Source organism: Nisaea sp., assembly GCF_039990255.1.
Taxonomy (GTDB): Bacteria; Pseudomonadota; Alphaproteobacteria; order Thalassobaculales; family Thalassobaculaceae; genus Nisaea.
Map to the genome: position 1 here is coordinate 57,672 of NZ_JBDXGG010000022.1, position 112,455 is coordinate 170,126.

109 protein-coding genes, 1 tRNA gene and 1 riboswitch (2 of these 111 running past the window's edge) are annotated in these 112,455 nt (G+C 58.1%); of the genes, 48 read left to right on the forward strand and 62 right to left on the reverse strand.

Annotated elements, in window-relative coordinates; translation table 11 throughout:
- Positions 1-1,667 carry the 3' portion of an AsmA-like C-terminal domain-containing protein gene (locus ABJ076_RS19605; RefSeq protein WP_348192756.1) on the forward strand. It extends 1,462 nt beyond the left edge of the window, so the window shows 1,667 of its 3,129 coding nt (coding positions 1,463-3,129); its start codon lies off the left edge, out of view; its stop codon occupies positions 1,665-1,667.
- A 45-nt stretch (positions 1,668-1,712) separates the two neighbouring features.
- Here the strand turns inward: ABJ076_RS19605 and tyrS are convergent, their stop codons facing one another.
- Positions 1,713-2,960, reverse strand: coding sequence for a tyrosine--tRNA ligase (gene tyrS, locus ABJ076_RS19610; protein WP_348192759.1), 1,248 nt, complete (start codon positions 2,958-2,960; stop codon positions 1,713-1,715).
- 110 nt (positions 2,961-3,070) lie between these two features.
- On the opposite strand from tyrS, the gene ABJ076_RS19615 reads away from it, so the two are divergent.
- Entirely contained in the window at positions 3,071-4,198 is a 1,128-nt protein-coding gene (locus ABJ076_RS19615) for an anhydro-N-acetylmuramic acid kinase (RefSeq protein ID WP_348192762.1), read from the forward strand.
- Positions 4,199-4,206: 8 nt separating this feature from the next.
- On the opposite strand, the gene ABJ076_RS19620 is transcribed toward ABJ076_RS19615, so the two are convergent.
- The gene (locus ABJ076_RS19620; protein ID WP_348192764.1) at positions 4,207-4,875 is read right to left on the reverse strand and encodes an alpha/beta hydrolase; all 669 of its coding nucleotides are present in this window, start codon (positions 4,873-4,875) and stop codon (positions 4,207-4,209) included.
- 358 nt (positions 4,876-5,233) lie between these two features.
- Here ABJ076_RS19620 and ABJ076_RS19625 point away from each other — a divergent pair, with 358 nt between their 5' ends.
- The 5 genes from ABJ076_RS19625 to mnmA all read left to right on the forward strand — a co-directional run bounded on the left by ABJ076_RS19625 (position 5,234) and on the right by mnmA (position 9,111).
- Entirely contained in the window at positions 5,234-5,647 is a 414-nt protein-coding gene (locus ABJ076_RS19625) for an Rrf2 family transcriptional regulator (RefSeq protein ID WP_348192766.1), read from the forward strand.
- Between the two features lie 73 nt (positions 5,648-5,720).
- Positions 5,721-6,833, forward strand: a complete 1,113-nt coding sequence (locus tag ABJ076_RS19630; RefSeq protein WP_348192768.1) for a cysteine desulfurase family protein — start codon at positions 5,721-5,723, stop codon at positions 6,831-6,833.
- 32 nt (positions 6,834-6,865) lie between these two features.
- Positions 6,866-7,186 carry a 2Fe-2S iron-sulfur cluster-binding protein gene (locus ABJ076_RS19635; protein ID WP_348192771.1) on the forward strand — a complete coding sequence of 107 codons (321 nt, stop codon included), beginning with the start codon at positions 6,866-6,868 and terminating at the stop codon, positions 7,184-7,186.
- The gene (tenA, locus tag ABJ076_RS19640; RefSeq protein ID WP_348192774.1) at positions 7,183-7,869 is read left to right on the forward strand and encodes a thiaminase II; all 687 of its coding nucleotides are present in this window, start codon (positions 7,183-7,185) and stop codon (positions 7,867-7,869) included. Before ABJ076_RS19635 ends, tenA begins: the two co-directional genes overlap by 4 nt.
- A 66-nt stretch (positions 7,870-7,935) precedes the next feature.
- The gene (gene mnmA, locus ABJ076_RS19645) at positions 7,936-9,111 is read left to right on the forward strand and encodes a tRNA 2-thiouridine(34) synthase MnmA (protein ID WP_348202647.1); all 1,176 of its coding nucleotides are present in this window, start codon (positions 7,936-7,938) and stop codon (positions 9,109-9,111) included.
- Positions 9,112-9,135: 24 nt separating this feature from the next.
- Here the strand turns inward: mnmA and ABJ076_RS19650 are convergent, their stop codons facing one another.
- Positions 9,136-9,717 (reverse strand): YqaA family protein, encoded by a 582-nt coding sequence (locus ABJ076_RS19650; protein WP_348192779.1) that lies wholly within the window; start codon positions 9,715-9,717, stop codon positions 9,136-9,138.
- A 144-nt stretch (positions 9,718-9,861) separates the two neighbouring features.
- Here ABJ076_RS19650 and ABJ076_RS19655 point away from each other — a divergent pair.
- A tRNA-Leu gene (locus ABJ076_RS19655) sits at positions 9,862-9,948 on the forward strand.
- Between the two features lie 6 nt (positions 9,949-9,954).
- Here the strand turns inward: ABJ076_RS19655 and ABJ076_RS19660 are convergent.
- Positions 9,955-10,221: a hypothetical protein gene (locus tag ABJ076_RS19660; RefSeq protein WP_348192781.1), complete on the reverse strand. Its 267-nt coding sequence runs from the start codon at positions 10,219-10,221 to the stop codon at positions 9,955-9,957.
- 18 nt (positions 10,222-10,239) lie between these two features.
- Positions 10,240-11,064 carry a MipA/OmpV family protein gene (locus tag ABJ076_RS19665; protein WP_348192784.1) on the reverse strand — a complete coding sequence of 275 codons (825 nt, stop codon included), beginning with the start codon at positions 11,062-11,064 and terminating at the stop codon, positions 10,240-10,242.
- A gap of 155 nt (positions 11,065-11,219) precedes the next feature.
- On the opposite strand from ABJ076_RS19665, the gene ABJ076_RS19670 reads away from it, so the two are divergent.
- From ABJ076_RS19670 to ABJ076_RS19680, 3 genes are all read left to right on the forward strand, one after another.
- The gene (locus tag ABJ076_RS19670; RefSeq protein ID WP_348192787.1) at positions 11,220-11,981 is read left to right on the forward strand and encodes a response regulator; all 762 of its coding nucleotides are present in this window, start codon (positions 11,220-11,222) and stop codon (positions 11,979-11,981) included.
- 23 nt (positions 11,982-12,004) lie between these two features.
- Entirely contained in the window at positions 12,005-13,420 is a 1,416-nt protein-coding gene (locus tag ABJ076_RS19675; RefSeq protein WP_348192790.1) for an ATP-binding protein, read from the forward strand.
- 266 nt (positions 13,421-13,686) lie between these two features.
- Positions 13,687-14,919, forward strand: coding sequence for a hypothetical protein (locus tag ABJ076_RS19680; protein WP_348192793.1), 1,233 nt, complete (start codon positions 13,687-13,689; stop codon positions 14,917-14,919).
- 6 nt (positions 14,920-14,925) lie between these two features.
- On the opposite strand, the gene ABJ076_RS19685 is transcribed toward ABJ076_RS19680, so the two are convergent.
- The 3 genes from ABJ076_RS19685 to ABJ076_RS19695 are packed head-to-tail and all read right to left on the reverse strand — an operon-like array spanning position 14,926 to position 17,347.
- On the reverse strand, positions 14,926-15,813 hold the full coding sequence (locus ABJ076_RS19685; protein ID WP_348192795.1) for a DMT family transporter: 888 nt from the start codon (positions 15,811-15,813) through the stop codon (positions 14,926-14,928).
- On the reverse strand, positions 15,810-17,075 hold the full coding sequence (locus ABJ076_RS19690) for a TIGR04372 family glycosyltransferase (protein WP_348192798.1): 1,266 nt from the start codon (positions 17,073-17,075) through the stop codon (positions 15,810-15,812). Before ABJ076_RS19690 ends, ABJ076_RS19685 begins: the two co-directional genes overlap by 4 nt.
- Positions 17,072-17,347, reverse strand: a complete 276-nt coding sequence (locus ABJ076_RS19695) for a hypothetical protein (protein ID WP_348192801.1) — start codon at positions 17,345-17,347, stop codon at positions 17,072-17,074. The genes ABJ076_RS19690 and ABJ076_RS19695 overlap by 4 nt, the downstream gene beginning before the upstream one ends.
- 258 nt (positions 17,348-17,605) lie before the next feature.
- Between ABJ076_RS19695 and ABJ076_RS19700 the strand changes: the two genes are divergently transcribed.
- Entirely contained in the window at positions 17,606-18,361 is a 756-nt protein-coding gene (locus ABJ076_RS19700) for an IclR family transcriptional regulator (RefSeq protein ID WP_348192803.1), read from the forward strand.
- A 25-nt stretch (positions 18,362-18,386) separates the two neighbouring features.
- Here the strand turns inward: ABJ076_RS19700 and cysE are convergent, their stop codons facing one another.
- From cysE to ABJ076_RS19715, 3 genes are all read right to left on the reverse strand, one after another.
- Positions 18,387-19,151 carry a serine O-acetyltransferase gene (gene cysE / locus ABJ076_RS19705; RefSeq protein ID WP_348193505.1) on the reverse strand — a complete coding sequence of 255 codons (765 nt, stop codon included), beginning with the start codon at positions 19,149-19,151 and terminating at the stop codon, positions 18,387-18,389.
- A 175-nt stretch (positions 19,152-19,326) separates the two neighbouring features.
- Positions 19,327-20,373, reverse strand: a complete 1,047-nt coding sequence (locus ABJ076_RS19710; protein WP_348192805.1) for a permease — start codon at positions 20,371-20,373, stop codon at positions 19,327-19,329.
- Between the two features lie 49 nt (positions 20,374-20,422).
- Complete coding sequence (locus tag ABJ076_RS19715) at positions 20,423-20,743, reverse strand: helix-turn-helix domain-containing protein (RefSeq protein ID WP_348192808.1); 321 nt, start codon at positions 20,741-20,743, stop codon at positions 20,423-20,425.
- A gap of 168 nt (positions 20,744-20,911) precedes the next feature.
- On the opposite strand from ABJ076_RS19715, the gene ABJ076_RS19720 reads away from it, so the two are divergent.
- Positions 20,912-22,405, forward strand: a complete 1,494-nt coding sequence (locus ABJ076_RS19720) for an alkaline phosphatase family protein (RefSeq protein WP_348192811.1) — start codon at positions 20,912-20,914, stop codon at positions 22,403-22,405.
- A gap of 6 nt (positions 22,406-22,411) precedes the next feature.
- Here ABJ076_RS19720 and ABJ076_RS19725 read toward each other — a convergent pair whose 3' ends face one another.
- The 3 genes from ABJ076_RS19725 to ABJ076_RS19735 form a co-directional block, all read right to left on the reverse strand.
- Positions 22,412-23,806, reverse strand: a complete 1,395-nt coding sequence (locus ABJ076_RS19725; protein ID WP_348192814.1) for an MATE family efflux transporter — start codon at positions 23,804-23,806, stop codon at positions 22,412-22,414.
- Between the two features lie 512 nt (positions 23,807-24,318).
- Positions 24,319-25,857, reverse strand: a complete 1,539-nt coding sequence (locus ABJ076_RS19730) for a HAMP domain-containing sensor histidine kinase (RefSeq protein ID WP_348192817.1) — start codon at positions 25,855-25,857, stop codon at positions 24,319-24,321.
- Entirely contained in the window at positions 25,850-26,356 is a 507-nt protein-coding gene (locus tag ABJ076_RS19735; protein ID WP_348192820.1) for a YHS domain-containing (seleno)protein, read from the reverse strand. Before ABJ076_RS19735 ends, ABJ076_RS19730 begins: the two co-directional genes overlap by 8 nt.
- A gap of 191 nt (positions 26,357-26,547) precedes the next feature.
- Here ABJ076_RS19735 and ABJ076_RS19740 point away from each other — a divergent pair, with 191 nt between their 5' ends.
- Positions 26,548-27,486 carry a hydroxymethylglutaryl-CoA lyase gene (locus ABJ076_RS19740; RefSeq protein ID WP_348192823.1) on the forward strand — a complete coding sequence of 313 codons (939 nt, stop codon included), beginning with the start codon at positions 26,548-26,550 and terminating at the stop codon, positions 27,484-27,486.
- Positions 27,487-27,490: 4 nt separating this feature from the next.
- A complete protein-coding gene (locus ABJ076_RS19745) occupies positions 27,491-28,642 on the forward strand; it encodes a CoA transferase (protein ID WP_348192826.1) in 1,152 nt (383 codons plus the stop codon).
- 122 nt (positions 28,643-28,764) lie between these two features.
- Here the strand turns inward: ABJ076_RS19745 and ABJ076_RS19750 are convergent, their stop codons facing one another.
- Positions 28,765-28,989, reverse strand: coding sequence for a DUF1674 domain-containing protein (locus tag ABJ076_RS19750; protein WP_348192829.1), 225 nt, complete (start codon positions 28,987-28,989; stop codon positions 28,765-28,767).
- A gap of 116 nt (positions 28,990-29,105) precedes the next feature.
- Between ABJ076_RS19750 and htpX the strand changes: the two genes are divergently transcribed.
- Positions 29,106-29,960: a zinc metalloprotease HtpX gene (htpX, locus tag ABJ076_RS19755; protein ID WP_348192832.1), complete on the forward strand. Its 855-nt coding sequence runs from the start codon at positions 29,106-29,108 to the stop codon at positions 29,958-29,960.
- A gap of 25 nt (positions 29,961-29,985) precedes the next feature.
- Here the strand turns inward: htpX and ABJ076_RS19760 are convergent, their stop codons facing one another.
- The gene (locus ABJ076_RS19760) at positions 29,986-31,332 is read right to left on the reverse strand and encodes a methyl-accepting chemotaxis protein (RefSeq protein ID WP_348192835.1); all 1,347 of its coding nucleotides are present in this window, start codon (positions 31,330-31,332) and stop codon (positions 29,986-29,988) included.
- Between the two features lie 189 nt (positions 31,333-31,521).
- Between ABJ076_RS19760 and ABJ076_RS19765 the strand changes: the two genes are divergently transcribed.
- Positions 31,522-32,820 carry a transcription antitermination factor NusB gene (locus ABJ076_RS19765; protein WP_348192838.1) on the forward strand — a complete coding sequence of 433 codons (1,299 nt, stop codon included), beginning with the start codon at positions 31,522-31,524 and terminating at the stop codon, positions 32,818-32,820.
- A gap of 24 nt (positions 32,821-32,844) precedes the next feature.
- Here the strand turns inward: ABJ076_RS19765 and ABJ076_RS19770 are convergent, their stop codons facing one another.
- The 3 genes from ABJ076_RS19770 to ABJ076_RS19780 all read right to left on the reverse strand — a co-directional run bounded on the left by ABJ076_RS19770 (position 32,845) and on the right by ABJ076_RS19780 (position 34,739).
- Entirely contained in the window at positions 32,845-33,165 is a 321-nt protein-coding gene (locus ABJ076_RS19770; RefSeq protein ID WP_348192841.1) for a putative quinol monooxygenase, read from the reverse strand.
- A gap of 5 nt (positions 33,166-33,170) precedes the next feature.
- Positions 33,171-33,812 carry a LysE family translocator gene (locus tag ABJ076_RS19775; protein WP_348192843.1) on the reverse strand — a complete coding sequence of 214 codons (642 nt, stop codon included), beginning with the start codon at positions 33,810-33,812 and terminating at the stop codon, positions 33,171-33,173.
- 129 nt (positions 33,813-33,941) lie between these two features.
- Positions 33,942-34,739, reverse strand: coding sequence for a phytanoyl-CoA dioxygenase family protein (locus ABJ076_RS19780; protein WP_348192846.1), 798 nt, complete (start codon positions 34,737-34,739; stop codon positions 33,942-33,944).
- Between the two features lie 124 nt (positions 34,740-34,863).
- Between ABJ076_RS19780 and rpe the strand changes: the two genes are divergently transcribed.
- The 4 genes from rpe to ABJ076_RS19800 all read left to right on the forward strand — a co-directional run bounded on the left by rpe (position 34,864) and on the right by ABJ076_RS19800 (position 40,292).
- Positions 34,864-35,529 (forward strand): ribulose-phosphate 3-epimerase, encoded by a 666-nt coding sequence (rpe, locus tag ABJ076_RS19785; RefSeq protein ID WP_348192848.1) that lies wholly within the window; start codon positions 34,864-34,866, stop codon positions 35,527-35,529.
- Positions 35,530-35,556: 27 nt separating this feature from the next.
- Complete coding sequence (locus ABJ076_RS19790) at positions 35,557-37,179, forward strand: heparinase II/III family protein (protein ID WP_348192850.1); 1,623 nt, start codon at positions 35,557-35,559, stop codon at positions 37,177-37,179.
- 45 nt (positions 37,180-37,224) lie between these two features.
- Positions 37,225-38,250: a glycosyltransferase family 4 protein gene (locus ABJ076_RS19795; protein ID WP_348192853.1), complete on the forward strand. Its 1,026-nt coding sequence runs from the start codon at positions 37,225-37,227 to the stop codon at positions 38,248-38,250.
- Between the two features lie 95 nt (positions 38,251-38,345).
- On the forward strand, positions 38,346-40,292 hold the full coding sequence (locus ABJ076_RS19800; protein WP_348192856.1) for a nucleoside-diphosphate sugar epimerase/dehydratase: 1,947 nt from the start codon (positions 38,346-38,348) through the stop codon (positions 40,290-40,292).
- Positions 40,293-40,315: 23 nt separating this feature from the next.
- Here the strand turns inward: ABJ076_RS19800 and ABJ076_RS19805 are convergent, their stop codons facing one another.
- Positions 40,316-40,816, reverse strand: coding sequence for an AAA family ATPase (locus tag ABJ076_RS19805; RefSeq protein ID WP_348192858.1), 501 nt, complete (start codon positions 40,814-40,816; stop codon positions 40,316-40,318).
- A gap of 48 nt (positions 40,817-40,864) precedes the next feature.
- Positions 40,865-41,608: a helix-turn-helix domain-containing protein gene (locus tag ABJ076_RS19810; RefSeq protein ID WP_348192861.1), complete on the reverse strand. Its 744-nt coding sequence runs from the start codon at positions 41,606-41,608 to the stop codon at positions 40,865-40,867.
- A gap of 328 nt (positions 41,609-41,936) precedes the next feature.
- On the opposite strand from ABJ076_RS19810, the gene pobA reads away from it, so the two are divergent.
- Both pobA and ABJ076_RS19820 read left to right on the forward strand, forming a co-directional pair.
- Positions 41,937-43,112: a 4-hydroxybenzoate 3-monooxygenase gene (pobA, locus tag ABJ076_RS19815; protein ID WP_348192864.1), complete on the forward strand. Its 1,176-nt coding sequence runs from the start codon at positions 41,937-41,939 to the stop codon at positions 43,110-43,112.
- A 187-nt stretch (positions 43,113-43,299) separates the two neighbouring features.
- Complete coding sequence (locus ABJ076_RS19820) at positions 43,300-44,916, forward strand: hypothetical protein (protein ID WP_348192867.1); 1,617 nt, start codon at positions 43,300-43,302, stop codon at positions 44,914-44,916.
- An 11-nt stretch (positions 44,917-44,927) separates the two neighbouring features.
- Here the strand turns inward: ABJ076_RS19820 and bluB are convergent, their stop codons facing one another.
- Entirely contained in the window at positions 44,928-45,578 is a 651-nt protein-coding gene (gene bluB, locus ABJ076_RS19825; protein ID WP_348192870.1) for a 5,6-dimethylbenzimidazole synthase, read from the reverse strand.
- Positions 45,575-47,002 (reverse strand): mannose-1-phosphate guanylyltransferase/mannose-6-phosphate isomerase, encoded by a 1,428-nt coding sequence (locus tag ABJ076_RS19830; protein ID WP_348192873.1) that lies wholly within the window; start codon positions 47,000-47,002, stop codon positions 45,575-45,577. The genes bluB and ABJ076_RS19830 overlap by 4 nt, the downstream gene beginning before the upstream one ends.
- 67 nt (positions 47,003-47,069) lie before the next feature.
- On the opposite strand from ABJ076_RS19830, the gene ABJ076_RS19835 reads away from it, so the two are divergent.
- From ABJ076_RS19835 to ABJ076_RS19865, 7 genes are all read left to right on the forward strand, one after another.
- The gene (locus tag ABJ076_RS19835) at positions 47,070-47,984 is read left to right on the forward strand and encodes a ribokinase (RefSeq protein WP_348192875.1); all 915 of its coding nucleotides are present in this window, start codon (positions 47,070-47,072) and stop codon (positions 47,982-47,984) included.
- A gap of 59 nt (positions 47,985-48,043) precedes the next feature.
- Positions 48,044-49,315, forward strand: coding sequence for an amidohydrolase family protein (locus ABJ076_RS19840; protein ID WP_348192878.1), 1,272 nt, complete (start codon positions 48,044-48,046; stop codon positions 49,313-49,315).
- Positions 49,316-49,373: 58 nt separating this feature from the next.
- Complete coding sequence (locus ABJ076_RS19845) at positions 49,374-50,546, forward strand: M20 aminoacylase family protein (protein ID WP_348192881.1); 1,173 nt, start codon at positions 49,374-49,376, stop codon at positions 50,544-50,546.
- Between the two features lie 54 nt (positions 50,547-50,600).
- Positions 50,601-51,200: an ABC transporter ATP-binding protein gene (locus ABJ076_RS19850; protein ID WP_348192884.1), complete on the forward strand. Its 600-nt coding sequence runs from the start codon at positions 50,601-50,603 to the stop codon at positions 51,198-51,200.
- A complete protein-coding gene (locus ABJ076_RS19855) occupies positions 51,197-52,003 on the forward strand; it encodes an ABC transporter permease (RefSeq protein ID WP_348192887.1) in 807 nt (268 codons plus the stop codon). The genes ABJ076_RS19850 and ABJ076_RS19855 overlap by 4 nt, the downstream gene beginning before the upstream one ends.
- 234 nt (positions 52,004-52,237) lie before the next feature.
- Entirely contained in the window at positions 52,238-52,672 is a 435-nt protein-coding gene (locus tag ABJ076_RS19860) for a hypothetical protein (RefSeq protein WP_348192889.1), read from the forward strand.
- 97 nt (positions 52,673-52,769) lie between these two features.
- Positions 52,770-53,381, forward strand: coding sequence for a hypothetical protein (locus tag ABJ076_RS19865; RefSeq protein WP_348192892.1), 612 nt, complete (start codon positions 52,770-52,772; stop codon positions 53,379-53,381).
- 86 nt (positions 53,382-53,467) lie between these two features.
- On the opposite strand, the gene ABJ076_RS19870 is transcribed toward ABJ076_RS19865, so the two are convergent.
- Positions 53,468-54,355, reverse strand: coding sequence for a LysR substrate-binding domain-containing protein (locus tag ABJ076_RS19870; RefSeq protein ID WP_348192894.1), 888 nt, complete (start codon positions 54,353-54,355; stop codon positions 53,468-53,470).
- 96 nt (positions 54,356-54,451) lie between these two features.
- Here ABJ076_RS19870 and ABJ076_RS19875 point away from each other — a divergent pair, with 96 nt between their 5' ends.
- Complete coding sequence (locus ABJ076_RS19875; RefSeq protein ID WP_348192897.1) at positions 54,452-55,378, forward strand: DMT family transporter; 927 nt, start codon at positions 54,452-54,454, stop codon at positions 55,376-55,378.
- A gap of 3 nt (positions 55,379-55,381) precedes the next feature.
- Here the strand turns inward: ABJ076_RS19875 and ABJ076_RS19880 are convergent, their stop codons facing one another.
- The 11 genes from ABJ076_RS19880 to ABJ076_RS19930 form a co-directional block, all read right to left on the reverse strand.
- The gene (locus tag ABJ076_RS19880) at positions 55,382-55,795 is read right to left on the reverse strand and encodes a hypothetical protein (protein ID WP_348192898.1); all 414 of its coding nucleotides are present in this window, start codon (positions 55,793-55,795) and stop codon (positions 55,382-55,384) included.
- 55 nt (positions 55,796-55,850) lie between these two features.
- Positions 55,851-56,768 carry an ABC transporter permease gene (locus tag ABJ076_RS19885; RefSeq protein ID WP_348192900.1) on the reverse strand — a complete coding sequence of 306 codons (918 nt, stop codon included), beginning with the start codon at positions 56,766-56,768 and terminating at the stop codon, positions 55,851-55,853.
- Positions 56,765-57,733, reverse strand: a complete 969-nt coding sequence (locus tag ABJ076_RS19890; protein ID WP_348192903.1) for an ABC transporter permease — start codon at positions 57,731-57,733, stop codon at positions 56,765-56,767. Before ABJ076_RS19890 ends, ABJ076_RS19885 begins: the two co-directional genes overlap by 4 nt.
- A gap of 24 nt (positions 57,734-57,757) precedes the next feature.
- Entirely contained in the window at positions 57,758-59,458 is a 1,701-nt protein-coding gene (locus tag ABJ076_RS19895; protein WP_348192905.1) for a peptide ABC transporter substrate-binding protein, read from the reverse strand.
- Positions 59,459-59,547: 89 nt separating this feature from the next.
- The gene (locus ABJ076_RS19900) at positions 59,548-60,171 is read right to left on the reverse strand and encodes a glutathione S-transferase family protein (RefSeq protein ID WP_348192907.1); all 624 of its coding nucleotides are present in this window, start codon (positions 60,169-60,171) and stop codon (positions 59,548-59,550) included.
- Between the two features lie 31 nt (positions 60,172-60,202).
- Positions 60,203-60,889, reverse strand: coding sequence for an orotate phosphoribosyltransferase (locus ABJ076_RS19905; protein WP_348192910.1), 687 nt, complete (start codon positions 60,887-60,889; stop codon positions 60,203-60,205).
- A 55-nt stretch (positions 60,890-60,944) separates the two neighbouring features.
- Positions 60,945-61,664, reverse strand: a complete 720-nt coding sequence (locus ABJ076_RS19910; protein WP_348192913.1) for an ATP-binding cassette domain-containing protein — start codon at positions 61,662-61,664, stop codon at positions 60,945-60,947.
- Positions 61,661-63,328: a branched-chain amino acid ABC transporter ATP-binding protein/permease gene (locus ABJ076_RS19915; RefSeq protein ID WP_348192915.1), complete on the reverse strand. Its 1,668-nt coding sequence runs from the start codon at positions 63,326-63,328 to the stop codon at positions 61,661-61,663. Before ABJ076_RS19915 ends, ABJ076_RS19910 begins: the two co-directional genes overlap by 4 nt.
- Positions 63,321-64,214, reverse strand: coding sequence for a branched-chain amino acid ABC transporter permease (locus ABJ076_RS19920; protein ID WP_348192918.1), 894 nt, complete (start codon positions 64,212-64,214; stop codon positions 63,321-63,323). Before ABJ076_RS19920 ends, ABJ076_RS19915 begins: the two co-directional genes overlap by 8 nt.
- 26 nt (positions 64,215-64,240) lie before the next feature.
- On the reverse strand, positions 64,241-65,356 hold the full coding sequence (locus tag ABJ076_RS19925) for an ABC transporter substrate-binding protein (RefSeq protein WP_348192921.1): 1,116 nt from the start codon (positions 65,354-65,356) through the stop codon (positions 64,241-64,243).
- A gap of 76 nt (positions 65,357-65,432) precedes the next feature.
- A riboswitch (TPP riboswitch) is annotated at positions 65,433-65,531 on the reverse strand.
- 90 nt (positions 65,532-65,621) lie between these two features.
- A complete protein-coding gene (locus ABJ076_RS19930; RefSeq protein ID WP_348192924.1) occupies positions 65,622-66,911 on the reverse strand; it encodes an alpha/beta fold hydrolase in 1,290 nt (429 codons plus the stop codon).
- Between the two features lie 201 nt (positions 66,912-67,112).
- Between ABJ076_RS19930 and ABJ076_RS19935 the strand changes: the two genes are divergently transcribed.
- Together ABJ076_RS19935 and ABJ076_RS19940 are read left to right on the forward strand one after the other, a co-directional pair.
- Positions 67,113-68,177 carry a tartrate dehydrogenase gene (locus ABJ076_RS19935; RefSeq protein WP_348192927.1) on the forward strand — a complete coding sequence of 355 codons (1,065 nt, stop codon included), beginning with the start codon at positions 67,113-67,115 and terminating at the stop codon, positions 68,175-68,177.
- 4 nt (positions 68,178-68,181) lie between these two features.
- The gene (locus ABJ076_RS19940; protein WP_348192929.1) at positions 68,182-68,634 is read left to right on the forward strand and encodes a MaoC family dehydratase; all 453 of its coding nucleotides are present in this window, start codon (positions 68,182-68,184) and stop codon (positions 68,632-68,634) included.
- Between the two features lie 11 nt (positions 68,635-68,645).
- On the opposite strand, the gene ABJ076_RS19945 is transcribed toward ABJ076_RS19940, so the two are convergent.
- Positions 68,646-69,287, reverse strand: coding sequence for a tellurite resistance TerB family protein (locus tag ABJ076_RS19945; protein WP_348192931.1), 642 nt, complete (start codon positions 69,285-69,287; stop codon positions 68,646-68,648).
- Between the two features lie 384 nt (positions 69,288-69,671).
- On the opposite strand from ABJ076_RS19945, the gene phnC reads away from it, so the two are divergent.
- The 3 genes from phnC to phnE all read left to right on the forward strand — a co-directional run bounded on the left by phnC (position 69,672) and on the right by phnE (position 72,575).
- Positions 69,672-70,532, forward strand: a complete 861-nt coding sequence (gene phnC / locus ABJ076_RS19950; RefSeq protein WP_348192934.1) for a phosphonate ABC transporter ATP-binding protein — start codon at positions 69,672-69,674, stop codon at positions 70,530-70,532.
- 33 nt (positions 70,533-70,565) lie between these two features.
- Positions 70,566-71,582, forward strand: coding sequence for a phosphonate ABC transporter substrate-binding protein (gene phnD / locus ABJ076_RS19955; RefSeq protein ID WP_348192937.1), 1,017 nt, complete (start codon positions 70,566-70,568; stop codon positions 71,580-71,582).
- Positions 71,583-71,657: 75 nt separating this feature from the next.
- Entirely contained in the window at positions 71,658-72,575 is a 918-nt protein-coding gene (gene phnE, locus ABJ076_RS19960) for a phosphonate ABC transporter, permease protein PhnE (RefSeq protein ID WP_348192940.1), read from the forward strand.
- Positions 72,576-72,927: 352 nt separating this feature from the next.
- Here the strand turns inward: phnE and ABJ076_RS19965 are convergent, their stop codons facing one another.
- From ABJ076_RS19965 to ABJ076_RS19980, 4 genes are all read right to left on the reverse strand, one after another.
- A complete protein-coding gene (locus ABJ076_RS19965) occupies positions 72,928-73,476 on the reverse strand; it encodes a carboxymuconolactone decarboxylase family protein (protein ID WP_348192942.1) in 549 nt (182 codons plus the stop codon).
- Positions 73,477-73,503: 27 nt separating this feature from the next.
- Positions 73,504-74,208, reverse strand: a complete 705-nt coding sequence (locus ABJ076_RS19970) for a glutathione S-transferase N-terminal domain-containing protein (protein WP_348192945.1) — start codon at positions 74,206-74,208, stop codon at positions 73,504-73,506.
- A 72-nt stretch (positions 74,209-74,280) separates the two neighbouring features.
- On the reverse strand, positions 74,281-75,084 hold the full coding sequence (locus ABJ076_RS19975; protein WP_348192947.1) for a PhnD/SsuA/transferrin family substrate-binding protein: 804 nt from the start codon (positions 75,082-75,084) through the stop codon (positions 74,281-74,283).
- On the reverse strand, positions 75,081-75,944 hold the full coding sequence (locus ABJ076_RS19980; RefSeq protein ID WP_348192950.1) for a helix-turn-helix transcriptional regulator: 864 nt from the start codon (positions 75,942-75,944) through the stop codon (positions 75,081-75,083). Before ABJ076_RS19980 ends, ABJ076_RS19975 begins: the two co-directional genes overlap by 4 nt.
- 130 nt (positions 75,945-76,074) lie before the next feature.
- Here ABJ076_RS19980 and ABJ076_RS19985 point away from each other — a divergent pair, with 130 nt between their 5' ends.
- Positions 76,075-77,040: a fatty acid desaturase gene (locus tag ABJ076_RS19985; RefSeq protein ID WP_348192953.1), complete on the forward strand. Its 966-nt coding sequence runs from the start codon at positions 76,075-76,077 to the stop codon at positions 77,038-77,040.
- A gap of 48 nt (positions 77,041-77,088) precedes the next feature.
- On the opposite strand, the gene ABJ076_RS19990 is transcribed toward ABJ076_RS19985, so the two are convergent.
- Positions 77,089-78,642, reverse strand: a complete 1,554-nt coding sequence (locus ABJ076_RS19990; RefSeq protein ID WP_348192956.1) for a trimethylamine methyltransferase family protein — start codon at positions 78,640-78,642, stop codon at positions 77,089-77,091.
- Positions 78,643-79,120: 478 nt separating this feature from the next.
- Here ABJ076_RS19990 and ABJ076_RS19995 point away from each other — a divergent pair, with 478 nt between their 5' ends.
- Entirely contained in the window at positions 79,121-79,597 is a 477-nt protein-coding gene (locus tag ABJ076_RS19995) for a helix-turn-helix transcriptional regulator (protein ID WP_348192959.1), read from the forward strand.
- Between the two features lie 102 nt (positions 79,598-79,699).
- Here the strand turns inward: ABJ076_RS19995 and ABJ076_RS20000 are convergent, their stop codons facing one another.
- The 4 genes from ABJ076_RS20000 to ABJ076_RS20015 form a co-directional block, all read right to left on the reverse strand.
- Positions 79,700-81,763 (reverse strand): ABC transporter ATP-binding protein, encoded by a 2,064-nt coding sequence (locus ABJ076_RS20000; protein ID WP_348192962.1) that lies wholly within the window; start codon positions 81,761-81,763, stop codon positions 79,700-79,702.
- Positions 81,764-81,776: 13 nt separating this feature from the next.
- The gene (locus ABJ076_RS20005) at positions 81,777-82,931 is read right to left on the reverse strand and encodes an ABC transporter permease (protein WP_348192965.1); all 1,155 of its coding nucleotides are present in this window, start codon (positions 82,929-82,931) and stop codon (positions 81,777-81,779) included.
- 16 nt (positions 82,932-82,947) lie between these two features.
- Positions 82,948-83,883 carry an ABC transporter permease gene (locus ABJ076_RS20010; RefSeq protein WP_348192968.1) on the reverse strand — a complete coding sequence of 312 codons (936 nt, stop codon included), beginning with the start codon at positions 83,881-83,883 and terminating at the stop codon, positions 82,948-82,950.
- 110 nt (positions 83,884-83,993) lie between these two features.
- A complete protein-coding gene (locus ABJ076_RS20015) occupies positions 83,994-85,649 on the reverse strand; it encodes an ABC transporter substrate-binding protein (RefSeq protein ID WP_348192971.1) in 1,656 nt (551 codons plus the stop codon).
- Positions 85,650-86,107: 458 nt separating this feature from the next.
- Here ABJ076_RS20015 and ABJ076_RS20020 point away from each other — a divergent pair, with 458 nt between their 5' ends.
- Entirely contained in the window at positions 86,108-86,623 is a 516-nt protein-coding gene (locus ABJ076_RS20020; RefSeq protein WP_348192974.1) for a GNAT family N-acetyltransferase, read from the forward strand.
- Here ABJ076_RS20020 and ABJ076_RS20025 read toward each other — a convergent pair.
- Entirely contained in the window at positions 86,608-87,021 is a 414-nt protein-coding gene (locus ABJ076_RS20025) for a hypothetical protein (protein ID WP_348192977.1), read from the reverse strand. The genes ABJ076_RS20020 and ABJ076_RS20025 overlap by 16 nt on opposite strands.
- 112 nt (positions 87,022-87,133) lie before the next feature.
- Here ABJ076_RS20025 and ABJ076_RS20030 point away from each other — a divergent pair, with 112 nt between their 5' ends.
- On the forward strand, positions 87,134-88,195 hold the full coding sequence (locus ABJ076_RS20030; protein WP_348192980.1) for a GntG family PLP-dependent aldolase: 1,062 nt from the start codon (positions 87,134-87,136) through the stop codon (positions 88,193-88,195).
- A 6-nt stretch (positions 88,196-88,201) separates the two neighbouring features.
- Here ABJ076_RS20030 and ABJ076_RS20035 read toward each other — a convergent pair whose 3' ends face one another.
- The 5 genes from ABJ076_RS20035 to ABJ076_RS20055 form a co-directional block, all read right to left on the reverse strand.
- The gene (locus ABJ076_RS20035; protein ID WP_348192983.1) at positions 88,202-89,452 is read right to left on the reverse strand and encodes a pentapeptide repeat-containing protein; all 1,251 of its coding nucleotides are present in this window, start codon (positions 89,450-89,452) and stop codon (positions 88,202-88,204) included.
- Positions 89,453-89,539: 87 nt separating this feature from the next.
- A complete protein-coding gene (locus ABJ076_RS20040) occupies positions 89,540-89,893 on the reverse strand; it encodes a hypothetical protein (protein ID WP_348192986.1) in 354 nt (117 codons plus the stop codon).
- Between the two features lie 157 nt (positions 89,894-90,050).
- On the reverse strand, positions 90,051-91,307 hold the full coding sequence (locus ABJ076_RS20045; RefSeq protein WP_348192989.1) for a pentapeptide repeat-containing protein: 1,257 nt from the start codon (positions 91,305-91,307) through the stop codon (positions 90,051-90,053).
- A 249-nt stretch (positions 91,308-91,556) separates the two neighbouring features.
- A complete protein-coding gene (locus ABJ076_RS20050) occupies positions 91,557-94,766 on the reverse strand; it encodes an efflux RND transporter permease subunit (RefSeq protein ID WP_348192992.1) in 3,210 nt (1,069 codons plus the stop codon).
- Between the two features lie 4 nt (positions 94,767-94,770).
- Positions 94,771-95,898, reverse strand: a complete 1,128-nt coding sequence (locus ABJ076_RS20055; protein WP_348192994.1) for an efflux RND transporter periplasmic adaptor subunit — start codon at positions 95,896-95,898, stop codon at positions 94,771-94,773.
- A gap of 247 nt (positions 95,899-96,145) precedes the next feature.
- Between ABJ076_RS20055 and ABJ076_RS20060 the strand changes: the two genes are divergently transcribed.
- The 6 genes from ABJ076_RS20060 to ABJ076_RS20085 all read left to right on the forward strand — a co-directional run bounded on the left by ABJ076_RS20060 (position 96,146) and on the right by ABJ076_RS20085 (position 101,989).
- The gene (locus tag ABJ076_RS20060; protein WP_348192997.1) at positions 96,146-97,075 is read left to right on the forward strand and encodes a histone deacetylase family protein; all 930 of its coding nucleotides are present in this window, start codon (positions 96,146-96,148) and stop codon (positions 97,073-97,075) included.
- A gap of 79 nt (positions 97,076-97,154) precedes the next feature.
- Positions 97,155-97,403, forward strand: a complete 249-nt coding sequence (locus tag ABJ076_RS20065; protein ID WP_028464445.1) for an exodeoxyribonuclease VII small subunit — start codon at positions 97,155-97,157, stop codon at positions 97,401-97,403.
- A 41-nt stretch (positions 97,404-97,444) separates the two neighbouring features.
- On the forward strand, positions 97,445-98,332 hold the full coding sequence (locus ABJ076_RS20070; protein ID WP_348193000.1) for a polyprenyl synthetase family protein: 888 nt from the start codon (positions 97,445-97,447) through the stop codon (positions 98,330-98,332).
- Between the two features lie 22 nt (positions 98,333-98,354).
- Positions 98,355-100,274, forward strand: a complete 1,920-nt coding sequence (gene dxs / locus ABJ076_RS20075; protein WP_348193003.1) for a 1-deoxy-D-xylulose-5-phosphate synthase — start codon at positions 98,355-98,357, stop codon at positions 100,272-100,274.
- A 6-nt stretch (positions 100,275-100,280) separates the two neighbouring features.
- On the forward strand, positions 100,281-101,018 hold the full coding sequence (locus ABJ076_RS20080; RefSeq protein ID WP_348193005.1) for a TlyA family RNA methyltransferase: 738 nt from the start codon (positions 100,281-100,283) through the stop codon (positions 101,016-101,018).
- 32 nt (positions 101,019-101,050) lie between these two features.
- Positions 101,051-101,989, forward strand: a complete 939-nt coding sequence (locus ABJ076_RS20085) for a DUF2806 domain-containing protein (RefSeq protein ID WP_348193007.1) — start codon at positions 101,051-101,053, stop codon at positions 101,987-101,989.
- A 70-nt stretch (positions 101,990-102,059) separates the two neighbouring features.
- Here ABJ076_RS20085 and ABJ076_RS20090 read toward each other — a convergent pair whose 3' ends face one another.
- Positions 102,060-102,335, reverse strand: a complete 276-nt coding sequence (locus ABJ076_RS20090; protein WP_348193010.1) for a hypothetical protein — start codon at positions 102,333-102,335, stop codon at positions 102,060-102,062.
- Positions 102,336-102,455: 120 nt separating this feature from the next.
- Here ABJ076_RS20090 and gcvA point away from each other — a divergent pair, with 120 nt between their 5' ends.
- Positions 102,456-103,397, forward strand: a complete 942-nt coding sequence (gcvA, locus tag ABJ076_RS20095) for a transcriptional regulator GcvA (protein WP_348193013.1) — start codon at positions 102,456-102,458, stop codon at positions 103,395-103,397.
- A gap of 116 nt (positions 103,398-103,513) precedes the next feature.
- On the opposite strand, the gene ABJ076_RS20100 is transcribed toward gcvA, so the two are convergent.
- The 8 genes from ABJ076_RS20100 to ABJ076_RS20135 form a co-directional block, all read right to left on the reverse strand.
- On the reverse strand, positions 103,514-103,825 hold the full coding sequence (locus ABJ076_RS20100) for a hypothetical protein (protein ID WP_348193016.1): 312 nt from the start codon (positions 103,823-103,825) through the stop codon (positions 103,514-103,516).
- Positions 103,822-104,760, reverse strand: a complete 939-nt coding sequence (locus tag ABJ076_RS20105; RefSeq protein WP_348193019.1) for an SPFH domain-containing protein — start codon at positions 104,758-104,760, stop codon at positions 103,822-103,824. Before ABJ076_RS20105 ends, ABJ076_RS20100 begins: the two co-directional genes overlap by 4 nt.
- A 105-nt stretch (positions 104,761-104,865) precedes the next feature.
- The gene (locus ABJ076_RS20110) at positions 104,866-105,606 is read right to left on the reverse strand and encodes an SDR family oxidoreductase (RefSeq protein ID WP_348193022.1); all 741 of its coding nucleotides are present in this window, start codon (positions 105,604-105,606) and stop codon (positions 104,866-104,868) included.
- Positions 105,607-105,686: 80 nt separating this feature from the next.
- The gene (locus tag ABJ076_RS20115) at positions 105,687-106,427 is read right to left on the reverse strand and encodes a type 1 glutamine amidotransferase (protein WP_348193025.1); all 741 of its coding nucleotides are present in this window, start codon (positions 106,425-106,427) and stop codon (positions 105,687-105,689) included.
- The gene (gene pncA / locus ABJ076_RS20120; RefSeq protein ID WP_348193027.1) at positions 106,417-107,031 is read right to left on the reverse strand and encodes a bifunctional nicotinamidase/pyrazinamidase; all 615 of its coding nucleotides are present in this window, start codon (positions 107,029-107,031) and stop codon (positions 106,417-106,419) included. Before pncA ends, ABJ076_RS20115 begins: the two co-directional genes overlap by 11 nt.
- A gap of 157 nt (positions 107,032-107,188) precedes the next feature.
- A complete protein-coding gene (locus tag ABJ076_RS20125; protein ID WP_348193030.1) occupies positions 107,189-108,106 on the reverse strand; it encodes a methionyl-tRNA formyltransferase in 918 nt (305 codons plus the stop codon).
- Positions 108,107-108,193: 87 nt separating this feature from the next.
- Positions 108,194-109,867, reverse strand: a complete 1,674-nt coding sequence (locus ABJ076_RS20130; RefSeq protein WP_348193032.1) for a formate--tetrahydrofolate ligase — start codon at positions 109,865-109,867, stop codon at positions 108,194-108,196.
- A 251-nt stretch (positions 109,868-110,118) separates the two neighbouring features.
- The gene (locus ABJ076_RS20135; RefSeq protein ID WP_348193035.1) at positions 110,119-111,144 is read right to left on the reverse strand and encodes a DUF2817 domain-containing protein; all 1,026 of its coding nucleotides are present in this window, start codon (positions 111,142-111,144) and stop codon (positions 110,119-110,121) included.
- Between the two features lie 174 nt (positions 111,145-111,318).
- Between ABJ076_RS20135 and ABJ076_RS20140 the strand changes: the two genes are divergently transcribed.
- On the forward strand, positions 111,319-111,711 hold the full coding sequence (locus tag ABJ076_RS20140; protein ID WP_348193507.1) for a GFA family protein: 393 nt from the start codon (positions 111,319-111,321) through the stop codon (positions 111,709-111,711).
- A gap of 23 nt (positions 111,712-111,734) precedes the next feature.
- Here the strand turns inward: ABJ076_RS20140 and ABJ076_RS20145 are convergent, their stop codons facing one another.
- Entirely contained in the window at positions 111,735-112,265 is a 531-nt protein-coding gene (locus ABJ076_RS20145; RefSeq protein WP_348193038.1) for a hypothetical protein, read from the reverse strand.
- A gap of 125 nt (positions 112,266-112,390) precedes the next feature.
- Positions 112,391-112,455, reverse strand: the 3' end of a protein-coding gene (locus ABJ076_RS20150; protein WP_348198165.1) for a hypothetical protein. 82 nt of this gene lie beyond the right edge of the window; 65 of the gene's 147 nt are visible here — the last part of the coding sequence; its start codon lies off the right edge, out of view — the gene reads right to left on this strand; the stop codon is at positions 112,391-112,393.

The following is a 112,455-nucleotide window of genomic DNA, read 5'->3' on the forward strand; positions in this document are numbered from 1 at the left end:
CCGAAATCGACGGGCCGATCTCTGATATTCTCCGGGTGCTCGATACGGAGCCTTTCGGATATGCGCGCGCCCTTGGTCTTTCTCCTGATGAGGTTGCTGGAACGGCGCAAGGACGCATGCATTTTGAGATGCCGCTGCTCCGGGTTATGACGTTCGACATGGTCGATATTTTGGCGGAGGGACAGCTTTCTCAGGTCTCGCTGCCCACGCGCACGACGCGATTGCCATTCGATCAAGGGGAAATGTCCCTGAGGCTCGATAAGAACGGCATGCTGTTGGACGGCAGTGGCGCACTTTCCGGGTTGCCTATGCAGCTTGGCTTCCTGCAATCCTTCGACAAGGAGGCTGAGATCCGCCGCCGAACCCATGTCATTGTGAGGCCGGATACGGATAAACTCGCGGATCTGGGGTTCGACATCCGTCGCTTCGCCAGCGGGGAGGTTGAGCTCGATGCGACCATCGAGGAGGCGACCGATACCGAGGCGACAATCGATCTCGTCCTGGGATTGCAGAATACCGAGCTAGATATTGATGAGCTTGCCTGGGAGAAACCCTCGGGTGCTGCGGGAACGCTGCGGGCCAGTCTGAAGACGCGGAACGATGCGCTGGTCTCGATTGACCGTTTTCAGGTCGCGACTGGCGACCTTGCCGCATCCGGGGCCGTCGAGTTTTCAGACCAGACGAAATTGCCGCGCCGTTTGACGGTCGAGCGGTTGCAGATCGGCAAGACAGACCTGTCAGGGGTGATTGCCGCGGATGGAGACGGTGGACTCACCGCGAATATCGAAGGCCCGTTCGCCGATTTGCGCCCGCTTGTTGATCAGTTCGACGGGCAGTCGGGAGAGATAAATCTGCCGCTTGTCGTCAATGCACGAGTCGATCAGGTGCTGATCGGTGACCTCGATCCGATGGGCGATGTCACCGTCTTGCTGGAAAACGACGGAGCGGGGACGTTGTCTTTCGCAGCAAATGGATTGCTTGGAACGGAGCCGGTCGATTTATCCTATTCGACCGCTGACGATAGCGCGCAATTTGAAATCCGCTCCCAGAATGCCGGAAACATGCTGAAGTCGTTCGAGGGGTTTGACTCAATTGCGGGTGGGAAACTCGTTGCTTCGGGTATGCGCGAGGAGCGGGACGGCCACACGGGATGGAATGTCTCGTTGTCGGTTCTCGATTTCAATCTGATCGACGCGCCGGTTATGGCCCAGCTACTGAGCGCGGCGTCAATTGCCGGGCTGCCTTCCGTTGTGCAAGGGCGGGGCATTCATTTTTCCAGCCTCGATATCGGCATGCATGTCTCTGAGGAAGTGGTGGTTCTGGAGAGGCTTTTGGCGCGAGGCGCTGCGCTCGGTATTTCGGCTTCCGGGTCGATTGACCGCATTGAAGACGAGATGGATTTAAATGGCATGCTCGTCCCGGCCTACGTGCTGAACGAGCTCATCGATTCAATTCCGCTGATCGGCACGCTTTTAACCGGCGGTGAAGGCGAGGGGTTCCTGGCGTCGGAATTCGGAGTGACCGGTCCGCTGGAAAAACCGCTGGTTTCGGTCAACCCTCTGACTGCGTTGACCCCGGGAATCTTCCGCAATCTGTTCCGGTTTTCGGATGCGCCGCCCAAGGATCCTGAATCTGACGAGCCGCCGGCGGAAGATACCAGCCGCTAAACTGCGGCAGTTCTGTAAAACAGAAAACTGCCGCAGCCCAGTGAATCAGATTTCCAGCAGCACGTGCTTTTTCTTACCGGACGACAGTTTGACCACGCCATCGGTGATGTCCGCGTTGCCGAGCTTCAGTGTCTCGTCGGAAACGGCGACATCATTGACCCGGGCACCGCCATTCTTGATCAGCCGGCGGGCTTCACCGTTGGTCGTGGCAAGTCCGGCAATACGCATCGCATCGACAATCCAGAGACCTTCGGAAAGCTGCGACGCTTCGACGGAGACGCGTGGCAGGCTGTCGCCGAGAGTGCCTTGCTCGAAAGTCTTGCGTGCTGACTCGGCCGCTGTATCGGCTTCGTCCCGGCCATGTAGCAGGGCGGTCGCTTCGTTCGCGAGCACCTTCTTGGCGTCATTCAGCTCGGCGCCTTCCAGCTTTTCCAGCCGGCCGATTTCGTCGAGCGGCAGTTCGGTGAAGAGACGAAGAAATTTGCCGACATCCGCGTCCTCTGTGTTCCGCCAGAACTGCCAGTAATCGTATGGCGAGAGCCGCTCCTTGTTGAGCCATACGGCGCCATTTTCCGTTTTGCCCATTTTCTGGCCGGAGGCGGTGGTGAGCAGCGGTGTGGTCAGACCGTACACTGATTGTTGGTCGACCCGCCGGGTCAGCTCGACGCCATTGACGATGTTACCCCACTGATCCGAGCCGCCCATCTGCAACTGGCAGCCGTACCGTCGGCGCAATTCCAGAAAGTCATAAGCCTGCAGAATCATGTAGTTGAATTCTAAGAAGCTTAGAGACTGCTCGCGTTCCAGGCGCGTCTTCACGCTGTCGAAGCTGAGCATCCGGTTGACCGAGAAATGCTGTCCGATCTTTCGCAGGAACGGGATGTATTCAAGCCCGTCCAGCCATTCGGCATTGTCGCACATGATCGCGTCGCTGGTTTCCTCCCCGAAGCTGAGGAAGCGCTGGAACACGGTCTTGATACCTGACTTGTTGCGCTCGATGTCGTCGTCCGAGAGCAGCTTGCGGGCCTCGTCCTTGAAGGACGGGTCCCCGATCTTGCTGGTACCGCCGCCCATTAGGACAATCGGCCGGTGACCGGCCCGTTGCAGATGGCGCAGCATCATGATTTGGATCAGGCTACCGACATGCAGGCTGTCGGCTGTACAATCGAAGCCGATATAGGCAGTCACGACCTTGTTGTTCAGCATCTCGTCGAGTGCGTCATTATCGGTGCATTGATGGACGAACCCGCGCTCGCTCATGGTCTGCATGAAGCCCGATTTGAACTGGCTCATGGTCGTGTTCCCGGTGAAGATGTGTCAGAATCCAAGGCGCGAGCACTTAGCACATGGCTACCCCGGTCTCAACCGGAACCGCCGTTTTGCCGGGCTTTGTGCGTTCGATAATGAGTTTTCGCGGAGATGTCGTGGTGAACGGGCAGAAGACATACCGGGCAATCGGCCTGATGAGCGGTACCTCGATGGATGGGGTCGATGCGGCTCTGGTTGAGAGCGACGGCGAGGGGACAGTGCGCCGGTGCGGCTTTCTCAGCACGCCGTATCCCGATGATTTCCGGGCTCGGCTGCAATCCGTCATGGGCAATGTCGGCGATGTGCCCGGTGTCGCATCCGAATTAACCGAACGTCATGCGGAGGCTGTGTCTGCTCTGCTAAACGCTGAAGGTATGGAAAGCACAGAAATCGATGTTATAGGCTTTCATGGACAGACCGTTCTGCACGAACCGGCGCAGCGCCGGACGGTTCAAATCGGGGTGCCGGATATGCTGGCGCGTCTGACGGACTGCCCCGTTGTTTTCGATCTGCGGCTTGCTGACGTCGCCGCCGGTGGGGAGGGCGCACCACTTGTGCCGGTCTATCATCGGGCGTTGACGCGACGGCTCGGCTCCTCGGCCGCTGTGCTTAATCTCGGAGGTGTGGGGAACGTTACCTGGATCGACGGAGATGGAAGCGCTGGTCCGGAATCAATGCTGGCTTTCGATACAGGCCCCGCGAATGCTCTGGTCGACGATTTCGTAAGGGCACGGCGTGGCGAGCGTTTTGATGCCGGTGGCATTTTAGCGGCAAAGGGACGGGTCGACGAAGCACGTTTGGCGGATCTGCTTAGTGATCCGTATTTTGATCGTCAGCCCCCGAAATCTCTCGACCGGGACCATTTCGCGCGTCGCGCGACGATAGCTGTTTCTGGTCTGTCAGATGAGGATGGCGCCGCGCTGCTCACAGCGTTCTCGGCGGCCTCGGGCGCTCTGGCCGAACGGTGGTTCCCGCATCCCGCAAGGCAATGGATCGCCTGTGGTGGCGGCCGTCACAATGCAACACTCATGGCCATGCTGGCAGAGCGATTGAGTGCCCCCATTGCGCCAGCGGACGATCTTGGCTGGAACGGCGATGCCATTGAGGCCGAGGCATTTGGTTATCTGGCAATTCGTAGTTTGCAGGGAAAGCCGTTGACCTTCCCTGGTACAACCCGCGCGCCGGTGCCGCTGTCAGGCGGCACCTTGCACAAGCCAGACTGAGCCCGGCGTTATTTTGAGGCTTCGGCGAGCTGCTCGCTCTCCGGCAGGGATTTGTTCAGGTAGCCGGTGACCGCTTTGTTCACATCTTCAAGATGTTTGGTGAAATAATGGTTGGCGTTTTTCACCACGACATGGTCGATGACAATGCCTTTTTGGGCGGACAGCTTATCCACCAGTTTCTTCACTGAGTCCGGCGGTACGACGTCATCTGAATCGCCATGCACCATTATGCCAGAGGCCGGGCAGGGCGCGAGGAAGGTGAAATCGAACATATTGGCCGGCGGGGCAATGGAGATGAAGCCGGTGATCTCCGGGCGGCGCATCAGAAGCTGCATGCCGATCCATGCACCAAAGGAAAAGCCGCCAACCCAGCAATATGGGGCATTAGGATTGTAGGTCTGCAGCCAGTCCAGAGCCGAGGCGGCATCGCTGAGCTCGCCCTCACCACGGTCGAACACGCCCTGGCTTCTTCCGACTCCGCGGAAGTTGAAGCGCAAAGTCGAGAAACCGCGATTCACAAAGTTCTGGAACATGGAATAAACGACTTTGTTATTCATAGTCCCGCCATGCTGCGGATGCGGATGCAACAGCAGAGCAATGGGAGCATTTTCTTTCTTGCTGTGGACGTAACGTCCCTCAAGGCGCCCCTCGGGACCATTCATAATGACTTCAGGCATACGATCCGTTCCTCAACCGCCGGTATTCCGGCTCACCCGATCCGGTCGGGCGGATAATTGCTGACTGCTCACAACGAGCATATCAGGGTAACCCGTCTCTATCCCGGTTTACATTTATTGCGTATTAGCTGTAATCTCAATCTAACAGCAAGAGTCTGGCTTTAGCTTACTCGGGCTGTAAAATTCAAGTGTAGCATTGCAGCCCGTACGCGGACGCATAGGTCGATGCACATTGTGACCATAGAAAATAGGTCGCTATTTCGTAACTGAACGGACGGGACCTCCGTTCTACTGCAACGTTCACCGTTTGTTGGGGCCTCGGTGAGCTGTGACCATATCGGCACGGGGGTCGAATAACGTGAAGTTCAGTACTAAAGGGCGCTACGCAGTTATGGCTGTCTGCGACCTGGCCCGACATGATGATGGACGGCCGGTCTCTCTGGCTGAAATAGCCTCGAGACAAAAAATCTCAGTTTCATATCTAGAACAAATGTTCGCTCAGCTCCGCAAAGCCCGGTTCGTAAAGAGTGTGCGCGGGCCTGGTGGCGGCTACTTGCTCGCGGTAGAGCCGGCACAGATCAAAATCTCCGAGGTTATGACGGCGATCGAGCATCCGGTGCGAGGGAACCAGGACGATGATGGCATGTTCGCGACGAGAGGGTGCTCGGACGATCCGACGAAGCCTCTCTGGGAAGAAGTTGGGCGTCAGGTTCTCGGATATCTGGACAAGGTAACCGTTGAGGATTTGATGACGGGGCGTGTGCCGCACTGAGTCGCTCCTTTCTTGACGGTTTTGTCCCGCCTGCTTATCTCGGCTGAGCGATGGGCCGGGATTTGGGGCGACAATGTCAGACAGAGTCTATGCGGACTACAACGCGACAGCGCCGCTAAGGGGTGAAACCCGCAGTGCGATGATCGGAGCGATGGATGTAATTGGTAATCCATCCTCTGTTCATGGAGCAGGCCGTGAGGCCCGCGCGCTGATTGAGACGGCCCGCCGCCAGGTGGCGGGCCTGACCGGCGCCGCGCCGCAATCGGTCGTGTTCACCAGTGGAGGCACCGAAGCTTCGGCTCTGGCGCTCAAAGGCTGCGGACGCACCCGGGTTTTCACCAGCGCTATCGAACATGAAGCTGTCCTTGCGGCCGTGCCAGAGGCTGTCCGCCTGCCGGTCGATGCCGAAGGCGTTCTGATGCTTGATGCCTTGCAAGCCGCTCTTTCTGGCGGCGGAGAAGACTGTCTTGTCTCCGTGCAATGGGCGAACAATGAAACCGGTGTGTTGCAGCCAATCGAGCAGATCGTTGAAATCGCACATGCAAACGGGGCTCTGGTTCATAGTGACGCGGTCCAGATCGCAGGCAAGCTCCCCATCGATATGAAGGCCGCAGGTGTTGATCTGATGTCCGTTTCTGCCCACAAGATTGGCGGGCCAGCGGGTGTTGGTGCCCTCATCGTGCGAGAGGGGCTGGATATCAAAGCTATCCAGTCCGGCGGGGGGCAGGAGAAGGGGCGTCGCTCGGGCACGGAGAACAAGATCGGCATTGCCGGTTTCGGTGCCGCCGCGGAAGCCTCTTTGATCACGCTTGGCGACTGGCAAAGGGTTGCGGTGCTGCGTGATCGGTTTGAAGCAACGGTTCGGCAGGCCGGGAATGGCGCCCGCATTTTTTCGTCAGGAGTTGCGCGCCTGCCCAATACCAGCTGCGTGTCGATCCGAGACGCCAGGGGAGAGACCCAGGTGATTGCGATGGACCTTGCCCGGGTTGCCGTCAGTTCGGGCTCCGCCTGCTCGTCAGGCAAGGTCCGGCGAAGTCATGTGCTGGACGCTCTGGATCCAGGCTCCCCGGATGCGGAAACCGCGATTCGTGTTTCGATCGGGTGGGAAACAACGGAAGAAGATATCGACAGGCTTGTCGCGGCCTGGTGTGATTTGTACAAACGCTCATCAGACAATCAACAATAATCCGCCTACAGCGGAATCGAACGGAGAGTGATTTGCCCCGCATGATATTCATCGGCCGTGACGGCACCCGTCAGGAAGTCGATGCCCCGCTCGGATATACGTTGCTGCAGATTGCGCGTGAAAACGATGTTGATATCGAAGGCGCCTGCGAGGGGTGTCTCGCTTGCGCGACCTGCCATGTGCATGTTGCCGCGGAATGGTATGAAAAAATCCCCGCGCCAAGCGATGACGAGGAAGACATGCTCGATCTCGCTTTCAATATCGTTGATACCTCCCGTCTTGGATGTCAGGTCAGGATCACTGAAGAGCTCGACGGTCTGGTCGTAACATTGCCGCCGGATGGTACGGCGTGAGCGAGGTTCTTGTTCCTGAAGGTAGTTTTCTCGGCCGACTGATCACCGCCGCGCCAGATGCATGGCAGGCTTATATCGCGCACCCTTTCGTGGCGGGCATGGCGGACGGCACGCTGCCGGAAGCGGCGTTCAAGCATTATCTTGGCCAGGACTATCTGTTCCTGATCCATTTCGCCCGGGCCTATGGCCTTGCTGTCTACAAGGCTGACAGGCTTGAGGATATGCGTGCCGCCTCCGCCGTCATCTCCGGCATTCTCGACGTTGAGATGGACCTGCATGTGAAGTATTGCGCCGGGTGGGGGCTGACGGAAGCGGAGATGGCCGCATTGCCGGAAGATCCGGCCTGTATGGCCTATACGCGCTATGTGCTGGAGCGCGGCATGGCGGGCGACATGCTAGACCTGCATGTGGCGCTAGCGCCATGCGTCGTCGGTTATGGCGTGATCGGTGCCCAACTTGCGGCGGACCCGGCGACAAAGCGGGACGGCAATCCTTATCTCGCCTGGATCGAGATGTATGCGGGCGAGGAATATCAGGATGTCGCACGCGGTGCGGCCGCCCATCTCGACGCTCTCGCGGCCCGGCGCGGCGGTGAAGACCGGTTTGCCGAGCTAGCCAAAACCTTCGAGGCGGCGACCGTGCTGGAACGGGATTTCTGGCAGATGGGTCTGAATGCCGTCTGAGCGCGGATACAGCCATGCGCTGAGTTTTCTTGTCTCTACCGCCGTTTTTCCTATATTGCGCCCATTATGACTGCACACACGCTCAACTCGCTCGGAATTGCCAAGGCCCCGAAAGACACGAGGGTCGTCGTCGCCATGTCCGGCGGGGTCGACAGTTCCGTGACTGCGGCGCTTATGGCGGAGCAAGGTTATGATGTCGTCGGCATCACGCTGCAGCTCTACGATCACGGCGCGGCTTTGGCCAAGAAGGGCGCCTGCTGTGCAGGTCTCGATATCCATGATGCGCGCACTGTCGCCGATGCGCTCGGGTTTCCCCATTACGTACTCGATTACGAGAGCCGCTTCCGTCAGGAAGTGATCGATGATTTCGCCGACAGTTATTTGCGTGGCGAAACCCCGATCCCTTGCGTGCGCTGCAATCAGACAGTCAAGTTTCGCGACCTTCTGGCGACCGCAAGGGAGCTGCAGGCTGATGTGCTCTGCACGGGGCACTATGTGCGCCGGGTGGAGGGTGAGAATGGGGCGGAGTTGCATCGCGCCATCGACCCGCAGAAGGACCAGAGTTATTTCCTGTTCGCGACCACGCGTGAACAACTCGATTTCCTGCGCTTTCCGCTCGGCGGAATGGAGAAAGAGGAAACCCGCGAGCATGCTCGGCGTTTTGGTCTAGCGATAGCGGATAAACCGGACAGCCAGGATATCTGCTTTGTACCGAACGGGCGCTATGCCGAACTGGTCGAAAAGCTGCGTCCCGGCGCGGCGGAGCCGGGCGAGATCGTGCATCTGGACGGGACCGTACTCGGCCGCCACAAAGGCATCATTCACTACACTATCGGTCAGCGGAAAGGCCTCGGTATCGGCGGCCGCCGCGACGATGACGGCAATCCCGATACCGACGCACTCTATGTCGTCCGGCTAGACCCTGCGGCCTGTAAGGTGGTGGTTGGCCCGCGTGAGGCGCTGGGCCGCGAAATCGTCTATGTTGACCAGTTGAACTGGCTTGGAGATGCGCTGCCAGGAGAGGCCGGCATACCAATCGAGGTGAAGTTGCGCTCTGCTACACGCCCTGCAACGGCTCGGATCTATACGGACAGCGAAGGACGGGGACGCATTCTGCTCGATATGCCGCAGCACGGCATCGCCCGAGGACAGGCTGCCGTTTTCTATACTCCCGGAGATTCTACCCGGGTACTTGGCGGTGGCTGGATAACTGGTACCGAAGAGAGTGTTGCGGCAGCCTGACCCTCGTCAGAATCACAAAGAGTGTCAGGCAAGAAATTTGATCATCGCGAATCCGCCGACCAGCAGCAGGAAACTGGCTGTGGTCCAGAGACCGAGATTTTTCTCGATGGTCTTCTGCACGGCGGGCCCGAATTTCCAGCACAGAGCGGCGACGAGATAGAATCGGAGGCCCCGCGCCAGCACCGAAGCGATGATGAAGACGGCAAGGTCGAGATGGGCCACGCCGCTGGCAATGGTAATGACCTTGTAGGGAAACGGCGTGACACCGGCACCAAAGACGATCCAAGCACCCCATTCGTTGTACTGGTCGGTGAAGGAAGTGAATTTGTCGGCATAGCCATAGAATTCCAGCAGCTTTAGCCCGATGGTCTCGTAGAGCAGCGCGCCGATCGCATAACCGAACAGTCCGCCAAGGACGGAAGCTACGGTGCAGATGCCCGCCGCCCGCCAAGCATTACGCCGGTCAGCCAGAACCATGGGAATTAGCATGGTGTCCGGCGGGATCGGAAAAACAGAGCTTTCGATGAAGGAAATCAGCGCCAGCCAGTAATTCGCCCGCTTGTGCGCGGCGGCCCGCATCAATCGCTCGTAGGTCGCTTGCAGCATGCTGTCTGATGTCCCAAAACTCAGACCGGGTTTTCTCCGGCGCGAGGATCGCTTTACCAGTCGCCATGGCTGGCACGCAAGCTATCGGTTGCGGATTGACCGGCTGATGCTTTTGGCTATTATGCGCGCTCCTCGCAAATCGGGGCCCCTGTGGCGGAATCGGTAGACGCGGCAGATTCAAAATCTGTTTCCGGCAACGGAGTGGGAGTTCGAGTCTCCCCGGGGGCACCATTTCATTCAAAACAGTGCTTTCCCTCTGGCTGGGTTTAACTCGGCGGAGGTGATTGTCGCCGAGTTAATGCCGGAATTGTGGCGGGCGCTGTCCATGGCCCGATAGACGCGCGCGAACAAAAGCCCCAACTCATTGCGGACTTCGTCGAAGTCGGACCATTCCTCGAGCGCAGCCCAAATCATTTCCGCTGTAACCTCGATATCTGCGGCCGCCGCTTGGCGGTGTCCTGACAGACACTCCGGAGCGGCAGCTTCAGTCTCGACTCTATGCATGTCTCACGTCCATCTGGACTAGAAGCGGTAGCCCACGAAAAGTCCGGTCATGAACGCGTCGGCGGAGCCCTGTTCGTCCACGATCGGGCTGTCGGCGGTGTCGCCGAGAAGCCGGCTGTATCCAAGTCGTCCAGTGAGATTCCAGTTTTCGTTCACGGCGTAATTGACGCCGATTGAAAGGCTTACATCCTTGAACCCGGCGTCGGGGGTGTACTCCCGGTATCCGCTGCGGAGCGACTGACCTGAATCGATGCCGAAGAATGACTGGGTATAATTCTCATCGGCCCAGCTTGTCGCGATACCGGCTCGCATGGACCAGCTTTCGTTGAAACGGTGTTTGTACCCGGCCTCAAGCTCTATGGTCATGCCTTCATGGCCGTCGCCTACGTCCTGAAATGCTGTTATCCCAGCTGAGAACGGGCCGGCATCATAGCTAATAAATCCGCCAATCTCGGCGGAACCATCGACATTGCCAAGTCCCTTTAGCGCATCGTTATCATCCTCGTCCCGTCCCATCTGGTAGCGCACCAGCGGGCCGATCTTGAGCTGGTTGCCTGCGTCCGATCCGTTCCAGATCAGGAGGTTGGCGCCAAGCGACGGTCCGTCGAGAAATACGCGGTCCTTATAGCTGATTTTGACAAGAGGCAGCGGGTTGACCTCGTAGTCGTCGCTGCCTTCGTAGTCGGGCGTGGCTATGGCACCGGCGCCAATCAGCACGTCCCAGTCGGATGATGGTTCCTCCGCTAGGACGCTGCAAGAACCACCCAGTACTGCCAACCCGCTGATCATCAGCATCTGGACCGTCATCCGGGCGCCGAGCAATTTTGTAATCTGAAATCCCATACTGAAAATCCGTTCGCTGTTTGTGTCGCGACGGCAAGTTACGGATGGGCTCGCTGGAATGAGTGTCAGCGCCGTATCAATATGTTTCAGAATGTTGCAGTGCGATGCGGGCGGCAGATAAATGGGGTAAGGTTTCATGCAAACGGAGAGACCGATTGAATCAGTATGGCAACCCCAAGGCTGGCGTGACGCATGTTCTCGTGGTCGATGATGATCAACGTATCCGCATGATGCTGGCACGATTTCTCGTCGATCACGGACTCCGCGTCAGCCAGGCGAGCAATGGTGTGGAGATGTTTCAGGTAAGCGCTGATGCGCGGATCGACGTGATTATTCTCGACGTCATGATGCCTGGCGAGGATGGCCTGTCACTCTGTCGCCGAATGCGAGCGCAAAGTGCGGTGCCTATTATCCTCCTGACGGCGATGAATGCCGATACTGACCGCATAATAGGGCTGGAAATTGGTGCGGATGACTATGTGGTCAAGCCATTCAACCCGCGAGAGCTTCTGGCCCGTATCCGTGCAGTCACGCGCCGGATGATAGCTGGCAGCAGCATCCCGCAACATCGCGGCAATGCCACATATGATTTTGAGGGCTGGGTGCTGGACGCCAACCGCCGGACGCTGGTCTCCCCTGATGGCGCATTAACGGACCTTACAAGCGGTGAGTTCGATTTGCTGCTGGCCTTTCTTGAGCATCCGCAGCGCGTCCTAAATCGCGACCAGCTGCTTGATCTCGCTCACGGCAGATCGAGTCAGGCCTTCGACCGCAGCATCGACGTCCAGATCAGTCGGCTCCGCCGCAAGATCGAGGCCAACCCGCAGAGCCCGGCCTTCATCAAGACGGTTCGCAACGAAGGATATTTTTTTACCGCCACAGTTAGTGCCTTGCCCATGGCGGGAGATGAGCGATAGCCAATCAGGAAAAAAGCTGGCTCATGCATATACCTTTCTGGTCCCGCCTGCGCCTTGCCCCGCGGATTGGCATTGTTATCGTCCTCACTCTGGTGATGACAATGGCGACGGACGAACTTCTCGCTAAGCTGGTCGGCATGCCCGACATTTTGTTTTTTGAGAGGGATTGGCTGGTCGACGCCGTGGCCGAAGCGGCGCTACAGGCCGAGCAAACCGATCCTGACGAGTGGGATGTGGTGCTCGAGAGCGTGCCTGCGGCACAATGGCTCGATTTTGTGGAATCCGCCGAGCAACCGATAACCAATCAATGGGCGCAGGGAGCATTCGGGCGGATCCGGGATGATCTCGCGGAGCGCCTTGGTCTACCTTCTGGTGCTGTGCTCTTGCGGGCAGGCCATACCGAAGGGCCCGACCGCGCGCTGACGCCGGTCGTGATCATACTCGAGAGCATCCCGACATTGATCTCCGATCTGATAGAAGACGATACGGACAAGATGGTGGTTGAGCATCTCCGGATTGCGGTCCGGCTTTCCTCTGGAGGGTGGCTCACGATCTCTCCCAAAAGCGATGGACTGGAAGCCGCCCGCTTTATTCGCAATCTGCTCGTACCGATCGCGGCCATTCTGCTGATTTGTGGACTGTCGATCTGGGTCGCACGCAGTATCGCGAGACCGCTCACCGACCTATCCGCAGCTGCAGAGCGTCTTGGACGGGATCGGGAGCCGACGCTGCTCGGTAATTACGGAAGCCCCGAGCTTGACGCTATCGCGGGCTCGTTCAACGAGATGCAGCACGATCTGAAGCGTTTTGTTGACGACCGGCTTCAGATGGTCGCCGCCATTTCGCACGATCTGCGAACACCGCTCACACGGCTTCGGCTTTTTGCGGAGTATTTACCGGATGAAGAGCAGAGGCGCATGGTACTGGCGGATATCCGTGACATGGAAGCAATCGTCAGCTCAACGCTGACCTTTGCGAGCCAGCAGCTCAACAAGGAGTCTGCAGAAACGGTTGACCTCGCGGCGCTCCTGATAAGCATCTGCGACACTGCCTCTGATGCAGGGTGCAGAGTCGCCTATGACGGCCCCGATCACGCTCCCATCATTTGCCAACCAGTGGCGATCCGCCGCGCCTTCGCAAACTTGATCGACAATGGGTGCAAATACGCGACGTCAGTGAATGTGGTGCTGGAGGTTGCTGTTGATTCGATTCGGGTCAAGGTGTCGGATGACGGGCCGGGTATTCCCCCCGAACAGGTTGACGCAGTTCTCCGTCCCTTCGTGCGCTTGGAGGCCTCGAGAAACCGGGATACTGGAGGAAGTGGGCTTGGCCTTACCATCACAGATGAAGTCGTTCGCGCCCATTCCGGTACAATGACTTTTGCGCCAGCAACACCTCATGGCCTGGAAGTTACAGTCACATTGCCCCGCGTTACCTGATGGCCGACGCTACTTTGCAGATATGGGGGCGGGTCCCTGGAAAGACTCACGAATGATTGTTCAAGTCGTTCCGGTTGCAGGTGAATGTGTCGACTTATGCTTCAAGGTTTTCTTGCGGGCTGAACAAAGTGAACAGGCACACAATTTTTACCGTTTCTTATAAGAAATCCTGAGTCTCATTAAGCCGCTTCATAGTTTGAAAATCTTGCAAAAATCAGTGATTTTTGCGCTAATTAATTAATCTGGAAGCTTTGGGATTCCGCCATATGGCGAATAACATCAGTGTCGCGCAGACCTTCGAGCGGCGCGGGACCTGCATCCCGTTCACATCGAGTGAATCCTTGCGCCATACACGCGCACGTCTTTATCAGCATGGAAACGACAGAATCCTCGAAGCGGTGATCCCGAGTTTCGGCGGCGGCCGGCGTGGCGAGTTGATGGTGGTGCCGTGGAAGGATCTGCCTGATTTTGCTCAGTTGTCGGAGCGGGACAGGGAATTGCACGATGGCGTTCCCGGAATTGTTGGCAAAAATGGCATCGATCCGCTGCAGGTGCGTGAGATTCTTCACAAGGTGAACGCTGCGTATTCGGACGATCCGGAAGAGCGGGCCAGGGCGCGTGAGCAGGCTCAGCAAGATAGCGAGGACAAGGAAGTTGTCCGGATGTCCTGCATCGCCCAACTGATGAAAGAATGCGGAATCGAGCGAGGCGACCCCGTGATGGCGGGAGCGAATACCAAAACGCTGGTCGATCTGATGACCGCCGAAGAGTCGAAGACGCATTTCGACCTTGAGATGCTGATCGAGCGGGTTTTCCTGTTCGCCTCCCAGCGCAGCGGTGTGAGCATTGACAACGTGCGGGAATGGCTGGAACCACTGGTCGGCCTGATCACACCGTTCGGAACAGTGAAAGGCACTCAGGCGGACCGTACCAACGGCCACCTGTTTCTGGAACACGTCAACCTGATGGAATTCCGGAAATCCGTCGCCGCCTATATGGAGCAGAAGCCGGAAGAATACGCTGCAGCAGCGGACGTATTGCTGGAAGTGGTTGATCAGACGATCCGTTACGTGGATGAGCGTATCGTGACACTGGATTCCCTGCTTGGGAGTTTTGCCGACGTGTTCTCCCAGCAGGATTCGAATGTGTCCTACCTGGTCAAGCTGCGCCGCGACGTCGCTTTCGCACTTGATGGCTGGAGTGATCTGATCGAGCACTGGACGGAGGCCGATGCATTGGACTGCAAAAAGCCGGATTGTGTTGAAAATCGTGATCGGGCTGTTGCTTATGTCATGAATTTCCTGCCGATCATCCCGCACCGCGAGCTCTATCCGGAGGACGGTTTCGACACTCAGGCCAGTATCGAACGCGCCCGCGCGAAGATCGTTGCGGCTATGCATTCCTGGTCGACCGAGGAGCTGGACAATGAGCTGGCGCGCCGGGTCGAGAAAGGCCAGAAGAAACATGCAGATGCAGAAGCGGGTCGGCTCATTTCCTGAGGTTGACTAATGGCGTTGGCCGGAGTGCGATTGGGAAAACACAACCAATGCAACACCGATCGCCGTCACCAGAATTCCGGCCCCGGCAACAGGCGTTATTACCTCCCCAAAAGCGATATATGCCATGACGGCTGCCGTTGGCGGCACGAGGTAGAACAGGCTCGCTACCTTCGTGGCCTGGCCATGTTTTATCAGGGTCATGAGCAGCGAATAGGCCCCGAGCGAAACGACGAGAGAAAGCCATAGATAGGCACCGATGAATGCAGGCTCCGGGACCAGCAACATGCTTTCAAACAACGCGGCTCCGGTGAGGGTGACGAGAAAAGCCGTCGCGCACTGGATGGCACTGCCGGTGATCAGGTTCATGTCGGTCGCATAGCGCTTCTGGTAGAGCGTCCCGATGCTAATCGACACAAGCGCCAGAACAGAGAGGCCAATGCCGGTCATGCTGACGCCATTCACACTCATCCGGTCAGACAGAACGAGTGCCATGCCAACGAACCCGACAAAACAGCCAAGCCATTGCCGGCGTGTCGGTGGCTCGCCAAGAAAGAGGCCGGAAGCAATGGCGGTCAGAACCGGCTGAAGTCCTGTGACGAGGGCGACCAGCGCTGACGGCATGCCGCTGTGAATGGCGATGAAGATGCTTGAGAGATAAACTGCGTGCAAGAAGAAGCCGACCACGGCGATGTCGAAGACACCGCGCACGGTTGTCGGCCAGCGGGCACCGGTAATCAGGGCGATGATCACAAAAATTGCCGTGACGAGACCGAAACGGCTTGCCATGAAGGTAAGTGGCTCGACATGCGTCAGGCCGAACTTCGCCGCGATGAAAGCCGAACTCCAAAGCACGACAAAGATCACCGGGGCGGCGACCTGCACGACTTTGCTCATTCAAGAAAGTTCGGGTGTGAGTTCACGTAACTGTCCGCAAGTTGAGTCCAGGGGAGAGCATAGCCGTATTGGGTCTGTTTGGCTGAAACGGAAACCGGATCGCGCGGGTGTCCACCATTGTTGAGGAATGCGTGATACTCGGCTCCGATATCCAGAAATCGCCGGTTCGCAGCTTCATCAGCACGATGGGAGCCGGCAAGTGACGCTTCCATCTCCATGACCGCATCTAGTATTTCGCTTGCTGTATTGTCCTCAACGGTAAACCCGCATTTCTCTACGCCACTGAAACTCGAGTTCAGGGCAACTCCGCTCGCAAGGAGCGACCGGAGTTTGGCCGGCGCTCCTTCGCCGTTTGTCCGGTAGGTCTTGAAGACCAGTTTGTCGGCGGGATTCATCCACATGCCGGATTGCAGGACGCCGTTGACCATGAGTTGCGGTATTCCGAGAATGTGGAATATAGCCTCGGGACCGGATGAGCAGGTGACACCGAAGCTGGCGCGAGCGATCAGGCCGGGATCCAGCATGTCCGTATAGTCTGGCTCTTTCCAGACATCGAGAAAGCGAGGATGTGCCAAAGGAGCCTCGACCGAACCGTTAGTGCCGATGCGTAGTACCCAGTATCCTTGGTCGAGTAGATACCGAATAGCCGGCTCGTAAGTCGCAATGTCGGCCGTACGGTAGAAATGGACGTCCTGATCCGGCAGGAAGTTGCGGTCTCGGACATTGAGGACGACGATCCGGTCAGCCTCGGTAATTCTGAGGCGTTCGCAAAACTGTTGTGCTATGCGCGATACCGTTTCGGGGACGGGAAAATGGCGTGGATGCCGACCGCTGTGATGTAACTGCTTGATATAGTCGTCGATAAGACCTGACGGGCCACGCTGATACCATGTGAGGCGGTTGACCGCGAGAGTTCCCGCATCCATGTGGCCCATAAGCAAGATTTGCCTCTTTTCGGTCTCGACGATTGTCGTGAAGGGCTCAATCAGTGCACGAACTCCCATACTATGAAGAGCACGAGAGGCGGGCGGGATGACGATTATCTGGCGGTTGTGAGTCTCGTTGAAAAGCTCCCAGAGTGCATGAGATTCCATTGCGAGATGGCCGATCCGCCATGCTAGCGGCATAATATGAACGGCGGATTTCCCTTCCTGAGATAGATAGGGCGCAACCGTATGAACGAGTTCGGTGACTCGTTCAGGGGCAAATACCTGCATGAGTTCGGTTTCGTGGAGATTGTTGAGTTTCTGCTCATCCGTCATCTGGAGGTCTCCAGTTCAGCAGGGGCTTTAGCGTCGTGGGTTGAACTTTCAGCGTTTTCCCGGGAGTATTTGGATAGGATAGAGCAAGCCTCTGTCAGCTCATTGAGTGACATTGCGTTGTCCGCGACGTCACCAATGTCTTTGATAGCCACATCCGCTTTGTCGATCTGAAGGTCGACCAGATCATACAGATCGTCCACTTGCTGCACGCCGCCGTGGTTGATGATGGCATTGGATCCGAAGCTGGCCCCTCCGGTTACGAGAATGCGCATGTGTCTAACTACCAGCCCAAAGCCTGATTTTGTCCCGACTCAACGCTGCCCCGTGCGCGGGGCAAATGCAAATCAGAACAATTCATTCCCAAAATGCAATTGTATCCCACGATACGGAAACCTAAGATGCTGGAAATCGGCGATCCAACGGACCGGTGCAGGAAAAAAGATTGTATACAAAAACACAGGGAAGATACCGAGTTCATGAACGCAATTCCGAAGCGATCAGATTCAGAGCGATCTGGCCAAATCCAATCCGTGGCGCGCGCCATTAGCGTTTTGAATGCGCTGGCTGCCGACGAAGACGGCATGACCCTTACCCAGATTGCCCATACCGTTACATTGCCGCCATCAACAGTGCACCGGCTGCTAACGACCTTGCAGCAGGAACGCTATGTCCGGTTCGATACCGAGCGTGGCGCCTGGCAGATTGGTGTTCAATGCTTTGCCGTTGGTAATGCCTTCCTGCGTACGCGGGATCTGGTGGCTATTACCCGGCCCTATATGCGGCGCCTTATGGAAGAGAGCGGAGAGACGGTGAACCTGGCTGTCCGTGACAATGACGAAATGGTCTATCTGGCCCAGGTTGAATGCCGCGAGATGATGCGGGCATTTGCAAAGCCGGGAGCGCGGGTACCTATTGCCGGCTCTGCCGTGGGCAAGACCTTACTGGCGCGAATGAAAACGGAAGATGTTTCCAAGCTTCTGACGCGCGTCGGCTCGGAGCATAAAACCCGACGCACTATCGATGCTTTGCCGCGGATGGAGCAGGAGCTGTCGAAGGTCCGTGAGGTCGAATACGGCATTGATAACGAGGAGCATTCGGTGGGGTTGCGCTGCGTCGCTTCAGCTGTCTTCGGTCATCACAGCGAGCCGCTTGCCGCAATCTCCATATCCGGGCCTACGGCCAGGATCACGGACGAGCGGATTGACAAGCTTGGCAAGATCGTCTGTTCGGTCGCCAGAGAAGCCACAGCCGCGCTCGGCGGGATCTGGCCGGTCACGAAGGCCTGACCGGCCTGCAGCGTCGTCTCAGTCCTCAGTCGTATTCTTCGGCGAAGAACTGCTGATCCATCGAGAGTGCCGGCTGTGCGCAGCCGGCACTGCCGACTACTTTTGCGGGAACGCCGGCGACCGTGGTGTTCTTCTCGACGTTCTTGAGCACAACGGAGCCAGCACCGACGCGGGAGCATTCGCCGACCTCGATATTGCCGAGCACGGTCGCCCCGGCGCCGATCATGGTGCCGCGCCGGATTTTCGGATGCCGGTCGCCTGTTTCTTTGCCGGTGCCGCCCAGCGTCACGCCGTGGAGCAGGGAAACGCCATCCTCGACAATTGCGGTCTCGCCGATCACCACACCGGTGCCGTGGTCGACCATGATGCCTTTGCCGATACGCGCGGCCGGGTGGATATCGACACCGAAAACGCTGTTGATCCGGCTCTGGAAGTATTTCGCCAGGAACGTCCGGTCATGGCCCCATAGCCAATGGCCGATGCGGTAGGCCTGGAGGGCATGGAAGCCCTTGAAATAGAGGAACGGCTCAAGATAGCTGGTGCAAGCCGGATCGCGGTCATACGTCGCGGAGAGGTCCGCGCGGGCTGACTCCCCTATGGAGGCGTCGGAGAGCATGGCGTTGTGCACGACCTGATATACGGAGAGATCGCTCATCTCCGTGCCGCCGAGCTTCTGTGAAATCAGGTAAGCCAGCGCGTCCTCGAAGGTACGCTGGTCCATGACGCTGGCATGCATCCAACTCGCCAGTGCGGATTCCTGTTCCGCCCATTGCGCCGCATCGGTGAGCATAGAACTCCAGACCGGATCGACGACTGCCTTCGGCTTCGGATTGGCGTCTACCATTCTGTTCTCCCCGCCGTCTTGTCGGCGTCCGTGGCATCCGCCGCCCGTCGGGGCGGCGGTGTTGTTCAGGATAGGTAGGTATCCCAAATGCGGAAGCAATATCCAGTCTAACGCAAGGATATCATGCCAAAACCGCAAGATAGAGGGAAAACCCATAAGCTGCGGCGAGTGAGCCAAGCAGCCCTAGCGCCAGATACCAGGTGAAGACACCACCGCGCACCAGAGCAAACACAGCCATCGAGGCCGGAATGCTGGTGATGCCGCCGGCGATCATGAAGCCAAGACCGGCGGCGGGCGTCATCCCGAGATCCATCAGGCCGCCGACCAGCGGAATAGCCGCATAACCATTAAGGTAGCTGGGTACGCCGACAAGGATCGCCGCTGGAATGGTCCACCATTCGTCACCACCGAGATAGGTCGCCACTTGCTCCGCCGGAACATAAGTGACCATTAGGCTTTCCAGAGTGAACGCAAGGGTCAGCCATTTCAGCAGGAAAAGACCGGACCTCTTGGCTTCACTGGTGAAGGCCTCGCGGCGTTCCTGATCTTTCCAGAAACCCCAGACGATTTCGTCTGTCTTTAGCGCATTGGAGCTGCTGCAACCGCAGGATTTTGCGAGGTCGGGGCGCAAGGCATCCTTGAAAGCGCCTCCCTTGACCAGCAGGTGAGTGCCAAGGCCGGCTATGGCACCAATGCTGAAGGCAGCGGCAAGTTTCGCGAAAGTGAACTCCAGGCCCACCACCGGGGTCATCAGAATGAACATTTCCGGGTCCATTAGCGGCGATGCGAGCCAGAAGGCCATGACGGGAGCCAGCGGGACGCCCGCGACCAGCAGGCCTGCGATGATCGGCACGACGCCGCAGGAACAGAAGGGCGATAGAGAGCCGAAAAGGGCAGCCAGCAGTATGGCCTGTGTGGCGTTCCCGGAGAAGGCACGTCCAATCTGATGATCGAGCCCGCTCGCCCGGGCAAATGCCGCGACGACGACGGAGAGTAGGATGAAGGGGCCGACATGCAAGAGAGCGTCGAGTGTAAAGATCGCACTTGTCCCGACCTGCCCGGGGACGAGAAGGGCGAGGGCGGTGAAGATAAGGGCGGTTGCGATCCAGACCCGGTCGATCCGGCCAAAGCGAAGCGAGAGGGTCCGCGTCAAATCTGCTGTTGTCATAATTTTATCCGATCCTTCCGGAATCATCGAACTATATGATCAAAAAAACTCAAGCGTCCTGCGTCTCTTCAGTCTGTACAACGTCCAGTCCGCTGCAGCACTCGGCGCAGAGATAGCTAACCAGTGCATCGGCCAGCTCGAAATTTGCTGTGCAGCGCAGCACCCGGCCCTCCCGTTCCTGCTGTGCCAGACCGGCCCAGACGAGATGCGAGATATGATGAGAGAGAGTGGATTTCGGGATATTCAGATGCCTTTGAATATCACCGACCGTCACCCCTCCCGGCCCGGCCTTGATGAGCAGCCGGAAGGCTTCAAGGCGGTGCGGGTTACCAAGTTCTGACAGGCATTTCGAGGCAGTTTGTATGTCCATGTTGCAAAATTAGGCATTGTGAGCGGGTCAGTCAACGATAATTCTAGTTTTATCGAACTAATGTGGTTTGTGGCTGTCATTGAGCTTTCATGGAGCACTCCCTTGTCCGCGCGCGAATGCGGGCCGACAATGCAATTAGCAATTCGCTGATTCTATCTGGGGGTTTCCATGGCGCGACCGCGTTTTCTGTTTGTCTTATTCGACGGTCTGCGTCGCGATATGGTGCGGCCCGATACCGCGCCGGCCATTCACGGTTTCCGCCAGTCCTGGACAGACTTTCCGAATAGCGCCTCGGTCTTCCCGGTGGAAACACGGGTGCAGGTTTCCAGCTTTGTGACGGGCTCATTTCCAGGGCCTGCCGCGCTGCATCCGGTGGGTGACGGGGCTCGGCCGGGCCACGGCATCATGGGAAATACTTTCTATGATCCGTCGCTGGGCTTCGACGGTCCGATGGATACATCCGACGATGTTAAAATGGCCGAGGCGGCTCGCCGCTATGGCCGGTTGCAGGGTGCCCGTAATACCGGCGAGATCCTCCACGAGGCCGGGCTCAAATACGGTGTCGTGACTACGGGCAAGATCGGCAATGCACGATTGCTCAATCTCAATGCGGCTGATCACGGTCAGCCGGTCTTCTCGATCTGGGGCGCGGATATTTCCAGCCCAGCCGCCGATTTCGATGGTGTGATCGAACGGCATGGTCCGGTGCCGGATCAGCAGTTTCCAAATGTCGACGTACAGAATTTCGCGGCTACAGTGTTGCTCGATGAATTTATCCCGAAGCATGACGCGGACGTCCAGGTGATCTGGTTCAACGAGCCGGATCTGAGCTTTCACTACAGGGAAATCGGCTCACCGGACTCCCTGACAGCCATCAAGGCCGTCGACGATGCGTTCCGACGTATTCTTGATTGGTGGGAGGCGAAAGGCAGGGAAGAGGGGTGGCAGATCATTGCCGCGTCCGACCATGGCCAGATCACCGCAACAGGGCAGATCAACGTCGCCGAGGAGCTCACCAAAGCGGGGTTCCGGATCGGCACTGTGATTGGTCCGGATGTGGACGTTGTGGTGAAGCGCAGCTATGCGGGTGGCATCAGTATTCGGGATCGCGATCAGGCAATGACCGAGAAAGTGTTCCGCTGGCTTATCGAGCAGGAGTGGTGCGGATTGGTATTTAGCCGCGCTGAATTACAGGGCGCATTGCCGATGAGCGCGATCAATGTTGCGAATGAGCGTGCACCTGACCTCTATTTGGTGCTGCGCACATCAGACGGGGCGAACGCACATGGCTATCCGGGGCTCTGCTTTGCGGATAATGGCGACATTCCGCCGGGCGGCGGCATCCATGGCGGATTGCATCAGCATGAGATCAACAACCTGCTGACCGCCGGTGGTGACCTGTTCCGTCAGGACCACATCGTGGAGACGCCGACCGGCCTGGTTGACGTCCTGCCGACGATGCTGGCCGCGCTCGATGTTGAGGCACCGGAAAGCACGACCGGGCGTGTACTGGCCGAGGCCTTCAGGATCGAGACCCCAGCGCCGTTCTGGAAGGAAATGCTGATCCGGGCGGAGCGTGGCGCCTACGCCCAGGAACTTCGCATCGCCCAGATCGAAGGCGTTCCGAACCATTATCTGCGTGGCGGCCGGCGCACCGCCTGACAAGGGTCAGGCGAAAGAGGGGTGCTGTTTGATGGCACGGCGCATCAGCAGCTCGAACCTCAGGATCAGGGCGAAGCAGGCGGCGGTCAGGCCGACCGCCAGCCCCATCCAGACCCCGGCGCCCTGCAATCCGTAGCTAAAGGCGAGATAGGCGCCAGCTGAAAAGCCGAACACCCAATAGCCAAGAAATGCGAGGATTGCAGGGATCGTCGTGTCTTTCATTCCGCGCAGATTGCCGGCTCCAACTGCCTGTCCGGCATCGACGAGCTGGAAGACTGCCGCAATTCGGATGAACTCGACCGCAAGGGCTATCGCGGCCGCGTTCTCCGGATCCCCCAGCCTGAGATAGAATCCAACCAGCGGTTCGGTGGCGAGCCAGAAAAGCAACGCTGTCAGCGTCGCGATGCCGACACCGACGATGGTCGAAATCCGACCGGCCAGAAGTGCATCCTTGAGGCGGTCTCGGCCCATGGCGAGACCGACACGGATGGTGGCTGCCTGACTAACCCCGAGCGGAACCATGAAGGCGACCGACGTGCACTGGATGGCCACGGCATGGGCGGCGAGCTGGTCCGGTCCGAACAGCCCGACCATAAAGGCGCTGGCGGCGAACAGGCCCGCTTCTGCAAGAACCGTCAGACCGATCGGGATGCCGATCTTCATAATCTCGCTATAGCGAGCCCAGTCTGGCCGCCAGAACCGTCCAAACAAGTTGTAGCGGCGGAACTTCCGGTCAGTCACCACGAACGTGGTCTGCGCCAGCAACATGAAGCACTGGACAATCAGGGTTGCCAGAGCCGCACCTTCAAGACCGAGGGCGGGCGCTCCGAAGTTGCCAAATATGAGGGCATAGTCCGCCAATGCATTCACGCCGATGGCGAGAAGCAGAATAATCATTGAGGAACGTGGCCGCGAATGCGCGGTGACCAGGTTCCGCAGCACCGTGAAGCACATCAAGGGCAATAGGCCCCACATAGCGATGCGAACATAGTCGGCGGCAGAGGCGGCAAGCGACGGATCCTGTCCCATCAACAACATCAGGGCCTCGCCGTACCAGAGAAAGACCAGGCAGGGGAGGCAGAGCGAGATCGCGACCCAGAAACCCTGTCGCAAAGTCCGTCGAACGCCGCGCAGCCGAATGGCTCCGATCTCCTGGCTGAACATGGCCGCAGTCGCGGCAAGCAATCCGATACCGAAGAAGGTCAGCGGGAAGATCAGCGATGTGGCAAGGGTTGCCGCCGCCAGCTCGTCCGGACCCAGCCAGCCGATCATGATGACGTCGACAGTGGTCAGGGCAATTGTCGCGAGCTGTGTCAGGACCAAAGGCCAGGAAAGCCTAAGAGTGGCCACTAATTCGCGGCGCCAGGTCATCGGGTCAGATCGGGAGTGAAGGACAGACATGAAACAGCTCAAGCTCAAAAAGAATCGAAAATGGATAACGGCGCGGGCAGTTCGCCAGCTACGCGGTCATTCGTTCCGTTAGAGCCTGCAGATTTGTTTCCATAAGCTGTCTTTAGACCTCGCGAGAGGAGGGGTCAAGGCGAACCCTTTAGAGCTCACAACCTACCATTATTTGTTGAGAGGATTCAGCGGTAAAGCAAGAATTGGCGAGCCCAAGGCAGCCAGCTGTCCGACAAACGCAGACTTTGTGAAGGCTATTTCCGGAGGGTAGCCGCATGTATTAATAAGGCATGTTACGAGCGGTTATGGCAGGCATCCCGATCACGCTTGGTAATCCGAGAGTTACCCAGTTCTATGGAGGGGCTGTAGGGGCGTTGCCGTCGATTTTTGTCGATCCCGACACGCTGACAGAATCGGACATCACCGTTCTTGCCGTGATTGTGGTAGCGGCGTTTTTGGTGGTGAACAATTCTTGCGGATCGATCGTGCCCAGAGTCCGAAAAATCTTCCGGTCAGCTTGGGCCGTGAAGGTACTGAACATAAGCCCGGGGAGCGCGATGATCGGCGCTGGGCTGTATATAGGCATCCGTTGACGGACCAGTCTCGGGAGTCTCCGTCACGCGTGAAGGCGGCAGGAGCAGAGAAACGGCAGAGCCGCCGCCCGGCGGATTGGTGACTTCGAGTGCGCCGCCATGCATTTCGGCCAGGATTTTGCTGATCGGAAGGCTGAGTCCCGTCCCATGATACCGGCGCTCATCAAGCTCGCGGGAGACCGCGAGGGGGATAAGCAGACGCTCGATTTCCGCTTCGGGTATCGTCTTGCCGGTATCGTGTACGGTGAAGGAAGCCGTCCCTCCGGGCGAAACGGCGAATGTAAGCTCGACCTTTCCGTCGTCAGGCGTGTGGTGGAGCGCGTTCTCCATTAATTTTCCGAGCAGCGTACCAATCAATTCTGCGTCGACATTGAGAGCATAGCCTGGCGTTGGCGAGTTTACGGTCAGGCGTACGCCCTTGTTGCGCGACATTAAAGAGGCGGTGCTTTCCGCGCGCCGTAACAGCATTTCGACTTTAACCGGAGCAAAGTTGGGCTCGACCTCGCCGCCTTCTAGCCGGGTGAGGTCGAGAACGTTCTCGATCAGGTACAGCAGATGCCGTGCTGCCTGGTTGATGTTGCCAGCATAGCTGAGATACCGATGGATCGTGTCGGGGCCAAACCTCTGGCTGCTGACGATCTCGGAAAACCCGACGATCGAATTCAAAGGGGTGCGGAGTTCGTCAATCACGCGCCCGACAAAATCTGATTTGGACTGGTGCGCGCGTTCGGCTTTTATACGCAACCGGGTCAGGTCGCTTTCGGTTTTTGTCTGCCTCAATTGCAGGGCGTTATATGCGGAGACAACCTGGCCGATCTGGTCCGCACTGTCCCAGTCGATCGGGATGCGCGCGCCGCTTTCCCGCTGGATGCGAATAGCCGTCAGCATTCGGTCGAGCGGTTGGCTGACTGTCGACCGCAATACCAGATGCGCGGCGATGGAGGCTGCCACGAGCAGAGCAATGCCAAGCAGTGCGATGCAAAACAGAGTGTATGTCAGCCGCTCCACGGCCGGCTCATTGCTCATGCTGATGACGAGCGTACCGACCCTTTTGTAGCTGTTCTCGCCCATATGGTTGATGGCAATAGAGCGGGTCAGCGGGCCGTCTGCATCAGGCAACTCGCCATATTTGTTGAGCGCCGCGCCGCTATTGTCCAATACCGCAATTGTGGCCACATCCCGGTCGGCAATGGTTTGCGCAACAAGCAGCCCTATCCGGTCGTTCCGGCCTTCCGCAAGAGCTTCACCCAACAAGAGAGATTGCCGCGAGATCAAGGTTTCTAACTTGGCCTCCAGGCTGCTGATAGCTTCCCGGTACGCGATCGTCCCATAGATGGAAATCAGGATTGTGAAAATCACCAGGATGATTGGCACAAAACGCGTCAGATAGCGTGCGCTGATGGATGTCAGGCGCACGGGATGTACGGTCCAGTCGGGATGGGAGAGTGGATTACTCATTGAGGGCCGCTGCAGGGATTGGCTTGATGACCGGCCAGGTGCGGTCAGCTATTGCGATGTTCTTGTCGAGTTCGGATTTCCAAATGGTCTGCGTGGCTCGGTCCAGTTGCAGGTAGAGTTTGCCTTCAACGATCGCGAACACTTCAGGGTCACCGTCGAATTTCTGACCGACCGCAACTCCGTAAGCGCAAAAACCACCATAGTGGGGCTCGTAGAGGCGCGGGTCCCGAAGAAACTCCTCCCGGTTCTTCTCACTGGCAAAATAGTAGGTGGCGCCAGCATGTTCGGCGGTGATATCGGAATCGCCACGCTCAGCACGATTGTTCAGGAGGTAGGCCACCGGATCATAACCGCGAAGCGCGAGGCCATTCTTGTCCAGATTTAGATCCGGAGACGCGCCAAACGCCTGCGCGCAGCAGAACAGGGCTGTGAACACAAATGCTGCGATGAACGGTGCTATTCGTGACTTATGGCAGGCTTTAAACTGGCTTCGGTACATTATTGTCGCTCGCGAATTATTATCAAAATCACTATCGGGGAAATGTCTTACCAAATTCTAAACGATCATTCTGTTTAGGAGTTTCGGAACCGCATTGGTTCCGACACGGCGGCTGGATTGCATCGCCGAATTCGCTAGGATGCCTGCAAAATACTAACGCGTTGCGAATGACTTTCAACAGGAGCAAAAAAATGGCAAGGCCGACACGGGTGGAAATTACTGAGGTCGGGCCGCGGGACGGCCTTCAGGCGGAGACGAAATTCGTTCCCACAGAACTCAAAATCAAGCTTATCAACGATTTAGTTGATGCCGGCGTCAAGCGCATGGAGTTTTCCTCTTTCGTCTCGCCGCGCGCCGTGCCGCAACTTGCAGACGTTCTTGAGGTTTTGAACGGCGTCGATCGCTCCAAGGGCGCGGTGCTCGCTGCCCTGGTGCCGAATGTGAAAGGCGCGATCCGTGCCGCAGAAGCGGGTGTCGACGAGATGATCGTCTTTGTCTCCGCCTCCGAAAGCCACAACAAGAAGAACGTGAACCGGACGGTCGATGAGTCGCTGGCCGGTTTCGCGCAGGTTGCCAAGATCGCTGAGGAAGCAAAAATCCCGGTTTCGGCCGCGATTGCGACATCCTTCGGGTGCCCTTTCGAGGGGAACGTCCCAGCTGAACAGCTCGGCTATATCGCCAAGCATTTTGTCGATTTCGGTTTTCAGGGCGTTGCGCTCGGCGACACCACGGGCATGGCGACGCCGCCACTGGTGACACGCAATGTGCGCTATCTGAAAGAGCATGTGCCGAGCTTGCCGGTCCATCTGCATTTCCACAACACGCGGGGCATCGGGCTCGTTAACGTGGTTGCCGGGCTCGATGAAGGCATCACGCATTTCGATAGTTCCTTCGGTGGCGCCGGCGGGTGCCCGTTCGCACCGAAGGCTACCGGAAACATCTGCACAGAGGATCTTGTCTATCTGATGCACGAAATGGGTATTGAGACCGGTATCGATCTTGCGAAATTGATGAAGATCGCCAGCCTCGTGGAGGAAGCGCTTGAGCATCCGTTGCCGGGGCAGGTGATGAAAGCCGGGCCGCGGCTCGATCTACATTCCATGGGAGATGTTCAAACGGCGGTGGGCTGATTCAATGCCGCTTTCCGACATTAAGGTTATAGACCTCACGCGCATTCTCGCTGGTCCATTCTGTACGCAATTACTGGCGGATATGGGGGCCGATGTCATCAAGATAGAGTCGCCTTCCGGTGACCCGGTGCGTGAGCAGGGTGTGACCCGTGATGGTGTGAGCTGGTATTTCGCCCAGTTCAACCGGAATAAGAAATCGGTGGTCCTTGATCTTTATACCGCCGAAGGGAAACAGACACTCGCCCGACTGATCGAGGGGGCGGATGTGCTGGTGGAAAACTACCGCCCGGGTGTTCTCGACAAGATGGGGTTTGATCAGGCGCGTCTCGATGCGCTGAACCCCGATCTTATTGTCACCAGTGTGAATGGCTACGGCTCGACTGGGCCTTACGTTGACCGACCGTCCTTCGACTTCATCGCTCAGGCTATGAGCGGGTTCATGAGCGTGAACGGGGCGGACGGTGGTGATCCGATGCGTGCGGCGCCACCGATGAGTGACCTTATTGCCGGGCTTTATGCCGCTTTCGGAACGCTTGCTGCCCTGCATGCCCGCAAGCGGATCGGAAAGGGCCAGAGAGTGGAATCCTCCCTCACCGGAGGCCTGATCAGCATGCTCGGCTATCTTTCGGCGGAGTATTTTGCGACCGGTGAGGTGCCGAAACGGACCGGTAACGACCATCCGATCGTTGCGCCTTACGGTCTGTTCACCGCATCCGATGGCACGGTTGCTGTGGCGCCGTCGAACGATGCTTTCGTGGTCCGCTTCCTTGAATGTATCGAACTCGGACATCTGCTTGAGTTGCCGGATTACGCGACGAACGAACGTCGGGTGCGGAACCGGCCGTCCCTGAACGAACATATCAATGCGCGGATGTCGGAAGAGCCGGTGGATCACTGGATCGAGGCGATCAACAAGGCCGGCTGCCCGTGCGGCCGGGTGATGAATCTGGAGGAGGTGTTCAGCGATCCCCAGGTGCTGGCGCAGGATATGGTCCTGGATGTGCCGCAGCCGGATGGGACGACCATCCGTATGACCGGGTTCCCCGTCAAACTCTCGGACACACCGGCACAATTGCGCCATCCGGTCCCGTCCCTGGGGGGAGATACGGATGACGTGTTGGCCTCACTGTCTCCTGTGGTCAAAAAAACAGGATAAGTGGCATGAGTGATCTGAAGAGGCTGTTCAACTCGTCGGTGTCACCACGGCGCTGGACGAAATCCTGGTCTGGTGCAAAGGGAGACGGTTTCCTGACGCTTTAGCGTTAAAGGTCGCGTTGTTCAGAAATCGGTGACGCGGCCTTTATGTTCCCAATCGCCAAACCGGGTCGGCTCGGGCCCGTCATAGCCGCCAAACTCTTCCTGTTCGGGCAGGCCTTTTGTCTCCGGCTTCAATTGCGGCGGTGTAACGAAAGTTTCCGCATTGACCGGTTTCGGCGTCCCGGCAGGCGACGGTTTCGTGCCGTTGACGGTGACTTGTGTGAAAGTTCGTTTGGTTTCGCTCATAAACCCTATATGGCCCTTGAAAGGCGCTTCGCCAAGTCTTGATCAGATTTTCCCGGTGCCCACTTAATGGTCGTTCCGGCCAAAACGCCGGAGACTGAAATCTTCACGAGGGATCGATGGGCTACGCTCGCACCGCTTTGCTTCTGGCTGGAATGACGGCGCTGTTTCTTGGCGTCGGCTATATGCTTGGAGGCGAGGCAGGGATGATGATCGCGCTGGTCTTTGCGGCCGGCATGAATCTCTTCACCTATTGGAACGCCGACAAGATGGTGCTCGGTATGTATGGCGCACGGGAGATCCATCGCGCCGACCTGCCCTGGTTCCATGACATGATCCAGCAATTGGCACACCGGGCGGAACTGCCGATGCCGAAGGTCTATCTGATCGAGCAGGATCAGCCAAACGCCTTCGCCACTGGGCGGAACCCGGAGAATGCGGCGGTTGCGGCCACCCGCGGTTTGCTTCAGCGGATGACCCATGAAGAGGTTGCAGGAGTCATGGCGCACGAGCTGGCGCATGTGAAGAACCGCGATACTCTGATCATGACCATCACGGCAACCATCGCCGGTGCCATCTCCATGCTGGCTAATTTCGCGCTGTTCTTCGGCAATGACCGGAACAATCCGCTCGGTCTGATCGGCACGCTTGCGATGATGTTCTTGGCACCGATGGCAGCCATGCTGGTGCAGATGGCGGTCAGTCGGTCACGTGAGTACGAAGCAGACCGGATCGGCGCAGAAATCTGCGGCCGTCCTCTATGGCTGGCTTCGGCTCTGGGCAAGCTGGAGAAGGGAGCTGCGGCAATCGACAATAACGCCGCTGAGCGCAATCCGGCGACCGCTCATATGTTCATCATCAATCCATTGCATGCCCATGCAGTGGACAGCCTGTTCTCGACACATCCGAACACACAGAACCGGATCGCTGCTCTGGAGCGGATGGCGAATACAGATACAGGCCCCTGGGGCTGATCCGCCGGGCTATTGGTTAACCCGATCAGGCCTCTTCTTGCATCATGTGATTGGACAATTCGTCCAGGAGACGCATGACCTCATTGGAGGATTCACCTGCGTCCCAGACCAGTCTGATAGCGCCGTCCATGTCGCCAGTCATGAAGGTCTCGGCTGCGGCGATGCCCGCGCGATGGACTTCCTTGTGAGGCGCGATAAGAGCTGCCCAGGCAGGATGGCTTGTGAGCCGTGGATCGGTCTGCGCATCGTACCATTTTCCGAGCCTGCAGCTATGGTGGTCGGCCAGTTCGTCTGGTTTGAGGAACGCACGCCCGGCGAGCATCTGGGCAAGGCGGCGCATCCAGATCATATGATCGGACTTCGCAGCATGGATCGTCGCGTTCGGGGTTCCATCCTGCACGTAAGCATCGACGCTGTTCGAAATGATCGGCGCTGTCCGCTCCAGAGATTCGATGGCGCCGTCGATCAAGGATACGTTTTCCGCACTCATTCGGGCGATAACACCGACGCCTCCGGCGATTTCCTCGGTCGCGGATTGTTGTTCAATGAGAATTCCGGAAATCTCCTCCATGCGATCTGTAACAGAGGTGATGCCGCCTGCCAGACGTTCCATTTCCGAGCCCGCTGACTCGATGGATTGCCTTCCGGTTTCGACTGTTTCTGCGCCCGATTTCATAACGGTGACGATTGTGTCCATCTCTGAGCGCAGCTCGGTGATGCGCGAGCGGATATCGTCCGTGGCTTCGGCCGTCTGGTTGGCGAGAGTCTTGACCTCTCCAGCGACGACGGCGAAGCCCTTTCCGGCTTCCCCGGCCCGGGCGGCCTCAATCGTGGCGTTCAGCGCAAGCAGGTTTGTTTGTTTGGCAATGGCTTCGATTGTGGAGACAATCTCGCCAATCCGGTTCGAGGCCTCCGCAAGCGCTCCGACCTTTTCCACGGCTGAGTGCACGACATCGAATACGGCACCCATTGCGGAAACCGCACTGGAGGCCGCCTGTTTTCCCGTGTCGGAGACCGCAACAGCTTCTTGTGCCTCTGCCGCTGCGGTTTCGGAGGTTGCAGTGATACTGTTGACGGTGGCCGAGAGTTCCTCAACTGCAGACGCTATCGACTGGGTGCGGGAGTCGACTTCCCGGACAGAGCGGGTCATCTCGGCTACCTGACGCACGCTGTCGTTCGCGGTCACCGACATCTCAACCCATTGCTTGAGCTGACTTTCTGCGTCTTGAGAGTGACTCTGGAACGAGGCGAGGACTTCATCTGTTCGATCGCCAAAATATGGCTCAAGCAGGTCCGCGCGTCGGGCTATCAGGGCGTCGATAAATGAGTCCGGCAAGAGCACGATGTCGTCGAGTGCGATGGTATCAGCCAAGACCTAATCCTTTCCGAATTTCGGAGTTCCATGCCAGCATCGCCAATTTTGGTTAAGAAATGCCAAACACGTCAGGATTTTAATCGTCAATGACCGGTCGATGATCTTTTGGCAGGTCTGTGGGAAATACATGGCCGCCCTGTTGTGAAAATGCTGGTCAGAAATTGGGGGCTGGGGTAAGCGACGGGCATGGAAACAGAGCGAAAACAGGACGTCTCCGCCGCCCGGAGCGTCGCCTTCGATATTCTCCGTGCGGTGCTGACCAAAGGCACGCCGCTGGACGATGCGCTGGCCGTGCATGACGGCCTCAACCTGCTGCCACGCCGGGACCGGGGTTTCACCCGCACCATCGTCGGCATGACATTGCGCCGGCTCGGCCAGATCGATGCGCTGATCGAAACCCTGATAGAGAAACCCCTGCCGCGTCAGGCGACGGTTGTGAATGACGTTCTCCGGCTTGCCATGGCCGAGCTGTTGTTCCTTGATGTCGCGCCGCATGCGGCTGTCGACAGCGCGGTGACGATGGTGGAAAGCCGGGGGCATCCGAAATTCAAGGGGCTCGTGAACGCCGTTTTGCGCCGGGTATCCCGAGAAGGCGCGGAGCGTTTGAAAGAGTTTCCGGTCGAGATGAACTACCAGCCCTGGATGATCGAAAGCTGGCAGGCTTCCTTTGGTGTCGAGGTCGCGCATGCGATAGCCGAATATTCTCTGACCCAGCCGCCGCTCGATATTTCCGTCAGAAGCAATCCGGAAGGATGGGCGGAAAAGCTGGAAGCCACGTTGCTGCCGACGGGGACTCTCCGCCGTGAGTTCGACGGCGCGATTACCGGCCTGCCAGGGTTTGACGCCGGGGGCTGGTGGGTGCAGGACGCCGCCGCCGCGCTGCCGGCCAAACTGCTTGGCGATGTCAAAGGCAAACGGGTCTTCGATCTCTGCGCCGCACCCGGCGGCAAGACACTACAGCTCGCGTCTATGGGCGCGAATGTGCTGGCGGTTGATCGTTCATCGAAGCGGCTGAAGCGGCTGGAACGTAACCTGGAACGCATGGGGCTCCGCGCGGGCGTCGCCGTCGCCGATATCACCGGCTGGACAGCACCCGACAAGCCCGACGCCATCCTGCTTGACCCGCCCTGCACGGCCACCGGCACCATCCGCCGCCACCCGGATATCCTGCATGCCAAGGGCATCGGTGACCTCAACAAGCTGACGACTTTACAGGCGAAGCTGCTGGCCAAGGCCGCCGGAATGCTGCGCCCGGGCGGTCGTCTGGTTTACTGCACCTGCTCCCAGCAATCGGAAGAGGGTGAGGCACAGGTCGCCCGCGCACTGGCTGAGTTGCCGTTGGAACGCGATCCGGTGACGGCGGAAGAGCTGGGCGGACTCGATAAGCTGCTGACCCCGGATGGCGACGTCCGCACAGGCCCGCATGTTTATCCGGAGTTGGGCGGCTTCGACGGGTTCTTTATTGCGCGCTTCCGGCGGACCTAGAGAGCGATAGTCCGGTCGGCAACTTTACATCGGGACGAATGGAATGCGCTGACGATGCGCCGCCAGTGCAACCAACTCGTCCACGACATTCAGAAAATGCGGCGCGTTATTGTGCGCCTCCCAGCCAGCTTTATCCACGTAGAGCTCGTAGATGAAGAATGATAACGGGTCGGTCGGTGAGCGGTAGGGCATGAAAAACTTCACGCCTGCTTCCGCCATCGTCGGCTCGATCAGCCCCTGCAGGATATCGGCAACGGCATCGCCCTGGCCTTCTTTGGCCACTATGTTGATCGCGACAACAAAACCCTCGTTGAGGTTTGCGGCTGCGGGATCTGTGTAAGCCATCGCGCTCAGCTCCGGCTTGTCAGCAGGCGAAGACCTGCGAGAGCAAAGAAAGTTCCGAGCACGCCCTGGATCACACGGCGGGATCTGCTGTAGATCCGGACCATGACTGGCGTTGAAAATGCCAGGGCATAGAGAACGTGAATAGCGATCGACATCACGAAGGTGCCGACCACAATCGCGATGCCGACCGAAAGTGGCGCGCCGTCCTGCAAGCCAATGGAGATAATCGCGATCCAGGCCAATGCTGCTTTCGGATTGGTCATCTGGATGATGTATCCACGCTTGAAATACCCCAAAGGGCGGTGCCGTTCGCCACTCAGCTCTTTCGCCTCAATATCGTGTGAGGATGCGGCGGATTTGAAGGATTTGTACGCAAGCCAAAGCAGGTAAGTACCGCCGAAGATCTTGATCACCAGAAGCGCCGATGCGTAGGCAGCCAAAATTGCCGATAGCCCGAATACGGTAAGCAAGGCCCATGTGAACGAGCCGCTTGCCACTCCCAGGGCCAGGGCAATTCCGGACGCTCTGCCCACACTCATTGATGTGCCGATCACCGCGAGGATGTTGGGTCCGGGGCTCGCAATTGCCAAAAGGAAGGCTGTGTAGGCGAGTAATATACCGGGAAAATATAAAGTGAGATCCGGCATGGTTTTCTCCATTTAAATTGAATAAATGTTCGCTAAATGTTCTCGCAATCCTAGGGCGGGGGAAATATCGTGTCAATCGCGTCATAGGGGCGAAGTGTTTAACGTTTTGTGTAACCGCGCGATGAGATTCTATCGGGCTTCATCGGCAGGTGATGTCTGTCTTTCAGGGAGCTCGATTGCTGAAACGGACGCCATCAATTCCGCCGCTCGCAAACCGGTGACGGATTCCCGAGCCTCTGTCACAAGCGGATAATCCGCTATGCCCCATTGCAGAACGAGATTGCGCCGCTGAAGCGTCGATGCGTTCGGGGCGCCGCCATGCAGGACGAGTGGATGGATCGCGACAATCGCACCGGGTGCGCATTCAGCCGTGACAAGTCGAGAATCGTTTTCTTCGATGTCGTTACCGGAAACGCCATCTATGTGTGAGCCGGTAAGGAAAGCCGTTGCCCCGCTGCCCGCCCGCATACCGTCGAGGCAGATCATGGTCCGGAGCATTTTTGGCTCTGCCGGGCACATGTATTTGTTCGGGAAATCCCGGTGCCAGCTTATGCCGCTGCCGATCTCCGGCGCTTTCGTAGTGATGTTGGCGAAATGCAGCACTATATCCGCTGTACCGAGTGCCTGCTCGACGATGCCGGTCAGCCGCGTATCGACGAAAAACCGCAACAGGGCTGGGTCGAACCGTGTTGGGTCACCAAGGATGAAGACCGCGTCTTGGCCGTCCGTCAGTTCCCGGCCGTCGCGTTTGCGGACCGGCTGAACCTTCTCGAAGACACACGCGGCTGAAAGTTCCGGCTCCTTTCCTCCGAGGGCGCGTCGGTGCAGGGCATCGACGGCTGCGCGCATTGCTGTGAGATCGTCGTCACCGAAGATTGGCTCCAAGACGGCAAAACCGTCACGTTCATAAATGCCAAAATCAATCATTTGCCGGTCTTTTCAGGACGTGTGGAAAGAATAGACTGGAAGCCTGTGCGTCAGATCACAAATGCGATCAGACTTCAGTGCCAGACTTCTTGTCCCCCGTCAGGCAACCTGTTAGGTGAAGGCCATGCAGAAGAACACACGAATAGCACCCTCCATCCTGGCGGCGGATTTCGCCCGGCTGGGAGCGGAAATCGAAGCCATCGACAAGGCTGGCGCCGACTATATTCACGTCGACGTCATGGACGGCCATTTCGTTCCGAACATCTCCTTCGGCCCGGCCGTGACCAAGGCTGTGCGTGGCAGTACGGCGAAGACGTTCGACGTGCATCTGATGATCTCGCCTGTCGATCCCTTCATCGAAGCCTTTGTTGATGCCGGTGCGGATATCATCACCGTGCATCCGGAGGCGGGTGCCCATACCCATCGCACGCTTCAGCTGATCAAATCCTTCGGCAAGAAGGCCGGGATCTCGCTCAACCCCGGCACGCCGGTCGAGGTCGTGGACAATCTGATCGACCTTTGCGACCTGATCCTGATCATGTCGGTGAACCCGGGCTTCGGCGGGCAGAAGTTCATCGACAGCCAATTGCGCAAGATTGAGGCGGTGCGGAAGAAGATCGACGCCACGGGCCGGACGATCGATCTCGAAGTCGATGGCGGGGTGACGATCGCGACGGCGCCGGGCTGTATCACCGCCGGCGCTGACGTGCTGGTTGCCGGTACCGCAGTCTTCAAGGGTGGGCCGGATGCCTATGCCGCGAATATAGCGGCCATTCGCGGTGATAGTTGAGTTTCTGCTGAGCCTTTGGGGGCGGGCATGCGGACATTAAAGGAACTCTATTTTGCCTCGCCGGTTTACCGCTGGCGCCTTGCCGCGAAACCGTTGCTCGGGCTCAAGGACCGGCTTTCCGACGATCTGCCGGGAAATACAGAGATTGCCCGTGCGATCCTTGATGGGCGCATGCCTTATATCGGCGGCAGCTTTGCCCTGGAAGCGGACCCCTGGATCAAGGAGCCGGGAGAGCCCGGTGCGCTGGAGCATCTGCACGGCTTTTCCTGGCTGCGCGATCTCCGCGATCTTGGCGGTGAGGCAGCGCGGCTGCGGGCACGCGATCTGGTCGATGGCTGGCTGACCCGGCACGACGAATGGGACGCTCTGCTCTGGCGCCCGGACATTCTCGGCGCGCGCCTGTCCTCCTGGATTGGCAATTACGACTTTTTTGGCGGCTCTGCCGATGATGATTTCCGCGCTGATTTCTTCCAGTCCATCGGCCGGCAATACAGGCACTTGGTTGGGGATATCGAGGCTTCAGCATCAGGCTCCCGGCGTCTGCTCGCGGCAAAAGGTCTCTTCGCCGCGATGGCGGTGATTGGCGAGAGCTCCGGAAAAATCTCCCAGGCTCTCCAGTGGCTGCATCGTGAGCTTGACCGGCAGATTGCAGCAGATGGAGGGCATGTATCCCGTTCGCCCGCCATACAGGTTTCCGTGCTCGCCGATCTGGTTGAGATCAGAAAGGCGTTGCGTCTGGCTGAGCATGCCGACGAAGCGCTTGACGAGCGCATTTCCATGATGACGGCAATGCTGCGTCTGCTCCGCCATGGCGATGGTGGGCTGGCCTTGTTCAATCATGCGACTGAAGGCGAGGTCTGGTTCATCGATAGCCTGATCGCCCAGGCTGAAACCAAGCGGAAGTCGCTGGCATCGGCGCCGGACAGCGGTTTTGAACGCCTCGTCGCCGGGCGTACCTGTTTGATCATGGACACGGGCAAGCCTTCGCCTGCCGATCATTCCGCCCATGCGGGTATGCTCTCGTTCGAGCTCAGTATCGGCAAGCAGCGGATGATTGTGAATTGCGGTGCAAGCCCGGCGGATCCGAAATGGGATGGCGCACTCCGTGCCACTGCGGCGCATTCGACGTTGATTGTGGATGACCGCAATGCGGCCGAGATCGAAGCGGACGGCATTACCGGTGCCCGCCCGTCGAACGTGCGGGCCGAGCGCTCGGAAAGTGACGGGGACTTGCTGATCGAGGCTGAGCATGACGGCTATCTGCCGACTCATGGCCTGAAGCATTTCCGCCGGGTTTATCTGTCCCATGGCGGAGACGATCTGCGCGTTGAGGACCGTCTGCTCTACACCGGCGATCCCGGCGACCTACCGAAGGAAGCCTGTATCCGGCTACATCTGCACCCGAAGGTCCGCACCTCCATCATCCAGAGCGGATCGGCCGCGCTTATCAGGCTCGGCAGCGGCTCAGGCTGGCGTTTGCGTTGCGATCGCGGGCTGGCACTGAACGAGAGTGTCTATTTCGGGCGGCGCGGTCAGTTCCAGCGTTGCGAGCAACTGGTGATCCGTGAGCCGCTTGACGATATCCGGGCGACCGGGGAAGTCACGATCCGTTGGGCTCTTCAGCGTGAAGACAGCAAGACGGTCGGCTGACAATCGGCTGGCCGTTGGGGCCGCCAGAAAGCTATAAGAGCGTCCATGCAACCGCTTACTGCCCTTATCATTTTCTGTGTTCTGTTTACTGTCTCGCTGTTGGGAACGCGCGCGCTGATCACTTTGTTGACGCGCCGCGCCGTGATCGACGTTCCGAACGAGCGCAGCAGCCACGTTGTGCCCAAGCCAAGGGGCGGAGGGATCGCCGTCGTTACTGTAATGCTTGTCGGCTGGATTGGCTGGCTGGCACTGCAGGGAAACCTCGACAGCAAGTCCATGCTGATTGCCGGATTGACCGCCGGCCTCGCCGTGCTCTCTTTCATCGATGATCTGAAAAATCTGCCGGCTCGTCTCCGGCTCTTGATACAGGCGGTGGCCGTCGCTGGCGGGTTGCTGGTGACGGTTCCGGATACGGGTTTCAGCAATGGTTTGGTCCCGGTCTGGGTCGAGCTTCCAATTGCGGGGTTCGCCTGGCTCTGGTTCGTCAATTTGTTCAACTTCATGGATGGTATAGACGGTATCACTGGGGTCGAGACGATCAGCATTGGCTGCGGTTTGCTTGGATTGTCCATGCTCGGCGGGATCGGTGCTTTCATCCAACTCCCGGCGCTGGCGATGGTTGCGGCGATTGCCGGTTTTCTGGTTTGGAACTGGCAGCCCTCGAAGATCTTCATTGGCGATGTGGCCTCGATTCCGCTCGGTTTTCTCGCCGGTTGGATGTTGCTTGAGACCGGCGCTGCAACGGGTGATCTTTCGGGTTGGGCTGCGGCTTTGCTGCTGCCGGGCTACTATCTGTTCGATGCGACTTTCACGCTTTTGAGGCGTGTGCTTCGGCGGGAAAACGTTTTCGAGGCGCACCGTCAACATTTCTATCAACAGGCAACGCAACGGGGTTTTAGCCATGCAGGTGCGTGTCTTGCTATTCTGGCGCTCAATATCATCCTGATTGTCCTGGCCCTTTTCGTAGCGCCAGCCTATCCGGTGTTCTCTGTGCTTGCAGGGCTGGGTGCGGTGATCTTGCTTTGCTTTCTCTTCCGTCGTGGCGGACAGAAGGCGGAGCAGTCGGCCTGAGTATGCATGTGGCTTGCCGGGGGGCAGACGTCCCGGCACAACTGGTTTAAGATCTTTAGCGTTTCGGGTCCGGTTGGGCGGGGAAGTTGAGAACGGTGACAATTTTCGGTTCTAAGCGCAGTTTTCTGACCTTCCTGCACGATGTCGGGATGGCCGCTTTGTCATTCCTGGTTTCTCTGACTCTGCGACTTGGTCAGGATATCCTGGTCTGGCCGCGCGAGGTTGTCGTCTTCGGGCTGCTGGCCTTTACCGGCGTTGCGGCAGTTGTGTTCTTCTCCATGCGCCTCGACCGGACGGTCTGGCGCTATGCCTCGATGAGCGATCTCAGTCGGATTGTTCGAGCGGTGGTTGTTTGTATCGCTCTGTTCTTGATCGTTCAGTTTCTCGCTACACGGCTGGACGATTTCCCGCGTTCGTTTCTGATTATTGAGTTTTTCGTCTTGACGCTGCTGCTTGCCGGACCGCGTTTCGCCTATCGGCTGGTGAAGGATGGTGCTTTCTCCAGTCTGTTTGAGCGAAACGCAGCGGACCGGGTGCCGGTGCTGCTGATCGGTGCCGGGGATGGCTGTGATGCGTTCATTCGTGAAATGGGCCGCGAGAAGGACGCGCCTTACCGGGTTGTCGGGATTGTTGACGACCTTGGCGGTCGTGTGGGCCGTATGATCCGCGGTATACCGGTGCTGGGCACGTTGGATGAGCTTGAAGAAGCCGTGGCCGACCTGCGCAAACGGGACACCGCACCGCAACGCCTTGTCATCACCCGGCAGTCTATCGAAGGCGCCGTCGTTCGCGATCTGCTGGAGAGGGCGAACGCCCTTGGTCTCGCTGTAGGCCGAATGCCGAAAATAGCGTCGTTGGAAGGCGCTGACGGACCAGAGGATACCGTGCGGTCTGTCAGTGTGGAAGACCTGCTTGGACGGCCTCAGAATGTACTGGACCGCAAGGGTGTATCCGATCTGATCGGTGGCCGGAAAGTAATGGTCACCGGGGCTGGCGGAACCATTGGCGGCGAGCTTTCGCGTCAGATCGCCGCCCTCGGGCCGTCGGAGTTGGCTTTGCTCGATGCCGGTGAATTCCAGCTCTATCAGATTGATCTGGAAATCTCTGAAAAGTTCCCGGGTCTGCCGCGCAAGGCGTTGCTCGCAGACGTCCGAGATGCCCAATCAGTCGATGAACGGATCGCCACCTTCGCGCCGGATATTGTTTTTCATGCGGCCGCGTTGAAGCATGTGCCGCTGGTCGAGGCGAACCCGACCGATGGTGTGATGACGAATGTTATTGGCACACGCAATGTCGCGGATGCCGTGGCGCGGCATGGCGTTGGAGAGATGGTGCTGATCTCCACGGACAAGGCGGTGAATCCGACCAATGTCATGGGGGCGACCAAGAGGACGGCCGAGGCTTATTGTCAGGCCAAGGACCGGGAAGAGGCGCGCCTGGGCGGCCCGCGCTATGTCACCGTCCGGTTCGGCAACGTTCTGGGCTCGACAGGATCGGTCATTCCACTGTTCAAACGCCAGTTGGCCCGAGGCGGCCCGTTGACCGTTACTCATCCAGACATGACCCGCTATTTCATGACCGTGAGGGAAGCGGTGGAATTGGTGCTGCAGGCGGCAGCCATGGATGCGGGCGCGAACGCCGAGACCAGGGAAAGTGGCGCGATTTGCGTGCTCGATATGGGAGAGCCGGTGAAGATCGCTGATCTGGCGACGCAGATGATCCGTTTGTCCGGTCTTACCCCCGGTATCGATGTCGAGATCATCTATACGGGGCCGCGGCCGGGCGAGAAGCTTTTCGAAGAACTTTTCCACGACGCCGAGGCCCTGATCGCAACAGAGATCGAAGGCATTCACCGTGCGTCTCCACGTACCGCCGATCTGGCGGTGTTGTCGCGGGTGCTCGACGAGATCGAGGCGAGCGGCAGGGAACGCAATGGCGATCAGGTGCTTGGGTTGCTGGCCCGGCTGGTGCCCGAGTTCTGTGGCCAGACAGGTGGCGTTGCCGAGCAGCGGGAAGCCCGGGCGGCAGAAAGTCCGGCCTAGGGAATTTAGTGAGGCAGCCGTGATTATTTGAGGTTTCGGATAATTTCGTGTGCCGCTTGTTCCGCTGAGAGCTTTGCTGTGTCGATCCGGATATCTGCATCAGTCCAGGGGTGGTAATCCCGCGCCATCACCTTTTGCCAGTCAGGCAGGGCCTTACCTGGAATGTCGGCATGGCGCGTTTCGACGCGGTGGCGATGCTCGGTTTGATTGGAACAGTAAAGCTCAATACCGAAAAAGGCGCTCTTGGCTTTGCGAGCGGCATCTTGGAAGATATCTCTCGTCAGCTGCCATGGATTGACGCAATCGATGACGGAGCTCAGTCCGAGACCGAGATTTGAGACCGCGAGCGCGGCAGCGATCTGATAACCGGCAGGGCCGATATCCCGTTCTGGATCGTCTATCATCAGGACCCCTTCGATCTCATCAACGCGAAGATAGAGGATGCCCTGCTGCCGAGCGAAGTGCCGTGCAACCGTCGTCTTGCCGACGCCGGGCAGGCCGGCAAAAGAGATCAGAGTATGCATGCCGAAAGTCTTACAGGTCCCTCCAGTGTCTCTCAAGGGAGAGCGAGTTCAGAGCGCTGCAGTATCGGGTTCTGGTGTGGCCGTCAGATAGGATTTGTGTTGCTTTCGGAATTGGGTTGGCGTCAGGCCGGTTCCGCTTGCGAAGAAACGGCTGAAGTAAGCTTGGTCCTCAAACCCGAGGCCATAGGCGACTTCCGCGACGGATCGAGCTGTGTAGAGCAAGTCACGCTGCGCTTCTAGCAGGGTCCGCTGTTTTAGTATTTCGAGAGGCGTGCGCCCGGAGCGCGCCTGTGTTGCCCGGCGGAGCGTGCGCTCGGATGTTGCCAGGCGTTCCGCGTAATCGGTAATTGTGAGCTGCTCCCTAAAGCACTCTTCCACCAATGTCCGAAAGCGCTCGAACAGATTGTCCGGCACGGTAGGGTCGTTTTTGGCCTCTCTGGCGCTTTCCGTAAGGCGGATGAACAGGCCGAGGATGCGGAGCAGGTCGGCTGCTACCAGGGCATGCTTGCCCGCTTGCTCTCTCCGGCTTTCGAAGAGCACCCGTTCGCAGGCAAGCCGGATTTCTTCAACCATTTCCTGGTCGTTGGCAAGCGGCACAATCGCTGACGTTCGAATGGCGTCCCGCGCCGCAGCATCGTCGGCATGCCCGACCAACTCGGTCAGATAGGCCTCCGCGACTGTCAGGACATAGCCCTCCGTGTCAGGCCGGAAGACATAGCCATGAATGGCGTTTGGGGTAACGGCTGTTAAGGCGGGCGCGATGAGGCGTGCCGTGGTGCTTTCTAGCTGCATGTCAGCAGCGCCAGCGGTGAGGAGCAGGAATTGGAAGAGTTCCGGATGTCGGTGTGGCCGGATTGTCCAATCATTTTCCCGACTGCGCATGGGGATGGTTTCAATATGCAGGAATCTCGGCTCTACGATTCCATCGCCATCCAAATACAAGTTGAAGGAAGGAATGGTGTTCATAATAAAATGATCGATTTCTGTTGCTCGGAGTTTCTAGGGGTTTTCTTCTAATAAAGATCAGTTTGGCCGGAAAATGCAATTTTCTGTCCTGAACCTCTCTTAGCACCCCCCTGTTTGCCGGGTAAAATTGAAGGTAAATCGGAGTATCCAGAAAATGAAAACTCAAGTCGCCATCATCGGAGCTGGGCCCGCTGGCCTTCTGCTGGCTCAACTTCTGCGCCAGAACGCCATCGAATGCGTCATTGTTGAGGCGCGCTCCGAAGAGTATGTGCTGAGCCGGATCCGTGCGGGCGTGCTTGAGCATCCGACTGTTGAGCTGTTGCACTCCATCGGCGCCGGAGAACGGCTCGGCCAGGTAGGACTGCCTCACGAAGGTGTGGATATTGTGTTTCGTGGTGAGAAGCGCCGGATTGATTTTCCCTCTCTCACCGATGGCAAGAAAGTGACGGTCTACGGCCAGCAGGAAGTTGTGAAAGACCTGATTGCGCTGAAGAAGGATTTCGACGGACAGATCCTGTTCGAGGCCGAGAATGCCCGACTGCACGATGTCGAGAGCGATAACCCATCGGTGAGCTTCACCCGGCATGGTGAGGATGTCGTGCTGACCTGCGATTTCATTGCCGGCTGCGACGGCTTTCACGGGGTGTCCCGCCAGACCATTCCGCAGGACCGCCTGAAACTGTTCGAGAAAATCTATCCTTTTGCCTGGCTCGGCCTACTGGCGGAGGCGCCGCCGGCTCAGGATGAGCTGATCTATTCCTATCATAAGAACGGCTTCGCTCTGTTCAGCATGCGCTCGCCGGAGGTGACGCGGCTCTATCTGCAATGCCACCCGGAAGAGAACCTTGATGAATGGCCGGATGAACGTGTCTGGAGTGAACTTCACACTCGGCTGGAGTCCGGAGACGGCTTCCGCCTGAACGAAGGAAAGATCCTGCGCAAGGATGTAACCCCGATGCGGAGTTTCGTCTGCGAGACCATGCGCCATGGCCGTTTGTTTCTTGCCGGAGATGCCGCGCATATCGTACCGCCGACAGGCGCAAAAGGGCTTAATCTTGCAGCAGGTGACGTGAAAGTATTGAACGATGCGCTTGTGGCCTTTTTCAAGCGTGGCTCAGGCGACCTGCTTGATGCCTATGAAGCCACTGCACTCAAACGTGTCTGGGCGGCGCAACGGTTTTCCTGGTCAATGACGCGGCTGCTGCACAAGTTCCCGGACAGTGAGCCGTTTGATGAAGCCATCCAGATCGCGGATCTTGATTATTTTACCGGCACGGAAGCCGGCAGGAAGACCATCGCGGAGAATTATGTAGGCCTTCCGATCGGGTGATGACATTCGACAATAAAGAACGGTCTAACCAGTTGGCGCGCATTTGATGCTGCCCTTGAGAGTCGGGCGGATGTGGTTCAGCCGGGCGTAGTTAGCAGCTCCGCGCCCAAGGTTCATAAAGACTTAGCTTCACTGTCCTACATCAGGCAAGGTGCTGGGATTAACCGAAGCAAGCGCGGCGATGCACATGAGAACGACTTGGCTGCATGAGGTCATCATCGGGCTGTTGGAACAGATGCGCTGGTCTTATCTGCCACCCCTCATGGTCTATTTTGCCTACGGCATCTCCGGACTGACCGGGATCGTCGGCACGTTCTTCGTCAAGGAATACCTCGACCTTTCTGCTGAATTTCTGGCGGCTCTAGGCTTCTGGGTTGGCATCCCATGGGCATTGAAAATGCCCGTAGGCCACCTCGTCGATATCATCTGGAAATGGAAGGCGGTTCTCGTCTATCTCGGCGCGCTGTTAGTCTCGGCCAGCTTGCTGATCATGTATGGCCTCATCGCGCACACTGCCGCCATGACAGCTGTTATGCCTGCAGCGGCCTGGTTCGTGCTGAGCGCGCTGCTATCACCGACTGGATACATCCTGCAGGACGCTGTTGCCGACGCGATGACCGTGGAAGCCGTTCCGGCTCTGGACGAGCATGGAGAACCATTCGCGGAAGATGACATCAAGGCCATGCATACCACCATGCAGATGCTTGGCCGATTTACGCTGATCGCGGGGATCGCGGTTGTTTCGGTGGTGAACATCACGATGTTCGACGGCGTTGAATCCATGAACGCGGCGGAGAAAGTGGCTATCTATGCGGATATCTACCTGCTGGCGCTTGGCGTCCCGGTGATATCCGTCGTTGGTGTTGTCTTTGGCGGGATCATGTTGGGCCGGCGGGCACGCGAATTGATCGCAACGGGTCTGCCGCCATCCGAAGTTGACTCGATGCTGTTCCGACCGGACGGAGAAGCGGATCCGAACTGGTGGGTTCTCGGCGGAAGTCTCGCATTTGTTTTTTTCACAATCAGTGTTGGTCTGAGCGGTTTCGGATATTCGGAGGAACTCGTTTTCGCCGGGTCGATGGCGATTGTCTGCTTCCTGATATCTCGCCTCCTGCCAGAGCTTGAACCGTCTCAGCAGCTCGCGCTTGTCGGCACCGCAATCATTGTTTTTGTCTTCCGGGCGATTCCCTCGCCGGGAGCGGGATCGGCCTGGTTCAGTATCGACGAGCTGGGATTCGATCAGCAGTTCTTCTCAGTTCTGACGCTGATCGGCGCAAGTCTGGCCATGGTCGGAATGGTGGTTCTGCGGCCGCTCATGGCGACACGGTCAATTGCCTATATCGTTGTGTTGCTTTCCGTTTTTGCCGGTGTTCTTTCCTTGCCGGACATCGCGCTCTATTACGGTATCCATGAATGGACCGCTCCGTTGACCGGCGGGGTCGTGGATGCCCGGTTTATTGCCCTGATCGACACGGCGATTGAATCGCCGCTTGGTCAGGTTTCACTGATCCCCGTGCTTGCTTGGATCGCCAATACTGCCCCGGTCCATCTGAAGGCAACTTTCTTCGCGATTATGACGTCGTTCATCAATCTCGGCCTCTCGGCCGGAGCTCTCGGCACGAAGTACCTGAACCAGATTTTTCTGGTCACGCGCGAGGTGAAAGACATGGCTACTGGAGAAGTTCAGGTCCAGGCTGATTACAGCGAGCTCGGGATGCTGCTCATCACAGTCGCTCTTCTGACTTTGTGCCTTCCCGTGATTATCGTCGCGGTAATCCAGTCCACGCGTTTCCGGACACACTAGGCTGCAGGTCATCAACGTCGAAGGATGGTTTTGCTCTCTGCCGCTTTCTCTTCCCAGCCAACCTGTTCCAGTTTCGGCCGTTCCGACTCTTCCGCCGGATAGCCGACACAAAGGTATGCTGTAAGAGACCAGTTTTCCGGCACATTCAGCGCCTCGGTTACGCGAGCCGGGTCTAGGATCGACAGCCAGCCAGCGCCGATACCCTCCGCGCGGGCGGCGAGCCAGAAGGTGTGGATGGCATTCACTGTCGAGTAATCCAGCATTTCCGGCATGGTTTGCCTGCCCAGCCCTAGACCGCGCGGGGTTCCATGGTCGGTGAAGACGGCGAGCTGTTCTGGCGCCTGATCCAGTCCGGCCAGTTTCAGGCGGGCATAGAGCTGCTTTCGCTCGCCGTCATAGCCTTCGAGAGCGTCTCTGTTCGCATCCTCGAAAGCGGTTCGGATGACCTTCCTGCGTTCCGGATCGGAGACGGTGACAAAGCGCCAGGGCTGGCTATAGCCAACAGATGGGGCGAGCGAAGCGATCTCCACAAGCTGCTCTATTGAGCCTTCAGGCAACGGATCAGATCGGAATGTTCTGACATCCCGGCGCCAGCGCAGCAGTTGTTCGAACTGCGTCCTGAACGCGGCATTGAACTCCGGAGCCGTGCCGTCGACGGTCATCGTCCGTACTGATCGTCGAAACGCTCGATATCGTCTTCGCCGAGATAGGAGCCGGATTGAACCTCGACGATGATCAGCGGCTCGCCGGTCGGGTTTTCAAGCCGATGAATCCAGCCAAGAGGTATGTCGACGGATTGATCGGCATCGAGATGAATCACATCCAACCGGTCCATCGTCGGTCCACGGGTAACCCGGGCATTGCCGGAGATCACCGTCCAGTGCTCGGCGCGGTGTTTATGGCTTTGCAGGGAGAGACGGCCGCCTGGGGTCACGGTGATCCGTTTCACCTGATATCCGTCGCCACTGTCGATGTTACGGTAGTTGCCCCAGGGCCGATGTGTTGTCGCATGACTGATTGCTTCCGGCCGTCCTGCTTTTTTCAACGCCTCGACCGCTAGCTTGACGTCCTGGTCAGCTTCTTTTGAGGCGACTAGCACAGCATCGGCGGATTCAACCACGATCAGGTCCTCACCACCAATTACCGTAACGAGCCGGGTTTCGGCGCGTACCAGCGTGTTCCGCGTGTTGTGCAGCCAGACATCGCCCTGTACGGCATTTCCGTCCACGTCCTTTTCCTGCACAGCCCATAACGCGCTCCAGGAGCCGACATCGGACCAACCGGCGTCGAGCGGCACGACGGCGCCGAGGGCGGTTTTCTCCATCACCGCGTAGTCGATCGAGATAGAGGGCGCTGTGCTGAAGGCGTCTGCGTCGAGCCGGCGGAAGTCTAGGTCGGAATGACCTTTGTCTAGCGCTGCTTCCGCCGCCTTTAGGATGTCCGGCGCCAAGCGCTTCAATTCTGCGAGGAAGTCGGTGGCGCGGAACAGGAAGGTACCACTGTTCCAGTAATAGTCTCCGGAAGCGAGATACGTTTCCGCTGTCTCAAGGTCCGGCTTCTCAACAAATCCTTCTATGGCATAACAGCTTTCCATACCGTCCAGCGCGCCATTGCGTCTTATATAGCCGTAGCCTGTTTCCGGCCGGTCGGGCGTGATGCCGAAAGTGACCATCTGGCCGGCGCGGGCCGCTAAAGCACCGGTTTCGACAGCAGCCCGGAATACGTCCGGCCGCTCGATCCTATGATCGGACGCAAGCAGCAATACCAGGCCTTCTGGATCGACGCTTTGCACATGCAGGGCGGCAACAGCGGCTGCTGGTGCCGAATTCCGGCCCACCGGCTCCAGCATGATGGCGGAGGGTTTGATGCCCGCGCTCTGCAACTGTTCAGCCACGGCGAAGCGATGCTCGGCATTACAGATCACGGATGTCGGGCCGAATCTCGCACTTTCAGGAAAGCGAAGAGCGGTTTCCTGCAGCATTGTCTTGTCGGACAGCATAGGCAGCAGCTGCTTTGGGTAGAGCGCCCGTGAAACGGGCCAGAGCCGTGTGCCGGAGCCACCAGAAAGAATGACGGGATAAATCATGTGCAAACTTCGCAATTTCTGTATCTAGAGAGGCTTACTAACATTCAGCACCGTACGGAAGCAGATCATGATCGTCGTGTTCGGGTCTATAAACGCCGACCTGTTCTTTTCCTTTGCCAAATTACCCCGGCGCGGAGAAACCGTGCTGACAGACAGCTTTACCTTTTGTCCGGGCGGCAAGGGCGCGAATCAGGCCGCTGCCGCTGCCCGGGACGGTGCCGCTGTCAACTTTGTTGGCGCCGTTGGGCAGGATGCAAACGCGGCCTCCTGTCTGGACGCACTCGAAGATGCCGGTGTGAATATTTCCGGCGTACGCACGGTCGAAGGTGTTACCGGCGCTGCGGTCATATCGGTCGAGGAAAGCGGGGAGAATCAGATCCTCGTTGCCAGTGGTGCCAATATGAAGGCCTCTTCGGACTGGTTGGCCGACGAACTGCTGAGTGAGGGAACGACTTTGCTTCTGCAAATGGAATTGCCCCAGGCGGATACCGAAGAGGCAATCAGGCGAGCCCGCATGCGGGGATGCAGGATAATTCTAAACGATGCCCCGCTCGGTCCACTCTCCCCATCGGCCATTGCTGATGTGGATATTTTGATCGCCAACGAGGAAGAAGCAATGGGCTTGCTTGGGACGAGCGCCGGACTTGAGAATGACGATCTCGCCCGTGGCCTCGCCGGGCTTTGCCGGGGCACTGGAATTGTGACCATCGGAGCGCAAGGCGTGGTCGTCGCATCGGAAGGGCAGTGTTTCCACGTGCCTGCGCTACCTATTCAGCCGGTCGACACGGTGGGCGCCGGCGATACGTTCTGCGGCGTTCTTGCAGCCTCTCTGGATCGAGAGGAAAGCTTGCTGGACGCTGCGCGGCGGGCGGCGGCTGCCAGCGGTGTTATCTGCACCTTGCCAGGAGCCCAGTCTCCGGAGTTGAATGAAGCACGGATCAACGCGGCTCTGTCCGACCTGCCTTCCGTATTACACGTTTAATGACGACAGTACTCGCTACGAACGAATAACGGACCCTCCGGGGCCGGTGAGGATCAATCATGGCTACTGAAACCCTTTATGAGGGCGGTGCAATTCTCGACGGAGAGGGTGCCAATCTCGAAAATCAAGGCGTGATGGTGCGTGACGGCAGGATTGCCGAGGTGGCGCCTCGTGACCGCTTTCAGGGTTTTGCCGGGCCTAGGGTTGATTTCGCCGGCGGCACGTTGCTTCCGGGCCTGGTCGATTGCCATGTCCATCTCTGCATGGGCGGCGAGGGCAACCCGGTCTCGGTTCAGTCGATGATGACGCCGGGCCAGATCACCATGGCAGCCTACAAGCACGCGCAGACGTCGCTGATGGGCGGCATCACCGCTCTGCGCGACTGCGGTGGCAAAGACTATCTGGAACTCGCTGTGCGTGATGCCTGCAACAGCGGTGCCCAGATCGGGCCGAGCATTCTTTGTTCTGGCAAGATCATCTGCATGACCGGTGGCCACGGCAACCGTAACGGCCGTGTTGCAGACGGGCCGGGCGAGGTCATCAAGGCGGTGCGTGAGCAGATCCATGCCGGCTCGGACCTGATCAAGCTGATGGCGACGGGCGGCGTGATGACACCGGGTGTCAGCCCGGAAGACGCGCATTTCACGGCAGAGGAAATGGCCGCCGGAGTGGCCGAAGGCAGGCGCTTCCAAAAGCGCACGGCCAGCCATGCCCAGGGCGGGCTCGGTATCCTGAACGCGGTGCGTGCGGGCGTTGCCTCCATTGAGCATGGCATCTTCATGGACGAGCAGTGCCTGACCGAAATGCTGGAAGCAGGAACCTATCTGGTGCCGACCCTTGCCGCAGTGAAGAACATCGTCTCCAACAAGGATAACGGCATCCCGGCTCAGGCCGTTGAAAAGGCCATCCGGGTCGAGGAACGGCACATCCAGTCGATCCAGATGTTCTACAAGGCGGGCGGCAAGATCGCCATGGGCACCGATGCGGGCACGCCGTTCAACAAGCACGGCAAGAACGCGCTGGAGCTGCGCTACATGGTCGATATCGGGGTGTCGCCAATGGACGCGATCATCTTCTCTACCCGCAACGGCATCGACCTGATGGGGCTGGAAGAACGCGGTACCATTGCAGTGGGCAATCACGCCGATCTTCTGATCGTGGATGGTGATCCGTTGGCGGATATCGACCGGGTTGCGGATCGGAAGAACCATCGTATGGTGGTGAAGAACGGCGTTCCGGCCCGGATCAGGACTGACTCCACCGAGCACGAGACACGCAGCCCTGCGGACAATGTGCTCCGCTTTGCTACAGCCGCTAACGCGGCTTTTTGATCTGAACTTGGGCCGCTAACGCGGCCTTCTGAATTCAACCGACGGAGCGGATTTTCCAATGCCCATCAATAATCGGATCGCCGAGTTCCATGAGGAGATGACCGCGTGGCGGCGTGAGCTGCACCGGCACCCTGAGACAGCTTTCGAGGAGCATTGGACTGCTGCCTTCATTGCCGAGAAGCTGGAGAGTTTTGGTGTCGATGTGCATCGCGGCCTTGCCGGAACCGGCGTGATCGGCACTCTGAAGGGTAATGGCGAAGGGGGTGCCATCGGCCTGCGTTCGGATATCGACGCGCTCGACATAACCGAACAGACCGGCGTTGAATATGCTTCGGAAAACCCCGGAAAAATGCATGCCTGTGGTCACGACGGGCACACCACCATGCTGCTCGGAGCAGCCAAATACCTAGCGGAAACCAGGAACTTCTCCGGCACTGTCCAGTTCATTTTCCAGCCGGCTGAAGAAAACGAGGGCGGCGGCCGGGTGATGGTCGAAGAAGGCCTTTTCGATAAGTTTCCGGTGGATTCAGTCTGGGGCATGCATAACTGGCCGGGCATGCCGGTCGGTACCGTCGCGGTCCGTCCGGGTCCGATGATGGCCGCCTACGACATGTTCGAACTCGATATCAAGGGCGTGGGCGGCCACGGCGCCATGCCTCATCTTGGCATCGATCCGATCCTGGTCTCCGCCCAGGTCGTCTCCGCCCTGCAGAGCATCGCCAGCCGCAATGTCGATCCGATGGATGCTGTGGTGGTATCGGTCACCAAGATCCATGGCGGCGACGCCTATAACGTCATCCCCGGCATGGTTCAGCTCGCCGGTACCACGCGGTCGTTTCGCCCGGAAGTGCGGGACATGATCGAGCCGAAGATGAAGCAGATCATCGACGGTGTCTGCGCCGGTTTCGGTGCGACCGCCGAGTTGCGTTACGAAAAACGCTACCCGCCTACCGTGAATTCCGATGCCGAGTCAGAGATCGCAGCGCAGGTCGCCGAGCGCCTTGTCGGCAACGAGATGGTCGTGCGTGATCCGACCCCGAGCATGGGCGGTGAGGATTTCGCCTTCATGCTGGAGAAGAAGCCTGGCTGCTATATCTGGATGGGCAATGGCGGAGGTGGCGAAGGCAAGATGCTGCACAATGCCGGTTATGACTTCAACGACGAGGCTTTGCCCTGGGGCGCTAGTTACTGGAGCCAGCTCGTTGAAGACCAGTTGCCGCGGGCGAGCTGATCTGGAGATGATCGGCAACGGATAGAGATCCGTTCTTCCTGAGAGGCATTTCGCATGCTGAAGATCCATGGTCTTGTAAGGCTACATCTTGGCCCTCTAGATCTTGAGGTCGCGGCCGGCGAATGTGTTGCCTTGCGTGGCCGCTCGGGCTCTGGAAAATCTCTTTTCCTGAGGGCAATAGCGGATCTCGATCCTGCTGACGGGGATGTCGCACTGGACGGTCGGGATCGGAACACCATGATTGCGCCCGACTGGCGTCGGCAGGTTGGTTACCTGCCGGCCGAGCCCGGTTGGTGGGCTGATCGCGTGGGCACGCATTTTACCGACTGGAGCGCCTGCCAATCTACGACAGAACGACTGGGGTTGGACCCGGCTGCGGGTGACTGGTCCGTCTCCCGTCTCTCCTCTGGTGAGCGTCAACGGCTCGGTTTCGTCCGGTTGCTGGAAAATCGGCCCCGCTGCCTGCTGCTGGACGAGCCGACGGCTTCGCTTGACGAAGCTGCAACTGCGGTCGTTGAGGAGCTTGTCGCGGAACATTGCGAGGCTGGGGGATGCTGCCTCTTTGTGACCCACGATCTGGCGCAATTCACCCGGGTCGCACGACGCGGGTTTCGTCTTGAAGAAGGCAAGTTTGTTCCGGAGGGCGGCGTATGAATTACGTGACGCTCGACTATGCTGACCTCGCTCTGGCGGCCTCCTTGCTACTGATCAATGGCGCGATATCAGTCGTCCTATCGCTCGGTCTTGCAAGAAGCCTTGCCATCTCGGCAATTCGGATGATCGTGCAGCTTCTGCTGATCGGGCTGATCCTCGATTTTCTTCTGGCCACCGTCTCGCCATTCTGGACCGGGCTCGCGGTGGCGGTGATGCTCGGCTTTGCCGGATACGAAGCTATGGCGCGTCAGGATCGGCGGCTTAAGGGCTTCTGGGCCTATGGCCTTGGCACCGGCGTGATGACACTAGCTGCTTTGCTGGTGATGAGTTTTGCCTTGATCACACAGGTCGCCGCCGATCCCTGGTATCACCCGCAATACCTGCTGCCCCTGCTTGGTATGGTGCTTGGTAACTGCATGACTGGTGTGGCGCTTGCCATTCGCTCCATTACCAGCGCTTTGGCCGATGGCAGGAATGCCGTCGAGGCACAATTGACCCTCGGTCGTTCGTTTCGGCTCTCGGCCCTGCCCATGGTCCGATCGGCATTAAAGACGGCGCTGACCCCAACCATTAACTCAATGGCGGCAACGGGTCTGGTGTATCTGCCCGGCATGATGACCGGTCAGATCCTTGCCGGGATAGATCCAGTCGAGGCGGTCAAATATCAGCTCTTGGTCATGTTTCTTATCGCTGGAGCAACGGCAATTGGCGTTACCGGGGCTGTATTCGCTATCAGCCGGCGCCTGTCCGACCACCGGCAGAGGCTGAGGTTGGACAGGTTGACCGATATGACGTCTATTTGACGAAATATAGTATTTATTTATGGGTTTTTTCACTGAATTTCTGTAAAGTTTTATTTTATTTATATTATCCAATACTTGGAATTTATGATCGTGTGAAGTATAGTTCATATGATGCTGATATGATTTCTGTGATTTTATTGGCCTATAATGATTGACCCGACGCTCGAACGCCGGGCGTGTGCGCCGTGCATCAGGGGAGCCTACACGGAGTGCTTCGGCAGGGGATTTCAGACTATGAATCACTTTTCCAGGGACCGTGGCGATAGTTCGCGAAGCGATCGCCTACAAAGAACCAAGGATCGTAGGGAACTGACGCCTGTCGCTGTCAAGACAGTGGCGACGTTGTTTGATCTATGGTCGCTGCCGCCACGAAAGGCAGCTAAACTTTTAAATGTCGATGAGGCGACCTGGGCGGCGATGGATGAGGGGAACTGGAAAGGTACTCTTGCGGCTGAGCAGTTCGAACGTATTTCCGCATTTGTTGCGATTTACCGAAGCCTGACGGAGATTTTCGGGGAAACAGACGGTGAAAGCTGGCCTATGGCAAGTAATCGGCTCACCCCTTTTCGGGGCAAATCTCCAGTAGACTTCATGGCGACCGGAGATATCGACAAAATCCAGGCTGTCCGCCGCCATTTGAAAGTGCTTAGGGAAGTTGCTGTGGTATGATCCGGTATTCAAATTCGTTTGCTTAATCGGCGCGTAAATTGATTTCTTATTTTGGCGCTCTTTCTATGGTCGACATATGAAAAACCCAGATAATTCAATGCGCTCAGCGGTGGAGCAGACAGAGCTCACGGACGACGAGATTCGAAGAACGGGAAGAGCTATTCTCGAAGGGCGCACCCGCACGGAGCTAGGTTGCGACGTCGGCCGGATCAGCTTCGTGGAGGACATGGACGTACTACCAGAGCCGAAGCTCGCGTTCTTATACAAGCTATGGCTCGACAAGGCGGATCCGCAGACTGGCCTGCATAACCGCGCCGATTTCGATATGCTGTCCATGTTGCCAGCCGTCGGAAACATCATGATTCTTGACGTTCTCAGGAACGGTTTCGACGCCCGCTATCGGCTGTACGGTACTGAGATTTCGGATTTCTCTTCGAGAGACTGGACCGGTCAGACAGTCTCCGAGATGAACCGGACAACCCAGCCCGACCTCGCCTTGATGTACCGTTCGGTCTATTGGGCTGTTTATGAGTCGAACCGGCCGATTTACTCCGAGCATCTGGCGCCAGTCTGGCTTAGTGGAAAGATCTGGCGCCGTCTGGTTCTACCGGTCTCTTACGGCGGTGATGTTTGCGAGCAGTTCATCGTTGGCAACATACCGGTCTCGGCGGTTCCGGCAGATAGCGGGTCGAAAGACAGACCGCTCTAGGCTCTGGCGACGGAGTTGCTCCTCATAGAATGCTCTGCTCTACAAAAATTGGTCGATATGGCCTTCGCACCTCAATCGGAATGAGGTTACTTTTTCGCCTCAGACAGGATCCAGTCTGAGAACATCCGGACCGCACTTCTGACTCGCGCGCCACCTGAAAGCAGTGACCAATAAGCGTCAGGGAGCGGAATCATGGCTCCCTCGATCGGAGCAATTAGAATTCCAGCCCGAAGACTTTCTTCAATGAAACGTTTCCTGGCGAGAGCAACCCCTAGTCCCCGCTCAGCAGCCTGGAGAAGGACATCGGCGGACGTGAAGCGCGTGCCCCCGCTGGTGTCGCCTAATGCAACCCCGGTCAGCCGGGCCCAATGCTGCCACGTCGCTTGCGGATCCCTGTCATGCAGTAGGCGCTGTTTCGTGAGAGCCTCCATTACAGTCGGTTGCCCGTTATCTCTCCAATAATCCGGACTCATTACCGGCAGCAGTGCGTCGTTCATGAACGCTCTACCACGTTGTTCTCCCGGTATCGGGCCCATTCTTAGAACGACATCGGCACTCCGGTTGACGGGCGCGCTCCGGGACTCTTCAACATTGAGTGAGACGTCGACCCAAGGTGCCACTGTTTTGAAAGCCTTTAGGCGTGGCAGTAACCAGCGAACGGCAAAGGACGGGCTTGTATCGACCAGAATGGCATTCCCGAGACGCCTTTCTTCCACATCCCGAACGGCCGCAGAGAGCTCGTCAAGGGCGCTTCTGGCGCGCTCTCCGAGGGCGTGTCCGTATGGTGTGAAGACAAGACTCCTCCCCTGTCTCTCAGGATCGATCAGGGCTACACCGAGTCTTGTCTCCAGTTCCCGGACCTGCCGAGCGATCGACGCATGTCCGACACCGAGTTTGCGTGCTGCACTGCGCAGTCCTGCGGTCTGATAGACGGCGGAGAAGGCGCGCAGGGCATTGAGGGGGAGATCATTCATGGTTCTATTATAGATCCAAAAATAGCTAAAATGGTTCCATCTTGATTCATCCAGATCCGTATCATTCTGCCCTGTCTTTTTATTCAGGGAAGAGAGATGCAGAAATTTGAAGCGAAGAGCGCCATTCTCGGCTGGTCTAACTGGTTATTTGTCGCGGCCATTGCGTCAAGTTGGCAGCTAGCGACCAAGGTTGGTGTTTCAACCGAGTTAACTCCAATTGACCTTGCGGTTTTACGGTATTGCATTCCGGCCGTGATTTTAATGCCGGTATTGTGGCGTCACGGGTTTCTGCCGAAGCGCGGCGAGCGCGGCCTGTTTCTGATGATGGTCGCCGGTGCCGGACTGCCGTTTGGCCTGATTTCAATGGCGGGGGCAGCTTATGCGCCGGCGGCCCATATGGGCGCGTTAATGCCCGGAGCAATGCCGTTATTCGTCAGCCTGCTTGCATGCATGTTTCTCGGGGAGCGGATTCCGTTATGGAAATCGGTTGGGCTTGCAGCAATTCTTATCGGAATACTCAGTCTGACCGGCCCGGCCTTACTCGACGGGATTGGCGGGACGGATGACAAAATTTGGATCGGCCATGCGCTCTTCCTTTGCGCGGGTGTTTTATGGGCAGTCTATACGGTGGCATTCCGGTGCGGGTCTTATGGTCCATGGCACGTTGCCGCTCTGGTTTGTTTATGGTCTGCACCGGCGGCAATTCTGATTTGGTTGAGCATGCCAGGCACTCGGTTGTTCGCAGTGCCTCTGGGTGATTTTATTCTGCAGGCACTGGTGCAGGGCGTGCTGGCTGGCGTAGCCGGTCTTGCGGCCTTCGGATTAGCTATCCGTCACCTCGGTCCGGTGACGGCTTCGACCAGCGGTGCCGTCGTTCCTTTTCTGACAGCGTTCGGAGGAGTTTTTCTGCTTGCGGAAGCTCTATCCGAAAACACTCTTCTGGCGCTTTGCTTTACCTCTTTCGGGGTGGTCCTGAGTTCCGGCGTTATTGATCTTCGGCGCGCCAACACCCGCCCCTCTTGATTATCAAGTGCAGGGAGCGTTATAGAGCCAGCCGCCATCAGGGTGTGGCCGGGCATAGACGTCAATCGATTGGTCGAACCGCACGTAGCAGGAGAATAGCGGCAGGGTCATGAAATTGGTCAGGACCAAAGAGACGGTGTCGCCACCGAACAACGTTCCCACCAGACAGATCTTGGTCCGCCCGTTGCGCGCCAACCGGAAGCTGGTCCGCTCACGTGTTTTCAGCTGAACGCGTCCGGTGATGGTAAAGGGCGCGCGATTGCGGACCAGCACGCAGACCTCGCCGGTCTGGCCGGCGCCAGGCGGTGCTTTTCCATCGCGCCGGTTGACCACGGTCGGCTGCTCTTCCTCACAGGCGGCGAGGCCGAGCGTTGCAAAAAGGATGAGTAGAAAGGAGAGGGCGCGGATGCGGTTCATGGGGTCAAGCTAGAGACGGGGTGCCAAAGCGTCAATGCGGCGCATTACCTCATCTTCAGCGTCTGTTCCGGGCACGCGGATTGAGAGCATCCTGCAGACCGTCGCCGAGGAAATTGAAGGCGATAACAGCAACAAAGATAAGCAGGCCCGGCCAGACTGCAAGCATGGGAGCGACCGAGATCAGATCTTGTGCTCCGGTCAGCATATTTCCCCAGCTCGGGATTGGCGGCTGAATGCCGAGGCCGAGGAAACTCAGCACGCTCTCGAACAGGATCACGTTGCCGATGGTCAGGGTCATGGCGACAAGGATGGGAGATGCCGCATTCGGCAGCAGATGGCGGAACAGGATACGGGATGTCGGCAATCCCTGGGCCCGAGCGGCCTCGATGAAGTCGCGTTCCCGCAAACCGAGTATCGTGCCACGCACCAGTCGGGCCGTTGTGGTCCAGCCGACAAGCGCGATGATGGCGATGATCCGGTACAGGCTGAAACTCTCCGATTGAACCAACTCCGGCGGCAAACCGAGCTTCGCTGGATCTATGGCCGCAAGCACGATCAGCAGCGGCAGCAAGGGCAGGGAAATTACCCCGTCGGCGAGCCTCATCAGCACAGCGTCAGCAATGCCGCCACGATAACCCGCAATCAGCCCAGCCACTGTGCCGATGGCGGTGGCGCTCAATGCAGCGGCAATCCCGACCGTCAACGACACTTGGCCGCCATCGAGCAGCCGCATCAGCAGATCCCGGCCAATTTCGTCCGTACCAAGCGGATGGGCGGCGGACGGATCAGCGGAGATGTTAAAAAGGTCGATGGATGTGGCGTTGATGTCGAAAATAGCGCCGATCAATGGCGCGCTGAAACAGGCAAGCAGCAGGCTTGCGAGCAGGATCAGGCTGGCAGCGGCAGACGTATGACGCATCAGTCGCGAGAACAGACTGTGCCTTGAAAGCGGGTAAGAGGACACGATGCTCATGCCTGGCTTCCGCCGGTCAGCCGGATGCGCGGATCGATCAGGCCGTAGGCTATATCGGCGGCGATGTTCGCGGCGAGGGTGATGGTCGTGGCCAGCAGCAGGCCGACAAGGGCGAGGTTGTAATCGTTCCCCATTACCGCGTCATAGATCGTCTTGCCCATGCCAAGATAGGCGAACATCGTCTCAACAATCAGGGCTCCGGAGAAGAGAGCGCCGAAATCGAGCGCCATGATTGTCACCACAGGGATCAGCGCGTTGCGGAACCCGTGGCGCCAGAGAATGGTCCTGTCAGGGACGCCCTTGGCCCGGGCCGTGCGAATGTAATCCTCGCGCATAACCTCGATCATCGCTGCCCGGCCGTGGCGGGTATATTGGGCGACGCTGGCGACTGCGAGGGTGATCACGGGCAGCGCCAGATGTGCGGCCCGATCACCGAGGCCGCCATCGCCGATGGTTGCCATCCCACTCGCCGGAAACAGGCCGAGCGTGACAGCAAAAAACAGGATCATCAGTAAGGCGAGCCAAAACGCTGGGACCGATATTCCCGCAAAGCAGAGCAGGTTGATCAAGCGGTCTGCCAAGCTGCCGGGGCGGCGGGCGGCAGCGACGCTTGCGGGTAAGGCGATAGAGATAGCGACGAGGAAGGCCAGTCCCATCAACACCAGGGAATTGAGCAGTCTTGGCGCCAGGACATCCAGCACTGGCGCGCCGAACAGCCTTGAGTAACCGAGATCGCCGCTGAGGGCGCTCGCCAACCAGTTACCGTAGCGTTCGAGGAAAGGCCGGTCGAGGCCATGCAGGGCGCGCAGGCGCGCCACGTCGGCGGACGTTACGTTGGGGTCGCCTGCCAGCATCAGGTCGATTGGATCGCCCGGCATCAGGGCCAGCAGCCCGTATGTCACGAAGGACATGACCAAGAGAACGATCAAAGCCTGAAGCAGGCGGTGGATCAGGAACCCGGTCATGGCGGTCCGGGATTTCTCATGTTGCTACTGGCTTGCACTCGACCCGTCGCGCCATTGTTCAATCCAGTAGGTAGAGCTGTATTTGTGTCCGGTCGGTCTCACGCCTTTCAGCCATTTCGGCAGGATATATGCATCGGAACGGAAATAGAGCGGAAGGACTGGCAGGTCCGTCGCGTAAAGGGTCTGTTGTTTGGCCCAGAGCGCGCGGCGTTTCTCTTTGTCGAGCTCAACCTCGATGGCATCAATCAGCGCATCCATTTCCGGGTTGCTGTATCCAGTGACGTTCTGGCCCGACCAGTTGTTTTCCTCTGTCGGGATTGAGGTTGAATAGAGAGTTGTTTTCGGCAGGGATTCGGGTGCCGACAGCCAGGCGAACATTGCCATGGCAGGAAATTTGCGCTTCTGGACGGTCTCTCCAAAGAACACGCGGGCCGGCTCGTTGCGGATCGTCACCTGAATGCCGACCTGTTTCCAGTAGTCCTGCAGCACCTGCTCCACCAGCTCCCTGATCCGATTGCCGGCGGTGGTCATGATCTCAAGGCTGAGTTTCGTGCCATCCGGCCTGTGGCGGATGCCGTTCTTGACCTCCATCCAGCCGGCCTCGTCCAGCAGCTCCTTGGCGCGGGACGGATCGTATGGATAGAGCGGCAGTTTGTCGTGATACGCCCAGTCCAGCGGATTGACCGCGCCATGGGCCACGGGCTGGTTGCCAGCAAACAGCCGGTCTGAGATTGCCTTGCGATCGATGGCGTGAAGCAGGGCGCGGCGCATCTTGATGTCGGCGAGTATCGGGTTGTCTAGATTGAATTCGATATGTTCGTAGATCAGGCCGGGCTTGTAGATGACATCGAAGGTGTCCCCATGCCGTTTCTCGAAACCGAGCGCCTGATCGAGGGTCAGTCCGGCCTCGCCCGCGATGTAGTCGATGGAGCCGGAAAGCAGATTGGCTTCGAGTGCGGCTGTCTTTTCGATGGTCTTGACCACGATACGTTCGAAAACAGGCTCCTTGCCCTGCCAGTGCTCGTTCCGGGTCAGTACGATATAGGCGCCTTCATTCACCTCCGTAACCCTGTAGGGACCGTTATAGAGACCGGGCGTGCCGGGAGCGGTCTTATAGAGCGTCCGGTTCTTGTATTCGCGCGGATTGGCGAAGGCGTCGCGTTCCAGATGGGCGGGCAAGAGCTGGAAATCGCCGAGCGCATTGTAGCGGTAGTCGATCTTGTCGAGGACGATGGTAAAAGTTCGCTCGTCCTCGATTTCGATATCAAGAATTTCCTGATAGCTGTTGGCATCCGCGACACCGGTCTCCGGATGGCGTCCGACTTTCCAGCTGAACAGCACGTCATCGGTGGTTATCGGCGTGCCATCGCCCCAGAGTGCGTCGGGCTTGAGCGTGTATGTGGTTCGAACTCCCTCACGGCCTGTTTCCTTGCCCGCAGCATCGAGGACGGCAAAGCGCTTCGCCCGCTTATTCTCAAAGGTCGGAAGTTCTGTACACCAGAGGCAGATCGGCTCCCAGTCATGGCCGAAAATGGTGACCTGACGCTGCGCCATGCCGAGCACATAGGTTTTCACCAGCATGGAATCGATCATCGGGTTCAGCGTCGTCGGGAATTGGGTCATCCCGATGACGAGTTGGTCACGGGCATCGGCCGGACGGGCAAGCGTAAATGCCGAAAAAAACAGGAGCAGCCATAAGGTCAGGACGCCGGCGGATCGTCGCATCGGGGGCTGTCTCCGTTTCAGTGAATCGAAGCTGTAAGGATAGGAGGCACGGTGGGTGATTTCCAGCGCTGCGCCCCGGTATCCATAAATCAGGTCAGCGGAATATCCAGCACGTGCTGCTTGAAGGCGGGGCGCGCGGCGATCCGGTCGTACCAGGCTTCCAGAGCGGGCATTGACGGCCGGTCCTCTATCAAGGTCAGCCAGCGGTAGCAATTGATGGCAATGGCTATGTCCGCCATGGACAGCCTGTCGCCCATGATGAAGTCGCGTCCGGTCAGCCGTTCGTCGAGGATCCGCCAGATAGGGATCATGTTTTCCCGCGCCGCCTCTATGGCCGCCAGGTCCCGATCGGCCTCGGGCGTCCGGACCAGACCCCAAAAAATCACTGTGATAGGCGGCAGGACTGTGGTTTGCAGCCAATCCATCCAGCGGTCCGCATCCGCATAGGCGCGTGGGTCGGACGGGGCCATGTCGCCCGCCGAGTACTTGTTGCAGAGATAGCGAACGATGGCGTTGGATTCCCAGAGGGTGAAATCGTCCTCGATTATGGACGGCACGCGGGAGTTTGGGTTGAGCGAGAGATAATACTTGTCTTTCGTGTTGGCGAATGCCCCACCGAAATCCTCGCGCTCGTTCGGTATCTTAAGCTCTTCGCAGAGCCAGGTCACCTTCTGCACGTTGCTCGAATTATTGCGGCCGAGAATCCTCAGCATCACGTTTCCCCTTGGTTGGCTTATAACTTCATCAGACGTCGACAGTCTCACGGCTGGCGGCCCAGCCGTCCGGGTCACGCAGGAATTGGCGCACTTCATTGAGCTGGGCTGTGGTGAAGCCGCGCTTTTCCGCTGCCGCAAGCACGTCCCACCAAGTGCAGAGACCATGCAAGTCGACGCCTTTTTCCTTCATGGAAGAGGTGCTCTGCGGGAAGTTGCCATAGTGAAAGACGACGAAGCAGTGAGCGACCTCACCACCGGCCTCGCGGATGGCATCGATGAAGGAAAGCTTGGAGCCGCCATCCGTCGCGAGGTCTTCGACCAGAAGAATGCGCGCGCCATCCTCGAATGTACCCTCGATCCTGGCGTTGCGGCCGAAACCTTTCGGCTTCTTGCGGATATAGAGCATCGGCAAGCCGAGCAGGTCGGCGATCCAGGCGGCGAAGGGAATGCCTGCCGTCTCACCGCCGGCCACTGCATCGAACTGCTCGAAGCCTGCTCGTTGGGCAAGCAGCTCGACGCCCATCTCCATCAGCTGCTTCCGGGCGCGCGGGAAGCTGATGATTTTGCGGCAATCGACATAGACCGGGCTGAGGCGGCCTGATGTGAAGGTGAACGGCTCTTCCGGGCGGATATGCACAGCCTCGATTTCGAGCAGAATATTGGCTGCTGTCTCGGCGATACTCTGGCGGAAGTCTGGGGTTGTGCTCTCGTCCATCGACGGGGATCTCCAAAGGCGGGCTAGGCGATTTTCGGCGAGCATAAACCAAGCGTCAGCGCTGTTCACCCTCGGAAAGCAGGATTGTTTTCAAGCGGTCATGAGAAAGCACGGTTGCGGGCTCATTCAGGACCAAAGTGCCGCGATGCAGCACCGCAACCCGGTCGGCGACGGAAAGGGCCGTGGCAATGCTCTGTTCCGCAAGAAGCACGGCGGCGCCAACATTAGCGAGCTGGCGGATGGCGGGAAACAGTTCCTGGCAGATGACGGGGGCAAGGCCGAGAGAGGGCTCGTCCAGCAGGAGGATCTCCGGCCGCTGCATCAGCGCACGGGCGATGGCGACAATCTGTTGCTGCCCACCGCTGAGGCTCCAGCTCTCCCGATCGAGGATGGTGCCGAGCAATGGGAACAGGTCTGTGAGTTCCGCGATCCGTTCGAGACGTTCGACGCGAGGTGCCTGTAATGCGGCATGTAACGTATCTGAGACGGACATGCCAGGGAACAGGCGGCGCCCTTCCGGACAATAGCCGATGCCCAGCCGCGCTCGGTCGGGTGTATCGGTGCTGGCGAGGGACCGGTTACGGAACAGGATCTCCCCTCCCGAGAGTACTTCCAGCCCCATGGCGGCCCGCAACAGGCTCGACTTTCCAGCCCCGTTGAGGCCGATCAGGGCGACGATCTCTCCCGGTACGATATTAAGGCTGAGTTCGCGGACAGCTATCGCGCCGCCCCGCCGCACCGAGACATTCCGGAACGAGAGCAGGGAGGCGCTCACAGCGGGCTCTCCCCAAAATAGGCGTTGATGGCCCCCGGATCGCGGGCGACGTCTCTCGGTGTTCCCTCGGCGACAACTTGCCCAGCACTGAGACAGATCACCCTGTCCGCAAGTGGCAGCAGGAAATCCATGGCATGATCGATCAGCAGAATACTATGGCCGATATTCGCCAGCCGCTTCAACAAGGTGGCGAGTGCGCCGCGCTCTACCTCATTCATTCCGGCGGCCGGCTCGTCCAGAGCTAGAACCGAAGCGCCTGCTGCAAGGGCGCGGGCAATTTCGAGACGTTTCAGGGCGGCCGGTGGAAGAGTTCCTGCGTTCTCGTTCGCGCGATCCGAAAGCCCAACTTCGCTCAGGTGTGCCGGAGCAATCTCCCCTTCGGCGGCAACCGCCTCAACGCTCTCCAGCACGGTCAGGTCTGGTGCGATCTGTGGATGCTGAAAACTGCGGCAGAGCCCGGAGCGGGCAATATACTCGGGCGATCTGCCAGTAATATCAGCGCCGCCAAGCCAGATGCGCCCGTCATCTGGTTTTTCGATACCGGAGATCAGGTTGACCAATGTTGTCTTGCCGGAGCCGTTCGGGCCGATCAGACCGAGAATTTCGCCGGGGGCAAGGGTGAGGGAAATGCCGTCCAGTGCGATCACGCCGCCGAAGCGCTTGGAGACGGTCTCCACGGACAGCCCGAGCGGGACCGGGGAGCGAGGTATTGCAGCCTCTCCTCTTTCGATCACAGGCGTTGTTCTTTTCCCGAACAGACCGGCAAGCCCACGCGGGAGAAAGATGATGGCGGCCAGCAGGGCAGCACCATAGATCACGAGGTAATAATCGGCGAAGCCCCGGAACCATTCAGGCAGATGGATGAGCAGAAGGGCACCAAGTACGGCCCCTAGGGGGGAGGCGCGCCCGCCGATCACGGTCATGGCGAGGATCAGTACGAGAACATGGAACTGCAGTACATCCGGCGAGACGACTCCAACCGCATGTGCTTGCAATGCTCCGGCAAGACCGCCGAAGGCCGCGCTGGCGACGAAAAAACGGAAACGGATTGCCGCCGCGTCGATACCGAGCGCACTGGCGGCGAGCGGCGCTTCACGCAATGTCTCGACTGCCAGCCCTCGCCGTCCGGCTGTCATCCGTTGCGAGACAAGGAGTGCCAGGCCGACACAGGCCCAGACCAGTATAGTCAGCGGCAGGCCGTGCCCGAAGGAAGCTGTGCCGATCTCAGCTGGCGGCACGCCGTAAAGGCCGTTCGCACCGCCGGTAACCTCTGTCCAGTTGGTTGCAACGAGCAAGGCAAGCTGGGCGATGCCGAGGGTGGCGAGCGCGAAATAGTGCGAGGCGAGCCGGAGTACGGGAATGGCGATGAGCGCCGCCAGAAGGCTCGGCAGGAGAATGCCCACAGCTAGTGTCAGCGGGAATCCGAGGCCGAATTCAACCGCGCCCAGACCTGCCGCATAGGCGCCTAGTCCGAAGAAACAGCCCTGCGCCAGGGACAGTGCACCGAGACGCCCGAAGATGAGCTGATAGCCGATCGCGGCGATGGCATAGATCCCGGCGCGGGTCAGCACATGCAGCGCATAGTCGCCCGCATAGAACAGGGCATAGAATGCCAGCGCACCGGCAGCGATGCCCAGAGCCAGTCTTGATCGCGCGTCAGACACGGGCGCGCGCTCGCTCCGGCAGCAATCCGGACGGCCGAAACACCAGCATAACCAGCAGCAGGGCGTAGAGCAGGGCTTCCGCCACCAGATAGGAAGTCAGCGCGGCGACAAAAGTTTCAAAAATGCCGATCAGCAGCGCCCCGATCACCGCCCCGTCGAGCCGGCCCCAGCCTCCTATGGTGACCGCGATATAGGCTTTCAGCATGAACAATCCGCCATCGTTCGGACTGACGAAGAACTGGTTGGACAGCAGCAATCCGGCCGCGCCCGCAAGCGCGATGGCAAGCGCAAAGGAGAGGGTGATCATGCGCTTCGGGCGGATACCGATGGCGGCTGCCATTTCAGGATCCTGCGCCACGGCTCGCATATGCCGTCCGGTCTGTGTTCGGCCTAGAAACAGCCCTGTGCCGGAAATCAGCACGGCTGCACAGGCCATCACCGCGAGTTGCTGCGGCGAGATTGACAGGCTGCCAATGGTCATAGGATCGCCCGCAACCAGTGGCGGCCCGGCACGGGGAGCGGCGCCAAAAACGGCGTTTGCCAGATGCTGCAACACCAGTCCGGCGGCGATTGTGCTGACAAAGACTGCGGCCTGATGGCGTTTGTGGAGAGGGAAATAGGCAATCCAGGCAAAACCTGCCCCGGCCAAGCCCATTAACCCCATCACCAGCGGTAGCAGAAAAAGCCCCGGCAGAGCCGTTGTCTCGCCGATAAACGGGGCGAGTGCGACAGAGGCGAAACCGCCTGCCATGACCAGCTCGCCCTGAGCAAAGTTCACCGCACCGGCCGCATTCAGCACAATGACGAAGCCGAGTGCGATCAGAGCATAGGCGGCCCCGAGGGCGGCGCCGTTCAGCAGGATCTGTGTGAGGGCAATGGCTGACATGGCTGGGGCGGCTGCCGTGAAGCGTCCTATTTCACACCGGTGATATTCTCATAGCGCCGTTTGATCGCCGGCACTGCGCTTTTTCCATCGTAGCAAACGACCACGGCGTCATGCGCCATATTGCCCTTGCTATCGGACTTGTAGGTCATGGCGAGCCCGTCATAGCTGTTGTTTGCGAACCAGTCTCGTATTTCCTTCGCCGTTCTGGCGCCGGAATTCCTCGCGGCGATCAGCATCAAGGCGCCGTCATACTGAGCTAGTGCGAAGGCGTCCGGCTCGGTGCCGAAACGGGCCCGATATTCCGCGGTAAAGTCCTCAACCGGGCCGATCGGCTCGGAAATCGGTGATGAGGCGCTTTCAGCGCAAACACCGGCGAGCTGTTTAGGCTCCAGAAGCGCTGCGGTGGTTGGCTGATGCATCGCGGAGCCAGCCAAAATCGGAAGGGAGATATTTTGATCCCGGGCCTGCCGGATCACCAGAGCGGTTGACCCCGAATGCAGGTGCAGCAGGATCAGATCGGGTTTGGCCTCCTGTAACCGTGTCAGGGCAGGCAGCATGTCCTTCACGGAGATGTCGATGGCTTCCTCGAAAACCAGTGGCGCGTCTAACTCTTCCATAATCTTGCGGAGATGCTCGGCGCCGCTCTGCCCGTAGGCTGTCGTCTGGTACAGCAGCGCCGGACGCTTGGCGCCGAGTTCCTCGACCGCGTATCGGGCCTGCGCCACTTTCACAACGCTGTCGCCGGGAAAGAAGCGAAACACCCAGGGAATGCCGATCTCTGTGATTTTCGCCGTGCCTGAAACGGTGAGCAGTGGAACGCCCGCACGGCCTGCGATGGGCAGCATGGCGAGCATCTGAGTGCCAAGCATGGAGGCGATGGCTGCATGGGGGCGGTCTTCCAGCGCACGGCGCAGTGCGGTGACGGCGCCTTCGGGGGAAGTGCCTGTGTCGGTCACTTCTGTTTCGAAATCAAAGGGTTTGCCGAAGCGCTCAATCGCCATCACCGCGCCGTTGCGTTGTGACGTCCCCTCAAGCGACAGGAAACCTGTGATCGGCACCAGAACAGGGATGGTTTCGGCTTTTGCGATCAGACTTGTTGCCAGCAGCGCAGTCAGCGCGATGGCGGCGGATTTCAGAAACATTCCCGGCACTCCAATAATCCTGCTCGGCAGAACTGTAGATTCAAGATCGGGGCGAGAGGAAAGTACGCGACCGCATGTGCCGTCTCGTGACGTCTCCCTGCGCCGGCATGACCCGGATCAGGTTCGATGGGTATCCTCTCAGTTCCGGTCACCCGGAACACCCCAGCATCACATGCGGGGACCCTGAGACGATGGCATTGAATTGTCAAGGAGCGGTGGAAAAGCGCTCACGAGATTCTCTAAAAGCTTATTCGCGAAACGCGCTTTACCTTGAGAACTCAGGAAATCCAAGCTCCTGCATGAAGTGATCGACGGGTTGCTTCCATAGCGGCGTCTCCCCCATCAAGCCGTGGCCTGCATTGGGAAAAGAAATGAATTCGCCAACACCGCCTGCTTCTTTGAATCCGTCGAAGAACGGCCGTATATCGCTGATTCCGTAGAGTTGGTCTTTCCTGCCATACAGCCACAACGTCGGCGTATCGGCCTTTGCTGCGTCGGCTAAAATCGTTTGATGCACGGTTGCAAAAGTATCGTGCCAAGTGCTGAGCCAACCACCGACGAAGTTCAGGACTCCGCGAATGCGCCCAGGATATCTTTCAGAATAGGCCAGAGACAGTATTCCGCCTCGCGATTGCCCGCCCATGATGACCTGGTGCGGGTTCACATCGGGACGCGCGAGCAAGACACTCACCGCCGCATCGATATCCATGATCGCTCTGTCGAACCCAGCGAGGGTGACGTGCGGCTCCCAGCTATAATGGCTTCGGTCTTTGACGAAGCCCTCGTCATAGAGGCCCTCCGACCAGCCGCGCCCGCGACGTTGTGGCGATACAATCATCCATCCTTTTTCCAGGAAATGCTGGGCGATTGGATTGGGAAGATGGACGGCGCCTGCTGCTGCCGGCACATCACCACGTCCGGTCGATCCATGGTTAAAGACTAACAGCGGAAACGGGCCGGGACCTTCGCGTTTGAGGGTCACGAGCTGGAGGCGCACCGGCTTTCCGTCTTCCATCAGATCTGTTGCAACAAGTTCTGATTCATAGCCACTCGGGAAAGTGAGTTTCTCTGGAGCGGGGGCAGTGAAAGTAGGGGGGCTTTTCTGCAGGTGGACTTCTTGAAACGTGCCGATGGTGAGATTGTCTCGAAAATAGTATTCGCCAGCCATAATGCCCGATGGCGAGAGTGCGTATTTGGCGCTCATGTCTTGTGAGAGCCTGACAGTCAGAACGCCGTCCTGATAAATTCCCGGGGCTTGCACGCAAGCTGCTTTGTCCGCACCCCAAGGAGCATATTGCCCCCAAGCATAGAATGCTTTGACGCTGCCGTCGGCTGAAATGCGCTCGACCACCAACGTGTGCTCCAACTGGTTGGCCCACTTTCCGTTGAATATGCCGGAAATGCGCTCTGCCCCATTTGGCGCGCCATCGTCGACCTTGATCTTATCGGGAGAGAAGCCTTCACACAGTGGAACAAGGTTTCCCGAATGTGCATTTGTGTAAGAGAGCGTGGACATAAGAGAGGCTAACAATCCCGGAATAAGAAAGCGTTTCATCGGCAAATTTCTGCAGTTTTCTGATCAAGATAATTGTAAAAATGCATTCAGTTTCCCGTCTTGTCGATGGCCGTTGAGACGAATGTTCCTTTCGTGACGATTAGGAACCGAGCTCTTGCAGACTCATTGCGCGCTTCCCGATCCGCAGTCTTGCCGCCTATCATGCGCGCCAAGAAACCAGATGGGCGGAGGAAAAACCCAATGTCGAAAATCAAAATCGCAGTCATCCCGGGCGACGGTATTGGCTGGGAGGTCATTCCGGAAGGCATCAAGGTGCTGGAGGCGGCCGGGGCGAAGTTCGGCATTGAGTACGATTTCACGGAATTCGACTGGAGCTGCGAGCGATACAAGAAGACCGGTCTGATGATGCCGCTCGATGGGATTGATCAGTTGAAGGAGTTCGACTCGATCTTTCTCGGCGCTGTCGGTTTTCCGGGCGTACCGGACCATGTTTCGCTCTGGGGCCTTCTGATCCCGATCCGCCGGGAGATGGAGCAGTATGTGAACCTCCGCCCGATCCGGATGCTGAAAGGCATGAATTGCCCGCTGGCAAACCGGACGGCGGAAGATATCGACTTCTATGTCGTGCGCGAGAATAACGAAGGCGAATATTCGTCCATCGGCGGGCGCCTGTTCGAGGGGACGGACCGCGAAATGGCGATGCAGGAGAGCGTCTTCACCCGGACCGGCACCGACCGGATCATGCGCTTCGCCTTCGAGCTGTGTCAGCGTACGGGCAAGAAAAAGGTGACCTCCGCGACCAAATCCAACGGCATCATTCACACCATGCCGTATTGGGACGAGCGTTTCGCGGCGATCTCGAAGGAATATCCGGATCTGGCGACGGACCAGTATCATATCGACATTCTGGTCGCGAATTTCGTGCTGCACCCTGATTGGTTCGACGTGGTTGTCGGCTCCAACCTGTTTGGCGACATCCTCTCCGATCTCGGCCCGGCCGTGGCCGGTTCCATCGCCATCGCACCGTCCGCGAACATCAATCCGGAAAAGAAATATCCTTCCATGTTCGAGCCGGTACATGGCTCGGCGCCCGATATTGCCGGCAAAGGGATCGCCAACCCGATCGGTCAGATCTGGTCCGGCGCTATGCTGCTGGAGCATCACGGCCATCAAGAAGCTGCGGATGCCATCGTTGCGGCCTGCGAGACGGTGATTTCAGGCGGCGGGCCGAAGACTCCTGATCTCGGTGGTCAGGCTTCGACTGCGGATCTCGGCGATGCAATCGCCGCCGTGCTCCGGGACTGATCTCATGCAATCGCCCGTCTATTTCGAGGACCTGGAAATCGGCCAGGTCCTCCGTTCCCAGCGCAAGACCATGACGGAATCCGAGATCATCGATTTCGCCTGGAAGTATGACCCGCAGCCCTTCCATATAAGCGTGCCGGATGCCGAGGAGAGCCATTTCGGTGGCGTCATCTCCAGTGGTTTCCAGACCCTTGCTGTCAGCTTCAGGCTGGCCTGGCAGGCGAATGGACTGCAGGCGACCAATCTCGGTGCCGGAACCATCGATCAGCTGAATTGGCTGAAACCGGTGCGGCCGGGCGATACGCTGAGCGTGGAAATGGAAGTGTTGGAAAAACGTCAGTCCCGCTCCAAACCGGACAGGGGCTTTGTCCGGTTCAAATACACGACGTTCAATCAGGATGGCGAAGCGGTTATGACAATGGAGTGCCCGCAGATCGTGTCCTGTAACGCTCCCTGAGTGGAGCGCGTTCAGGCACCCATCTGGGCGATCTGGCTTTCCAGATGTGCCACGAGTTCTGCAGGCAAGGAAAGCCGGGCGGCCAGTGCCTCCATATAGGCTTGTTCCATCGGATGGTCCGGGTCGATAGCGAGGCGCGAGGCAAGGTAGATCTCCGCGCCTTGCTCCGGGCCATCGGCGAAGTCTGCGACCTCTTGCAGGCTGGGCGGCTTGGCGAGCGCGTCGAAGACGAAGCCCTTCTCCGATGCTTCCAGTTCGGTCGCGCCGACGCGTTCGAAGATCAGTTTTTGCTCTTCAGCGTCGATGTGGCCGTCCGCATTGGCGGCCCCTATCATCGCCAGAACGAGTGCCAACTCGAACGATCGACCGTCTGCGGCGGGCGCAGCCGCTGGATCGAACTTCGAGCCGACCGGAGCGGGAGGGGGGAGTGTGGGCACGCTGCCGGAAGAGCCGGGGTTGGGAGCTGCGGTTACAGGCGTTTGGGCGGATTTACCGTCCTGCCAATTTTGATAAGCCCGAAATGCAAGAGCGCCAAGAGCTGCGGCACCGCCATAGCCAACCACTCCACCAGCGAATTTCCCGACGTTCTTCCGCGCTTTTTTGTTTCCAAGTAAAACGCCGAGTAGGCCTCCTGCGGCTAGACCGCCGACCACACCAGAGTTCCGCTATTCGCAAGTTTTCCCTGTGCCGACTGAAGGGTTGCACCTGCAGACTGTGCTGCGTTGGATCCAAGAAATTGCTGAAGAATATTCTGCGGGTTCATCGGGTTCCTCTTTTCAGTTCACGCAGGAACAGGTTGGGACACAGGCGCGTCGCCGCAATAGGTAAAGTCAGGTGCAGGATCGGTTTCGGCTGGAGCTGTCCTTTGCTTGAAAACAGCCCAAATGACCTGGACGCCTCAGCGTGTGACCAAATTGCGCCGTTTCCGCGTCATTTTGTGGGTTTAGAGTCTTGCCGGAGTCCTGAAACCGTCATGATCTTGCGGTTTGGTGGTCAACGCTCCTGAGTAAATTGGCGATCCTTGGGAAAGGGGTCGCATGTCATATACTCAGGTCCAGCCTGTTATTCAGGTTACGAACGTCTGCAAAACATTTCCGAACGGGCGACGGGCGCTGAACGGGGTTTCCGTAACGCTTGATGCCGGCGAGATGGTCGCGCTGATCGGGGCATCCGGTTCCGGCAAGTCGACGCTGATCCGGCATATTGGCGGTCTGATCGCTGCCAATAAAGGTGACGGTGGTGGAGAGATTTTGGTCTTCGGTGACCGGGTGCAGGCCGGTGGTCGCCTGACAGGCGATGTGGCGAAAGTGCGCCGTCGTCTCGGGGTTATCTTCCAGCAGTTTAATCTTGTCCCGCGTCTGACCGTACTGACCAATGTGCTCGCCGGACGGCTGGGCCGCATGCCGAAATGGCGGGGTGTCCTGATGCAGTTCTCGCATCAGGAGAAGCAGCGCGCCATGCAGGCGCTCGCACGTGTCGGTATTGCGGCTACAGCGCGGCAGCGGGCCGCCACGCTTTCAGGTGGCCAGCAGCAGCGCGCAGCCATCGCCCGCTGCCTTGTACAGGAATCCGAAGCCATTCTCGCCGACGAGCCGATTGCCTCGCTCGATCCAGCCTCGGCCCGCCGGGTGATGGAAACCCTGTCCGACATCAACCGGACGGAAGGCACGGCCGTGCTCGTTTCTCTGCATCAGGTCGAATACGCCCGGCGCTATTGCAAGCGCACAATCGCCATGCGGGACGGCCGCGTCGTTTTCGATGGTCCGTCCCACGATCTCACCACGTCTTTCCTCCGCGAAATCTACGGTACGGCTAGCGAGGAGCTGATCCTCCCCGACGCCGAGGATTTCGCAGAGGCGCATCAGACGGCGGAGCCGCGGCTCGCTGTATCCGCCTGAACCCGTTTCCCAGCATCAAGAGGAGCTGATCCCATGACCATCTTCACCCGCCTGACCGCCGCTGCGGTTCTGGCAACCAGCCTCGTGACGGGCGCCCTTCCGGCGCTTGCCGACAGGGAAAATCCGAAAGAGATCAATTTTGGCATCATTGCCACGGAATCCAGCTCGGCCCAGCGCGAGAAATGGGGGCCTCTCCTGAAGGCTTTGGAAGAAAATCTCGGCATGCCGGTTAAGCCATTCTTTGCTGCTGACTATGCCGGCGTCATCGAAGCCATGCGCTTCGACAAGGTCGACATCGCCTGGTACGGCAACAAGTCCGCGATGGTTGCCGTCGACCGGGCTGGCGCCGAAATTTTCGCCCAGACCACGAAAGGCAGCGGCGGTAAGGGTTATTGGTCCGTCATGGTTACCCACAAGGATTCGGGTCTGACCTACGAAGACGTCATGAAGTGCGACAAGACGCTGAATTTCGGTATCGGCGATCCGAATTCCACATCTGGCTTCCTGGTACCGTCTACCTTTGTATTCGCCAAGGAAGGCGTGAATCCGAAGGAGTGCTTCAAGACGGTTCGCAATGCCAACCATGAGACCAATCTGATCTCTGCCGCGACCAAGCGGGTCGATGCCGCTGTGGCTTCTTCCACCGGCATGTATTCCCGTCTGAAGAAAGCCAAGCCGGAACTCTTCGCCGAGCTGAAGGAAATCTGGCGTTCTCCGCTGATCGCTTCCGACCCGATGGCCTGGCGTCCGGAGCTGAACAAGAACCTGAAAGCCAAGATCATGAACTTCTTCATGACCTATGGCCGTCACGGGTCGGATGCGGAAGTCACCAAGGCGCGTGAAATTTTGTCCATGATCGACATGGGTCCGTTCGTCCCATCCTCGAACGCGCAGCTCTGGCCTTTCTACGAGATGGATCAGATCCGTCAGCGCATGTCCATCGAGGGTGACGAGACCTACTCCAAAGAGGAGAAGAAGGAAAAGATCGCCGCAATCGACAAGAAGATCTCGTCCATTCGCGCCGCCGCTGCCGCGCGTCCGCGTAAGTAATCCTGTTGCCTGGCCCAGGTCAGGCGGCGATGGCGGGGGCTGATTTGGCCCCCGCTTCTTTCTGGGAATCCTGAAATGTCCAACACCACAGTTTCCGCATCCAGACTTGACCTCAAGAACACTGAGATTCCAGGACGGACCCGTCGGGAGCAGATGTTTGATTATCTGCTCTGGGGTTCGTTTCTGGTCATGCTGGTTTGGAGTTTTGTGCCTGCGGATATGAACCGTTTCGGTGAGGTTCTAACCGGTGGAGGCAACATGGCGATGTTGCTGGAAGATTTCCTGGAGCCCAATTTCCGCTATTGGCGGAGCTATCTCGACTTGATGCTTGAGACCGTTCAGATGGCCGTCTGGGGCTCTTTCCTGTCTGTTGTGTGTGCGGTTCCCTTCGGCCTTATGTCTTCGTCAAACCTGTCGCCCTCCTGGCTCAGCTTTCCGGTGCGGCGGCTGATGGATGCCTTCAGGGCCATCAACGAGCTCGTCTTCGCGCTGATCTTTGTCGCGGCTGTCGGGCTTGGTCCGCTTGCCGGGGTGCTGGCTCTCACCATTCACACCACGGGGACACTGGCGAAGCTTTTTTCCGAGGCGGTGGAAGCAATCGATCCGCGTCCGGTGGAAGGTATCCGGGCGACCGGAGCCACAAACCTGCATGAAATCGTCTTCGGCGTGATACCTCAGGTTCTCCCTCTGTGGATCTCGTTTTCACTGTACCGTTTCGAAGCGAATGTACGCTCGGCTACAGTGCTGGGGATTGTCGGGGCAGGCGGTATCGGTATGTCTCTTTCGGAATCCTTGCGGGGATTCGACTATGGATCAGGCGCCGCGATCTTGCTGATCATTCTGTTGACTGTTTCATTGTTTGATATTTTCGGCGCGCGTTTGCGCAAAGTGGTGATCGATGGTGAGGAGCACGCGCAGTTCGTCATTTATCTTGCATTGCTGGCGGCGATTATCGTCGGGATTGAGATCGTTCTGCGTGCTGGGCCGCTCTGACGAAGAAGCTAGCCGATCTCGAAAATCTTTATCGATGAAATTATTAAGGAAACTGACAAAAGAGCATGAAAGCCGGGAAACTATCCCCCGGCCCAACACCGCACTTAGTTCTCGCGGATACCGCGTCCAAGAAGAACGCCCCCAACAAGTGCGACCACGCACCAAGTAACGACGACCATCGCAAGAGTTGTCATCTGTGCCCTCCTACTCAATGGTGACAATCGTATCGCGGGTTGGTCGTTAATGCAATATTAACCAGTTCGAAAAATAGAAAATAAATCCTTATCAAAATAATGCTTTTTGTTCCGGTTGCAGGGATTGATCCTCCTGAGTTCCCTGCAAGACATTGAAATCAATCGAGTTCAGCTACCTGATCCCCGTCCAGCGGAACTTCGAACGCATTAATCGTCATGGAGATGAGTGTGTAATACCCGAGTAACCCGACAAGATCGATCAGACGCTGCTGACCCAGTATTTCGACTGCCTCGGCATAAAGTACGTCGCCGATTTTATGAGTCTCGTGGAGGGCGCGGGAGACGTCATGAACGACCCTCTCGTCGGTTCTCTCGAAGGACGGCGTGCGCCGATCGCGGATCGCATCCAGGACCGCTTCAGAAATGCCCGCCTTCAGCGCGAACGGCTTATGCACGGACCACTCGAATTGGGCCCCCCAAAACCGGCCGGTTACCATGATGGCGAGCTCGGAAAGTCGCGGCTCCAGAGAGCTGTCGAACCGGGTGAACTGGCCAAGCTGTTGCGCTTTGTCCGCCAGCGCCGGACTATGCAGCCAGATCTTGAGTGGGCCTTCGACCCGGCCGCGGGGACCGTTGACGATAGCATCGTGGATTGTCCGCTGTGCGTCGGACATATCGTCGGGTTTGAGGGCGGGGACACGTGACATGATGCCGGTTTCCAGTTCTTTTTTGGTTTAGGCGGCGTCAGCGCAGAGCTTTTCCTTGCGGGCGGCACCACCATGAGCGTCCAGCAGCCGTTCGCGCCAGGCCCAGAGCGCGTCATCTTGGGCAAGCAGTTCAAACGGGCTGGATATTCGTGCCCACATGAGTGTTCCGAAGAGCGCATAATCCGAGAAGCTCGGATCCGCGCCCCCGATGTAAGACTGCTTCTCTACGACTGCGCGCGCGGGTGCCAGTGCTTTGTGCAGGTCTGGAAGCCTGTCTTCACGCCCTTTCTGTATGTCTTCAAGCGATTTTCCGAAGCGCGCCTCGCGAGACTCTTTGAAATAGGGCTTATCGCGCTCGTCACAGGCGAGGTAAACGTCATGGACGATGCAACCGGCGACAAGCGGGTTGATCGTCCGATTGGTCCATTCGGTGATGAAAAGTGCAGCGCCTCGGCCTGCCTCGCCGCCGAAAAGACTTGGGCGGTCCACATAACGTTCCTCAAGATAGCAGGCGATGTCCCAGCTATCGCAAATTACGGTGTTGGCATCTTTCAAGACTGGAACGAGCTTCTGTCCGCTGAAATCCAGCTTGTCCTTTTCGCCGAAGCGAACGTGTTCGACAGTTGCGTCCGACTCTAGGCCCTTGTGAGCCAGGGCCATGCGCGCACGCCATCCGAAAGGGCTGAACCGGGCGCCGTTTCTGGCGGAAAGATCGTAAAAAGTGATGGCCATGGCGAGTCTCCCTCAAGAATGGTTATTAGCTTTCGGCGGCGATCTTGCCGTGCGGGACGGGATGCAACAAGCCTAGAAGAGGGAAGGCAGTCCTCGCTCTCTGGCACGTGTTTCCATTGCGTCGATTTCGCCGTAGTCGGCATCGGTCAATGACGAAAAACCGTCGATCAGAAGCGCATCGCGGGCCGATTGTGCAGTTGGATCGGCGAGTGCCCGTTTTACTCCGCGCTGGTAGGCAGCGACCGTTTGGTCATTGACGTTGATGGGGACGGCATAAGGCAAGCCTGGCGCATCCGGAGTCCGTGCAAGAACCTCGACCGCATTGCATTCCTTCGGCGCGTGTTTCTGGAGCAGAGCCCAGGTGACGCAATCGATTGCTGCCGTATCTGCCTCCCCAGAAGTGACCATGGAAACACTGGCTCGATGCCCGTGGCTCCATACGGCATCGCCAAAGAAGTCCGGTTTGATTCCATGCGCCGCGAGCAGGGCGCGAAAAGCGCTCATACCGGATTGGGAAAGGGCGCCGTTATAGGCCAGACGGGCGCCTTCAAGAGCCTCGATAGAGGTAATCCCGGCGCCGCGCTGGACGATCACCACGCTGCGGTATCGCGGACCGTCGCATCCCTCTGCTTGATAATGTGGTGTGCCGACAACACGCAGCGCATCTCGATATCGCTTTCGCAGCGGATAGCCGCAGATCTGGGTGAAGACAAGGTCAGGGTTGGACCAGGCTGCGCTCTCTTCCGGTGAGCGGGTACGGTGGGGCGGAATTCCTGACAGACCTTCTGCGGAAAATCCCCGCGCCAGTGCTTCCCACCAGGCGTCTGTCGCCTCCCGGATTTCCGGGAAGTCGTACATGTCGAGAGTAGCAATCATTGAGCAGTGTGCTCCGGAAAACGTGAGAGCAATCCCTCGATATAGTCGTCCAGGGCATGGCTCTGGACAATCGCGTCGCGGATCAGCTGGTCGAAATGGCGGGTCAGGGTACGGATGTGCTCGGTAGTGTTGAAGACAAAGAAGCTTTGGCCGAGGAAGAGTGAGGCACGCAGCGGGCCAAAGATGGTCAGCGGGGCAGAATATACTCTACGACCATCGAACAGATAGAGGCGCATTCTGGGATACAGCTCGCCATGCAGCTGTTGCATATAGCGCAGTTGCTCATATCTGAGCGCTGGTGTCAGATCGTGCCAGATACCGGCACCGGCGGCGAAATCGTCCAGAGCCTGCCGCGACATACAGATCTCGATATCGGTTTCTGGGCGGCGTGTGTAGGCGAGCTGGTCCTGTGTCCGTTCAAGCGCGCTGTCCCGCTCGAACGCTTCAACGACGCCATGCTCGTAAGCCAGGGTCTCCGGGGTTTTTACCTGATCCGGCAAGTTGCTCGGGACATAGCGGATTTTGTAGCCGGCGGCCTCCGTATGCCATTCGGCGATGTTTCGGTCCACGGCGGCCCGTGACGCTTCAGTAATGTGTACCGAGCGCTGCAGGATCTCAGCGCCGAGCTGCTCCTGCTGGGTCAGGCCGAGCAGCCAATCAAGGCTGACCTGCAGGGCGGAGGCAATAGCTGCAACCGTATCCGCGCGAGGCAGGCGCTCATTGTCGGGTGACAGCAGTTGGGAAAGGGTCGAGCGATCGACGCCGACACGCTTGGCGAGGCCGGACCGGTTTATGCCGGCGCGTTCCATGCTCTCCGCAAGGCGGGCGCGGAATATCTCGACTGTGTCTCGACGATCCAAGATGATTCCTTGCGGGAAAAATAAGCATTGTTTTATTTTATCTGCGCATGATGTAAAAAATCAACAAATGATGCAAAAATAGCGCAAACGCTCATTGTTGTGGCTGTGCGGTGCAGCATAACTTGTCCGCATGTTTGAACGTCATCCCACACCGATTTCTGAGCAGATCCCGGAATTACCAGTTTCGCCCGGTGATGCCGGGGCTGCTTTTACGCTTTCCGTAGCCTCTGTCGAATGGCAGACCGTAGTGCTATGGAGTATTATTCATGGCGCTTTCGGAGCGGTAACCTATTGGCATACTGCATTGCCGTTATGGCTGCTGCCCCTTCTCGGAGCGCCGATAGTGGCTTGGCACGCGAGCTATCAGCATGAGGCAATCCACGGCCACCCGACCAGAATTACATGGCTGAACACCCTGCTCGCCGGGTTGCCGTTGATGCTTTGGGTGCCATACGGGATTTATCGGGACAGTCACCTTAAGCATCACCGTAACGAATTTCTGACGGATCCGATTGAAGATCCGGAGTCTTTCTACGTCACCCCGGGTCAGTGGGCGTGGTTTTCTGAGCCGCGCCGGATGATTTATCGTGCCGTGAACACGCTCGCCGGACGTCTTGTGCTCGGACCGCTCTTTGTTGCCAGTCTTTTTCTTTGGCGTGAAGCCAGGGGGCTGCCGGGCGGCCGGGGTCATTTGAAGGACTGGGTGTTTCACGCGATTGGTCTAGCTTTACTAGTCGTCTGGATTGTTGCGGTTTGTGACATGCCGGTTTGGCTTTATGTCCTTTGTTTCGCCTATCCAGGATCGGGACTTCTGTTGCTACGGTCTTTCGCTGAGCATCATGCCGCACCTGATGTGGATGATCGGACCGCCATTGTTGAGGCTGAAGCGCCGCTGGCGTTGCTCTTCCTAAACAATAATCTGCATGTTGCGCATCACAGCAGCCCGGGCGTGCCATGGTATGCGTTGCCGCGCTATGAAACGCTTCGCCGGAGGATGACAAACGGTCGGCAGGAACGGATTTATCACGGATATCGGGAAGTGGCGCGGCGATGGCTGTTCCGTCCGAAGGAAGGCCCGGCTCACCCGCATCTTTGAGAGACGAAACAGCGGCTGCGTTGACTGAATGCAGCCGCTTTCATTTGATTACATTTCGATGTGGGGATCTTCCCGTCGCTTGGCCATGTAGGCTTTCAGCTCTTCGTCGATAGCGGGGTCCACGGTCGGGGCCTCGTACTCCTCCAGCAGGGCGCGGTAGGTCCTGTTCGCCCGTGTCAGTGCATCGGGGCTGCCAGCTTCCTCCCAATTTTCATAATTGCGCCAGTCCGAAAGCAGCGGCTCGTAGAAAGCTGTCTCGTAGCGTTCCAGCGTGTGCGCCGTGCCAAAGAAGTGCCCGCCGGGGCCGACATCGCGGATGGCTTCCAGGCCGAGGGTTGCGTCGTTGATCTCCAGCGGTTGTAGGAACGCGGCCATCCCCTGAAGGAGTTCGAGATCGGTCACGAACTTCTCGAAGGACGCGGTAAGGCCTCCTTCCATCCATCCGGCTGCATGCATCACCAGGTTGGTGTGCCCGAGCACGACCGGCCAGAGTGACATCATGCTTTCCCAAGCTGCTTGCGCATCGACGGCGTTCGAGGCGTTGGCGTTCGTGGAGCGATAGGGCAGGCCGTATTTCCGTGCCAACTGCCCGCCAACGAAAGCGGCCTTGGCATATTCCGGCGTCCCGAAGGCGGGGGCACCACTGCGCATATCCACGTTCGAAGTGAACCCGCCATAGATCACCGGAGCTCCGGCCCGGACCATCTGGGTGAAGGCGATCACCGCGAGGGCTTCCGCGTTCTGTTGGGCAAGGGCGCCCGAGATTGTCACCGGGCTCATCGCTCCAGACAGTGTGAAGGGCGTGACGCAGATAGCCTGGCCGTGACTGCTCATCTCCGTAAGGCCTTGCAGCATCGGTATGTCGACCCGGAGCGGGGAGGAGGTGTTGATAATGGAATGCATTCCTGGCCGCTCGACGATGCTGTCGCGGGTTTCTCCCCGAGCGATGCATAGCATGTCGATGGCGTCGCTCGGCCGCTGTCGGCCAAGTGAATAGGCGTGATGGACCTTGTCGGACAGGGTTAGGAAGGAGTAATGGCAATCCAGGTGCCGGGTTTGCGGCGGCAGGTCTACCGGTTCGACCGGATAGCCTCCAAACAGGTGGATGATGTTCGCGGTCTGGCCCATTCGGACGAAATTCTGGAAATCGGCATAGTTGCCGTCCCGGCGTCCACCTTCGAGGTCGCTGCAGAACGGGGCGCTGGCAATACTGGCAAAGTTGAGATTGTTACCGCCAAAGACGAGATCCCGCTCTGGTCGGCCGCCATGTAGTGTGAACTCTGACGGAGCCTTGGCGACATATTGTAGGATCATGTCTGGGTCAAAACGGACGCGCTCGGAACCTTTTTCGACGTCGGCGCCGTGCTGTTTCAAAACACCGCGAGCGGTCTCATCGAGGAAGTCTATCCCGATGTCGCTCAAGATACGGAGCGATGCGGTGTGAATCGCCTCCAGTTCATCCTCCGAGACGATGCCCATTGGCGGATAAGGAGAGCGAAGCCGACGCCATTCTGCCTGCTTGATTTTCCGGGCCGTGCTTCCTGAATCCGAGCGTTTTCGTGTTCGTTCGCGCTTTCTTGTTCGGCTCGGGGCGTCGGTCATTGTGTTTTATGTCTCCAAAAAAGACCTTTTTACTGCCGTAATGGTGCCCATTTTCAGGGGGTAATTGTCTAGCCATGCGGCGACAGAACATTAAGAGTGGTGGTCGCATTTGGAATGAGAGGTGATGTAAATCAGAATGAAGGAATGATCGTTTAAGCTTCTCAACTATCTTGTTTTGATTTCTACTTTCGTTAAAATTGAGCTATATCAGGCTATTCGCCCCAGTAAGACGGAAAATCAAACATAAATTAGTAGTAATTTTCGTTATTTTTGAATTGTAAGTCGAAGTTTTAGGTCTAGTTAAGGAATATAGTTAATTTTCTTTAGCATTGATTTGATCGTCACCAGATAATATTCCACGAATCCTTTAGTTTTTGTTGGAAATAACACCGAGGCGTTGTAGAAACCCGGCACGCTCGGTCCTATATTTAAATGATGTGACTGAGAACCAACTTCACTCAACCGCTAGAGACTGAGAATGGCCGCAGCAAAGCAAGCATTGAATGGTAGTGATGATCCGAACTATCGCGTAACGAATAACAACGCGATTGACGTCCATGTTGGACGGCGTGTTCGGTTGCGCCGCACGCTCCTTGGCATGAGCCAGGAACAACTGGGCGAAGCGCTGAACATTACCTTTCAGCAGGTCCAGAAGTACGAGCGCGGCTCCAACCGGATCAGCGCATCCCGGCTTTGGGATATCGCACAGATCCTCGACGTTCCCGTCAGCTTCTTCTTCGATGATATGACGGACGACACGGCGGCGAATTCGCCGCGTAAAGTCCGGTCTGGGTCGACGACGGCTGAATATGAAGACAAGCCGAACGATCCGATGGCGCGGCGTGAAACGCTTGAGCTGGTTCGTGCTTACTACAACATCACCAATGTCGGTGTGCGCAAGCGCATCACTGAAATGGTGAAGTCCGTCTCCCAGGCTTTGCCGGGCGACTCCTAAACAGCTCCATTGGTCTGGAAACACGCCATCGAACAAGAGAAGCGGGCGGCACTTGGCCGCCCGCTTTTTCTATAGGAACTCATTGGGTCTCAATGGGCCGGTTCAGGCGAGCGCGACGACTGGTTCCATCCTGCCAAGGATGTCGTCGGTGAGGTGACACTTGACCCGATGACCGCCACTCAGTGTCCGCGTTGCCGGAAGATCCGTCTCGCACATATTCCCAGGCACTTCGCTCTTATGCGGGCAACGGGTCTGGAACGGGCATCCGGACGGTGGGTTCATGGCGGACGGGATGTCGCCATCCAGCACGATATGCTTCTTCACCACCTTGGTGTCTGCGATCGGGATCGCCGAAAGTAGGGCCTCGGTGTAAGGGTGATAGGGCGGCGCGAAGACTTCTTCGGCCGTGCCCTGTTCCACAATATGGCCGAGATACATTACGACCACGCGGTCTGCGATATAGCGCACAACAGAAAGATCGTGGCTGATGAAGAGCATGGTCGTCCGAGAGGCGCGCTGAATATCCATCAGCAACTCCGTCACGGCCGCTTGAACGGAGACGTCGAGCGCGGAGACTGGTTCGTCCGCGACGACGACTTTCGGCGCCCCGGCAAAGGCGCGGGCCACACCAATCCGTTGTTTCTGCCCGCCTGAAAGCTGACGTGGCATGCGCTTGGCGAACGCGCGCGGCAGTTTGACGAGGTCTAGCAATTCAAGCATCCGGTCTTCGCGCTCTTTCGGATTGTTGCCGATTCCGAAGCGCTCCAGTGTACGGATGATCTGGGAGCCAACGGTGTGGCTCGGGTTCAGGGTGTCGAAGGGATTCTGGAAAACCATCTGAATGGAGCTGATCGCGCCGGTGCTCCGGTCGCCTATATCGGTGCTTCCTATTTCGGTGTTGCCGAGGGTGACCGTGCCTTCTGTCGCGGTTTCCAGGCCAAGTAGAATCTTGGCAAGCGTAGACTTGCCACAACCGGACTCGCCGACGATGGCAACTGTCTCCGCCTCGCGCGCCTCAAAGGTGATTTCCTCGTTCGCTTTCACGACGCGGGTTTCACCGCCGCCGAACATCTGGTTCGCGGCTACCTCGTAATACTTCTTCAGGCCGTCGATCTTGAGGATTGTTTCGCCCGGCTCCGTCGCCTCGACAACACCATCATGCTTGAGCGGAGTGTCCCAATCGATCTCTGCCACGCGCTCGCAGCGCGAGAAATGAGCGCCCTCCAGGCCAGTATCATGCATCGTGATTTCGCTAAGATCGCATTTTCCTGCTTCGAAGTAGGAGCAGCGCGGGCTGAAGTTGCAGCCCTTTGGCCGTTCGTGCGGCAATGGCAATTGGCCCGGAATAGCGACGAGAGGATGAGAGTATTTGTCCGCGCCCGGCAGCGGGATTGAGCGGAACAAGCCCTGGGTGTAGGGATGCCGCATCCGGTCGAAGACGTCTTTTACGGACCCGGTTTCTACGGCCTCGCCGGAATACATCACGGTGATCCGGTCGCATGTCTCTAGAATGAGGCCAAGATTGTGAGAGATGAACAGCATGGAGGTGCCAAACCGGCTGCCGAGCTCTTTCACCATTTCGACGATGCCGGCTTCAACCGTCACGTCTAGCGCCGTTGTCGGCTCGTCCATAAGCAGCAGGGCCGGCTTGGACAGAAGTGCCATGGCGATGACGATGCGCTGCTGCTGGCCGCCGGAAAGCTGGTGTGGATACGAATCCATCATCCGTTCCGGATCGGGCAGGCGCACGGCCTGCATCATTTCCAGGGCCCGGTCATAGGCTTCGTCCACCGAGACCTGCTCATGCAAGATCGGCACTTCCATGAGCTGTTTGCCGACCCGCATGGCGGGGTTCAGGCTGGCCATCGGTTCCTGATAGACCATGGCGATCTCGGAGCCGCGGATTTTCCGCAGCTCTTTCTCGCTCATGGTGGTCAACTCGCGCCCCTTGAACTTGATCGAGCCGGCGGTGATCTTTCCGCGATTGGAGAGGTCCCGCATGACGCCGAGGGCGACCGTGGACTTGCCGCATCCGGACTCTCCGACGAGGCCCATGGCTTCACCCGGCATAACCTTGCAGGAGAAGTCCATCACGGCCGGAATTTCGCCTGCGCGGACGAAGAAGGAGATCGAAAGGTTCGTAATCTCGAGGATCGGTTCTGTCATCTTCGTGCCTCCCTCAATCTTTCAGCGACTGCTCGCGCAGTCCATCGGCCAGCAGGTTCAGTCCGAGGACGAAAATTGCGAGGGCCAGGGTTGGGGGCAGGGCGATGGTCGGAACAATCCGGATAAAGGCCCTTGTCTGGTTGATCATCGATCCCCAGTCAGGACTTTCGGGCGCCAGACCTAGGCCGAAGAAGCCAAGGGTACCGAGCAGGATTGTCGTGTAGCCGATCCGCAGGCAGGCATCGACAATTAGCGGTCCGCGGGCGTTCGGCAAGATCTCCCAAAGCATGATGTACCACGCGTTTTCACCCCGGGTCTGGGCTGCGGCGACATAATCCCGCGTCTTGATGTCCATGGTGATGCCGCGAACGATACGGAACACCGTGGGCGAGTTCACAAAGACAACTGAGGCGAAGATGTTCAGCTCGTTCGGCTCAAGCGTGATGATGCTGAGCGGATCCGCGTCGAAGACGAGTCCAGAATAGAGCCAGCCGCCGACCAGAAGCACGCAGATGAGCTGTACCGTTAGAAGCCCCGGCCGTGTTGCATATCGGCTGTAGAACAGCACGCTGAAGAAGATGATCGGGAAGATGAAGAAGAACCCGGCCATGGCCGTCGGGATTGGTGTTTCCCGGATACCCGGTGTCACCAGAAGATAGAACAGCAGGATCACCGGGAAGGCCAGCACCAGATTGGCGAGGAACGACATGATCGAGTCGATCTTGCCGCCGTAATAGCCAGCCGGCAGGCCGATCGTGATGCCGACGATGAAGGCGAACATTGTTGCCGCCGGCGCGATGATGAGGACAAACCGTGAGCCGTGCACCATGCGGCTGAATAGATCGCGTCCGAGATTGTCCGCCCCGAAGAGTAGAGCCTTGCCCGTTTCAGCATCGATCACGCCGGGTGCCTTGCGTTTCAGCATGGCGAACTGTTGAAGCGGATCGAAAACCGCGACCCAATCGGCGAAAATGGCGGTCATTATCCAGAACAGCACGATCACAAGGCCGATCATACCGACGGAGCTGTCGAACAGTCGGCCATAGAGGTTCAGGCTGTGGCGGAAGTAATAACTGACGGAGAGGATGACTGCGAGGGACAGCCAGACCGGCCAGAATTGGCTGATCACTGTTCCCCAGATTTCGAAGAATCCAATATAGTCCAGCATTGCCTTATCTCCCCCCTCAATTCACGCGAATGCGCGGGTTGAGATAGGCGTACCCGATATCTGAAATGAGCTGCGTGAGCAGCACAACGACGACCGACACCAATGAACAGCTGAGCAGCAGATCAATGTCGTTATTGTCCGCGGCTTCCACCAGTGTCCATCCGAAGCCTTTGTAGTTGAAAAGCTTTTCGACGATGACGACACCTGTCAGGAGCCAGGGAAACTGGAGCATGATCACGGTGAAGGGGGCTATCAGCGCGTTTCTCAGCGCGTGCCGCAAGACCTGGGCTCTGAATGACAGACCTTTGAGGCGGGCTGTGCGGATATATTGCGCTGTCATGACCTCGGCCATTGAGGCACGCGTCATCCGGGCGATATATCCCATGCCATAGATCGCCATGGTCATCACGGGCAGTGCGAAATTATTGAAGTCGATGCCGCCGGCTTTCGAGACGCCTTTCAGGACGCCGAGCCAGGACGCGAACAAAACAGTAAAGAGAATGCCTGAGACGTATTCAGGAGTCGCCGTCGAGGCAATTGCCACGACCGAGAGGCTCCGGTCTGTTTTCGATCCCTCTCTCATTCCTGCCAGGACACCAATGATGAGGGCCGAGGGCACCATGGTGACCATAACCCAGAACATCAGGGTTCCAGTATAACCGATACGGGGGGCGAGGACCTCGGCGACGGGTTTGCGGAACCGGGTCGAGTCCCCGAAATCTCCTATGGCGGCGTTGCCTATCCACTCCGCATAGCGCTCCAGGATAGGCCGTCTGTAGCCTTCCTTCAGCAGCCAGCTTTCGACGGCTTCCTCGGTCATGCGGTTGTTGTTCTGTTCAAGCGCGAGCTTTTTCAGGTTTGGCTCGAGATTGACCAGATAGAAAACCACGAACGTCAGGCAGATCATGGTCGCGACCATGACCCCCAGCCGTCTTAGGATAAATATCAGCATATTGCCCCCGTGTGCCCTATTCCGGGCGGGCCTTGTTTGCCCTTAACCTCCCTTTTCGGGAGTTAAGAACCCGCCCCGGTTCAGGCCGGGGCGGGTTCGTCAATGTCGGATCAGGCTTCGTCGAGCCAGACTTTTTCGAAATGCATCTCGAAGGTCGGGTGCATCGCATCACCCTGTACGGACTCGGCCATGTGCTTGTAGAGCGCACGCCAGTACGGCTGGATGATGATGCCTGAATCCTGGAGCGTTTTCTGCAGCTTCTCCATCACCGCACGCCGTTTGTCGGCGTCCGCAATTGACAGGGCTTCTTCGAGCGTCTTGTCGAATTCCGGATCGGACCAGCCAGCTTCGTTCCAGGCTTCGCCTGAACGATAGGCCAGTGCCAGAACCTGCACACCAAGCGGGCGCATGTTCCAGTTGGTGGTCGAGAACGGATATTTCGTCCAGTTGTTCCAGAAGGAGGATGAGGGAATGATCGTCCGCTTGATCTTGATCCCGGCATCGCGGATCTGGGCGGCGATGGCGTCGGTGGTGTTCTTCCGCCAGTCATCGTCGATGGATATCAGCTCATGCTCGAAATCGGACTGACCGGCATCGGCCAGAAGCCTTTTTGCGGCTTCCGGATCTCGCTTGATCATCGGCAGTTTGAAGTATTCGGGGTGCATGGGGCCGACATGGTGGTTTTCCGCCACGCTGCCGGCACCGCCGTAACCGATCTGCAGGACGACGGAATTGTCGACGGCGAGTTGAAGGGCCTGACGGACGCGAACATCGTCATAGGGCTTGTTGGAAACGTTCATGCGGGCAACGATGGTTGCCGCAGTGATCGCTTCCGATTTCTTCAGATCCAGACTGTCGAGGATTTCAACGAAGTCGGCGGTGGTTTGGTAGTTGACGTGAACGTCGCCGGCTTCGAAGGCCGCGACCTCGGCCGCCGGGTCGGTTCCGTAATCGGTCCATTCAATGGCGTCGAGATAAGCCTCGCCACCCCACCATTTGCCGTCTTTACGCCGCACGCAACGAGCGGAAACGCCAACTTCGAGGCTATCGAGCTCGAACGGACCGGTGCCGACCGGGTTGGCGGACAGATCGGAGCCGTTTTTATCGAAATCACGGTGCACGATCAGGGAGGGATAGTCGGTCATGCCCGGGATGATGCTGATGTCAGGCTTCGGCAAGGTAAGCTTGACGGTGTGGCTATCGACCTTCGTGATTGCACCGTCGAGCACCTTGTTGGTGTTCGGGTCTATGAGGGTCGCCATACGGCCGGCCATCGAGTTGCCCTCGACGTCCTTCTCGCACCAGCGGGTGATGTTGAAGACGACGTCATCCGCATCGAACGCATCGCCATTGTTCCAAGTAACGCCCTTCCTAACCTTGAGGACATATTCGGTCGCGGAGTCGTTGACTTCCCAGCCTTCGAGCAGTGCCGGCTCGAAAGTGTAAGCCGATGTATAGGACACGAGGTTCTCGCAAACCTGCCGCGCGACGTTGCCCATTTCAGACCAGTCAAAGATCCGTGGATCAACTACACGGCGAACAGACATGGAAACCTTCAGCGTGCCGCCTTTCTTGCCTGCGGCTTGTGCAGTGCTCGGTGCAGCCATGCCAAGCAGGCCGTAAGCGGTGGCCGTTGTCGCGCCAAACGCGCTGGCGAGCGCGAGGAATTCACGCCGGTCCATCTTACCTTTTTTTGTGTCGGCCGCCCAACTGCTGACCATCTGGTGCAGTGGCCGTCCGGAACGGTCCTTCAATTCCCTGTTCATATCTATCTCCCTGTTTTGCAGTGGTGCGCCGAAGCACGCCTGGCACGGATCATAATGCTCTAATAGCGACAACCAAAGTGTCGTTTTTAGGGTAAATATGGCCAGTAATGCTCAATTGCGCTGCAGCAGATGTCCAATGCACTCGGAACATTCCTGCCGGAATTTTGCCTCCTGTTCAGATCCTCTTAAATCGAACGTGTGAATGTGCTTTGTTCAATTTGTATTATTTTCACTGTTCGACTGCGAACGCAGATTCAACACTGTCTGCATAGCAAACATTCGTGTTCAAATGGCCATGAAGACGCTGCGTTTCGTTCATTAATAGTCATCATGAGCAACGCATAATGCCGATGTCAAAGAATTTATCTATTTGCGACACTGAGCGTATCGGCGAACCGAGTTGACTTGTAGAGGCGCAGAATTCCGCCGTTCCATGACTGTTCAAAAAAGGACGTAGAATGCGTTTAGAAGACGCTCTGAGAGAAGACCTCGCCCTGGTCGGTATTCTGAACGAAGCCGAGATTCCGCACGTCAACAGCATCGATCTGGCCGGTTTTATCTGGTTCCTCGAGGCGGCGGATTATTTTCGTGTCGCGAGGGACGATGACAAGATTTTGGGTTTCCTCATCGGTTTTCTGCCGGGACGCCCCTACGACAGCCTCAACTATCGGTGGTTTAGCGATAAATACGCTTCGTTTCTCTATGTTGATCGCATCGTGGTTTCGCCCACGGCGCGCGGGCTTGGCGTCGGCCGGAAGCTCTATGAGGACTTTGCCGGTTTCGCGGCAGGCCGTGCGGAGCGGCTGACGTGCGAAGTGAATCTGAGGCCGCCGAACGAGGGCTCAATGCGCTTTCATCAGACGATCGGTTTCACCGAAGTGGGCCGTCAGGAGACCGAAGGCGGGACCAAGGAAGTATCTCTGCTGGCTATGAACCTGGCCGGGAGCAAAATGCAAAGTCAGAACAGGGCGTAGGGGTCCTTTATCGGCTGTTCGTTAGAATGCCGGATCCAGCCTTTGACGACCCGGTAAACGAACCAGAGCCAGCCAAGGCCACCGATCAGCCAGGCAAAGGGAATGAGTATCCAGGTCGCGGTAAGGGCAGCCGTCAGAACGATGGTGATGACCTGTATCCAGAAAGTTCGTATCTGCCAGGTGATGTGCCCCTCCAAATCTGTTTCTTCCAGATCAGGGCGTTTCAGATACGCGAGAATCACTCCGAACAGGGATGGCAGGCCGAAAACGATCGCTGCTCCATACAGTCCATAGACGATGTGGACGGCGAGACGGTCGTTCTCCGAGAGTTCCAAGGAAAAAGGAAGTGGGCGCTGCCTGGCCACCTGATTGCCGTTGTTCGGATTTGTTTCGGCCATGTTCAGTCCCGTCTCTTTCGCTACCTGGTCCGGCCCTCTAACGTTGGCACTGTAGTTTGATCATTCAATGGGCGCGTCGCTCTAGGCGGCCGGTAGAGGAAACGTATCAATTATGACGAACGAAGCAAGTCGACCGGCTGTCGATCTTTATAGCGACACAGTCTCGCGTCCGAGCGCGGCGATGCGGCAGGCCATGGCCGAGGCCGAAGTGGGTAACGAGCAGGCAATGGAGGACCCGACTGTCAATCTGCTGTGTGAGCGTGTCGCTGCTTTGCTCGGCACTGAAGCCGCGATGTTTCTCCCGTCCGGAACTATGTGCAACGAGATCGCCTACAGGGTCTGGGTCGATCGGGGAGAGGAGATCATTCTCGAAGAAAGCGCCCATGCGCTGCATTTCGAGGCGGGCGGACCTGCGGCATTGGCGGGCGCCATGGTCCGGACTCTGAAGGGGCGCTGCGGCATCTTTGATGCAGCCGAGCTGGAGACAGTTATCCGCGCACCGCGCGGCCACCATGGACAGCGTCAGAAGCTGGTGAATATTGAGAATACAGCCAATCTCGGTGGCGGCGCGGTCTGGCCGCTCGAAACTGTCGCAGACGTCGCCGATTGCGCGCGCGGGCATGGGCTCAAGGTTCACATGGATGGTGCACGTTTACTGAACGCGGTTGTTGCATCGGGGACGCCGGCAGCTTCCTATGGCGCTTTGTGTGACTCTCTCTGGATCGATCTCTCGAAAGGCCTGGGCTGTCCGGTAGGAGGCGTCCTGGCTGGCAGCGCCGAGTTCATAGATCGAAGTTGGCTTTTCAAGCACCAGTTCGGCGGAGCGATGCGGCAAGCCGGGATTATCGCCGCTGCCGGCGTCTATGCTCTTGATCATCATATTGACCGTCTCGCTGAAGACCACGCCAACGCCCGCTATCTTGCCGAAGGAATTGCGTCGATCCCTAGGTTGGCCGTCGCTCTCGACGAGATAGAAACCAATATGGTGTATTTCGATGTCACAGCACCAGCTCTCGATGCGGCTGGACTGTCCGAGCGCCTGATGCGTGAGCACCAGGTCCGAATTGGCGCTATGGGGCCGCGACGGATGCGGGCTGTGACTCATATCGATGTCACACGCAGCGGGATTGAGGTGGCATTGACAGCACTCAAAGCCGTGATGGAAACGGCTTGAGCAGATTCAGGCGTCAGTCAGTGCCTGGTCGAGGTCAGTGTCCGTAAATTGGGCGCTGACTGTCCTGGCGCCCATCATGTCTGCTCCGGTAAGGTTGGCGCCTTTGAATTTGGCGCCTGAGAGATCCGTATTGCGGAGCAGGGCGCTTTCTAGGTCGGACGGCCAGAACCGTCCGGTTGGATTCCCGTTAGCATCCTTCAGTTCCACGGGAAAAAGCAGTGCGCCATTCAGTTGCGCATCCGTCAGGTCGGTCGAAACCAGCTTGGTGCCTGAAAGATCGGAATCTCTAAGATCGACACGAACGAGCTTGGCGCCTGTGAGATCGGTCATCACAAGTTGCGCGCGGCGCATCTTGGCGCCGGATAAATCCACGTCGCGCAGGTCCGCGCCAGACAGGTTAATGTCGCTTAGATCAACATCTTTCAGGTTGGCTCCGGCGAGCTGCGCGCGAGTGCCGCCGCGCCCCTGTTCGCGTATCCAGAGTTCATGATCGTTGACGATGTCTCGGAGGGAGCGGCTGCGATCTCCGGACTCCGTCACCAACTGTGCGCCGTTGAGATTTGCTGTCGACAGATTAACGCGTTCGAGAATGGCGCTGCTGAGATCGGACCCGGCAAAGCTGGTTTCCGAAATCAGGGCGCCGCGCAGGTTCGCCCCCCTTAGATTGGCACCGATAATCTTTGCACTGGCAAGATTGGCGCCGGACAGGTCCGCGCCGGTCAGATTTGCATTTTCGAGGTTCACGCCACTGAGGTTTGCACCGCAGAGCAGGGTGTTCTCCAGGTTGGCGCCGATCATGCTGGAATCTGACAGGTTGGTCCCTGACAGGTTGGCGTTATTGATGTCAGCATCATCCATGGTGGCGGAGGACGCGTCAGCACGAATAAAGGTCGGACGCTCGCCCGTAAGATCGTTGATGATTGCGCCGCCGCGCATGTCGGCTTCTTTCAGATTGGCGCCGCCGAGGTTGGCGCCCCTGATGCTCGCACCGCGCAAATCGGCGCGCATCAGGACGGCGTTCGTCAGATCCGAATCATCCAGATTGGCACAAAACAGGTCTGCGTAGCTGAGGTCGGCACCGGCCAGCAGCGTGTTGGCGAAATTTACGCCTGACAGACGCGCTGACTGGAGGTTCACGCGTGCAAGCTGAAAGCCGGTAACTTCAAGGCCGGACAGGTCTGCGCGCACGCCACCCGGCTTGCGTTTGAGCCAACGCTCATGGCTCTCAATGGCTTGAAGGATCTCTTCCGGCGTCATCGACTCAGATTTCTTTCCATCGGTACAGGGCCACCGATAAACGGACTATACTGCGCCCCCCGAAGGTGACATTTAGGTCAACAATCGTCATGGCCAACCATCCACGATAATACCAAGGCATGGATTGAGATAGTCACGAGACGGCCTGACGGCATCTTCGACGCGTGCCTGCAAGCTGAGGCGCTCGCAATAGTCTTTGAGAGCCGTGAAACCGTGTGTTTTGGTTATATCGTTCGTGGCAATACCCGCTTTCTTGAGCAAAAGAGTTTGAAACGGCGCTTTCTCGGTGTTTCTTAGCAGATAGATCACAAATCCGCTCGCCCGTCGCTCCTCCTCTGCGCCTCTCTGCTCCCTCACATCATCAGCAACGCGATCAATAAGTTTTTCGATCTCGTCGCTGAGCTGGTTAAGTTGTTCGGCTTTTTGCACTTCATCAATCAATGCGATGCAATCCCGAATGGTCAATCTTTAGAGTAAGATACTGTATTTCTTTCTTGCGAAGCATTCGCACCATTAAATGCTCAGTGGTCAAGAGGAACCTCCTTCGAAACTGGCTGTCTGAACCCGTTGCGCCGCTCAATGTCATTGGTTTTTAAGATTAGCTGTTACCGGTTTTCTCGTCGGTCTTAGCGACGGCAAGTTGTTCGGTTTTGAAGACTGCATCCGTCAGGTTCGCACGCGACATGTCCGCACCGGCAAGATTGGCACCAGAAAGATCGGCCCCGGCTAGGTTTGCATTCCTGAGATCGGCGTCCTTGAGGTTTGCATTCACCAGCTTGGTGCCTGATAGGTTCGCAGGCCATTTTCTTCCGGTGAGATTGCCTTCCTGATCTTTAAGATCGACCGGAGCGATTATGGAATGTGAAAGGTCGGCATCGGTCAGGTCCGCATGTGCGAGGTTGATCCCTTCAAGGGTTGCCCCGCTCAGGTTCGCCCCTTTCAGGTTTGTGTTGGATAAGTCGGACATCACAAGGAGCACGTTCGAGAGATTGGCCCCGCTGATATTGGCGCCATGCAGGTCCGCGCCAGACAGGTTGACCGCGGCAAGATCAATGAAACTGAGATCGGTATTCTTCAGGATCGCGCGATCCCCTAGACGGCCGTCTTCCCGGATCCATACATAATGCATGTTCAGAACTTCACGGACCTCGAATGGGAGAGAGTCTTCGTTGCGGACCATATTGGCGCCCGTCAAGTCCGCTCCTGAGAGGTCGCAGCTGTCCAGATTTGCTCCTGACAGATTGGCATGCTTCAGGATTGTATTGTCGAGCAGGGCTCCGCTCAGGTTGGCATCCTGCAGGTCCGCACCGGAAAGGTCGGCTTCGACCAGCACGCAGCCGGAAAGATCCGCTCCCTTCAGGTCTGCCTTGCGCAGATTTACCCCGGAGAGGTTCGCGCCGGCCAGTTGTGCACCTGCCATGCTCGCGCTTGGCATGGCTGAGTAGCTTAGGTCGGCCCCCTGCTGGTTGGATGTCGGGCCGTCCCGCTGGCCTTCGTCGTCGTCTGTCCCGAACATCAATGTTCCGCCGCGGAAGTCGGCGCCGACAAGATTAGCGCCTTTGAAGGCGACATTGCGGATAGATGCACCACGAAGGTCCGCGTTTTGGAGGTCCGCATCCCGCAGATCTGCGCCGTCCAGAACAGCACAGAACAAGTCCGTATGGCTGAGGTCACTGCCAGCCAAGATGGTTTTCTGCAGATTGGCGCCAGACATCTTGGCGGATTTCAGGTTCACTTTTTCGAGCGTGAAGCCGGAAAGGTTGGCGCGCGCCAGATTCGCTCGCGATCCACTATGGGCGCGGCTCAGCCATTTTTCATGTTCATCCAGGATATTCGCGATTTCCTGAGGCGTCATTTCAGCGAACCGTACCCATAATCATGAGGCTCTCTCGTGAGTGTTTGTAATACTTTTTAGATTCCACGCAGAACAATAGCCGTCGGGGGGCATATGTGAAAGCGCCATGAGGGTATCCGTAACTTGGGGTAACTTCGATCCCCAAGTGGAACACCGTATTCATTACCCGGTATTAATGTATGTAAAATTTACCAATAAATTCCATATATTTTTTAATTTTCTCCGACGTCGCCAGTCCACTGGGCGGCTTTATTCTGCTGCTTGTTTGGATGCGCCGTCAGATTTGCTTTCAGGCGGCTCGCCAGGCGCCTGTTTTCCTGGCTCCACAAGGCTGAGGCAGAGCGATAGCAATGGCGGGATTATGGCAAGCGTCAATACGGCGGAAAGGGAGAGCCCGCCGATCACAACTGAGCCAAGGCCGCGATAGAGTTCCGATCCGGCGCCAGGAAACACGACGAGCGGAAGCATTCCAAGGACACTGGTCAGTGTCGACATGAAGATCGGCCGGATACGATTTTGAGTTGCCTCGATGATCGCGGAACCAGATTCCATGCCGTCTTGGCGTATGTGATGCAGGGTTTGGTGCACAAGCAGGATTGCGTTGTTCACAACAATCCCGATCAGGATGACGAAGCCGAGCAGGGTCAGCATGTCGAGATTTTGCTGGATGAAGATGTTGAGTGTGGCCAGTCCAACCACGCCGCCGGCTGTTGCCAGCGGAACCGAGAAAATGATCACCAGCGGATAGAAGAAACTCTCGAACAATACCGCCATGACCAGATAGACGATGACCAGCGCCATCACGAGATCGAGCACCATCTCGTTCCAGGTCTCCGCCAGTTTGTCGGCTGTGCCGGACATGCGGATGCTGACGCCTGGCGGCAGGCCAGCCTCTTCCATTGGTGTGATCACTTCGTCCCACATCTTGTTCAGAGCGGCTTCCAGCGGCATACCAGAAGGCGGGGAGACCACGAGGGTAATTGTCCGCTCACGTCCGACATGACGTATCTCTGTCGGGCCGGTGGTGACAACCACGCTGGCAAGTGACCCTGCCGGTAAGATTTTGCCCTCGCTTGTCACGACGGGCAGATCGGCTATGCCCTGAGTTTCCAGAATATGATCCTCAAGACCGGTCAGGGTCAGGTCGATACGTTCCCCCTGCACGGTGATCTCGGCCACTCGGATACCATCGTTGTAGGCATCGACCGTAAAGCCAAGATCGCGGGCGGTTACGCCATTGTCGGCAAGTAGGGTGCGATCGGGCACGACCCGCACTTCCGGGGCGCCGAGCGACAGGGAGGGCAGCGGACGTATTTGAGTGCCTTCGTCGCGCGGGAAAGCGCGGCCGACCCTGAAAAATGTTTGCTGCGCGATACCTGTGAGTTCTTCGAGCGCTCCTCCGGAAATGTCGAGGTCGATTGAACTCGTCCCACCGACACCGCGTCCGAAAAGAGAACTCTGACGGAAGAAGCCGAAGGTTCCCGGCTCGGTGAAAAGCGAGCGCCGGAGTACCGGTATCAGTTCCTTGGCGCGGGTTGGATCGGCTGCGGCGGTCCCGACGATCACATTGGCCCGGAAAGCGACGAAGAAGAAGCGCGACATGGTGGGCGTGCCGTCCTCCATGACGATCTTCGTTTCGGAAAAATCCCAAATCGGTTTGGTCGCGTTCTCGAGTTTGGTGGCGATCTCGGCCATTGTGTCAAGGTTGTATCCGGGCGGGGGTTTGACGAAACCGATGACCAGATTCCGATTACCTTCCGGCAGGTAGTCGAGCTCGGGAAGCATGGCCCAGGTCGCGGCGATGCTGCCGACGGTCATGCCACTGATAACCACTAGGGCAAGGAAGCGGTTTTTCACCACGGCACGGGTCTGCTTCATGACGAGGGTCAGGAAGCTACGGGCAAAAAGGTCGATTACAGGAACACGCCGGGACGTGCTCAGATCGCCGATCTCGTTTTTCAGAAGGCGGCTGGCGAGTGCCGGAACGACCGTGGCGGAAACCACAAGCGACAGGCAGACCGCGACCGAAATTGCGACAGCAATATCCCTGAAGAGCTGGCCGACTTCCAGTTCCATCACCAGGATCGGGATGAACACCATGACTGTGGTCAGCGAGGAAACCAGCACCGCGCCCCAGACCTGTTGTGCTCCCCGATATGCTGCCTCTCTCGGGTCGTGGCCGAGCTGCCGTAGTCGGAAGATGTTTTCCAGCACCACGATTGCGGCATCGACCACCATGCCGACGGCGAAGGCGATGCCTGCCAGCGAGATGACGTTTATGGAACGGCCCAACGCCGCCATTGCGACGAACGATCCAATAACAGAAACCGGTATGGCGAGACTGATGACCAGAGTGGCATTGCCGCTGCGCAGGAACAAGTAGAGCACCAGCGCTGCCAGAATGCCGCCAACCCAGATATTCTGGCGCACCAGCTCGATCGAAGAATCAATATAGGTCGTCTCATCGTAGACCTGGATCATCTTCAGGCCGCGCGCGGATAGATATCCCGTGTTCAACTCGTCGATCGCCTGGCGGACCTCAGTCATCACCTCGATGACGTTGGCGCCGGTTTCCCGATACATTGGCACCGCGAGCGCCGGTGTGCCGAACTGCCGGATGCGTGCGACGGGGTCTTTGTAACCCATCGATACCGTTGCGACGTCGGAGACGCTGACACGGGCAACCCGTCCGGTCATCGGGTCTTCGATGGAACGCAGGACGACACCGCGCACATTCTCCATACTCTCGAAGTCGCCTTCGGTGCGGACTACATAACGTCGCTTGCCTTCATCCACGGCGCCGGCTGAAACGGAGGCATTGGCGCTGCGCAGGGACGCTAGGACATCCGGAATGGTGAGCTGGTAATGGGCGAGCAATTGCGGATCGATGGTCACCCGCATCTCGCGCTCACCACCGCCATAGATCCGGGCTTCGCCAATTCCCGAAATACGCTCAATCCGCGCTTTAACGTAATCTTCTGCGAAATCGCCGTATGTGTGGATTGGCGTGTTGTTGTCGTCCTCGCGCAGTATCACTGCCCATGCGATGGCATTATCTTCCGACCCGGCCGTTTGGAAGGTCGGCTCGTCCACTTCGTCCGGGTAGTTGCCAACCCTGTCCAGCCTGTTGGCTACCAGAAGCAGCGACTTGTCCATGTCGGTGCCGGGAGAGAATTCCAGCGTTATCCGGCCACGTCCGTCCTCAGAGCTGGAAATCATTGATTCCAGCGCTTCTAGTCCTCTCAGTTCGTCTTCCTGCCGGTTGATGATTTCGCGTTCAATCTCGGCAGGGGCCGCACCACCCCAGTTGGTCGTGATCGTTATCACCGGCCGGTTCACATCGGGGGCGAGCTGAATCGGGATGCTTTGCAGGGCGACAATGCCAAACATCACGATCATCATGACGATAGCCAGGACTGCGACGGGCCGCTGGATCGAATGACGGATCAATGTGTCCATTGGTTTAGCCCTTTACCTGAACGGCTACTGGCTGCCCAGGTCGCAGGCGTTCGTTGCCTTTAATGACCACGATCTCGCCGACGGCAAGGCCATTCGTCACTTCAAAGCGTGAGCCGAGGGAAGCACCGATCGTGACCGGTCGAATTTCGACCTTGTCGTTGATCACCACATAGACCCTGGGCTGGCTGCCATCCAGAAGCAGAGCGTCCTTGTGAACGCTGATCACCTTACGCGCTTCGCCGATGGGGATATGGACGGTGACGCTCTGGTTTTCGGCAATTTGCGAAGAGTTTTCTGGCAAGAGCGCAGAAAACCGGACTGCCCGGCTGCGGGTGCGCGGGTTCTCCTCGGGGATTATCGCTCTCATCTCGATGGTAAGAATCTGCCCGTCTTGCAGCACGGCTTTAACCGGAACGCCGGGATGCAGACCGGAGAGCCTCTGTGCCGGGACATCGGCCTCGATCTCCAGGTTTTTTTCATTCATTAGAGTGACGATCGCTTCGCCAGCCTGGACATAGTCTCCAGCAACCACGTGACGGGCCAGAATTACGCCGTGATATGGAGCCTGGATCGAAGCATCGGCGAGGGCAATTTCAGCCAGGTTCAATTCAGCCTGTACCCGTTCAGTTTCAGCTTCAGCCTCCATGGAGCTCGCGATCGCGGCTTCCAGGTCGCGCTGGGCGTCCTCTAGTGCATTCTTGCGAAATGCATTGGAACCGCGCAATTGCTCAGTCCTCGCAAGGGCTTGCCGGGCTTTCGCCCGGTTGGCCATCGCCCGCTCATGTTGCGCTTGCGCTTTTTTTAACTCCGATGCCCGAAGCTGTCGTTCTGCCCGCAGCCGGTTGTCTGAAAGCCGGGCCAGTACGGCACCTTTCTCGACCCGCTCACCTGCGCGAACGGAAATCTCGGCTATCCGTTCTGAAATACGTGTCGCGACCGGGCCGAGTTGGACTGCGACAAAACGCGCCGAAAAAGGTGCCGTTTGAGTCAGGGCTTCGTCGCGGACCTTGTCGACCTCAACGGGGCTCGCTTTCCCCTGAGCATGCGCAATGTCTGGCACGCTGATGGCCAGCATGGCCGCGAGCATAGCGAAGAGAAGGACTCGAGGCAGCTTTACTAACATTGCTGGCATTTCGCGCACGCCTTTTTATGCCAAGAAGTCACGAGATTCGCGCCGGTGAAATCAAGACTGGTTGCTCTGAAGGTAGCGAAGATATGCCTATTTTGCCGGGTATCCATAGCAATCGCAATTAATTCAATGAGGGATTGGCGCGCATCGCGGCAAGTTGATGCTGGATGGAACTCCGAGCTTCTTGGTAAGAACGACGAGCGAAATATAATCCGTCGCTGATGACCGGAAAAAGTTGGGGAGGAAGGACATGGGGACGATTCTGTATACCCATGCGGATAGTTTTGGACATGACCCGGGACGCATGCATCCGGAACACCCGGCGCGCCTGAAAGCAGTGCTGACAGCCTTGTCCGCCGAAGAGTTCAACGGGCTTGAGCGTCGGGAGGCGCCAAGAGCCGCCGTGGAACAGATCGCCAGAGCACATCCCCTCGACTATGTGGAAGCGATCCTGGAGGCTGTGCCCGAAACCGGCGAGCGGCCGATAGATGGCGACACAGTGATGTCACCCGGTACCGGTGATGCCATTCTGCGCAGTTCTGGGGCCGTTTGCGCGGCGGTCGACGCCGTGCTTGGCGGTGAAGCACAAAACGCATTCTGTGCCATGCGCCCACCCGGACACCATGCCGAGCCTCGCACACCGATGGGTTTCTGCTTCTTTAACCAGATTGCCGTCGGTGCCGAGCATGCCCGCGCGGCGCATGGGCTGCGGCGTGTGGCGATTGTCGATTTCGATGTGCATCACGGCAATGGCACGCAGGCGATCTTCGAAGCGGATGGCGGTGTTTTCTATGCATCGACTCATCAATCGCCGCTGTTTCCTGGGTCCGGTCATCAGAGCGAGCGCGGTGTCGGCAATATCGTAAATGTGCCGTTGCCGCCCATGTCCGGCAGCGAACAGTTCCGCGCTGCTATCACTGAGATCATTTCCCCGGCTCTGATCGAATTCCAGCCTGAACTGTTGATGATCTCCGCCGGGTTCGATGCCCATATAGATGACCCGCTGGCATCACTCTGTCTCACGGAAGAGGATTTTGCCTGGGTGACAGAGGAGCTTATGCGGGTCGCCGATCTGGTCTGCGACGGTAAGATCGTCTCCACGCTCGAGGGCGGCTATGACCTTGAGGCATTGGCAGAATCGACAGCGGCTCATGTGCGCACTTTGATGAGTGCCGTCTGACATCGAAAAGCGGGTGGGGTTCCCTTGTATCGGTGGCTCCCCGCGCCTATTGTCGGGCACTGACCCGAAGGAGACCGACGTGAGCGAGACACCATCACCGGAGATCAAAGGCCTCAGCTTTGAAGAGGCGCTGACGCAGCTTGAAGAGATCGTCGGCAAGCTTGAATCCGGTAACGGAACTTTAGATGATGCAATCAACGCCTATGCGCGTGGGGCGGAGCTGAAATCCCATTGCCAGAAGAAGCTGGACGAAGCGCGCATGAAGGTCGAAAAGATCCGGAAATCGGATGCTGACGGCGCTGTGTCCGCCGAGCCATTCGAGGCCTAAGCTTCATATTTTTCCGACATTGATCAGGATCACCGCCGCTTATGACCCAGCTTAAAGACGCGATGGCAACGACCGCGCGCGAAGTTGAGCGCGTTATGGATTTCCTGTTGCCGAAAGCGGATGACGCCGAAGCGCGGGTTTTTGAGGCCATGCGCTATTCCAGTCTTGGCGGTGGCAAGCGGTTGCGGCCGTTCATTGTCACGCAGTCCGCCAAGATGTTCGCCGTCGATGAGCGGTGCGCCCTGCGGGTCGGTGCCGCTGTAGAGTTCCTGCATTGTTACTCACTTATCCATGATGATCTGCCCGCCATGGATGATAGCGATCTGCGCCGCGGACGGCCGAGTTGCCATAAGAAATTCGACGAGGCGACTGCTATTCTGGCTGGGGACGGATTACAGGCGCTGGCTTTCGAGGTTTTGTCGGCGGAGGAAACCAGCTCCGATGCTTTTGTCCGCGCCAAACTGGTTTCCGGCCTCGCGAAGGCGTCGGGTGGTGAAGGTATGGTCGGCGGTCAGATGATCGATCTGCTGGCGGAAGATACCGAGTTGGATATCGGTGCCATCACTCGCATGCAGAGGATGAAAACCGGAGAGATCTTCGCTTTTGCCGCGACGTCGGGAGCGATTATGGGGCATGCCTCCGAGCGTCATGTCCATGCTCTGCATTCCTTCGCACAAGAGCTGGGATTGGCCTTCCAGATAGCCGATGATCTGCTTGACGAGACTGGTGATTCCAATACGACAGGTAAGCCAGTTGGGAAGGATGGTGAGGCTGGAAAAGCGACCTTCGTTTCCGTTCTCGGCGTCGAGCGAGCCCGGTCGCAGGCCCGGCTGCTGGCAGAGCAGGCAGCGCGCGCCCTTGATTTATTCGGTGAGCGGGCAGACCTTCTGAAACAGGTAGCCGCTTATGTGGTCGACCGCACGCACTGAGCCCCAGGGCTGAATTGGACCTATGACCGAACGCAGAACCCCGATTCTGGACAGAGTCACTCTCCCGGCTGACTCCCGCACGCTGACCGACGCGCAGCTCAAGCAGCTTGCCGACGATTTGCGCATTGAGACCATTGACGCTGTTTCGGTCACAGGCGGCCATCTCGGGGCTGGGCTCGGCGTGGTCGAGCTGACGGTCGCTATCCACCATGTTTTCGACACGCCGCGGGACAAGGTAATCTGGGATGTCGGCCATCAGGCCTATCCGCACAAGATCCTGACCGGCCGCCGGGACCGTATCCGTACCCTGCGCCAGGGGGGCGGGCTTTCCGGCTTCACGAAGCGTTCGGAAAGCGAATACGACCCGTTCGGTGCAGCACATAGCTCAACCTCGATCTCTGCAGGCCTTGGCATGGCCGTGGCGCGGGATCTGAAGGGTGACGATTTTAACGTCCTTGCCGTGATCGGTGACGGTGCAATGAGCGCGGGCATGGCCTATGAGGCGATGAACAATGCCGGCTCGTTGAGAAACCGGATGATCGTGGTGTTGAACGACAACGATATGTCGATCGCGCCTCCGGTCGGTGCGCTCAGCGCTCATCTTTCGCAACTGATTTCTTCGAAATCCTATAGCAGCGTGCGGGACCTGGCGAAGCAGATCGCACAACACTTGCCGAAGCCGATGGAAGAGACTGCGCGCAAGGCCGAGGAGTTCGCCCGCGGCATGGTCACCGGTGGGACTTTGTTCGAAGAGCTCGGCTTCTACTATGTCGGGCCTGTGGACGGACACAATCTCGACCACTTGCTGCCGGTGCTGCGCAATGTCCGGGACATGAAGCGGGATCGTCCGGTACTGCTCCATGTCGTCACTGAAAAGGGCCGAGGACATCCGTTCGGCGTGCAGGCGGCGGACAAGTACCACGCCGTGCCGAAATTCGACGTGGTGACGGGCGAGGTGAAGAAGCCCGTCTCTAATGCGCCTAGCTATACGTCGGTTTTCGCGGACGCGCTGATCAAGGAAGCCGAGGCGGATGACCGGATTGTCGCGGTGACGGCCGCTATGCCGTCTGGCACCGGGATCGACAAGTTCTCCAAAGCCTTTCCGGAGCGCAGCTTCGATGTTGGCATTGCCGAACAGCATGCCGTTACGTTCGCGGCCGGTATGGCCTGCGAGGGTATGAAGCCGTTCGTGGCGATCTATTCGACCTTCCTGCAGCGCGGCTATGATCAAGTCGTTCATGACGTGGCCATCCAGAAGCTACCGGTGCGCTTCGCAATCGACCGGGCTGGGCTGGTTGGAGCCGACGGGGCGACCCATGCCGGGGCTTTCGACCTCGCCTATTTGGGCTGCCTGCCGGACGTCGTGCTGATGGCGCCGTCTGACGAGGCTGAACTGAAGCACATGGTTGCGACGGCTGCTGCGATTGACGACCGGCCGAGTGCCTTCCGCTTCCCGCGAGGGGAGGGTGTGGGTGTCGAGCTTCCTGCGCGCGGCGATGTGCTGGAAGTCGGCAAAGGCCGAATTGTTCGCGAAGGTGCGAATGTCGCGCTGCTGTCTCTCGGCTGCAGGCTTCAGGAATGCCTCGTGGCCGCCGACGATCTGGCCGCTCGCGGCTTGTCCGCGACAGTGGCCGATGCCCGTTTCGCCAAACCAATCGACCGGGATCTCTTGCGCCGTCTCGCAGCGGAGCATGAGGTTCTGATCTGCATCGAGGAAGGCAGCATCGGTGGTTTCGCGAGTCAGGTCCTGCATGCGCTGGCTGAAGATGGTTTGCTTGACGCCGGCCTCAAGGTTCGGCCGATGGTGCTGCCGGATCGTTTCCTTGATCACGAAACGCCGGAGACGCAATATCGCGAGGCTGGCCTCGATGCGGCTGCTATCGTGACAACGGTCCTCGGCACACTCGGCGTCGACCAGGCTTCGGCGCCGGTCCGCGCCTGACCGGCTGTGGGATCTGAACGTCTCGACCTTGCCCTGGTGGAGCGGGGCCTTGCCGCAAGCCGGAGCAGAGCTCGGCATCTGATCGAGGCGGGGCAGGTGACGGTCGACGGCGTCACCGTGACCAAGCCGGCTGCGAAAGTCACTGAGGTTCATATTGTCCGGCTCGATGACGCAGCGCTCAAATGGGCTTCCCGCGCCGGGCTGAAACTCGCGCATGCGCTCGATATCTTCAAGATCGACCCAAACGGTCTGGTGTGCCTCGATATTGGAGCATCGACCGGTGGTTTCACTGATGTGTTGCTGGATCGGGGGGCGCTTCGTGTGCATGCGGTCGATGTCGGGCATGGGCAGTTGATACCGCGTCTGGCAGCGGATGAACGGGTCCATGTCTACGAGCGTCTGAACGCCCGGTATCTCCAACCTGAGATGATCGGCGAGCCGGTCGGGCTGGTAGTGTCGGACGTGAGCTTCATCTCTCTCAGGCTGGCACTACCGATGGCGCTCGCCTGCGCGGCATCGGGCGCCCGGCTGGTCGCGCTGGTGAAGCCGCAATTTGAGGTCGGACCATCGCGTATCGGCAAAGGCGGCATTGTCCGGGATGAAGCGGCGCGGGCTGATGCTCTCCGGGATGTTGTGGGCTGGCTCGAAAATGAGGCTAGATGGACACTTTCAGGTCAGACGGAGTCGCCGATTTCCGGAAATGACGGAAATCAGGAATTGTTAATAGCGGCGGAAAAACCGTGATAGGCTTTTGGGTGTGAATAACAGGCGGTGTCATGACAGAAGAAAACCGCGAGGATTCTGAAGCAAAATCACGGTCGCCCCGCTCGACGAACGCGGATGTAGAGGCCTATGACCCGGCCTGCCTCCGCTTCAGCGAGATGTTGGCTTATGGGCTCGGCTCGAGTGGTCGGTCCTGGTTGGACTCCGTGCGCAAGGGCGATGACCATGAAGATGCTGGACTTGCCGAGCGCGCCCAATGTCGAGTCGAAGAACGCGATATCAGGCGTCAGCGCAATATTGAGGCTGTGTTCTCTCTCGCCCTGACGATGCTCAAGAGCGATACGCCACAAGACGGGCATGTGGATCCGGACTGGTGTGTGCGCTTTATTGAGGCTGCTGCCGATTGTGGCGACAAGGCCGGTCAGGAAATGTGGGCAGCCCTGCTCACTCTGGAAGCCGAAGAAAGCGGGACGGTCCCGCAGGTTACCTTCCGGGTCATGAGGACGCTCAATCGGAAAATGATCCGCTGGGTCGCCATCCTGGCGAAATTCCGGATCAATAATTTCCTGGTGAAGCTTTCCGATGAGTTCTTCGGTGAGCGAGAGTTGACAGGAGACTGCATTCTGCTGCTTGAAGAATATGGTTTGCTGCGGACCAACCGGGATCTCAGCAAAGTCTTCTCATCGCAAAAGACCGACAGTTTTTCGACCAACCTGCTGTACGCTGATAAGGTTGTCCGCGTCAGCCATGCTGATCCGGCGGCAGACCTGACATTGCCGTGCTACCGGCTCAGCGAGGCTGGGACGGCCCTGGTCAGGGCAGCGGGCAGACTCTCCCATGTCGAAGCGGATCTCGATTATCTGCTGGAAATCGTCAAGCTGGTCGAGGCCGAAGGCTATACGGTTGCGCAGGCCGATATCCTGTCACGGGCGTCGGAAACAGTCGTTGCCAAGCATTCGCCGTTTTGCGAACTGCGCACACTGAAACGTTAATACCGGAACCGGTAAAAAGACGGGCGGCGCCGTGGCGCCGCCCGTTCATGCAGCCAAACGTTAAGAGGCGCTATGCTGTTTGGCTGCGGGCATTGGCTTCGGTTTCAACGATGGTCATCGCCTTGCAGAGCAGTTTTGCGTCTTGAGCGCTGAGTTTCGCATGACGGGAAAGGCGGCGAAGCTGCTCGGCCGCATCCTCGAGCCCGGCATATTTCGCCGGAGCTTCTGCGAACTCTCCGGCATGATTGTGGCGCCGGGTTTGGTACCGGGCGTAGTCTTTCCAAATGGCGACATCGTGGGTCAGGCCGCCGGCGCCGTTCAGAAACAGATGCATCGCGTGTTCCATAACTTTTCCTCACTTGTCAGTTGTTGGAGACAATCCGCTGTTGCATCCGAATATCGCTTTTCAGTGGGCCAAGGACAAATGATTGATTTTCACCTGTTATGTTAGATATATTTACATATCATGAGTCGGCAACTTCCCCCGCTTACAGCCCTCCGGGCCTTCGAGGCAGCGGCCCGTCTGGGTGGCGTCTCTAAGGCGGCGGACGAGCTGCACGTCACCCATGCAGCGATCAGTCACCAGATCCGGGCGCTTGAAGACTGGTTCGGGCTGTCGCTTTTCGATCGGGCCGGTCGGCAGATCCGGCTGACGGAGGCAGGCGCCAAGCTGCTTTCGCCTATCTCAGCGGCTTTCGACAATATCGCAGGCGCTGTTAACTTGGTCTGCGAGGATGCTAACCAAAAGGTTCTGACCGTCTCAGCCGCACCGTCTGTCGCCTACAAGCTGCTGGTTCCGCGCCTCAGCTCCTTCGCGGCAATGGAACCGGATGTCGAGGTGCATCTGCATCACTCCGTGGAGCTGGCGAATTTTGTCTCCGATGGTGTTGACGTGGCGGTGCGTTTTGGCCGGGGCAATTGGCCGGGTACCGTCTCGAAGCGGATCATGGAGGGATTCGTGCAGCCGTTCGCCAGCCCGTCGCTGCTTCAAAATGCTGGTTACGCGCTGGCCGATCTGCCGCTGACGCCTGAGCAGATTGCCGCACTGCCATTACATCACGAGGACTCGACGGAGTTCTGGCGGGCTTGGTTCGAAAAAGCGGGTGCGCCTGGGCTTCGGTTTCGAAGCGGCGCGGTATTCCATGACGCGGCCTCAATACTGAACGTCGCGGTTGCCGGGCAGGGAGCGGTCTTGGCACGGCCCGCACTGGCCGCGTCTGAGCTCCTCAGCGGCTTGCTGGTTGCTTTGTCGGATGTGAGAATTGATGAAGATGCCGGGTATTACCTGGTCTACCCGCACTCGAAAATGTCCGACCCTTTGATCCAGGCGTTCGAGGTTTGGGTCATAGCCGCAATCGCCGAGCCAGGCGGCGGAGCGTCATATTCCGACAAGGCGCTGGCGCCTTGATCTGATCCGCAGCCATAGCGCATTTGACGGGTTGGGTGCGGCCGAGAGCTGAAGCTGCCTGGATCTGATGTTTGGCAGGTTCGGCGGCTCTATCAGACGATGAGAACGACAATTGCCTAATAGTCGTTCACATCTTCCTCTTCCACTTTGCGACGTCGCTGGAAGACAAACCGGATGATTGCCACCATCACAACGGCGATCCCTGCGTAGATCATCAGTACCTGGCGCCAAGTCTCAAACAGTACAGTCTCATTGAACCAGAGCGCTGACTGTCCATAAACAAGAACGGCAATGGCCAGTGCTGCAATGCCAAGCGGCAGGGCAATCATACTCCCGTCAAACAGCTCTGCGGCGATGAGCAAAATGCCAAGGATGACCCATGCTTCCGGAAGGAAGACCCAATAATGGATCGACATAAATGAGCTCATCGGGTTTGTTCTCGAGGAAGGGCTTCCAGAAGTGTGGTCAAAGACCCGATCACGCCCGATATCTCAGTCGGCATGATGACCGTCTTGGCATTGTCGGATGAGGCTACTTCACCGAGTGCTCCAATCTGCCGTTTCAGAATTTCGTAGTTGGCGGCGGGCATTCCGTTCTCCTGAAGGGCTGCTGAGACCGCGCGGATCTGGTTGGCTTCAGCTTCGGCAGCAACTTTGACCGCATAGGCATCGGCGTCCGCCAGCGTTATTCGTGCTTCCGCCTCGCGTTGAGCTTCATAGAGCCTTGCGTCGGCGGAAAGCTCAACGGATCGTTTTTCACCTTCCGCACGGGCGATTGATGCTCGCCGTTCCCGTTCGGCGCTGAGTTGGTGCCGCTGGGCCTCACGCGTCTGCCCATCGACTTTTATATCAATGATTTCTGTTCGGGTGATCTCGATACCCCAGACTTCTGCGGCATTTTGCAGGTTTTTCTCAATCTCCGAATTCATTGACTCCCGGGATGACTGAAGCTCGTCCAGTTCCAGTTTACCGGCAGCGGATCGGACGATTGAGGTGGCTGCCGTATGGATTGCCCGGTCGACATTTCTTATGCGGTAGACCGAGCGAGAAGCGTCCAGTACGCGGTAGAAGACCGTTGTCTCAAGTTCTACCTCGACATTGTCCTTGGTGATGACACTGATGTCCCAGGCTTCGAGTTGCCTTTCCAGAACGGAGACACGGTGTGCCACGGCGTCGAGAAACGGCACGATAAAGTTAAGCCCTGGCCTTAGAGCGCGTGTGAATTTCCCAAAACGCTCAAGCACGAATATCTCGCTCTGGGGAACGATTTTGACGCCCTTCCAGATGACGATCACGGCCCCAATGACGAGAAGAAACGCGATCAGGTTCGAGAGGATAATCTCAACGACAGCTTGTTCGTTCATATGCTTGGCCGATTCTGCTTAAAAAGATAATGAGGGTGGCAGCAGGAATTTTTCTATCAATGCACGATAGAATGCGTTGAGCTAGACACAATACTCTGCCAGATGTCAGGCCCGCGTCGGTTCGACGAGAAGCTGGGAGACATTGACGTTCGATGGGGCGGTCATCGCATAGACGATCGCGTTCGCGATGTTTTCCGGTGCGAGCGTTCCCGGAGCATTGTCATAGAAGGTCTGGGCCTTGCCGCCGTCGCCCCAGCGGCTTTCCGCGAATTCGGTGCGGGTCAGGCCTGGCAGGATTTCGGTCACTCTGATATCGGTCTGCGCGAAATCCATTCTGAGGCCGTCGGTGAAAGCGCGGACTGCAAATTTCGAGGCATTGTAGATACTGCCGCCCGGATAGACCCGGAGACCAGCAGTGGAGCCAAGGGTGACGATGTGACCCGTGCCGAGCGCGACCATCTGGTCAATGACCGCCCGGCAGACCCGGATCGTTCCGTTCACGTTGGTGTCGATAATATCCGTCCAGGTATCTGCGTCGGCTTCGTCGAAACGCGCCCGGCCGCCGACATCGTGACCAGCACAAACCACGACGCCGTGTATATTGCGCCAGCCCTCGGGCATGCGCTCGACCATCGAGGCAGTGGAAGCCGGATCGGCTACGTCCAGTTGCAGCGGAAGACAATGACCCGGCCGGTCTTTCGCCAAAGATTGCAGGCGGTCCATTCGGCGAGCGGCGGCAATAACGCGAGCACCGTCACCCAGAAGCTGCTCCACGGTCGCGGCCCCGATGCCTGAGCTGGCTCCGGCAACCAGCACAATCTTGTCTCTCAACTCGAATTTATCCATCGGACGCCCGTATTCCTAGATTACATCGCAATTGTTATCTCACCTTCGCCGCCGGTTGTAGAGCGGTCAAGCGTGATCTCTCAGGCGCTCCGCCTGATGCGTGCATCGGCGACGAGATCGATCCAGCTATTGGTGAAGGCGGCGCAGAAGGCGCAGGCCCCGGCTTCATGTTGTTCCAGTTCCCGCGCGATCTGCGGGCGCCATCCTGGCCGTTGTGCATCAAGATAGCCGGCATGTGCCGTGCTCCAGCGTTCCGCCAGGGTGCGTCCGACCTCGAAATGGAACTGGGTACCGTAGCTCATATTACCGACCGAATAGGCCTGATTCCGATATGCCTTGCTTGTCGCGAGGTGGATTGCGCCGGGAGGGAGGGTGAAGGTATCGCTGTGCCATTCGAAAATCGGAACATGAGGGTCAAGAATGGCGGTCAGGGGATCTTTGATGCCTGCCGCTGTAGGCGTGACCGGAACATACCCGAATTCAAGCTCGTCTCCGACGATATTGCCGCCGCCATGAGCCCGGGCGAGCAGTTGCGCGCCGAGGCAAATGCCGAGTACCGGACGGCGTGCTGTATCGAAGGCTCGGATCAAGTCCAGCAACGGCGGGAAATAGGGAGAGCCGCTATCGTCCAGCGCATTCTGGTCGCCGCCGAGTACGATCATGCCATCATGATCGTCTGGTCCGACGGGCAGTGGCGTCCCGTTGAAGGCTTGAACGACATCGAGCGTGATACCGCGATCGGCAAACGTAACGGCCATTTCGCCGACATCAGTCCCCTTGTAATTCTCGATAACAAGAACGCGCAATTCTTCAGATCGCATTGGATGTCGTCACTGTAATGCCGTGCTCGGCCAGCTCTGCCCTGGCGGCAGCAAGAGATCCGTCAAGATCGATGGCCCGGCATGCGTCTTCCAGCAATGTGACCTTGAAGCCGAGCTTGGTTGCGTCGACAGCGGAGAAACGGACACAGAAATCCGTAGCGAGCCCAACCATGATTAGGTTCTCAACAGCGCGTTCGCGCAGGTAGCCGGCAAGCCCGGTGGTGGTCGTGTGGTCGTTCTCGAAAAAGGCGGAGTAAGAATCGATTTTGCTCCGGTACCCCTTGCGGATGATCAGGTTGGCGCGATCTGTCTCAAGGCCGTTGTGAAAGGCGGCGCCGGGGGATCCTTGTACGCAATGTGTCGGCCAGAGCACTTGAGGACCGTATGGCATGTCGATCAGGGTGAAAGGATCGCGGCCCGGGTTGTTGGCGGCGAAGGAACTGTGATCGGAGGGATGCCAGTCCTGGGTCAGGACCACATGATCGAACCGCTGCATCATCCTGTTGGCGACCGGCACCACGGCATCTCCGTCAGCGACGGCGAGGGCACCTCCGGGGCAGAAATCGTTCTGCACGTCGATTACGATAAGGGCTGTTTCACTCATGGCATTGCTCCGTTCCACCTACTTAAAGGCACTCTAGAGATGAAAATCTGCGAACAGAAGCGGTCCCGTTCATCCATGGTCATGAAAAAAGAACGGCCCCGCTTGTGGCGGGGCCGAGTGCGCATTGGGCAGGGGACGTTCGGGGAGTTATGCGTATTCAGGTACCAAAACGAGCCCCGACTTCGAGGCCCTGTTCGGCGATAAAGTCCTTGGCGGAGATCTTCTTGCCGCCGTCATAGCGTACGCGCTGGACAAGAATACCGCCGCGTCCGGCATTGATAACGAAGCCGTTGTCGGTGATGGCGCAGATCCGGCCGGTCCGGCCGGAGCCGTCGGCTTTCTGGCTGTTGAAGATTTGCAGCTCCTTGCCGTTCAGCGTCGTCCAGGCGCCGGGTTGCGGGTTGCAGCCGCGGATCTGGTTGTAGACCTCGGTCTGGCTGCGGTTCCAGTTGATCTCGCCATCCGCCTTGCGGCACCAGCCTTCATAGGTGGCTTTGGACTCGTCTTGCGGTGTGTGTGGCGGGTTTCCGGCGCGGATCAGGTCGATGCTTTCAAGCACTGCTTCAATGCCGAGCGGGAAGACCTTGTCGAAATAGACCGAGCCGAGCGTGTCGTCCGGGGTGATCTCGACTTCCTTCTGGACGCAGATGTCGCCTTCGTCGAGCCCGTCGTCCGGATAGAAGATCGTGAGGCCGGTTTTGTCCGCGCCCCAGATGATCGGCCAGTTGATGGAGGAGGGGCCACGATGCAGCGGCAGTAGCGACGGGTGGAAGCAGAGCGAGCCGTGTTTCGGCACGTTCCGGGCTTCTTCCGGTATGAAGATGATGACATAGGCCATCATCATCAGATCGGCGTTCCAGCTCTTCAGTTCCTCGATCACTTCGGGAAGGGAATAATCGGCGGGCTGACATACGGTCAGACCGTGCTCAAGGGCGGCTTCCTTGACCGGATCGACCGGGCGGCCTTCCTTGTCAGGCGCCGTGTAGACGGCAACGATCTCGTCTTCGCCCTTTTCCAGAATGGCTTCCAGCGCCGCCTTACCGAAGGCCTGCTGTCCGTTCAGGATAATGCGCATTGTGCTCCCTCCCCACCGCCCGGCGCGCCCCGGGCGGACATGCTGATTGAAAGGCGCGGGAGCGGAATGCCCCCGCGCCGTATCTTATTAGAACAGGCCTTCGATCTGGTCCTGATCGTTCAGCGTGATCTTCTCGGCGGCCGGGACACGCGGCAGGCCCGGCATGGTCATGATATCGCCACAGACCGCAACAATGAACTCCGCACCATTGGAAAGACGGACTTCGCGGACCGGAAGTGTATGACCGCTGGGTGCGCCCTTGGCGTTCGGGTCGATCGAGAAGCTGTACTGCGTCTTGGCAATGCAGACCGGGAACTTGTCGGCGCCGAGCGCTTCGAAATCCTTGATCTGGTTGAGCACTTTCTGGTCCGCAACCACACCGGAAGCATCGTAGATGTTCTTGGCGATGGCTTCGATCTTCTGCAGCAGGCCGAGATTTTCGTCATAGAGAGGCTTGAAGTCGGCGCTGCCACCTTCGACCAGTTCCACGACCTTCTTCGCCAGATCCTCTGTACCGGCGCCGCCGTCGGACCAATGGGTGCAGATAATGGCCTCGACGCCCTCGGATGCCAGCTCATCACGCACCGCGTTGATTTCCGCGTCCGTGTCGGTAATGAAGCGGTTTAGGGCGACAACGACCGGCACACCGAATTTCTTTGTGTTAACGACGTGACGCTTGATGTTCGAGGTGCCCTTGACCACGGCCTCGATATTTTCGGTGCCAAGATCCTCCTTGGCGACCCCACCATGCATCTTCAGGGCCCGGACGGTGCCGACGACGACTGCTGCTGACGGCTTCAGGCCAGCCTTGCGGCATTTGATGTCGAAGAACTTCTCGGCGCCGAGATCGGCTCCGAAACCGGCTTCGGTCACTACATAGTCGCCAAGCTTGAGGGCGGTTTTAGTGGCCATCACAGAGTTGCAGCCATGGGCGATGTTCGCGAACGGGCCGCCATGAATGAAGGCCGGGTTGTTTTCCAGCGTCTGTACAAGGTTCGGGGCCAGGGCATCGCGCAGCAGTACGGTCATGGCGCCGTTGGCATCGACGTCGCGGGCATAGATCGGCTTACGGTCGCGGGTATAGGCCACGATGATGTTGCCGAGACGGCGCTTCATGTCTTCCAGATCGGTCGACAGACAGAAAATGGCCATCACCTCGGAGGCGACGACGATGTCGAAGCCGTCCTCGCGCGGGAAGCCGTTGGCCACGCCGCCGAGGGAGTTGGCGATCTGGCGCAGAGCCCGATCATTCATGTCAATGCAGCGCTTCCAGGAAACCCGGCGTTCATCGATACCGAGCTTGTTGCCCCAGTAGATGTGGTTGTCGATCATCGCGGCGAGCAGGTTGTTCGCGGCGGCAATGGCGTGGAAGTCACCGGTGAAGTGCAGATTGATGTCTTCCATCGGCACGACCTGGGCGTACCCGCCACCGGCGGCGCCGCCCTTCATGCCGAAGCATGGGCCAAGGCTCGGCTCGCGCAGGCAGATGATGGCTTTCTTGCCGATCCGGTTCAGCGCGTCACCGAGGCCGACAGAGGTCGTGGTTTTGCCTTCGCCCGCTGCTGTCGGGTTGATGCCGGTAACCAGCACTAGTTTGCCGTCCGGGCGGTCCTGGATGGATTTGATGTAGTTGAGGTCGATCTTGGCCTTCGTGTGGCCGAAAGGCTGAAGAGATTCGGCCGGAATTCCCAACTTGTCGCCGATCTCCATGATCGGCTTCATTTTAGCTTCGCGCGCAACTTCAATATCGGACATGACCATGGTCTAAAGACCTCCCCTGGCGTGATGCGGCTTCCGAGTCCCGAACGGGCCCTTCGCTCTTGTTCTTGGTATATTGGTATACCAAGTACCTAATGGCGTAAACGAAAGTTTTCGGTTCTCGGAAACGTGTTGCAAAAGATGCGGTTGCATTTGGTCGCGTTGACTTTTTCGACGCTATAAAATTTCCGACCTGTTCTGAACCGTGATTGTCATCGTGTCGGTTAAGAGTGTGCGTGACGTGGCTTAATTGATCAGGCCGTGAGCTCTTCGAGGATAGCGCGGCATCCGGATACGCCTTGCGTATAAACGGCTTCCAGCCATGCCGGGTCGTCGCAGAAGAGCGCATCCCGCAGTTCCGCCTTTATCCGGCGTCCAAGCGGCGTGTGTGGATCGCCGTGGAACTTCAGCCAGGTGTCCGCCCTATGCATGGTGACGATATGGTCAATCGGGCGTGTTCCGAATTCCAAGATGACTTTGATGGGCTCCATCGCACAGGCGACATCGTCGAGCACGTCACTGGCTACATGACTGATCTCGCTGCTCGCGGCGCCCTTTCTTGGCGCTGTGTCTCGGCGTATTGCTTCCAGGGAACCGTATTCACCGAGGCCTGTATGCAGGTCAGCAATTGCCAGCCGATCAGCTCCGGCGCCATGCCGGGCGACAATCCCAGCGAAGTTCGCAATCGTCCAGCACCGAGATGTGCCGCCGAAGAAGAGGCCGTCCGGATGGGTATACTGACCGGCCAGAACCTTCCGGCTGAATTTCTCGAAGCCGTTTTCCTCGATATAGGCCGTGATCCGGGCCTCGGCCGCGTCGCGCTCTGGACCGGACCAGACCGCCGGGCAGAGCGCGTCATGCAGTGCGTCGTAATCCGGGTTTTGCGGCAGGGTTTCGAAAGAGAGAAGATTGTTCCGGTTAGGATCGATATTGTTCTCATCCGTCCGGGTCATTGCGGCAGAGCCGTGCGGGTTGACGCCGTGAATAAAAACGGCGGCCGTATCCGCCGGCAACCACGCCTCAATCTCTTGCAACAGGCCGAGCTGGATGCCGGATCCGGTTGTCAACTCAGTGCCGTGCACGCCGGAACTGACGAACAGCACCCGGCGCGCGCGGTCCGGCCCAATCCTGACTGTATCGGTCGCGATCTCGGCCGGAAATCTCGAGCTCAGCGGATGGCGCGCGGTCTCCAGCGCGTACCCTTTGTCTTCGACGGCATGCAAGAAACGTTGCCGGGCCGTGAAGTAGGTGTCGGAAAAGAGGCTATGGGAAGGATGCATGATCTTTGGCCGTGAGGGTGAAGAACGTGTCGATGATTAGGCGTTGTTCATACCAGTATGCAATGACCATTGGTCGGGGCAGGCAATTGGAGCTGGTTATTGACAGGAGGGAACAAAAAAGGAACATTCCCGCTTTAAATCATTACCGTGCCGGGGAGCTGGATCGTGGGAGAAATGGTTAGGGAAGGCGGGTGTCTTTGCGGCGCGGTGCGTTTCGAGATTTCCGGGGAAATGAAGCAGCCGGTGGCTTGCCATTGCACCATGTGCCGCAAGCAGGCAAGTCAGGCTTGGATTTCCTCCACCTTGAACAAGGAAGATCTCCGAATCTCCGAGGATAGGGGACTGAAATGGTATCGCTCCAGCGATAAGGCACGCCGTGGGTTCTGCTCGGAATGCGGCTCCGCACTGTTTTTCGTGGATACGGACAGTCCGAGGATCTCAGTATCGCTGGGGGCGCTTGACGGTCCGTCGTCCTTGGTTGTCCGTGGGCATATCTATGTCGCAGACAAAGGGGACTATTACGGGATCGCGGACGACCTGCCGCAATTTCCAGCATCGGATCACTGATTTTGGCAAGTCTGACAGGTGCGTCAGACGGACATGCCTGAGAACTGTAGGAACTCTCCGGTCAGGTCCGTCGAGTTGTCCTTCGCGATTACGTCCGTCACCGTGGTTCGCCAAACACCCAGCAACAGGTCCTCGGCACAATGTTTGTCTTGGTGAACGCCAAGCGGCAGCAAAGCAGTGAATATCCTCAGAGGGACATCGTCTATTGAACTGTATCGGACCTCATGGATTTTGGGCCATTTGTCCCGTCCCGCTTCCAGAAACAGTGCAAGAATATGATCGTGATCGGTATTCTGTATCCGCATTGTGTCGCTGGCCAGCGAGCCTCGTTTGAGGCGGGGGGCCAGTTTGGAAACTTCGGAGCCGATCAGATCGTAGCGAAAATCTGTTCCGTTACCCAAGTAGTGACCGAGGCAGAGGTGCGGGAGAAGTTCGGGGCCGATCACTACAGGGTCAAGGTCCCTGCGTCTCTTTGGTCCGCGCAGAGCGGCCCAGATTCTGATCAGCCGACCTATGCGCACAAAGGCGGCATGCTTGTCAGTATCTGCGCCCATGGGAGTGTGTTTCGTTGGGCTTGGACCTGAGAACGCCGCTTTTTGCGAACGTCTATTCTGGCTCATCTCCATAAGTGACATGGCACCCTGAACCGTCCGACAAATCAAGAAATTGGCGAATAGCTTCAGGTGCCGAGACGCCGGGATCGAGTCGGCGCCTCGATTGAGATTGAGCTAGTAAGCATCTGGC

Excerpts from the sequence above, each read along its gene's own strand:
- tyrS (WP_348192759.1), bottom strand. The coding sequence starts at position 2,960 with ATGAGCCAGTTCAAATCGGGCTTCATGCAGACCATGAGCGAGCGCGGG.
- ABJ076_RS19615 (WP_348192762.1), top strand. The coding sequence starts at position 3,071 with ATGAGTTTTCGCGGAGATGTCGTGGTGAACGGGCAGAAGACATACCGG.
- ABJ076_RS19620 (WP_348192764.1), bottom strand. The coding sequence starts at position 4,875 with ATGCCTGAAGTCATTATGAATGGTCCCGAGGGGCGCCTTGAGGGACGT.
- ABJ076_RS19630 (WP_348192768.1), top strand. The coding sequence starts at position 5,721 with ATGTCAGACAGAGTCTATGCGGACTACAACGCGACAGCGCCGCTAAGG.
- mnmA (WP_348202647.1), top strand. The coding sequence starts at position 7,936 with ATGACTGCACACACGCTCAACTCGCTCGGAATTGCCAAGGCCCCGAAA.
- ABJ076_RS19650 (WP_348192779.1), bottom strand. The coding sequence starts at position 9,717 with ATGCTGCAAGCGACCTACGAGCGATTGATGCGGGCCGCCGCGCACAAG.
- ABJ076_RS19660 (WP_348192781.1), bottom strand. The coding sequence starts at position 10,221 with ATGCATAGAGTCGAGACTGAAGCTGCCGCTCCGGAGTGTCTGTCAGGA.
- ABJ076_RS19665 (WP_348192784.1), bottom strand. The coding sequence starts at position 11,064 with ATGGGATTTCAGATTACAAAATTGCTCGGCGCCCGGATGACGGTCCAG.
- ABJ076_RS19675 (WP_348192790.1), top strand. The coding sequence starts at position 12,005 with ATGCATATACCTTTCTGGTCCCGCCTGCGCCTTGCCCCGCGGATTGGC.
- ABJ076_RS19680 (WP_348192793.1), top strand. The coding sequence starts at position 13,687 with ATGGCGAATAACATCAGTGTCGCGCAGACCTTCGAGCGGCGCGGGACC.
- ABJ076_RS19685 (WP_348192795.1), bottom strand. The coding sequence starts at position 15,813 with ATGAGCAAAGTCGTGCAGGTCGCCGCCCCGGTGATCTTTGTCGTGCTT.
- ABJ076_RS19690 (WP_348192798.1), bottom strand. The coding sequence starts at position 17,075 with ATGACGGATGAGCAGAAACTCAACAATCTCCACGAAACCGAACTCATG.
- ABJ076_RS19695 (WP_348192801.1), bottom strand. The coding sequence starts at position 17,347 with ATGCGCATTCTCGTAACCGGAGGGGCCAGCTTCGGATCCAATGCCATC.
- cysE (WP_348193505.1), bottom strand. The coding sequence starts at position 19,151 with ATGCTCACCGATGCGGCGCAATGGGCGGAACAGGAATCCGCACTGGCG.
- ABJ076_RS19710 (WP_348192805.1), bottom strand. The coding sequence starts at position 20,373 with ATGACAACAGCAGATTTGACGCGGACCCTCTCGCTTCGCTTTGGCCGG.
- ABJ076_RS19715 (WP_348192808.1), bottom strand. The coding sequence starts at position 20,743 with ATGGACATACAAACTGCCTCGAAATGCCTGTCAGAACTTGGTAACCCG.
- ABJ076_RS19720 (WP_348192811.1), top strand. The coding sequence starts at position 20,912 with ATGGCGCGACCGCGTTTTCTGTTTGTCTTATTCGACGGTCTGCGTCGC.
- ABJ076_RS19725 (WP_348192814.1), bottom strand. The coding sequence starts at position 23,806 with ATGTCTGTCCTTCACTCCCGATCTGACCCGATGACCTGGCGCCGCGAA.
- ABJ076_RS19730 (WP_348192817.1), bottom strand. The coding sequence starts at position 25,857 with ATGAGTAATCCACTCTCCCATCCCGACTGGACCGTACATCCCGTGCGC.
- ABJ076_RS19735 (WP_348192820.1), bottom strand. The coding sequence starts at position 26,356 with ATGTACCGAAGCCAGTTTAAAGCCTGCCATAAGTCACGAATAGCACCG.
- ABJ076_RS19740 (WP_348192823.1), top strand. The coding sequence starts at position 26,548 with ATGGCAAGGCCGACACGGGTGGAAATTACTGAGGTCGGGCCGCGGGAC.
- ABJ076_RS19745 (WP_348192826.1), top strand. The coding sequence starts at position 27,491 with ATGCCGCTTTCCGACATTAAGGTTATAGACCTCACGCGCATTCTCGCT.
- ABJ076_RS19750 (WP_348192829.1), bottom strand. The coding sequence starts at position 28,989 with ATGAGCGAAACCAAACGAACTTTCACACAAGTCACCGTCAACGGCACG.
- htpX (WP_348192832.1), top strand. The coding sequence starts at position 29,106 with ATGGGCTACGCTCGCACCGCTTTGCTTCTGGCTGGAATGACGGCGCTG.
- ABJ076_RS19765 (WP_348192838.1), top strand. The coding sequence starts at position 31,522 with ATGGAAACAGAGCGAAAACAGGACGTCTCCGCCGCCCGGAGCGTCGCC.
- ABJ076_RS19770 (WP_348192841.1), bottom strand. The coding sequence starts at position 33,165 with ATGGCTTACACAGATCCCGCAGCCGCAAACCTCAACGAGGGTTTTGTT.
- ABJ076_RS19775 (WP_348192843.1), bottom strand. The coding sequence starts at position 33,812 with ATGCCGGATCTCACTTTATATTTTCCCGGTATATTACTCGCCTACACA.
- ABJ076_RS19780 (WP_348192846.1), bottom strand. The coding sequence starts at position 34,739 with ATGATTGATTTTGGCATTTATGAACGTGACGGTTTTGCCGTCTTGGAG.
- rpe (WP_348192848.1), top strand. The coding sequence starts at position 34,864 with ATGCAGAAGAACACACGAATAGCACCCTCCATCCTGGCGGCGGATTTC.
- ABJ076_RS19790 (WP_348192850.1), top strand. The coding sequence starts at position 35,557 with ATGCGGACATTAAAGGAACTCTATTTTGCCTCGCCGGTTTACCGCTGG.
- ABJ076_RS19795 (WP_348192853.1), top strand. The coding sequence starts at position 37,225 with ATGCAACCGCTTACTGCCCTTATCATTTTCTGTGTTCTGTTTACTGTC.
- ABJ076_RS19805 (WP_348192858.1), bottom strand. The coding sequence starts at position 40,816 with ATGCATACTCTGATCTCTTTTGCCGGCCTGCCCGGCGTCGGCAAGACG.
- ABJ076_RS19810 (WP_348192861.1), bottom strand. The coding sequence starts at position 41,608 with ATGCAGCTAGAAAGCACCACGGCACGCCTCATCGCGCCCGCCTTAACA.
- pobA (WP_348192864.1), top strand. The coding sequence starts at position 41,937 with ATGAAAACTCAAGTCGCCATCATCGGAGCTGGGCCCGCTGGCCTTCTG.
- ABJ076_RS19820 (WP_348192867.1), top strand. The coding sequence starts at position 43,300 with ATGAGAACGACTTGGCTGCATGAGGTCATCATCGGGCTGTTGGAACAG.
- bluB (WP_348192870.1), bottom strand. The coding sequence starts at position 45,578 with ATGACCGTCGACGGCACGGCTCCGGAGTTCAATGCCGCGTTCAGGACG.
- ABJ076_RS19830 (WP_348192873.1), bottom strand. The coding sequence starts at position 47,002 with ATGATTTATCCCGTCATTCTTTCTGGTGGCTCCGGCACACGGCTCTGG.
- ABJ076_RS19835 (WP_348192875.1), top strand. The coding sequence starts at position 47,070 with ATGATCGTCGTGTTCGGGTCTATAAACGCCGACCTGTTCTTTTCCTTT.
- ABJ076_RS19840 (WP_348192878.1), top strand. The coding sequence starts at position 48,044 with ATGGCTACTGAAACCCTTTATGAGGGCGGTGCAATTCTCGACGGAGAG.
- ABJ076_RS19845 (WP_348192881.1), top strand. The coding sequence starts at position 49,374 with ATGCCCATCAATAATCGGATCGCCGAGTTCCATGAGGAGATGACCGCG.
- ABJ076_RS19850 (WP_348192884.1), top strand. The coding sequence starts at position 50,601 with ATGCTGAAGATCCATGGTCTTGTAAGGCTACATCTTGGCCCTCTAGAT.
- ABJ076_RS19855 (WP_348192887.1), top strand. The coding sequence starts at position 51,197 with ATGAATTACGTGACGCTCGACTATGCTGACCTCGCTCTGGCGGCCTCC.
- ABJ076_RS19860 (WP_348192889.1), top strand. The coding sequence starts at position 52,238 with ATGAATCACTTTTCCAGGGACCGTGGCGATAGTTCGCGAAGCGATCGC.
- ABJ076_RS19865 (WP_348192892.1), top strand. The coding sequence starts at position 52,770 with ATGCGCTCAGCGGTGGAGCAGACAGAGCTCACGGACGACGAGATTCGA.
- ABJ076_RS19870 (WP_348192894.1), bottom strand. The coding sequence starts at position 54,355 with ATGAATGATCTCCCCCTCAATGCCCTGCGCGCCTTCTCCGCCGTCTAT.
- ABJ076_RS19875 (WP_348192897.1), top strand. The coding sequence starts at position 54,452 with ATGCAGAAATTTGAAGCGAAGAGCGCCATTCTCGGCTGGTCTAACTGG.
- ABJ076_RS19880 (WP_348192898.1), bottom strand. The coding sequence starts at position 55,795 with ATGAACCGCATCCGCGCCCTCTCCTTTCTACTCATCCTTTTTGCAACG.
- ABJ076_RS19885 (WP_348192900.1), bottom strand. The coding sequence starts at position 56,768 with ATGAGCATCGTGTCCTCTTACCCGCTTTCAAGGCACAGTCTGTTCTCG.
- ABJ076_RS19890 (WP_348192903.1), bottom strand. The coding sequence starts at position 57,733 with ATGACCGGGTTCCTGATCCACCGCCTGCTTCAGGCTTTGATCGTTCTC.
- ABJ076_RS19895 (WP_348192905.1), bottom strand. The coding sequence starts at position 59,458 with ATGCGACGATCCGCCGGCGTCCTGACCTTATGGCTGCTCCTGTTTTTT.
- ABJ076_RS19900 (WP_348192907.1), bottom strand. The coding sequence starts at position 60,171 with ATGCTGAGGATTCTCGGCCGCAATAATTCGAGCAACGTGCAGAAGGTG.
- ABJ076_RS19905 (WP_348192910.1), bottom strand. The coding sequence starts at position 60,889 with ATGGACGAGAGCACAACCCCAGACTTCCGCCAGAGTATCGCCGAGACA.
- ABJ076_RS19920 (WP_348192918.1), bottom strand. The coding sequence starts at position 64,214 with ATGTCAGCCATTGCCCTCACACAGATCCTGCTGAACGGCGCCGCCCTC.
- ABJ076_RS19925 (WP_348192921.1), bottom strand. The coding sequence starts at position 65,356 with ATGTTTCTGAAATCCGCCGCCATCGCGCTGACTGCGCTGCTGGCAACA.
- ABJ076_RS19930 (WP_348192924.1), bottom strand. The coding sequence starts at position 66,911 with ATGAAACGCTTTCTTATTCCGGGATTGTTAGCCTCTCTTATGTCCACG.
- ABJ076_RS19935 (WP_348192927.1), top strand. The coding sequence starts at position 67,113 with ATGTCGAAAATCAAAATCGCAGTCATCCCGGGCGACGGTATTGGCTGG.
- ABJ076_RS19940 (WP_348192929.1), top strand. The coding sequence starts at position 68,182 with ATGCAATCGCCCGTCTATTTCGAGGACCTGGAAATCGGCCAGGTCCTC.
- phnC (WP_348192934.1), top strand. The coding sequence starts at position 69,672 with ATGTCATATACTCAGGTCCAGCCTGTTATTCAGGTTACGAACGTCTGC.
- phnD (WP_348192937.1), top strand. The coding sequence starts at position 70,566 with ATGACCATCTTCACCCGCCTGACCGCCGCTGCGGTTCTGGCAACCAGC.
- phnE (WP_348192940.1), top strand. The coding sequence starts at position 71,658 with ATGTCCAACACCACAGTTTCCGCATCCAGACTTGACCTCAAGAACACT.
- ABJ076_RS19965 (WP_348192942.1), bottom strand. The coding sequence starts at position 73,476 with ATGTCACGTGTCCCCGCCCTCAAACCCGACGATATGTCCGACGCACAG.
- ABJ076_RS19970 (WP_348192945.1), bottom strand. The coding sequence starts at position 74,208 with ATGGCCATCACTTTTTACGATCTTTCCGCCAGAAACGGCGCCCGGTTC.
- ABJ076_RS19975 (WP_348192947.1), bottom strand. The coding sequence starts at position 75,084 with ATGATTGCTACTCTCGACATGTACGACTTCCCGGAAATCCGGGAGGCG.
- ABJ076_RS19985 (WP_348192953.1), top strand. The coding sequence starts at position 76,075 with ATGTTTGAACGTCATCCCACACCGATTTCTGAGCAGATCCCGGAATTA.
- ABJ076_RS19990 (WP_348192956.1), bottom strand. The coding sequence starts at position 78,642 with ATGACCGACGCCCCGAGCCGAACAAGAAAGCGCGAACGAACACGAAAA.
- ABJ076_RS19995 (WP_348192959.1), top strand. The coding sequence starts at position 79,121 with ATGGCCGCAGCAAAGCAAGCATTGAATGGTAGTGATGATCCGAACTAT.
- ABJ076_RS20000 (WP_348192962.1), bottom strand. The coding sequence starts at position 81,763 with ATGACAGAACCGATCCTCGAGATTACGAACCTTTCGATCTCCTTCTTC.
- ABJ076_RS20005 (WP_348192965.1), bottom strand. The coding sequence starts at position 82,931 with ATGCTGGACTATATTGGATTCTTCGAAATCTGGGGAACAGTGATCAGC.
- ABJ076_RS20010 (WP_348192968.1), bottom strand. The coding sequence starts at position 83,883 with ATGCTGATATTTATCCTAAGACGGCTGGGGGTCATGGTCGCGACCATG.
- ABJ076_RS20015 (WP_348192971.1), bottom strand. The coding sequence starts at position 85,649 with ATGAACAGGGAATTGAAGGACCGTTCCGGACGGCCACTGCACCAGATG.
- ABJ076_RS20020 (WP_348192974.1), top strand. The coding sequence starts at position 86,108 with ATGCGTTTAGAAGACGCTCTGAGAGAAGACCTCGCCCTGGTCGGTATT.
- ABJ076_RS20025 (WP_348192977.1), bottom strand. The coding sequence starts at position 87,021 with ATGGCCGAAACAAATCCGAACAACGGCAATCAGGTGGCCAGGCAGCGC.
- ABJ076_RS20030 (WP_348192980.1), top strand. The coding sequence starts at position 87,134 with ATGACGAACGAAGCAAGTCGACCGGCTGTCGATCTTTATAGCGACACA.
- ABJ076_RS20035 (WP_348192983.1), bottom strand. The coding sequence starts at position 89,452 with ATGACGCCGGAAGAGATCCTTCAAGCCATTGAGAGCCATGAGCGTTGG.
- ABJ076_RS20045 (WP_348192989.1), bottom strand. The coding sequence starts at position 91,307 with ATGACGCCTCAGGAAATCGCGAATATCCTGGATGAACATGAAAAATGG.
- ABJ076_RS20050 (WP_348192992.1), bottom strand. The coding sequence starts at position 94,766 with ATGGACACATTGATCCGTCATTCGATCCAGCGGCCCGTCGCAGTCCTG.
- ABJ076_RS20055 (WP_348192994.1), bottom strand. The coding sequence starts at position 95,898 with ATGCCAGCAATGTTAGTAAAGCTGCCTCGAGTCCTTCTCTTCGCTATG.
- ABJ076_RS20060 (WP_348192997.1), top strand. The coding sequence starts at position 96,146 with ATGGGGACGATTCTGTATACCCATGCGGATAGTTTTGGACATGACCCG.
- ABJ076_RS20070 (WP_348193000.1), top strand. The coding sequence starts at position 97,445 with ATGACCCAGCTTAAAGACGCGATGGCAACGACCGCGCGCGAAGTTGAG.
- dxs (WP_348193003.1), top strand. The coding sequence starts at position 98,355 with ATGACCGAACGCAGAACCCCGATTCTGGACAGAGTCACTCTCCCGGCT.
- ABJ076_RS20085 (WP_348193007.1), top strand. The coding sequence starts at position 101,051 with ATGACAGAAGAAAACCGCGAGGATTCTGAAGCAAAATCACGGTCGCCC.
- ABJ076_RS20090 (WP_348193010.1), bottom strand. The coding sequence starts at position 102,335 with ATGGAACACGCGATGCATCTGTTTCTGAACGGCGCCGGCGGCCTGACC.
- gcvA (WP_348193013.1), top strand. The coding sequence starts at position 102,456 with ATGAGTCGGCAACTTCCCCCGCTTACAGCCCTCCGGGCCTTCGAGGCA.
- ABJ076_RS20100 (WP_348193016.1), bottom strand. The coding sequence starts at position 103,825 with ATGAGCTCATTTATGTCGATCCATTATTGGGTCTTCCTTCCGGAAGCA.
- ABJ076_RS20105 (WP_348193019.1), bottom strand. The coding sequence starts at position 104,760 with ATGAACGAACAAGCTGTCGTTGAGATTATCCTCTCGAACCTGATCGCG.
- ABJ076_RS20110 (WP_348193022.1), bottom strand. The coding sequence starts at position 105,606 with ATGGATAAATTCGAGTTGAGAGACAAGATTGTGCTGGTTGCCGGAGCC.
- ABJ076_RS20115 (WP_348193025.1), bottom strand. The coding sequence starts at position 106,427 with ATGCGATCTGAAGAATTGCGCGTTCTTGTTATCGAGAATTACAAGGGG.
- pncA (WP_348193027.1), bottom strand. The coding sequence starts at position 107,031 with ATGAGTGAAACAGCCCTTATCGTAATCGACGTGCAGAACGATTTCTGC.
- ABJ076_RS20125 (WP_348193030.1), bottom strand. The coding sequence starts at position 108,106 with ATGCGCATTATCCTGAACGGACAGCAGGCCTTCGGTAAGGCGGCGCTG.
- ABJ076_RS20130 (WP_348193032.1), bottom strand. The coding sequence starts at position 109,867 with ATGGTCATGTCCGATATTGAAGTTGCGCGCGAAGCTAAAATGAAGCCG.
- ABJ076_RS20135 (WP_348193035.1), bottom strand. The coding sequence starts at position 111,144 with ATGCATCCTTCCCATAGCCTCTTTTCCGACACCTACTTCACGGCCCGG.
- ABJ076_RS20140 (WP_348193507.1), top strand. The coding sequence starts at position 111,319 with ATGGTTAGGGAAGGCGGGTGTCTTTGCGGCGCGGTGCGTTTCGAGATT.
- ABJ076_RS20145 (WP_348193038.1), bottom strand. The coding sequence starts at position 112,265 with ATGGGCGCAGATACTGACAAGCATGCCGCCTTTGTGCGCATAGGTCGG.